Origin of the sequence: Streptomyces sp. NPDC002088 (genome assembly GCF_040296605.1) — a bacterium.
GTDB lineage: Bacteria > Actinomycetota > Actinomycetes > Streptomycetales > Streptomycetaceae > Streptomyces.
Genome location: NZ_JBEOXO010000001.1, coordinates 341,776 through 453,523, shown reverse-complemented (window position 1 = coordinate 453,523; position 111,748 = coordinate 341,776). Strand labels below are relative to the sequence as shown.

The window sequence follows — 111,748 nt, the reverse complement described above, 5'->3', positions numbered from 1 at the left end:
GCCGGGTGCAGACAGGACCCGACATCATGAACACCACACTGTTCGACAGCATGACTCTGGGCGCCCTCACCGTGCCCAACCGCATCGCGATGGCCCCGATGACCCGGTCCCGGGCCGCCGCGGACGGCACCCCCACCCAGCTGATGAGCACGTACTACGCCCAGCGCGCCACCGCTGGGCTGATCATCGCCGAGGGCACCCACCCCACCGCCGCCGGCCGCATCGGCCCCGGCGCGCCAGGACTGCACCAGGACGCCCACCGTCTCGGCTGGTCCTGCGTGGCGGACGCGGTGCACGACGCCGGAGGGAGGATCTTCGTCCAGCTGATGCACGCCGGGCGCCTCGCCCACCCCTCCTTCCTGCCCCGCGGGCTCCACCCCGTGGCTCCTTCGGCGATCGCCGCCCGAGCAGAGGTGTACACCGCCGGCGGCAGGAAGGCGGCGGTCCGTCCGCAGGCACTCACCCATGAGCAGATCCTGCACATCATCGACGACTTCGCCCGCTCGGCGGCGCGCGCCATGGCCGCGGGGCTGGACGGTGTGGAGATCCACGCTGCCAACGGCTACCTCCTGCACCAGTTCCTCGCCGAGAACGCCAACCTGCGCACCGACGACTGGGGCGGATCACCCGAGGCAAGGATCCGGCTGACGGTCGAGGTCGTACGAGCGGTGGCCGCAGCCATCGGCCCGCACCGCGTCGGGCTGCGGATCTCGCCGTCGAACCAGTTCGGTGATCTCGCCGAGCAGGACCCGGACACGACGTACACCGCGCTGGTCCAGGAGTTGTCCCAGGACAATCTGGCCTACCTCCACCTGGTGGAGACGGGTAGGGCCGACCTGGACGACCGCATCCGGGCCGTGTGGCCCAGCGCTCTCGTGGTCACACCGACGGTCAGCCGTCCCGGTGATGTCACCAAGGCCGGTGCCGCGAACGCCTGGCTGCGACGCGGTGCCGACCTGATCGCCTTCGGGCGCGGCTTCCTCGCCAACCCGGACTTCGTTGAGCGGCTGCGCGTCGGCGCCCCGTTCAACGCTCCCGCACCCCACGGGCTCTACGGCGGAGATCACCGCGGATATACGGACTACCCAACCCTGCAACGACTTCCCGCAGTTCACCCCTGACCGTACCGACGGCTCGGCCTGTCCGACCGGCTACTGGGCGGAAGAGGTGTCTGCGCCGCACGAGAAATTCATGCAAGCCGGGTACAGCGTTGACTTTGCCTCCCCGGGCGGGGGGCTGCAGCCGCTCGACCGACACAGCGCCGACCCGGAGATCGCCGGGGCCGACTGCGCCTGCTACGTGGCCTACACCGACAAGGTGCTACGGGAATTCGGCCCCCTGCTGCGCCTCGACGCCGTTGACATCGACGAGTACGCCGCTGTGATGCTGCCCGGCGGCCACGGCCCGGTCGTCGACCTGCACCAGGACGCCGACCTGGGCCGACTGCTCATCGCGGCCGTCGCGGCCGGCAAGCCCGTCGGAGCCGTCTGCCACGGGCCGGCCGGTCTCCTCAGCGCCGTGGACACCGAAGGCAACTGGCTCAACGGCGTCGAAGAGCCGCCCGCCGTCCTGGAGCGGGTCGGCGCCCTGCCGCTGCCGGGCGGCGGGCCGCACGAGGCATCGCTCTCACACCGCCGAAGGCAGGGGACTTGCGCCGGCCGGATGCGCCTGTTCCATGGCGCATCCGGCCGCGAAGAGCCGTTCCAGCCGATTCGGGTGCCCGATGAGCTGCAGGCCCAAAGGCAGGCCCTGGCTGTTCCGGTGGCCCGGTACGGTCAGTGTCGGCAGGCCCAGGAGCTGCCACGGGCGGCTCAGGACCGGCGAACCCGTGGCCGTCAGCCCCCTCGGCGCAGGTCCGAGCGCGGCCGGGCCGAGGATCGCGTCCACGTCGGAGAGCAGGTCCAGCATCCCGGCGCGTTCCCGCTCCGCGATGGACAGTGCCTGCTGGTACTGCGCGACCGTGATCCCGCGGCCTTGCGCCAGGAGTTCACTGAGCGGGGTACTCAGCCGCTCCGGCGTCGCGGCTTCCGCGGCCAGCGCGCAAGCCGCCTCGTACGCCATCACCGTGGCGTGAGCCTCGACGAGCCCGGGAGTCCGCGCGGACAGATCGACGTCGACGAGCACGGCGCCGTTCGCCACCGCGCGCTCGGCGGTCCGGATCAGAGCCGCCTGCATGTCCGCCTCGACCTCGCCCAGTTCGGTGCCCGACCACACCGCCAGCCTCATGTGTGTCGGCGGTTCGGGAGGGTCGGGGAGCCGGGCCGCTCCGGTCAACGCCAGATAGGCGAGCCGCAGGTCCGCGACGGTCGGGGTGATCAGTCCCACCGCGTCGAGGCTGTGGGCCAGGCCCACGAATCCCGTGGTGTCGAGCGGTCCCCCGACCGGCGCCACGAATCCCGCGACTCCGCAGTACGCGGCCGGGCGGGTCAGCGAGCCTGCGGTCTGGCTGCCGAGGGCGAGGGGCACCACGCCCGCCGCCACGGCAGCCGCGGAACCACTCGACGAACCACCGGGCGTATGCGCGAGATTGTGCGGATTCCTGGTGGGGCCGGGCGAGAAGTAGGCGAACTCCGTGGTGACCGTCTTGCCCAGGGGTATCGCTCCGAGCTGCCGGAGCCGGGTGATCAGCGGGGCGTCGGACTCGGCGACCCGGCCCTGCCTCAGCGGCGATCCGCACTCGGTGGGCAGGCCGCGGACGTCGATGATGTCCTTCACCCCGAACGGAATTCCGCGCAGGAGTCCGGCCGTCGGTGCCGCGTCGAGCTGCCGGGCCGCACGCAGCGCTCCGTCCCGGTCGACCCGTACCCAGGCCCGGATATCGGGCTCCGTACGGTCGAGGCGTTCCAGCGCGTCCGAGACCATGTCGCTCGCGCTCGACTCGCCTGCGGCCACCAGGGCGGACAGCGTCACTCCGCCCACCGCGTCGTCCTCGTGCCTCTCGTGCCGTGCTGCCGGCATCGGATGTTCCTCCTTTCGCGGGGTGGCCGAGCTACAGCTCCAGCACGAGCCGGGCCGTGCTGGCCCGTGACACGCACGTGGCGATCTGGTCGCCGGCCGCCTTCTCCTTGCGGGTCAGGCAGTTGTCGCGGTGGTCCGGTACGCCGTCGAGGACCGTGAGCACGCACGTGCCGCAGATGCCTTCGCGGCAGGACGTGTCGACCTCGATGCCGCCGTCCGCCAGCACTTCGACGATGCTGCGCCCGGGCGGGACGCGGAACACCTCGCCGGTGTCCAGTTCCACTTCGAACTCGTCCCCCGCTTCAGCCGTCGGCTCCAGGGGCTGGAAGTGTTCGATGTGGACGTTGTCCTCGGGCAGTGAACGGGTTGCCACGTCGGCGACGCGTTGCATGAACTCCTTGGGTCCGCAGGTGTAGACGTGCGTCGCGGCGTCCAGGTCCGCCAGTGCCTCGACCACCGCCTTGGGCTGTTCGTTCCGGTCGACTCCGAAGTGGAACTCGACGTCGGCGGCGAACTCCGCGCTCTCCAGCAGCGGCACGAACGCTGCCTTCTCCCTGTTCGTGGCGAAGTAGTGCAGCCTGAACCGGGCTCCGGTACGACGTAGTTGGTGCGCCATGCTCAGCAGCGGCGTGATCCCGATGCCAGCCGCGACGAGCACGTGCCGGTCGGCCGTGGGCTCGATGCGGAAGAGGTTGCGGGGTTCGCTGATGACGAGTTCGTCGCCTGCCGCGACCTGGTCGTGCAGTGCCGCGGAGCCGCCCCGGGAGTTTTCCTCCCGCTTGACCGCGATCAGATAGGAATCGGTGTCGTCGGGCGGGCTGCAGAGCGAGTACTGCCTGGTGATACCGCCGGGGCCCAGGACGTCGACGTGCGCGCCCGCCTCGTACGGGGCGAACGGGCGCCCGTCGCTGCGCCGCAGTCGGATGCTCTTGACCACGCTGGTTTCGGTCGTCGTGTCGCTGACCGTGACTCTGATCATCCTCGCCTCGCCTACAGCAGGAAGCCGGACGCGTTGACGGCGTCCGAGGAGTTGATCAGCCGGACGACCTTCTTCACGATCAGCGGCTCGGGGGCGTCCAGCCGGATCCGGTGCGTGACGTCCGCGCCGAGTACGAAGGTCACCTCGCGCCGGTGTCCGACCAGGACCTGAGCGGAGCTGAGCTCGACGGTCTCCTCGTCGTAGCGCTGGATCACGAAGCGGGAGAGCGTCCGTACGGTCCGCGCGGCGGCGTCCACCGAGATCGAGTAGCCGGACGTCAGCCGTTCGATGCGCATCCGGCGCATGCGGTCGTCGTCGTAGACCATGTTCAGCGTCGACTCGAAGTCCTCGGTGTCCGAGTCGATGGGGATCACGTACAGGCCGCCCGGCGCCCACAGCCGGTCCCACTCCTCGTATGCCTTCCGGTCGAGCAAGTGGGCCTCGCGCCAGACCAGTTCGAGGGCCGGAGCGATCCGGGTGTCGGACAGGTGCAGGGTTTCGGTCGTCTCAACGGACATCGGTCATCATCGCCTTCCACATCGCGTACGCCTCGCGCATCCCGGTCTCGTCGGTGGCGTGCGAGACACGGCCCTTCAGTTCGTCCTGCTCGCGCCCCAGTCCGCGGTTCACGAGGATCGGCAGTCCGGGTCCGGCCGCCGCGCCGCGCTGTACCCGGTCCCAGGCCTCGGAGTCATCGGTGGTACCGAAGCCGAACGGTCCCTGGAAGTGCTCGTGGATCCGCAGCCGTTCGCGGTTGACGATCTCCGGGCCGCCGTCCAGGCCCAGGGCCAGGTGCCGGATCTCGGTCTCCGCCACGGAGATCGGCCGCAGGACGCGGAAGAACGACATCGACATGGCGACGTTCGGGAACAGGTTGAGGTTGAAGCCCGCGCCGTGCATCGAGCGCACGATCCGCCGTACGTCCGCCGGTGCGAAGTCCTTGGACAGCTCCTCGACGATGTGCCCGAAGCGTTCCTGGAGTTGCTCGGTGCCGTCGTCCTCGTCGAGGTCGACGTGCTCGGGCACCATGACCATGACGCTGTGGCCGTTGCCCAGGGAGTGGGTGACCGCCTTCTCGTCGGTCATGAACGAGAGCATCTCGGCCGTCTCCGAGTCCACGGAGGACATCCAGGAGCGGTGCACGATCGGGAAGTGGTAACCGTCGGTGGTGTTCTCCAGCTGGATCTTCCAGTTGCCGTCGAACCGGAACCTGTGCTCGCCCTGCACCTTGATCGGATAGCCGGCGCCCTGCTTCATGAACAGGTCCATCCAGTGCCGGGCCGGGCCGAGGAAGTCCGCCAGCGGTTCGACGTCGGGGTTGAAGCTGGCGAAGACCATTCCCGCGTAGGTGTCCACCTTGAGGCGGTGCAGTGGGAGGTCCTTCTTCTCCAGGACGTCTTCGTAGCCGTCGGGGTAGGGGATGCCCCGCAGCTTGCCGTCGAGCGCGTACGACCATGCGTGGTAGGGGCAGGTGAAGCCGTTGGCGTTGCCCTTGGGCGCCTCGCACAGGCTCGCACCGCGGTGGCGGCACCGGTTCAGCAGGACGTTGATCCCGCCTCGGCGGTCGCGGGTCACGATGACCGGCTGCCGGCCCACCATCGCGGTCCGGAAGTCCCCGGCTTTCGGGATCTCACTCTCGTGTGCCACCCACACCCAGGTGCGGTTGAAGATGCGGTCCATCTCCAGCTCGAACAGTTCCGGGTCGGTGTAGAGCGAGACGTCCACGCGGTCGTTGCGGACGAGGCCTGCGATGTCGGTACCGGTGAATCCGGTTGTGGTCGGTGTGTTCATCGTGTCGTTTCCTGTGCGTTGTGGGGGTCGGTCTGCTGGTCCCATGCGGCGCCCGCGGTCCAGTAGTCGCTGCCGTCGGCGCGGATGCCGTGCTGCCATTCGGTGGTTCTGCGCAGGGTGGGTTCGATGGCCGCGCAGGCGCGGTCCGCGCCGTCCGGGCCCTCTTCGGCGACGCCCCAGTGGACCCAGTTCAGTTCCCTGCCGTCACGGTCGTGCAGGAACAGATCCACGTGGTACCAGCCGTAGTAGCGAATGTCCCGGTAGCAGGTCAGGAGCATCGTGCGGCCGTCCTGTGCCGATGCCGTCATCGCGTCGTCACCAACGCCTCCTGAAGGCCCGCGTCGAAGACCCGTTCGGTGCGGAAGTGGGAGATCCGGGCCCGGTCCTCGTCGATACGGAAGGCCAACTCCAGCCTTGCCACGACGAGTTCGGCCGCGCCGGTGTCGTACCGGGACAACTGCTGCATCAGCCATCTGCCGCGGACCTCGTCACCGTCCACGTACGTCGTGCCGGGGTGGAGCAGGTGCACGTTGGCCCGGAAGTGCGGGTTCGGGGGGAGGTGGGCCGAGAGCATCGCCGCGATCTCCTCCGGCCCGGTGGTGCGGCCGAACCTCGCCGAGTAGAGCGGTCCGACGCCCTCCCATACGGCGTCCGCGGTGAACAGGTCCTCCAGGCTGCCTGTCTCGTCCGAGGGACGGGGGACGTCACACAGCTCCAGGTAGCGGGTCAGCACCTCGTGTGCCAGTTGTTCGGGTGGCCGTGAAACGGCGTTGGTGGAAGGCATGCGTAATCGGCCTCCTTTCTGCGCATGCACGAATTTCTGTTAAGTGGCGGGCTGGTCAGGCCGCTCGGCCGGCCCCGGCCGATGCTTCGGCCATCTGTGGGGTCCGGCCCTCGTGGAGGGACTTCGGCTTGGTCTCGGGGGCCAGCGCCACGGCCACGACGGTGATCAGTCCCATGCCGATGAGGAACAGCACGATCGGCCAGGAAGCGCCCGCCCAGGCGAGCAGCGCGGTCGCGATGATGGGCGAGAAGCCACCGGCGACCACGGAGCCGAGTTCATGCCCCAGGGCGACGCCGCTGTAGCGCACCCGGCTGTCGGTGAAGAGTTCGGTGATGAACGCCGGCTGAGTGCCGATCATCGCCCCGTGGCAGATCACGACCGCGACGAAGACCGCCACGAAGACCGCCACGGTGTTGCGCGAATCGAACATGAGGAAGAACGGGTACGCCCAGAGGATCATCCCGATCGCGCCGCCCAGGTAGACGGGCCGGCGTCCGACGCGGTCGGACAGCGCACCCCACAACGGCATCGCGAAGGACTCGAACGCCATTCCCACCACGACCGCGACCAGTACCGTGTTGCCGTTCATGCCGATCTTGGCTGCATAGGAGAGGCTGAAGGTGAGGAAGAGATAGCTCGCGCCGTTCTCGGCGATCCGCGCGCCGAACGTGGTCAGCACCGCCTTGGGCTGGGTGCGCAGGGCCTCCAGCGCGGGCAGTTTGGCCTTCTTCGGTGCCGCCGCCGACGCCTCCTGGTACGCCGGTGTCTCCATGACCCGCAGCCTGATCAGCAGTCCTACGACGGTGAGCAGAATCCCCGCCATGAACGGGATCCGCCAGCCCCAGGCAAGGAACGACTCCTTGGTGGTCATCGCCTGGATCAGCCAGTACATCGAAGCGGAGAGCACGAACCCGAGGCCCACACCCGTCTGGCTCCAGGCCGAGTAGAAACCGCGCCGGTCGGCCGGTGCGTGTTCACTGACGATCAGGACACCGCCGCCCCACTCGCCCCCGGCGGCGATGCCCTGCACGACCCGCAGCGCCAGCAGGAGCACCGGGGCCCACAGTCCGACGGTGCCGTAGGTGGGCATCACGCCTATCAGGAAGGTCGCGACGCCCATGACCATCAGGGTGACCACCAGGACCGACTTGCGGCCGACCCGGTCACCGAAGTGCCCGAAGACGACGCCGCCCAGGGGCCTCGCGAGGAAGCCCGCCGCGTTGGTGCCGAAGGCGGCGATCGTGCCCACCAGCGGATCGAAGGTGGGGAAGAACAAAGTGTTGAAGACAAGGGCGGCAGCCGTGCCGTAGAGGAAGAAGTCGTACCACTCCAGCGCACTGCCGACCAAGCTCGCGATCGCCGCTCTGCGCACCGCACGCGGCACGCTGTTCGCTCCTGCCATGCTCGCCCTCCATCGGCCGCTTCGGATCGGATCAACAACTGCGGCCAGCTGTTCACGGATTGTTCGCGACGCCTTCGTCGGGCGAAATGGCGTTGGCCCGGTCACCGGACCAGGAAGTTTGCAATGTTCAGTCGTTTACGGACTCGAAATCTCGTGTCAACGCGCGACCGGCTGCCGTGACGACCGGAGCAAGCCGCGAGATGTCCAGCCGGTCGATCGGGCCGGTCACGGTCAGCGTCGCCACGGCCACGCCCGCGGCGAACACCGGCGCGGCGACCGCTCCGTACCCGACGACGAGCTCCTGACGCTCGACGGCATATCCCTGCCGGCGCGCCTGCTCCAGATCGGCCGCCAGCCGCGCCGGATCGGTGATGGTCCACTGGGTACGGCGACGCAGCGGTGCGGCCAGCACACGCTCGCGCAGCGCCGGGTCGCCGAAGGCCAGCAACGCCTTGCCCGACGCTCCGCAGTGGAACGGCACCCGGTCCTCCACCTGGGTGAAGGTGATACCGCCGCCGCGCTGGCTGAAGTACTTCTCGACGAAGAGGACGTCCTGATCCCCGGGGAACGCGAGCACCACGGTCTCCCGGGTGGTGAGCGCCAGGTCCTCGAGGTACCGGGCCGCGATCAGCCGCAGGGCCCTGGTCCGGGGTACGCGCTGGCCCAGCTCGAAGAGGAGCGAGCCCAGCTCGTACCGACGCCCGTGCCGGTTCAGCAGGCCGACGTCGACCATCTCGGTGGCCACCCGGTGGACCGTGGTCTTGGCGAGTTCGGTCCGCCGCGCCAGCTCCGACAGGCCGAGTACCGGGGAGCCGGCGTCGAAGGCACCCAGGATCCTCCGCACCTTCCGCAGCAGGGAGTCGCCTTCAGGTTCTACCGACATCGCGGTCACCCTCCCTCCCCCGTGTCCGACCGCTCCGGCCGGGGCCTGAGCAGGGGCAGTGTCACCATTCGAGTGTTCCACGACCGGGACGAGCCGCGCCGAGGCCGCCGGGGCACATGTCCCTGGCGGCCTCGGCGCATGCAGCCGAGCCGGTGCTTCCTCATGACCCTTTCCGCTGCTCGGGCATCTCCGCGGTAGCCCATCGAGCTCGGAGCTCGGCCATGTACGCGCCGAACTCCTTGACCATGGACACCCGTTCCGGATGCAGCAGCCACTGCTGCTGCAAGCCGTCGAGGATCGCGATCGTGTTGTGGACGAGGATGTCGATCGGGGCGTCGGCTCGGATGTCGCCGCGGACCTGTCCGATGCGGACGGCGTCGGTCAGCCACGCCTCCATCCCGGCATAGCGGTCCTTGAGCCAGTCGTGAGCGGGATGCCCCGCCTCGATCGCCTCGGCGGAGACCCGGACGAAGAGCCCCACCAGCTGCGGCCGTGTCGAGTTGCGCGCGACCAAGGCCTCGAGCGCGTCGAACGCGTCCCAGCCGAGCGGCGCCTCCCCGTCCTCGGCGGTCAGGAACACGCCATCCTCGGCGTCGCGCGCCTCCAGGACGGCTGACAGCAGCACGGCCTTGCTCGGAAAATGGTGCAGCAGACCGGACTGGGACAGCCCGGTCCTCGCCGCCACCTTCGCGACCGACGTCCCCTTGAATCCCGATGTGGCGAACAGCTCCACGGCCGCCCGTACCGCCTTCGCCCGTGACGCCTCGCCGGCCAGCTCACGTCGCGACTTCGCCCGTACGGTGTGGTACTGCGGTGGGAAGGACATGCGCGCTCCTGATCATCATCGGGTTGCCGGCAGCGTAATGCGGATGTCACCGAGGCCACGGGCGATCAACACCTCGCCGGTGAGCGGCAGCCACTGCCAGGCGCCGTCGTGCCACCGCCGAAGTACCCGCTGTTCGACGAGTACTTCGACCGATGCGGTCAGTCCGGGCTCGACGTCGACACCGGACCATCCAATGAGCCGTACGGGCTCGCCTTCCGGTCGCCAGTACACCTGGACGACCTCCCGGCCTGCCCGCGATCCGGTATTGGTGACCTCTACGCGTACCGAGCGGATCGTGTCGTCGACGGTCAGCTCGGCCTCGCCGTAGGCCCATTGCGTGTAACCGAGGCCGTGTCCGAACCAGAACAGCGGGTCGATCCCCGAGGCCTGCCACCCGCGGTACCCGCAGGCGATCCCTTCGCCGTACGGCAGTTCGCCGTGCAAGGGCATCGGCGACCAGACCGGGCCGTCGCCGTCCCGGGCCGGGAAGGTGGTGACCAGTCGCCCTGCGGGTTCCACCTCTCCGGTCAGGGCCGCTGCCACCGCGGCGCCCGTCTCCTGGCCGGGCAGCCCGGCCCACAGCACGGCGTCGACCCGGTCCAGCCATGGCATCAGCACGGGCGTCGCCGCGTTGACCACGACCACGGTCCGCTTCGCCGCGGCGGCGACCGCGGCAACCAGGGCGTCCTGCTCGCCGGGTAGCGCGAGGGTGATCTTGTCGACCTCCTCTGTCTCTTGCTCCGGCGTGAGGCCGACGACCACGACGGCGACATCGGCCTCCCGTGCCGCCCGGGTGGCGGCGCCGATCGCCGCCGCGGGCGGTTTCGGTGCCACGCGGGCCGCGAGACCGACGATGGGTGTGTCGGGTTCGGGGGTCACCGCCGCGGTGATCCGCGTGCCCGGCTGCAGATCGAGGGTCACGGTGCGATAAGGCAAGCGCAGCACTTCACCCGCGTTGTCCACACGCTCCAGGCGCACCCGCTCGTAGTGGCCCGGAGCACTGAACGTCCACTCGCCCCGCCCGCGCACGCCGACCTGCATGCGCGCCGGCTCTGCCAGAACGACCACGGCGGCCAGTTCGATCGTCGTGGCCGACGCCAGCCACAGGCTCTCCCGCAGGGACACCTCGCTCACGTCGACGTGGCGCGACTCGATCACATCGCCCCGGCCGTCGCGGGTCGTGACCCGTATGCCGAACTCCCCCGTCTCCGGGTCGCGCAAGGAGTACGGCGCGGCGGTCAGCGGATCCGAGCGGATCTCCACCCCGTCCACGACGGACACCCTGTCCGCGCCCAGCGCCGCCGAGATCCCGTCCGCGATGCTGACCACGTGGGGTGGCCGGACCTGCGCCGAACCGGCACCCTGCGCCACGGTCTCCGTCGCGTGCCGCCCGATGACGGCGACCTTCCCCTCGGTGGCCAGCGGCAGGGTCGACTCACGGTTGACGAGCACGGTCATGCCACCCGCGGCCAGCCGCCGCAGGAGGGCGCGCCGCTGTGGGCTGTCGGGCGCCGGCCCGTCGGAGGGCCATGCCCGTTCCTCGCCGAACGCGCCGACCCGGCCCGCCAGTCGCAGCATCCGGCGTACGTGTTCGTCGACCGTGGACTCGGCCACCTCGCCCTCGTGGACGGCGGCGACGAGCCGGTCGCCCCACGGTCCCGCGGGGCCCGGCATCGTCAGGTCGAGTCCGGCGTTGGCGCTCTCGGCGGTGGACTCGGCGGCGTACCAGTCGGACATGACCAGTCCGTCGTACCGCCACTCGCCCTTCAACACCCCCTCGATCAGCGCCGTGTGCTCGGTGGCGGGAATGCCGTTGACCCGGTTGTAGGCGGCCATGACGGCCCAGGGGTTGGCGTCGGCCACCGCCATCTCGAACGGCAGGAGGTACGCCTCGCGCAGGGTCCGCTCGTCCACCAGGGAGTTGACAGTCTTGCGGTCGGTCTCCGCCTCGTTGGCCACGAAGTGCTTCAGCGTCGCGGCGATGCCGTTGTCCTGCAGTCCTTTGATGTAAGCCGTGGCGAGGGCACCGGTGAGCATCGGGTCCTCGCTGAACGACTCGAACAGCCGGCCGCTCAGCGGGGTGCGGTGCAGGTTGACCGTCGGGCCGAGCACCACGTGCACGTGCTGTGCGGCCGCCTCCTCCGCGAGCAGCGCTCCGACTTCCGTCGCGACCGCTGTGTCCCAGTGCTGGGCCAGCAGGGTGGCGTTGGGCAGCAGGCAGGCGATGCGCCCGCCGGTGAAGAGGGCACCGCGCACACCGGTCGGCCCGTCGGAGAACACGACTTCGGCGAGGTCGATCGCCTGCTCCGGGTGCAGGGTGAAGTTCGACGCGCCGGTCAGCAACCGGACCTTGGCGTCCAGCTCCAGGGCACCGATCGCCTTGTCGATACGGGATTCCAGTTCCGTCATTGCCTAGCGCACCTTCTTGATGGGGAAGATCATGACCGCGCCCACCACCGCGACGGCAGCCGCGGTGCCAAGGAGCAGGTCGTAGTTGTGTCCCCCGCCGATTCCGACCAGCACGGCACCGACCGCGGGGGCCAGGGACTGCGGTATGACCTGGGCCATGTTGAGCACGCCCAGGTTCTTCGCCGAGTCGTTGATGCCGGGCAGGACGTCCATGACCAGCGCCAGGTCGACCCCGATGTAGATACCGAAGCCGAGCCCGAGCACCACCTCGGCCACGTAGAAGCCGGTGACGCTGCCGGCCTGCACGAGCATCGCCATGCCGATGCCGAAGATCAGGGCCGAGCCGATGACGAACGGTTTGCGGCGGCCCACCTTGTCCGACAGCCAGCCGGCCGCCTGCCCGGCCAGCGCGAGCGTGATCGTGTACACGGTGACCGCGGTGGCCAGCACCGCGACCGCACGTTCGACCGACAGCCCCAGCTCGTACTCCATGTAGAGCAGGCGGTACGTCATGAACAGGTACAGCGACATGGTGATCAGGAACCGCGAGCCCCAGGCCCAGGCGAAGTCCGGGTACTGGCGCGGGGAGAGCCAGAACGTCTTCAGGACCGCCCGGAAGCCCTCCCTCGGCGGACGCTCGGTGAGCTGCTTGTCGGGCAACAGCAGGAGGAACGGCACGAGGAGCAGGATCCCGGCCAGGGCCGGTACCACGAACATCAGCACAAGGCTGCCGATCAGCCACTGGGCGACATAGGCCGCACCGAGCTTGCTGCCCTGCTGCATGAGTCCGATCAGCCCGCTGACCCTGCCGCGCTGCGCCTTGGGGATCTGGTCGGCGACCGAGGCCAGCAGGGCCGCCTGCGCGGCGTTGGCGCACGCCTGGGCCGTGAACCAGGCGAGCGCGATCCCAATGACGTTGGGCACCAGGGCAAGGATGGTCAGGCTCACGGCGAGCCCGACAACTCCCAGCAGAAGCCAGGGACGCCGACGTCCGAAGCGTCCGGTCGTCCGGTCGCTGATCCGGCCGAAGACGGGGTTGGCAAGCAGCGCGGCAATGGCACCGATGCTGCTGACCGCGCCGAACGTGGCGACCACGTCGTCCTTGCCGACGATCGACTGCACCTTGATCGTCAGGCTCGCCGTGACCGGGGTGATCAATGCGATGGAGAGGCCGAACTGGGCCAGCGCCATGGTGCCGACGAGCTTGGGGGATGCCTTCCCGGTCGGTGGGGAGACGACGGCCTCGACGACGGGCACTGCTTCGCCTGTCGTAGTCATGGATCCTCCTTACAGGCCCACGGGGGACGCGTGGGCGGAGTGAGAGCGATGAGAACATGTGACAGACCGATCACTCGGTCTGTATGCGAGAGCGTGATACTCCTGTATCTGTTGCGTTATTAAGGGCGTGCGTCTTGCGCTGTGCACAGGACGACGATCACGAAGTGCTGCGTATGGACGCGTGGACGGATGAGGGTCGAACTTCACGATGCCGGAGAATGAACGGGCCCAATCCGCCACCGGTGCGCCCGGGGACGTCCGGAGTGTGGCCACCCCGTGAACAGAAACCAACGGGATTGGTCCGCTGTGCGGGCCGAAATCTGGGGCGTGGCCCATCTTTTACAGGCGCGACATCTCAGGCTGGCGCCCGTCCGCTGGTCCACTGCTCGACCGGTGCCATCGATGCACAAACAGCGGCCATGAACACCTGGGCGTTGGGCGCTTGTGTGTTGATGAGGACCGCTGCAACCGAGGGCAGGACGGTAGCCCACCAGAACGCACTGCTGCAGCGATGCGTCAAGCTCGCGGACCTGGCCCGGTCCGGCCTGTCGGCCAAGCGGCCAGCGACCCATGCGGCCGTGGCAGAGCGGCCCTGCTGAACATGACCGTGGCAGCCCCGCCGACCTGTCGGGCACCGTCTAGCAGGGAGGAGACCACGCCCGCGTTGGGTGGCCGGACCGTGTGCTGCCCGCCTGGCGACTGGGCCAAGGACGAGCAGGAGCAGGCCGGACGTGTGTGACGTATCGGCTGCCGATAATCAGGCATGACGTGGAGCAGACCGAACAGTGTCCGGTGCCGTACTCGGGCAGCACGCAGGCGGGGATCTGCGCCGAGCTGAACAAGGCCCGCGAAAGAACTCCCCACTACGGCAGCGCCAAAGCTCTACGGGCAGATGCGGTCGGCCAGCCGTGGAATCAGGCCGAGGTCACAGCTGGGGCCATTACAGGAAGACGAGGCTGATCCAAGGGTCAGCCATGTTGGTTGGATGCAGCAGGGTCACTGCTGGGCTGGGCGTCTTCTGTAGCGGCCCAGCTCGCTAGGAGTTGCAGGGTGTCATGGTCGGGGGTGTCGGGCGTGGCAGTGTATGCGGTGAGGGTCAGGCCGGGCTGCGCGGGCAGTTCCATGGCGTCGAAGTCCAGGGTGAGGACTCCGACCGCCGGATGCGGCGGGTCACCAGGTCGTGGCCACCGCCCGCCGCCCCGAGCGAGTCTTTCAAGCGCTCGGCGGCGGGCAGGACAACCTACTGGCCGCGGCGTCGGACATCACCGACCCGGCCGCGCTGCAGAGCGTCGCACGGGCCGCTGTCGACCGATTCGGCCGCATCGACGTCCTGATCAACAACGCCGCCAACTTCTACGCCGGCTACTTCGAGGAGATCTCCGACGCGCAGATGCGCGCCCAGATCGAGACGAACCTGTTCGGCCCGATGAATGTCACCCGCGCCGTGCTGCCCATCATGCGCGCTCAGCGCGACGGCCACATCATTCACGATCTCTTCCCTTGCCGGCGCTGTCGGCCAGGAGTTCTGCGTGGCCTACGCCGCCGTGAAGTTCGGCGTCGAGGGCTTCATGGAGTCCTTGTCCTACGACGTCGAGCCGTTCAACATCCGTACGACAGCAGCGGCACGCTGGGGCATTGGGGGATCCCCACAAAGCCCCCTCGTGACGGACTTCTCCTCACCTTCGTTGCCCAGGCACTTGGTGGCGCCTTGCCCCAGCACAAGTCACCAAGGTCAGCATCGGCCTGGCCAACACGCGAGCGGCAGCTCCGGGGCGGGCGCTCCAACAGCTGCGACGCCAACGCAATAGTGCTGACGCTCCGTCAGGAAAGTCAGCACCGGGTCAGCATTAGGCTGACTAAACCCGGCTACAGATGGCCAGACATGAGAACGTGGCGTTGTCCATCGATGGCTTCCCGGGGAGCGATCGCCCCTCGGGAACACCGGGTGCCGAGCGGGGACAGCCGTGTCCCGCGAGACGCGTGCACTAGAGCTGGAACCCCAGGTCAGCGCACCCTTCCGCGCGGTTTCAGCGGGACATGCGGGAGTTCGGGAGCGGTCAGTGGTGCCCCGTCGTAACCCACCACCTCACCGAATCGGGAGCCCTTCATCCAGTCCGAACGGGCCTGCACGATATCCTCATTGGACCGCCCGATGAAGTTCCACCACATGACGATCTCCTCCTCGAACGGAGTTCCGCCGAGCAGGACCGTCCGGGCGGCCTCGTCCGACTCGTTGGTGAGCGTCAGGGTGTCGCGTCCGGTGGGGACGTAGCCCAACTCCGCGGGATGCAGCAGGGTGTCAGCCATCCTGACCTGCCCTTGGTCGACGAGGACGCCGTGCTCGAAGCGGGGGTCCACGGCGAGGGTCAGGGCGGCGCGCGGTTCGAGGGTGACTTCGGCGCCGAGCAGGGGCGTGAAGGTCCGCACCGGTGAGGCGGCTCCGGCGAGGGTGCCCAGGAAGACCCTGATCTCCGCGCCGTCGGTCCGTACCGGCTCGGGGACGTAGTGCTGGAAGTCCCGCTCGGTGTGGCGGTGCTCCCCGGGAAGCGCCACCCACAGCTGGACTCCGTGCAGGACGGTGGTCCGCGGGGTGGAGACCTCGGAGTGGCTGATGCCGTGTCCGCCGGTCATGAGGTTCAGTTCGCCGGGCCGTACGTACGCGTGGCTGCCGAGGCTGTCGCGGTGCTCGATCTCCCCGCTGAACAGCCAGCTCACCGTCTGCAGTCCGGTGTGCGGATGCGGGGCCACCACCATGCCGCCCGTGCGGGCGACGTCGTCGGGACCGTAGTGGTCGGCGAAGCACCAGGCTCCGATCAGGCTCCGGGCGCGCTGCGGGAGCGTGCGCCGCACGGTCATCGCCCGCGGGCCGCCCAGCGGCACGTCACGTGGGGTGAGTACGTCGACGGGACCTGCTTCGGCATCGCTCATCGGGATCGCCTCCTCCATACATGATAGTTTCACATTCAACAATTACTATCATGATCATAGGACTATAGGCGGCACCACGTACGCGCCGGAGCAACGGGAGCCGGGAACGGCCCCTGAAGGAGTGCAGGTTGAGCAGCCCCACGCCGGGGTCCGCGACCCAGCGGATCTTCATCGACAAGCAGAGTCCCAAGGCTTACCACGCGCTGATGCAGACATCGGAGGCAGTGCGCGCGGTCGCCGCCGACGCCGGGCTCGACCGCACCCTGGTGGAGCTGATCAACCTCCGCGTGTCGCAGATCAACGGCTGCGCCTACTGCCTCCACATCCACACCCGGGCCGCCCTGCGGGCCGGCGAGACGACGCAACGGCTGGGAGTGCTGGCGGCCTGGCGGGACACCGAGCTGTTCACTCCCGGGGAACGGGCGGCTCTCGCGCTGGCGGAGTCGACGACACAGCCGGCCGACACCGCCGCGCAGGAGTCCGCCTACGCCGCCGCCAGGGACGCGCTCACCGACGACCAGATATCCGCGGTGATCTGGGTGGCGATCACCATCAACGCGTTCAACCGGGTCTCGATCATGAGCAAGCATCCGGTACGGGCGGACCGGTGATGCCGGGCCATGCGTCGCTACTCAGGCTGCCGCGCAGGCTCCGCCGTGCGCGCGGCGCGAGGCCGTAGGCGCCGCGGAACACCCGGCTGAGGTGCGCGGGGTTGGCGAAACCCCACCGCTGGGCCACCGCCGACACGGTGAAGCAGCGCCCCGAACGCCGCCTGCTCCCCGGCCATCCCCGTCCCCTCCTGATCGCATGCTCTGTCGTGAGCGCCGAGCATGATCGCGGGAATTCCGGTTGCACCGGGCGCAGCACGTTACGGACAGTAACGGTTGGCCCATGGCTGCGTACTCCCGAATGCGCCGGATTCGACCGCCCTGCACGCTGGAAGCACGAACGGCACGTAAAGCCGGAGGAGGTTCCAGTGGCGCACGGCGATCCGGGCCGAGAGGTGGAAGAGACGGCGGCTTCGATGCTGGAAGCGCTGTTCACCCGGTCACCTGTCGGACTGCACCTGCTGGACACCGATCTGCGGGTCGTGCGGGTCAACACCTCCACGCCCGCCATGGCGGGCGTCTCTCTCGACGACGCGATCGGGCAACCGTTCCAGGCCATGTACGGCGACGTCGAGGCTCCCGTCCGGGAGGTGCTGGACACCGGGGTCCCCCTGCGGCGGCACATCGTCCGGGCGCGGCTCAAGGGGGACCCGTCCCAGGAACGCCACTTCGAGATCACCGCGCTGCGCCTGGAGGACCCGCACGGGACGGTCCTCGGCGTGGCCGTCACCGCACTCGACGTCACCGAACGGGAGCGGACCCGTGGCCGCACCCGGGTGCTGGACGCCGTCCGCCGGACCGTGGGACGCACGCTGGACATGGCGGTGTCCTGCGAGGACCTCGTCGATGCCCTGGTGCCCGCGTTCGCCGACTTCGCCGTCGTGGAGGTGGTGGACGCCGTGATCCGCGGCGATGACCCGCCGCTCGCCCCGTTGCCCCCGAACACTCCCCTGATGCGCGTCGCCTTCCGGAGCACGGCCGCGCGGCCGCCCCAGGCCCATCCGGTGGGTGACGTACACCGCCTGCCGGGTCCCACCCCCTTCACCCAGGCCATGGCCGATCTGCGCCCCCGGGTGGTTGCCCTGGCCCCCGACGCCCCGTGGATGTCCGTCGACCCACCGCGTGCGGAGGCCATCCGTTCCTCGAGCGCCCACACCCTCCTCGCCGCTCCCCTGGCCCTGCGCGACACGGTCCTGGGCCTCCTCAGCCTCTACCGCACCGGACAGTCGCCGCCCTTCGACGAGGGCGACCGGGAACTCGCGGTCGAGCTGGCCGTCCACACGGCCCTGTGCATGGACAATGCCCGCCGCTTCACCCGGGAACACTCCGTCGCCGCCACGGTCCACCGTCAACTGCTGCCCCGAAGCCCCGAGACCCACGCCTCCCTGGAGACGGCGTACCTGTCCGTCACGGGTGCCGATCCCGGCGCCTGGTACGACACCATCGCCCTGTCCAGCGCCCGCACCGCGCTCGTCGTCGGCAACGTGTCCGGGAGCGGCCTCAACGCGGCGGCCACCATGGGCCAGTTGCGTACGGTCGTGCGCTCACTCTCCACGTTCGACCTCGCCCCCGACGAGCTCCTGGCCCGGCTGCACGACACGGCGGCACAGCTGGCGGCCGAACGGGCGGAGCTGCCCCTGGGCGACCCGCTGCGCCGCGAGGCGCTCACCGCCGACTGTGTGTACGCGGTCCACGACCCCCTGACCGGCAGGTGCACGATGGCCGGCGCCGGGCGGCTGGCCCCCGTCCTCGTCTGCCCCGACGGCACCGTCACCGTCCCCGACACGCCGTCCGGCCCCGGCCTCGGCACCGGGGAGGACGCGCCGTTCGCCACCGTGGAGTTCGAGGTGCCGGAGGGCAGCGTCCTGGTGTTCGCCAGCGACCCGCTGCTGACCTCGTACCTCGCGGACTCCTCACGCCCGCTGCGGGAGTCGCCGGACTATGGCGAGCGGCCCCTCCAGGACCTGTGCGACGACATCGTGTACGCGCTCCCGCCCGGCCTGGGGGCGGGCGACGCCGCGGTGCTCATCGCGCGGGTCCGGTCCTTCCCCACGGACCAGTTCACCGCATGGCGGTTCGAATCCGAGCCGACCGCGGTGGCGCTCGCCCGGAAACGTACGCGCAGGCAGCTCGCCGAGTGGCACGTGGACGAGGAGACGGCGTTCAACACCGAGCTCATCATCAGCGAGCTGGTCACCAACGCCATCCGGTACGGCAGCCCACCCGTGGAAGTCCGCCTGGTGAACGACCGCAGCCTGACGTGCGAGGTCTGTGACACCGGCTCGGCCGCGCCCCACCTGCGCCACGCCCGCACGGTCGACGAGGGCGGACGGGGTCTGTTCATCGCCGCGCAGTTGGCCGAGGCATGGGGCACCCGGTACACGCCCCAGGGCAAGACGATCTGGACCGAGCAGTCGGTTCCCACCCACCAGGACCAGGGTTGACGGGCATACGGGGGGGGCGACAGCGTCCCCCCGAGAGGGCGAGCCGCAGGCACGGCGCTGTGTCCTGCGGCGCCCACGTCGCGAAGGCGTCCGGAACCCTCACTGCCCGAAAGAGCGCTCCCCGTCTCCCGGCGGCGGTCCCGCCGCGGCGGAGGAAGCGGTCACCACGTCCACGTCGCTCGCCCGGACGTAGGCGAGCCGGTGGCCGAACTGGATCTCGTAGTACTCCTCCTCGCCCTTCACCACCGGGTTCGGTGTGTCGACGAAGAACGACCTGTCGATGTACGAGCCGTCGAGGCTGGACTGTGTCACGTACCGCTGACCCTCGAGGAGGCTGTACGGGAGCGGTGACTCGGGGGGCTCCTCCACCCCCTCCGGGTAGGCGTCCTCCTCCGGGAGTGCGCGCCCGAACACCGGGATCTCGCTCAGGCCTTCCTTCGGAGTCACCATCCGGCCGGCCGCGCCTACGGCCGTCGGGTGTTTCTTCGGGTTGCTGAACCACGCCTTGTTGCCCTGGAACCAGATCGCCGTCCAGTCGCCGCTGCGCTCGGCGACCGCAAAGGTCTGGCCGGCGGAGACCCGCGACCCCAGGTCGTTGACGTCCTGCGTGGAGTCGTCGCCGTCCGGGTGCCGGCCCGGGTCCTGGATCAGCGGGGCGTTCTCGGACGGCTCGGTGTGGAGGCGGACGGCGCTGGAGCCGTGCGGCGCACACAGCACACCGTCACCGGCGCACCCCGTGAACGGCGGCTTGTGGGTGGCGAAGTCGGGCAGCACGGTCACCATGTCGCTGTCCGGTCCGGCCGTGGCCCGCAGTGGCGCGCCGAGGAGGTCGAAGTAGTGCCGCCAGTCCCAGAAGGGGCCGGGGTCGTCGTGCATGTCGGGGATGCTGCCGGCGGTCGGGGACGGGACGTTGTCGTGGCCGAAGATGTGCTGCCGGTCGAGCGGGATGTCGTACTTCTTCGCCAGGTAGCGCACCAGGCGGGCCGACGACTGGTACATCTCCTCCGTGTACCAGGTGTTGGGCTGCGTGAGGAAACCTTCATGCTCGATGCCGATCGAGCGGGCGTTCACGAATTGGTTGCCGGAGTGCCAGGCCATGTCCTTGGTCCTGATGTGCTGGGTGACGTGACCGTCTTTGGAGCGGATGGAGTAGTGCCACGACGCCTCCGTCGGATCCTGCACGGTCTGGAACATGCTCGGCAGGTATGCCTCGGTGTCGTGGATGACGATGTACTCGATCTTCTGGTCCCGGGGCCGGTCGGCCAGGTCGTGATTGCCGTAATCACCGTCGTCGTCGATCTCGACGTACGGCGCGCTGAGCCAGGAGCAGGACAGCTCCGGCGGGCACTCGACATCCTTCGGCTGCCGTGCGACCGCCGGGCGGTGGGGGCGCACGCCCGGGCTGGCGGGGAGGCTGACGTGCTGCCCCGCGTCGGTGGTGCGGTGGGCGCCCCGACGGATCACCTCGAAGACGTCGTTGGCGTACGTCGCCGCCGAGGTCCTGTCCGCCGTGCCCGGGAAGCGCGCCACCGCCTCCCACCAGTCCGCGGTGTCAGTGCTGAGCGGCTTGCCCAACTGTCGCTGCGTCTCCGCCAGGAGGGCCGCGCCGCCGCGCACGTTGGCGGCGGCGTCCGTCCGCAGCTTCTCCGCCGGGACCCCGATCAGGCGGGCGGCCCGTTCCAGGTCCGCCGGCTGCACTGAACGGCCGCTCGAGACCTTCGCCCCTGGTGAGGCCGGTGGTCCCGCCGCCACCGCGTCCGGCCGGGCGGTCCCGCGGGGCGGCGCCGACGGGTCCAGGGCCTGGCCGGCGTCCACCAGGTGCATCGGCCCATAGCCGCCGACGACGCTCGGGGCGCCCGGATGGGAGTCCCATCGCGACTGGAGGTAGGCCACGCCCATGAGCACACTCCGCGGCACGTGATACTCGTTCGCGGCGTCCGTGAAGACGTCCTGGAGGCGCCGGTCGTCCGGCCCGCCGCCCAGCGGACCGGTCAGCAGGGGCACCAGGAGCGCCGCCGACGCAGTCACGCAGATCAGCCAGCGGCGCCCGCGCAGGGCGCCGGGGACACGGGGGGCGACAGGTCTTCTCATCATTGCAACGGTCTCCAACCATGCTCGTCGCAGCCAGGACGCAACCAGGACGCAACCAGGACAAAGGAGTTGCCCTTCACGCCACCCCTCGTACGCTTCCGTGTCCGACGAGCCACGTCGCGCCAACCGTCACCGGCGTGGACCAGCGGCCCGGCACAGGCCACCCGGTCGGCGGCAGTACGTGCGGCGTGGCGGTTCAGTCCTGGACCGGGTCGACCTGCCAGTCGGGGTGCCCCGGCATGGGCGGGGTGTGTGCCCCGTACAGCCACGGGGTCAGGAACGGGTCGAGGTCCTGGCCGGCGACCTCGGAGGCGAGCGCGACGAAGTCCCGGGTGCCGGCGGCCCGGCCCCGGTACTTCGTCACCCAGGACCGCTCGATCCTGTCGAAGGTCGCCTCGCCGACCTTCTCCCGGAGGGCGTAGAGCACCAGCGCCGAGCCGTCGTACCGCATCAGCTTGAACAGGGTCGCCTCGGTGGGTTCGGCGGGCGCCCCGTCCTCGTGCCGCCACTGGTCGTGCTGCTCGTACGCCGCCCGCATCGCGTCCTCGATGCTGTCGCCGCCGTGGGTGTCGGAGTAGAGACGTTCGTAGAAGCGGGCGTGCCCCTCGCTCAGCCACAGGTCGGACCACCGCCGGATGGCGACGCTGTCGCCGGTCCAGTGGTGGGTCAGCTCGTGCACGAGGTTGCGCTCGGCGTCGACCTGGTCACCCAGCAGGTCGGCCCTCGGCAGGACGGACAGCGACTGCGACTCCAGCGCCACCGGCAGGTCGGTGTCCCCGACCAGCACGCCGTAGCGGCGGAAGGGGTACGGGCCGAGCCGCTCCTCCAGCCAGGCCAGGTGCTCGGCGGTGAGCGAGCGGTACGCCTCGGTGTCGGTGACCAGGTCCCCCGGGACCACGTCCCGGACGGGCAGTCCGCGCGGGCCGGTGCTGTCGACGAACGCGAACTTCCCGATCGCCATCTGGATCAGCTGCGCGGCGACCGGCTGCTCGGAGTCGTACGTCCACCGGATCCGTCCACCGGGTCGCCGGACGCGCTCGACGAGCCGGCCGTTGGCCACCGCACTGAGGCCGGGTGGGGTGGTGATGCGGAAGGTGACCGGCGCCCGCAGGCTCGGATGGTCGTCCGCCGGGAAGATCATCTTGGCGCCGTCGGGCTGCGCGTAGAGCACGGTGCCGTCGGGCGTGGGCACCCAGCCGTAGTCCTGGATCGCGTCCCCGCGGTGCCGTTGTTGTGTCGGGTCGGCGGTGTAGGCGACCCGCACGGTGAAGGTGCTGCCTTGGGGGATCGGCTTCGCGGGCGTGACGACGAGTTCGTCGCCGTCGCGCAGGGCGGTCGCCGGTGCGCCGTCCACGGTGACCGTGTGCAGCGTGTTGCCCGCGAAGTCGAGGTCGAAGCGGGACAGAGCCTGCGTCGCGGTGGCGCTGACGGTGGCGCCGGCTTCGAAGGGGGTCCGCGGTGCCCGCCAGTCGAAGTCGAGCGTGTAGTGGCGGACCGTGTAGCCGCCGTTGCCGTCGAGCGGCACGAGCGGATCGCCGATGCCCGGGGCGCCGGGGGACGGGGCCGCGGTGGGGCCGGGGTGGCCGGGGTGGCCGGGGGAACGGTGGCCCCCGTTGGGGACGGTGCCGGCGAGGACGGCCACTCCGGTGATCACGACGGCACCGGTAAGAACGAGGGCGAGAGTCGTGCGACGACTGCGGCGGCCGCGCTCCCCCCGGGCCGGTCCCCTCGGGGACCGCGTGAACGACGCCTTCACCGGAGGAACCGGTGGGCCTCACCGGATGCCCGGATCGGTCGGCGCACGCGGCCAGCGACGGTCGTGATCTGCATGGCCGCACTATGTCAGCAAAGGGATTCCGGGAGGGATATATGACTCTACGACCCCGTACCACCCGCCCGCATGGGCTACATGGGATTCCCTCGGGTCAGCTCACGCTCCCCCGCGGTTGGTTCCGGAACAGAGATCTCAGGTCCGAGAGGGCGGCACCGGAAAGAGCATGCAGCTGCTGGTGGCGTGAGCCAGGAGGCGATCGTTCGCGTCGACCAGCGTGGCTTCGGCGAGGGCGGTCCGACGGCCGCTGTTGACGACCCTGCCGATGGCGCGCACCGTGCCCGTGTCGACGGTGATGCGGCGCAGGAACTTCACGGTCAGGTCGAGCGAGGTGTACGCCACGCCTTGCGGGAGGGTGGAGTGGACGGCGCAGCCTGCCGCCGAGTCGAGCAGGGTGGCGTAGACGCCGCCGTGCACACTGCCGATCGGGTTGTAGTGCTCCTCCCCCGGTGTCAGCGAGAACACCGCCCTGCCGGGTTCCACCTCGTCGAGCGAGAAGTCCAGGGTGGCGCTGAGGGGCGCCCCCGGCAGGCGCCTCGCCTGCAGCTCACGCAGGAACTCAATGCCGGAGACGCGTGCGGCGGCCGCTGCCGTGGTCGCGGGATCGTCCCAGTCATACGTACGTGTCCGTCCCACAGCGCAACGCCTCTTTCCTCTGACTTCGTAGATCGAAGCTAGCTGCGCGATCGCCTGACTGTCAACGACGAAGTGAGACTGCCTACTATGACGAGATGGAGTGGCTTGAGGCGAGCACGGAGAACTGCCCCGTCCAGCGCACGCTCGACGTGGTCGGGGAGAAGTGGACGCTGCTGATCCTGCGTGATGCCGTCAACGGGGTCCGCCGGTTCGACGACTTCCACCACCACATCGGCCTGTCGGAGTCGGTCCTGAGTGACCGGCTCCGGAAGCTGACGTCGGCCGGCATCCTGCGGACCGTCCCGTACCAGGAACCGGGCAGCCGCCCCCGCAACGAGTACCGCCTGACCCGCAAGGGCTGGGACCTGTGGCCCGTCGTGGTGGCGCTGCGCCAGTGGGGCGAGACGTACGCTCCAGATCCGCAGGGCACCGTCCTGGACGTACGCCATACCGAGTGCGGAGCTCCGGTGCGCGCTGTCGTCGAGTGTTCCGCGGAGCACTCGGCTCTGACGCCCAAGGAAGTCACCGCCCGGTTGGGCCCTGGCGCCCGCCTCCGGTCGTGATCCGCAGGTTCAGCGTGCTGGTCGGGGCGTTGACGGGGCACCACTGGTGGTGATCCGACAGAGATCGTTTCAAGCTTGCGGGTGATCGTCCGGCAGTGCTGGACCTCGGCGTTTGTCAGCACGAGGAGGGTCCCGGAGCATGGTCGCGTGTCGGGCGTGCCCGGGACCGGAGCCGCCGAGCAGCGGAGTCGCCGCCGAAGATCATGGCGCGTACGCTCGTACGCATGGCTGAGCATCGAATGGTCGACGCGAACGGGGTTCGGCTGCACATCGCCGAGGAAGGCGAAGGCCCCCTGGTGGTGCTCCTGCACGGCTTCCCCGAGTCATGGCACTCGTGGCACCGCCAGTTCGGTCCCCTGGCCGACGCGGGCTTCCGAGTGGTCGCCCCCGACCAGCGTGGATACGGGCGCAGCGACCATCCCGACAACGTCGACGCGTACAGCATCCTCCATCTGGTCGGCGACGTCGTCGGCCTGATCCGGGCACTGGGCGAGGAGCAGGCATACGTCGTCGGGCACGACTGGGGCGCGCCGGTCGCCTGGCACACCGCTCTGCTGCGGCCGGACATGGTGCTCGGGGTAGCCGGCCTGAGCGTGCCACCCCCGTTCCGGGGCACGGAGCCTCCGCTGGCCACCATGGACAAGAGGTTCGGCGGCCGCTTCTACTGGAACTACTTCAACCGCCCCGGTGTCGCCGACGCCGAGTTCGCCAAGGACACGCGCACCGCGTTGCGGAAATTCTTCTACTCGGCTTCCGGAGAGGCTCCCGGCGCGGTCAAGCAGCCGCTGGTCGACCCCGAGCGGGGCTGGCTCGCGGACATGCCCGACCCCGAAGTACTGCCGGAGTGGTTCACCGAGGACGATCTCGACGCACTCACCGAGAGCTTCTCCAAGGGCTTCACCGGGGCTCTCAACTGGTACCGCAACCTCGACCGCAACTGGGAACTGACCGCTCCCTGGCAAGGCGCCGTCGTCACCCCTCCCGCCCTGTACATCTACGGCGACCGCGACCCCGTTCCCGCCTTCCCCGGCACGCCCGAACTCATCGACAGCCTCCCCGACCGGATGCCCAACCTGCGGCGCGAGCCCCTCAAGTTGGCGGGCTGCGGACACTGGACACAGCAGGAACGCCCGGCCGAGGTGAACGCGGCGCTCATCGAATTCCTCACGACCTGATCTTGAGCGTCTGTGTCCGGCACCGCGGTGGCGGCAAAGCCCAGCCGTTGGCCGTTCAACTTGGGAGCCCGGCGACCCGGGCACTCCACCGCACCGCCACTCGGGGCCGGCCTTCGGGTATGTCATCGAGGGTGCGGTCCGTTTCGAGCTCGAGGGCGAGCCCGAGCGCGTGGTCGAGGCCGGCGGGACGTTCCGGGAGCCGGGCGGTGACGCGATCCGCTACCAGGACGGCAACGCGCTGACGGACGCGCGGACCCGGTTCGTGGTGACGATGATGTGCGCGCCGGGCAAGCCCATGCTCGAGCTGGTGGACGAGGAGGAGCTGGCGCAGCGGGCCCACCTGCGAGCTCCACGACCCACCCACTGACCTGCCGCCTGCTTGCACACAGCCGCCGACCTCACGGCGCCCAGCGTCGCCGCGGGCAAGCCCGCCCTGGCGGCCACCGCCACCGTCGAGGGCAAGACCAGCGCCGTGGTGCAGCTCGTGCCGCGAACCGGCCGTGACCTGGTGCTGGCCCGCCTCGCGCGGCCCGTCACCGGGGTCACCCCGGTGACCGTCGCGTCCACCGCCGTCACGGCGGGGGAGCAGCTGCGCGCGGTCGGCTACGGCCGCACCGCCGCCGACTGGGTGACGGACACCGCGCACACCACCAGTCGCCGGCCTCCGCGCCGCCGCTCACCGGCACGGTCGCCGCGGTGACGACGTACCAGCCGGGCGCGGGCGGTCTCCCGGCCGCGGGTCTCCGCTTCGGATACGCGGCGCGGTAGGAGCATCCGGGATGCCACACTGTCCGGGTGAATTCCGAATTCTATCCGGACGTGGTCGAGGCCGGCGGCTTGGCCGCCGCACTGGAGCAATTGGCAGCCGGCCTCGGCATCCCTCTCATTCTCGTTCCCGGCCGAAAGGAAATAGCGGATTCGATCGGTATCGCCACCACGGCCCCCGGCCGAGAGCCGCTCACGGTCTTCCCGCGCACCGACACCCGTGGCTTCCAGGTCATCGGCCGGGCCGGGGAGGTCGACATCGTCACCGGGGAGGCGCGGGAGCTCGGGGACGTCGTCGAGGCGGGTGCGGCCTGGGCGGCGGGCACACCGGTACCGCGAATGCGTGCGGCGCTGCCCTTCCTCCTGTTCGACCAGCTCGCCGAGGCCCACGAGCGCGGACCCGAGGCGGCGGTCGCCGCGCAGTGGGACCGGCTGAAGGAGAAGGCCGCCGACACCCCGACCTTCCCCGAGTTCGGACGGCTGGTGGAGGCGGCGTACGAGCAACCCCGGCTGCGGGAGCTCTTCCCGTTCACCAGCCACTGGACGGTCGCCTTCAGCTCCTGTACCGGGCGCCCCTACCACGACGAGGTCGCAATCGCCCCGCAGTACGGCGGCGGGCCGTACATCGTCCTGCGGCATCCGAACACCGGGATGATCGGGGAGACGCCCACCGTGGAGGAGGCGGTGGCGCTCGCCCTGGCGCACCTTCCGGAATCCGTCGGTCCGGCTGTGGCGGGATTCACCGGAAGGTCCGGCTGACTTTTTCTTCACCCTTTTTCCACACCCGTTTGGATATGCTCCCCGGTGACAATATCCGGGATCCAACAAAAGGGAATAGCGGTCTGCTACAGCTGCTATTCCGGGGTGGAAGAGGACATCCGTGAGAGGAAAACGACCCGGGCGCTCCGGGATACGCAGGGGCGCCCTCAGACGCACAGCTGGTTCACTGGCCCTGGCCGTGCTGGCCGGTCTGCTCGGCGCATACCCGGCCGCCGCCGACGACACGGTGGACGACACGGTCGTACCGATATCCCGCAGCTTCCGTCAGCAGGCGGTGGACCTCTGGGCGTCCGGAGGCACCGAAGTGCGGTCGGCCGCCGAGGCCGCGCTGGTCGGCAGCCCCGACGACATCGCCGCCTTCCTCGCGAACTACGGGGACCAGGAGCTCCAGGACTACCGGATCGAGGCCGCCCAACTGGCCGCCATGGGCGGGGACAACACCCTCGATGCCGTCCGCACCGCGCTGGCGGGCAGCGAGGGCGACCTCGTCGCCTTCATGAAGTCGGGCTACCAGGAACCTCTGGAGCAGGACCAGCGGGTCCTGCTCGCCCGGGCGATCGACGCGGGCGGTCCCGAGGTGCAGGAGCGCGGCCGGACCGCGCTCGCCGGCACCGCCGAGGACCTCCAGATCTTCCTGGACACGGGCCTCACGGAGGCCCAGGAACAGGACGACCGGGTCCTGCTCACCACGAGGCCTACTGCGACGTGCTTTCCCGGGGGCCCGCCTTCGAGGCGAGCATGAAGCAGCTCAACGACATCGTCAACGCCATCACCGGCCTCACCCAGCTGGAGAACTGCGCCCAGAAGCACGATCTGGACGCCTGCTGGGAGCTGCAACGCGACGTGTTCATGTCGTCCAAGTTCCGCATGCTGGCGTCGCGTACAAGACGCTGCGGGCCTTGGAACGCGGCTGCACCCAGTGCTTCCTGCCCGGCACCCGCGTCCTCATGGCGGACGGCGGCAGCCTGCCGATCGAGAAGGTCGCGGCAGGTGACCTGGTCCGGGCCACCGACCCGGAGACCGGCGAGACCGCGGCCCGGCGGGTCACGCAGCAGATCGTCACGCAGTACGACGACAAGTACCTCGCCGCCCTCACCATCCGGGGCCCGACCGGCGAGCGCGCGGAGCTCTCGGCCACCTACGAACACCCCTTCTGGAGCACCAACCTCCACGCCTGGGTACCCGCGCAGGACCTGCGGCCCGGCGACAGCCTGCGCACGGACAGCGGCCGGACCGCCACGGTTCTCGCCAACCGCGCCTACACCCGCGCGACCGTCACCTACAGCCTCACCGTGGCGGGACTGCACTCCTTCTACGTCCTCGCCGGGCAGACCCCGGTCCTGGTCCACAACTCCGAGTGCAAGGTCCTGGTCCTCGGCGTGACGGAACACATCGGGGACGCGACGACGGAACTCAAGGGCTACCACTTCATGGACGAGAAATACAAGGCGGTGGAGGCCTACCTGCCCGGCGGCATTCCGTACACCAGGTGGATGTCCGAAGTCGAAGGCGTGATGCGGGAGAACGGCAAGATCGCCGTGAGCCTGAAGGGCTTCGATCCGCCCACCGGCACGTACCAGCAGAAGTTCGAGCTCGCCGTGACGAACGGACAAGGCACCAACTGGAAGTCCACCGAATGGGAGATGGCCCAGATCGTGAAGTACAACAAGCGGGGCAATCTGGACTGGGACCACGTGAAGTTCTATGACGACAACGGCATAGAGGTGAAGATCGACCCGCCCAAGTGACCCGTTGAGGGCAGCGCCCCGTCAGGGGCGCTGCCCTACCTTCCGAGCGCGGCCGCCAACGCCACGACGACGAACATCAGCACCAGCACACCGGCCATGATCCGATTCCGGGTCTTCGGGTCCACGCATCAAGCTTGACCGGCGCCGCCCAGCGCCCAACGGCCGACCACCTCGTAGCGGGGCTGCTCCCCCGGCACCCCCGACTTCGGCAGACTGCTCCGCACCAGCCCCAGCTCCTCCACCGTCCAGGTACGACTGGCGAACCGGTCGAGCACCTCCAGGTACGGCCGTACGTCCACCGCGTCCCGACTGCGCGCCACCGTCAGGTGGGTGTGGTACCGCCGATGCTCCCCCGTCTCAACCCTCGCCTTCCGCCCTGCCGCCTCCACGCGGTCGGCCAGGAGGCGGAGGGTCTCCCGGTCGCCGTGGGCCCGCGCCCACACGGCCCGGCCGTGTCCGAACCGCCCGCCACCCTTCACGGCCGGCGGGAAGGGCCGGGTACGGTGGGCCGCCCGCTCCAGCCGCGCCGACAGCTCCGGTACGACGGCCTCGTCGACCTCGCCGTAGAAGGCAAGGGTGAAGTGCCAGCCGGCGCGGCCCGTCCAGCGCAGCCCCTCCGCGCCGGGCAGCTTCCTCAACGCGTCCACCTCGGCCCCGAGTTCGCACGACGACGGCACTGGGCACTCACGCTGCTGTTTCCGTCGTGTCCTGGGATACACGTGCCGTGCGGTGTCTCATGGCGCGGCGTTCGCTTCTGTGGTGCCGCCCCATATTCCCTCCACCGGATCGACCCGGATGGCCCAGTTCGGGCACTGCTTCATCACTGGGCAGCGATGGCACACGGCCTTCGCCTCGTCTGTCTGAATCAGCGTCGGACCACTGGTGATGTGTCCGACGGGAAAGAACAGATCAGGATCCTGGTATTGGCAGATCGCCATTTCACGCCAACCCACGGCACACCTCTGCGATGCTTGGTGAACGACTCACATCGGCACACCGTGTGGACAGTGCGTGCCGATATTCGATCGCCCCATGCGACGCGCACACCTTGCCGCCACACCGAGCGGACATTGGTACGCCTGGGCTCCCGCCGGGCTCTCGTCCGCACACCACATCTCCCCTACGCTCCAGCTCACCTTCAGGTGCCCGGCGCGGACAGGCGTGCCGTCGGTGCGGGCCCGGGGCCTGGTCGTGACGTACCGACCCCGACCGGAAGGGTCTGGTAGCCGCGCAGGACGAGCCGGTCGCGGCGGGTGGGCTTGTGGTCGGGGTCTGCCGAGAGGGCGGGGAAGCGGTCCAGGAGGCGGGGGAAGGCTGTGGATGCTTCGAGCCGGGCCAGGCTGTTGCCGATGCAGATGTGCGGGCCGGCGCCGAAGCTGACGGGTTTGTTGCCGGTACGGGTGGGATCGAAGCTGTCGGGGTGGGGGTAGCGGGCGGCGTCGCGGTTGGCGGCGCCGAGCAGCAGGATCACGTTGCTGCCTGTGGGTATGGGGATGCCTTCGACGTCGAGAGCGTCGGCGCGTGCGACCCGGGTGGTGACCTGCACCGGGGAGTCGTAGCGCAGTACTTCTTCGACGAAGCCTGCTGTCGCGGTCTGTCCGGAGCGCAGTGCCGCGGCGAGGTCCGGCCGGTCGAGCAGGATCGCCAGGCCGTTGCCGAGAAGATCCGTGGTGGTTTCGAAGCCGGCGACGAGCAGCAGGATGAGGTTGGCGAGCAGTTCCTCGTCGGACAGGCGGCCGTCGTCCGCGTCCCGGGCCGCCACCAGGGCGCTGACGAGGTCGTTGCCCGGCGCGTTGCGCCGTTCGCCGATCAGGTGGGTGAAGTACCCGGCGAGTTCGCGTGCGGCCGCGTCGGCGGGGCCCTCGGAGCGGGTGGCGCCGCCGGAAAGTTCCAGCGCCGTGGTCAGGTCGGATGCCAGTCGGCGGAACCGGTGGCGGTCGGCCGGGGGGACGCCGAGGAGTTCGCAGATGACGGTGACCGGCAGCTGGAAGGCGAACTGGTCCATGAAGTCGACCGTCCGGCCGTCCGCTGTGGACTCGGCGAGTCGGTCGAGCAGGGTGTCCACGGCGTCCACGACCGACGGCTGCAGGGAGGCGACTCGGCGCGGGGTGAAAACCTGGGAGATCAGGGAGCGCATGCGGCTGTGATCCGGTGGGTTGGTCCGCAGGATCGACCGGCTCATCGAGCGCAGCGCGTCGGCGCCGGCTTGGTCTGCAGCGTCTTCGGGGTGGTTCGGTGTGGTGTCCGGCAGCCCGAATCCCGGGTTGCGCAGCACCTGGTTGACGGCCGCGTAGCCACAAACGAGGAACGTGTCGGCGGCGACGGCCAGGACCGGACCGATCCGGTGCGCTGCGGCGTACAGCGGGTAGGGGTCGGCCCGGCCCGCGGGCGCCGTCAGGGCCTCGATGATCGCCGCCGCGCTCTCGGGGCCGTCGGCCGGCGCGGCAGTTCCCGCCTCCGGCGGAGTCGGCCTCCAGGTCACGGTCAGCCCGTCATGTCGGCCGATCCGTTCCAGACGCTGGGCGATGGCGTCCTGGATGCGCTGCAGCCGCTGCTGGTCATCCGCTTCGGCGCGCAGTACCAGGTTCTCGCCGTCGGCGCGCAGGGTGCAGCGTCCCCAGCCGAAGTCGACGACCCCGCCGGGGCCGGAAGATTCGACACGCCGAGGCATCGAGTCGGCGCTCCCCTCGCCATGGCCGTGGCGGAGGGGCGCGGCGCCCGTCAGGTCCGTCCGGCTCAACTTGCTGATGTGCGCGCACAACTGGGTGAGGTAGCGCTCGGCGCGACCGGTAGGGATACGGGCTTGGGAGGCAGGCATGACCGGGAATCCTCTCTGGCAGGGCTCGGACCCGGGTGCGGGGCTCAGATCCGCGTACAGGTGATCAGCCAGGCGGCGACGCCGTCGGCGTGCAGGTTGGAGGCGCACACGGTGGGCTGGACCGATTCCAGCACCCACCCGTCGGTGAAGCAGGACGCGATGTCGCTGCGGGACAGCTCGTGCGGTACGGCTGGCTGCCCGGTGTGCCGGTCGCTGTAGCCGAGGACGAACAGCTTGCCCCCCGGGCGCAGGACCGAACGCACTGCGTCCAGGTAGACGGCACGGTCGGCGGCGTCCAGGGCGTGCAGCACGAGCGAGTCCAGGACGGTGTCGAACAGTTCGCCGAGCTCGCCCACGCGCAGGGCGTCGTGGCGCAGGAAGCGTGCCGTCAGGCCCCGCTCGTGCGCCTTCTGCCCGGCGATGCGCAGAGCGTCGGCGGCGAGGTCGATCCCGGTGGCGTCCAGGCCGACGGCCGCGGCCATCAGTGTGTGCTCCCCGGTCCCGCAGCCGATATCCAGGACGCGCCCGCACAACGCGCCATTGCGGGCGAGGGCAAGCAGCGCGGGCTGTGGTCGGCCGATGTCCCACGGCGGGCGGGCGGCGTCCAGACCCTCCGGGCGGCGGGCGGCATGGTGCGCGTAGGGACTGGTCATGTGCGCATCTCCGATCACGCGTCGCGGTGGTTGACAACGGCGAATCCGGCCAGCACGGCCGCTGCGGCGTAGAGGCAGAACACGCCGAACCCCGGCCATGGGGCCAGGCTCGCCGCTTCGCGGTGGGCGGCGACGTAGATCTGGCCGCCCGACTGCATCGGGATGTACGGGCCGATGGTTGTCTTCCACGTCCCCGGCAGCAGGTTCAGCAGCAGAGGTGGTACGAAGAGCACGCCGAGCAGGGTCGCGATGGCGCCGGCCGAGGAGCGCAGAAGAGCGCCGAGTCCGAGGCCGAGCAGCCCGAACACGGTCAGATACAGCCCGCCGCCGAGCACCGCCCTGGCGACCCCCGGGTCCGACAGCGACGTCCCGGTCAGGGTGTGCGCGGGCAGTGCCGCCTGGAAGGTCAGATAGGCGGCGAACGTGGACGCGGTGGAGGTGATCAGCGCGACCCCGGCGAAGACCAGGGCCTTGGCCGCCAGGACGCTACGGCGCCGCGGCACGGCGGCCAGCGTCGTACGGATCATGCCGGTGCTGTATTCGCTGGTGATGAACAGGGTGCCGAACACGCCGAACGCGACCTGGGACAGGTGCAGTCCGGCCAGCGCGAGCTGGACCACGTCGACGTGAGCGAGGTCTGCGGAGTCCAGCCGGGGTGCCAGGACGGCCGCGGCGAGGCCCGCGAAAGCGATGTTGGCGGCGAAGGCGACCAGCAGGACCCAGTAAGTGGAGCGGACGGTGCGCAGCTTGCACAACTCCGCACGCAGTACGTTGGTGAAGTCGCCCCGGCGGCGCTCGGTTTGCAGTGGGGTCGATGGGGCGGTGACGGTGGCCATGGCGTGGACCCTTTTCTACTTCGCGGTGAGCGCCGGCGTCGACGGCGCTGCCGGATCGGCGGCCTGGTGACCGGCCTCGTGATCGTTGGGACCATCGGCCTGGTATTCGACGGCCTCGCGGGTCAGCTCCATGTAGCGCTGCTCCAGGGACATCTGCTGCTGTGACAGCTCCAGCAGGCCGAGCCCGCGGGCGCGGGCCAGTTCGCCGACCTCGTCCGCACTCGCGCCGGTGACCCGTAGCGCGCCGTCCGGCTCATTGGCGACGGTGGCGCCGCGCTCGGCGAGCAGGCCGGCCAGCACCGCGGTGTCGGTCGAGCGGACCCTGATGGAGTTGCCGGCCCCGGCCGCGAGGAAGTCGGCCATGGTGGTCTCGGTGATCAGGCGGCCGCGTCCGATGATGACCAGGCGGTCTGCCGTCAGGGCCATCTCGCTCATCAGATGGCTGGACAGGAACACCGTCCGGCCCTCGGCGGCCAGCGACTTGAGCAGCGTACGGATCCAGGCGACGCCCTCGGGGTCCAGGCCGTTGACCGGCTCGTCGAACATCAGCACCGGCGGATCGCCCAGCAGCGCGGCGGCGATGCCCAGGCGTTGTGCCATACCGAGGGAGAAGCCGCCGACGTGCTTGCCCGCCGCCGAGGCCAGCCCCACCTGACGCAGCACCACCCCGACCCGCGAGCTCGGGATGCCGTTGCTCAGCGCCAGCCACCGCAGATGGTTGAAGGCCGAACGCCCGCCGGCCACCGCCTTGGCGTCCAGCAACGCCCCGACCGCGCGCAGCGGACGGCGATAGCCGGCATAGGGGCGGCCGTTGACCGTGACCGCCCCCGAGGTCGGCGCATCCAATCCCATGATCATCCGCATCGTGGTCGACTTCCCCGACCCGTTGGGCCCCAGGAACCCGGTCACCGACCCGCAGGGGACAGTGAACGACAAGCCGTCCACGGCCGTGACGCTCCCATAGCGCTTGGTGAGTCCGACGGCCTCGATCATCAGTGGCCCTCCCCGCCGACGACGCCGGTCAGGTGCAGCACGGCGACCAGCACCAGCAGACCGATGACAGCGGCGATGACCAGCAGCTTCCGGCCCTGGGACCAGCCGGGGACCACGGGCTCGACGGCGAGGTCGGTGTGACTGGTGGGGGTCGTGTCGGGGTGGGACGGCAACTCGGGCATGGAGCACTCCTTCGCCGTGGTCGTCTCGATGACGCGAACGAAGCCCCAGTTTTTCGATACACATTGTCTTTGTCAAGCCATGGTGTCTACACGAGGGCGGGGCGTATGGTTCACGCCGTATGATTGCGGCATGCCGAGAATCTGGAGCGAGACGATCGCGGCGCACCGGGACGCCGTCCGCGAAGCCACCCTCGACGCCACCGCCACCCTTGTCGCCGAACACGGGCTCACCGGCGTGACCATGTCGCAGATCGCCAAGGACACCGGCATCGGACGCGCGACGCTGTACAAGTACTTCCCGGACGTGGAGTCCATCCTGCGCGCCTGGCACGAGCGCCAGATCGACGAGCACCTCAAGCAGCTCCTTGAGATCCGCGACCGGACCGACGGCGCCATGGAGCGGCTCGAGGCGGTGCTGACGGGCTACGCGGCAGCGATCTCCCACCGGCGGGAGCACGACTCCCGCCTCGCCACCCTGCTCCACACCGGCGAGCACGTGGCCGCCGCCCACGAGCACCTCCGAGAGTTCATCCGGGAACTCATAGCCGACGCGGCCGCGGCCGGAGCCGTACGCCGGGATGTGCCCGCCGGTGAACTCGCGGCCTACTGCCTGCACGCCCTGGCCGCAGCCGGCGTCCTGGACAGCCGCGCAGCCACCCACCGCCTCGTCAAGACCACCGTGAGCGGTCTCCGGGAAAGCACCGCCTAGGAACTCGTCCGAGCGTGGATCTCCGCCGCCCGGCCGGACCGCTCCAGCGAGATCGCCACCGCCCGCCTCGCCAGCGGGCGGGCGGCGGTCGAGCACGGCTTCGCGGACCGGAAGTGCCGGCGCATCCTCACCATGCTCAGCCTCAATGCCCGTCACGCCACGGTGCTGCTCCGGGCCCTGCTCGTGTCGACGAACCTCGAGGTCTCTCGCTGACGGACGATCACCTATTCACGATCACGCCCGCGACCGGCACGAGCACCGCCTCACGCCAGCCCGTTGACCTGCAACTTCAGCTTGGAACTTCCCCATTCACCGCATCCGTGCCGGATGACGCAGAGCACTCGGCGTCGCCACGCATGCGACCGCGTGTTCTCCGGCGTGTACTCGTGGCCGTGTCGACAGTGGGTCCTCCGAGCGCGGCTGCGGGTAGGAGCTGGCAAGCTCGCCCTCGAACTTGTCGCACCAGCGAGTACTGACTGAGCCACTCACCGTACAAGATCCGGACCATGTGCGGGCCAACGGAGCAGGACAAGGGTTTAGCCACGCCATATGTGCTGGTCAAAGCCGTGCAGCCCCTGCACCACCAGCAGACGAAGAATCTGCTGGTCTCCTCGGCTGCCACGGCTCTCGCATCCGCGATTTGACGCGCGAACCAGCGTCGGAAGATGTGCGCTCACCCTGCTTCAGGCGAAGCCGAAGTCGCACCCTCACGAGCAAGGCCTACTCCAGTCGCACGCCAACCCATCAGGAAAGTCGGCAAAAGTCAGCAAGAGGGGCGTCTCCCAGTACTGCGGGCAGGGCTGCCCGACAACTCTGCCCACAAGAAGTCAGATTCGACCTTCCCGCAGGTCAGCGCACTCGTCCGCGCGGTTTGAGGACCACCGGCGGGAGTTCCGGAGCGGGCAGCGGAGCGCCATCGTAGCCCTTCACCTCGCCGAACCGGTTCCCTTCCGTCCAGTCCCGACGGGCCTGGACGATCTCCTCCTGGGACCGCCCGATCCAGTTCCAGAACATGATGAGCTCCTCTTCGAACGGCTCACCGCCCAGGAGCATCAGCGTCGCGTCCGACTCGGCGCGCAGCGGCAGTTCGCCGCGGCCGCAGCCTAGATAGAGCATCGAGCCGGGCAGCACCGGTACGCCGTCCACACGGGCCTCGCCGGACATGGACAGCACCGCGTACTCGAAGTCCGGCTCCAGCGGCAGGCGTACGTCCGTGTCGGCGGCGAGGGTCAGATCGGCGCCGACGATCGGGGTGTAGGTCGTCCCGGGCGAAACCGCGCCGTCGAGGCTGCCGAGGATCATCGTGGCCTTCAGGCCCAGAGCCGTGACGACCGGCAGCTCGGCATGGTGTTCGAAGTGCGGGTCGGTGTGGCGGTGACGGTCGGGCAGGGCGACCCACAGCTGCGCCCCGTGCAGGAAGCGGGCGTGCGACCTGGGGCTCTCCTCCGAGTGACTGATGGCCCGTCCGGAGGTCATCAGGCCCAGTTCACGGGGGCGGATCGTCTGGAGGCTTCCGGTGGAGTCACGGTGCAGCACCTCGCCCTCGTGCAGCCAGCTCACCGTCTGCAGGCCCATGTGCGGGTGCGGGGGTACCTGCATGCCGGGCTCGTCGGCGATGTCGTCGGGCCCGTAGTGGTCGACGAAGCACCACGCGCCGACCATGCGTCGCCCCAGGTTGGGCAGGAGCCGACGGACCTCGGTGGACTCGCCGAGCTTGACGCGGCGAGGGCTGAGGAGTTCGCGCACCGGCTCCGCCACGACGAAACCGCGGCCACCACAGACGGCGGGAACCGGCTCGCGATCAAGATTGCTCATGACGCCCAACCTAGCCCCGCCGGACCCACCCCGTCAGTCCGTCATTTGGGCTGTTGCTCCGCCGGCCCCCGGATGCACCGTGGCCGACCCCCGGCCGACCGTGGCGCCGCTGCCGTGACCGCAGGACCGGGCCGTCGCCGGCCGGGTGCCGTCGCTGGTGACCGAACCGGCCGGCGTCGGGCTGGTCACTGCCGCGGCCGCCCGAACCAAGTAGTGGAATATTAAACGACCCCGTTCCGTTGTCGACCTCGAAGGAGGTCAGAAGTGGACACGACGTACTACGACCACGGAACGGCGGCGGAGCGCTGGGAGCGCGCGCTGTTGTTCTTCGACGCCAAGGACTACGCGGCCGCGGCGCGCGCCCTGGGCGGGCTGGTCGAGGAGGTGCCGGAGCAGACCGCACCGCGGCTGCTGCTGGCGCGCGCCTACTACCACTCGGCCCAACTGCGGCGCGCGGAGGCCGAGTTGCGCGTCATCGTGGAGCGCGACCCGGTGGAGCACTACGCCCGGCTGATGCTGGGCCGCACCCTGGAGCGCCAGGGCCGGCACGAGGAGGCGGCCTCGCACCTGCGGATCGCCTCGGCGCTGGCGGGCGACTTCGAGCAGGCCTGAAGGGCAGATCTGAAGCAGACCTGCCCTCAGACCCGAACGGACCTGAAGCAGGTCTGAGGGCGGGTCTGAGGGCAGGTCTCAGAGCAGATCCACGATCAACACTGAGACTGCACGCGGCTACAGCGGCGTCGCCGCGTGCAGGATCAGGAACAGGATGACCGCCGAGTTCGCCGAGGACATCGCCAATGACCTCGGCGGCGGCCCAGGCCGCCGGGCCCGCCGCCATGAACAGCGACGGCACACCGCGGGCCGCCGACGCCTACATCACTCGGTCGCCGCCCCACTCGCGGAGGTCCGCCGACCCCGCCGGTGCGTGATCTCGCCGAGAACGACGTCGACGACGACGAAACAGACCAGCGGAATGCCGAGCAGCGGCACGAAGTAGCCGAGGACGGAGATCGCCGCCAGCCCCGGAACGAGAACGTAGGGCGGCACCTGCTGCCAGGCGCCGCGCGGGACGGGCCTGCCGAAGGCGGAACCGCGGCCGCGCTGCCACCACATGCGGTAGCCCCACACGATCAGCAGGATGAGGCAGAGCGCCAGCAGCATCAGCGCGATCTGGTTGACCAGGCCGAACAGAACACCGGTGTGCAGGTCGATGCCCCAGCGGGTCAGCTTGGCGAGCACCGGGTAGTCCGCGAACCGCAGGACGTCCGTGACCTCGCCGGTGGCCGGGTCGATCGCGACGGAGTCCTGCTTCTCGGGCCAGCTGCGCTGCACCTGCTTCACGACGTACGCGGAGGACGCGTCCGCGGGTGGGACGATCTCCACGGGGTCGCTCAGCCCCTCGGCGCGCGCTGCCGCCAGGATTTTGTCGAGGCCGACGCCGTGTTCCGCGTCCCCGCCGGCGGCGGAGGCCGAGTCGTGGCCCGCGTGCTCGCCGCCGCCGGCCGCCGCCGAGACGGACGGCGTGGCCTGGCCGAGCGAGGTACGCAGCTCGTCGATGTTCGCACCGGCGTACGTCGACCAGGTCAGACCGGTCGCCGACAGGAAGAGGAACCCGGCCGCGGCCCATACCCCCACGCTGCCGTGCAGGCCCAGCGTGCGGCGCCGCCCGCTGGTGCCGCGCACCGTGCGCAGGGCGTGGCGGCGTGAGAACCACAGCACCAGGCCGCCCAGCGCGACGACCCACAGCCAGCTCGCGGCGAGCTCGCTGTAGAGGCGGCCGTTCTCGCCCAGGTGCAGGTCACGGTGGAGTTCGTCGATCCAGATGCGCAGCGGGAGCGCGCCGGACGCTCCGTACTGTTCGAGGGCGCCGCGCACCTTGCCGGTGTAGGGGTCGACGAACACGGCGAAGGTGTGGTCGGCGTCGATGCCCTTGACACCGGAGAGCAGCACCCTGGTGGTCGCGTCCGGCTCCGGGGAGGGCCGTACGGCCGCGACGGTGCCCTCGGGGTGGGCCTTGCGGGCGGCTGCCACCTGCTCGGAGATCGGCAGCTTGTCGTCACCGACGGGCACGGTCATCTCGTGGGCGTACACGAGCTTCTCGGCCTGGAAGGAGCCGGCGTACAGGAAGCCGGTGACCGCGGCGACGAGCAGGAAGGGCGCGACGAGCACGCCGGCGTAGAAGTGCAGCCGCAGGACGAGGGGGCGCAGGGGAGCCCACCCGCGGGGGGACGGCGCGGGCGCGGCGGGTTTCGGGGCCTCGTCCGTGGTGGTCGAGGGAGCGGTGGACATCGGCGGCTTCTCCGGCGGTCGGGGACGTGGGATGCCATGGCGGTGATCGTGGCGGTCCAGTAGTCGGAGTGGGGGGCGGCCGAGTTCCCGGGGCTTCGAGTGGCGTGCGTCACACGGGCGTGCCGGTGGTTGCGGGGCGCCGTGGCATGCTGGCGTGATGGCATCTCCGAGCGGTCGCACGCCCCTTGCCGAGGTGGTCGAGGAACTCCTCGCCACCGACGGCCCGTTGCCCATCGTCGCGGCCGGCGATCCGGTGCTGCGGCGCGGCACCGAGCGCTACGACGGCCAGCTGGACTCCGCGCTGCTGGCCCGTTTCATCGAGGCGCTGCGCGTCACGATGCGCGCGGCGCCAGGTGTCGGTCTCGCGGCACCGCAGGTGGGCGTGCCACTGCGGATCGCGGTCATCGAGGACCCGGCGCCGGTGCCCGAGGAGGTACGGCTGGCCCGTGGTCGGGTGCCGCAGCCGTTCCGGGTGCTGGTCAATCCGTCGTACGAGCCCGTCGGCACCGCCCGTGCCGCGTTCTTCGAGGGCTGCCTGAGCGTGCCCGACTGGCAGGCGGTGGTGGCGCGGCCCGCCGCGGTGCGGCTGACCGGCGAGGACGAGCACGGCCGGGCGCTGGACGAGGTGTTCACCGGCTGGCCCGCCCGGATCGTGCAGCACGAGACGGACCACCTGGACGGGATGCTCTACCTCGACCGGGCGGAGCTGCGCTCGCTGTCCTCGAACCAGGCGATGCTGGAGCGTTGGGCGGCGGCGACGCCCGAGGAGGCGGCGAAGGCCCTGGGGTTCGAGCTGCCGGACTGAAACCCAGGAGGCGCCCGGCCGGGCGCCTCCATCGGCGTCCGCTTCCTGTTCAGCGGGGAGGACGCCGACAAGCGCGTCGGCGTCCTCCCCGGTGGCGAGAATGACCGGGCTCGCCATCATCGAGGCACGGAGCCCGGAACCGGGCGCTGTCAGCCCCGGTAAGCCTCCAGCAGCCGCAGCCACACCTCGCTGATCGTCGGATACGACGGAACCGCGTGCCAGAGCCTGCCGATCGGCACCTCGCCGGCGACGGCGACGGTCGCCGAATGGATCAGCTCGCCCACGCCCGGCCCGACGAGGGTGACACCGAGGAGGATCTCGCGGTCCAGGTCGACGACCATGCGGGCGCGGCCGCGGTAGCCGTCGGCGTACAGACCCGCGCCGGCGACGGAGGACATCTCCACGTCGACGCCGCGCACGCGGTGGCCGGCCTGTTCGGCTTCCGCCAGGGACAGGCCGACCGCCGCCGCCTCCGGGTCGGTGAAGACGACCTGGGGGACGGCGGCGCGGTCGGCCGTCGCGGCGTGGGCGCCCCAGGGGTCCGTCTCCAGGACGGGGACTCCGGCGGCGCGGGCGGCGATCGCGGCGCCCGCGATGCGGGCCTGGTACTTGCCCTGATGGGTGAGCAGGGCACGGTGGTTGACGTCGCCGACCGCGTACAGCCAGTCGCTGCCGGTCACGCGCAGGCTGTCGTCGACCGGGAGCCAGGAGCCGGGCTCCAGACCGATCGTGTCGAGGCCGAGGTCGTCGGTGCGCGGGGCGCGGCCGGTGGCGAAGAGGATCTCGTCGGCCTCGATCCGGTCGCCCTTGTCGGTGACGACCACGACCGTCCCGTTCTCTCGGGTCACCGACTCCACGGACGTGCCGGTACGGACGTCCGCGCCCGCCTCCGTGAGCGCCTCGGCGACCAGTTCGCCGGCGAACGGCTCCATGCGGGACAGCAGCCCCTTGCCACGGACGAGGACCGTGACCTGCGAGCCGAGGGCCTGCCAGGCGGTGGCCATCTCGGTGGCGACCACACCGCCGCCCACCACCACCAGGCGGCCGGGGACCGCCTTCGCGCTCGTGGCCTCCCGGCTGGTCCAGGGCCCGACGTCGGCGAGGCCCGGCAGCCCGGGCAGCAGGGCGCGGGTGCCGGTGCACACGGCGACGGCGTGCCGGGCGGTGAGGACGTGGTGCTCGCCCTCGGGGCCGGTCACCGTCACCGTGCGGGATCCGGCGAGCCGGCCGTGGCCGCGGTAGAGGACGGCGCCGATGCCGTCCAGCCACCGGACCTGGCCGTCGTCGTGCCAGTGGGAGGTGTAGTCGTCGCGGCGGGCGAGGACCGCGGCCGCGTCCAGGGGCCCCTGCACCGCCTGGCGCAGGCCGGGCAAGCGGCGGGCGTCGGCCTGGGCGATGACCGGGCGCAGCAGGGCCTTGCTGGGCATACAGGCCCAGTAGGAACACTCGCCGCCGACCAGTTCGCTCTCCACGACCGCGGTGGACAGGCCGGCCGCGCGGGTGCGGTCGGCGACGTTCTCCCCCACTGGGCCGGCCCCGAGCACCACGACGTCGTACGCGATGGATTCCGTTTCCGTCATGGGCCCAGTCTGGTGGGTGGTGTGCGGGGTGGCCACACGGGTAAGTGCTCCGGACCCCCATGGATCACCCACTGGAATACCTTCCCGTCCTGCCGTGTTGTGCCGACGGCTTCGCCCCACACCAGAAAGAGGGATGCACGCATGAGCAGCACCGTGGAGCTCACCAAGGAGAACTTCGACCAGACCGTCACGGAGAACGAGTTCGTTCTCATCGACTTCTGGGCTGCCTGGTGCGGGCCGTGCCGTCAGTTCGCGCCGGTCTACGAGAAGGCCGCCGAGGCGAACCCGGACCTGGTCTTCGGCAAGATCGACACCGAAGCACAGCCGGAGCTGGCCGCTGCCTTCGGCATCCAGTCCATTCCGACGCTGATGATCGTCCGCGACCAGGTCGCCGTGTTCGCCCAGCCCGGCGCGCTGCCCGAGCCCGCTCTCACGGACATCATCGGGCAGGCCCGGAAGCTGGACATGGACGAGGTCCGCAAGAGCATCGCCGAGCAGCAGGAGCAGGCGCAGGTCCAGGGCGAGTAGTCCCTGGAGGCGAGTAGTCCCTAGAAGGGATAGGGCGCCACGTCCCCGCGCACCGTCGTCCAGCGCACGTCGGTGAAGGCCTCCAGGTTGGCCTCGCCGCCGAAGCGGGCGCCGGTGCCGGACGCGGCGACACCGCCGAAGGGCGCCACGGCCTCGTCGTTCACCGTCTGGTCGTTGATGTGGACGATGCCGGTCGGGATGCGCTCGGCGAGGTCCAGGCCGCGGGCGGTGTCGCGGGTGACGATGCCCAGGGAGAGGCCGTAAGGGCTCTGGGCGGCCAGCGCCACCGCTTCGTCGGGGGTGGCGAAGGGCCGTACGGGCGCGACCGGGCCGAAGACCTCCTCCGCGTAGGCGGGGGTGTGGTCGTCGACGCCCGCCAGCACGGTCGGCCGGTAGAACAGTTCCTCGTGTGTGCCGCCCGCGGCGAGCTTGGCGCCCTGGGCGGTGCTCGCCTCGACCAGGCCGTGCACCTTGGCGAGCTGGGTGTCGTCGATGAGCGGGCCGAGGTGGACCTGCGCGCGGTGCGGGTCGCCGACGGCCAGGGAGTCGGCCTTGGCGGCGAGCCGCTCGACGTACTCCTCGTACAGGGAGCGGTGGACCAGGTGGCGGCCGGTCGTCATGCAGATCTGGCCCTGGTGGAAGAACGAGCCCCAGGCCGCCGTGGAGATCACCGCGTCGAGGTCGGCGTCCTCCAGCACGATCAGGGCGGAGTTGCCGCCCAGTTCCAGGTGCGCCCGCTTCAGGTACCGTCCGGCCGCCTCGCCGACGGCGCGCCCTGCCCCGGTGGAGCCGGTGAAGGAGATGACGGGCACGTGCGGGTCGGCGACCAGCGCCTGGCCCGCCTCGGGACCGCCGGGCAGGACGTGCAGCAGCCCCTCGGGCAGGCCCGCCGCCGCGAAGACCGCGGCCAGGGCCAGTCCGCCGCAGACCGCCGTGCGCGGGTCGGGCTTCAGTACGACGGCGTTGCCGAGGGCGAGGGCCGGGGCGACGGAGCGGATGGAGAGGATCAGCGGGGCGTTGAACGGGGAGATCACGCCCACCACGCCGACCGGGACGCGCCGCGTGTACGACAGCCGGGGCGCCTCGCTGGGCAGCACCTGTCCGGCCGGACGGGAGGCCAGCGCGGCCGCCTCGTAGCACTCCTGGGCGGCGACGTGCAGCTCGAAGTCCGCCTTGCCCGCGATGGATCCCGACTCGCGGACGATCCACTCCCGCAGTTCGTCGGCGTGCGCCGCGAACAGGTCGCCGGCCTTGCGCAGCACCCCGGCGCGGACGAAGTGCGGCAGGCGCGCCCACTCCGCCTGGGCGGCCCGGGCGTCGGCAGCGGCCGTGCGGACGTCCTCGGCGCCGGCCAGGGTGACCGTGCCGAGCGTGTCGCCGGTGGCGGGCTCGGTGACGGCGTGCTCGGGTCCCGTCAGTGTCCGGGACTGCCAGGTCTTGGGGTCGAGCAGCGGCATGACGGCTCTCCGTTCGTCACCGGGGGACTCGGTGCGGGAGTCCCGTGTGGTTCGCGGCCGGTTCGCCGACCGCAGGGCGGGACGCGTTGATCCGGCGCAGCCGCGCGAGCCGCATCCGGCGGTCGAACGCATACCCATCTGGTTGAGCGTGCAACATCCTAGTCATGCCGTTCGAGAAGCGCGTCGCCTGCCACTCTCGGGTCAGGCACAACCCGGAACAGGCCTCCGTCAGTTGGCCGGACCCCGTGCGACCATCGTGCGCATGGCACGTCTCCCGTCCTGTCAGCTGGAGTCGCGGTGCACCACCGAGGCTCCGAGCACCTTGTGCGTCTCGGGCTCGGCGCCGGGGTCGCGGACCGCGCGGTCGACCAGTTCGGCGAGGTCGCGGCCGGACGGCAACTCGATATGGACCGTACTCAGCCGGGGCCGCAGCAGCCGGCCGAGCATGAGGTCGTCGGCGCCGATGACTGCCGTTTCCCCGGGGATCCGGATGCCCTCGTCCTGCAGGGCGCGCATCAGCAGCATCGCGTACTCGTCGTTGTAGGCGAACACGGCGTCGAGGTCGAGCTCCCGCCAGCTCGCGGCGAGGCGGGCGGCGGACTCCTCCTCGTAGGCGAGCGGCAGTTCGGCGACCGTGGCGGCGGTACCGGCCAGGGCGCCGCGCACCCCGGCGAGGCGGGGCCGGGAGAAGAACTCCAGGCCCGGCTCCTCGGGGACGACAACGCCGATACGGCGGCGGCCGCGGGCGTACAGATGGGTGCCGGCCGCATGGCCGACGCCCTCGTGGTCCATGAGCAGGGCGTGGGCGCCCTCGACGGACTCGGGGCCGAACGTGACCACGGCCCGGGCGCCGGAGCGTTTGAGCACGGCTACGCCCCGCGGACCGAGTCCGGCGCCGGGGACCAGGACGGCGACCGGCCGGAGTTCGGCCCAGGCGCGGGCGGCCTCGTCGCCGTGCACGCCGACGGTGCCGTACTGCACGACCGTGTAGTCGAGGCGGCCGAGCGCCCACTGGAGTTCGTTGAGGAACTGGCTGTAGAGCGGGCCGGCCGGGACGGCCGGCGCGGGCATGAGCACCATGCGGCTGTGCCCGGCGCGCAGACTGCGGGCCGCCGCGTGCGGGACGTACCCCAGTTCCTTCGCGGCCTGGTGGACGCGGCGGCGCGTGGGTTCGCTGATCCTTACGGCGCTGGTGTTGTTGAGGACGTAGGAGACGGTCGCGCGTGAGACGCCGGCCAGTCGGGCCACGTCGGCGCTCGTGGGCGCGGAGCGCGGTGCGGGCGACGAGGGCGTGGGCGATTTCGGTATCTGCACCATGACGTACCGCATCTTGGCAGAAGCGCGGGCGAGGGTCCCGGGCGGGGGAAGGCCGTTCACGATGCAACCAACGTGCAGGAGCGGGACGGGTTCACGAAGATCGATGCCGAACGTGTTCCTCAGCGGTTCGCCGCCCACGGCCGAGACCGGCTCAGCGGGGCGGCTCGATACAGGTGACGCGAGCGACCAGGTCCGCCCAGTTCGCCTCGAGACGCTCCAGGGGCATGCCGCACTGCTTGGTCAGATGGTGGATCAGCGCGGGGTTGAGCTGCGCCATCAGCGTGTGGGCGAGCAGCTCGCAGTCCGCGTCCGGGACGGCCATCCGCAGCAGCAGTACGACATGGCCGTGCAGCACGCGGAGCGCCGGCGCGGAGAACCGGCGGTCCGGACTCGGCTCGGCCGCCAGTTGCAGGTCCAGTTCGTCGACCGAGCGGCGCAGCATCGCGCACCCGAACGCCCGCAGCCGCTCCATCGGCGGCGCTCCGGGCCCCAGTGGCGGCGGCCCGGCAAGGAACGCGGCCTGGAACTTCCTCTCGGAGTGGTCGAGCAGCGCCGTGAGCAGCCCGGTGCGGTCGCCGAAGCGGCGGAAGACCGTCCCCTTGCCCACCGCGGCCTCCGCGGCCACGGCCTCCATGGTGACGCCCGCAGCACCGTGCTGCGCGATCAGGCGGGCGGCCGCGTCGAGGAGGCGGGCCCGGTTGCGCGCGGCGTCGGCGCGCAGGCACGGCTCGTCCTCTGCGGAGCCGAGTTGCAGCAACTCGGGCTCTCCGACCGGCTGTTCCGGCTTCGGGAAGGGCGGCAGGACTGCGGACATGAACACAGCGTAAAGCATCGGGAATGAAACTGGACCGCGGTCCGGTTACAGTGGTAGAAATTTAAACGGACCTTGGTCCGGATCGTAACAGCTATGTTTCAGCACCCTGGGAGTTCCCATGTCCGTTCGTATCCTCGCGCTCGTCGGTAGCCTCCGCGCCGGTTCACACAACCGCCAGCTCGCCGAGGCGGCCGTCAAGCTCGCTCCCGAGGGCGCCGAGGTCGAGCTGTTCGAGGGCCTGGCCGACGTCCCCTTCTACAACGAGGACATCGACGTCGAGGGCAGCGTCCCGGCCGCCGCCGCCAAGCTGCGCGCCGCCGCTCAGGCCTCCGACGCCTTCCTGTTCTTCTCGCCGGAGTACAACGGCACCATGCCGGCCGTCCTGAAGAACGCCATCGACTGGCTGTCCCGCCCGTACGGCGCCGGCGCCTTCGGCGGCAAGCCCGTCGCCGTGGTCGGTACCGCCTTCGGCCAGTACGGCGGTGTGTGGGCGCAGGACGACACCCGCAAGGCCGTGGGCATCGCCGGCGGCAAGGTGCTCGAGGACGTCAAGCTGTCCGTCCCGGGTTCCGTCGTCCGCTTCGCCGAGACCCACCCGGTCGACGACGCCGAGGTCGCCGCCCAGCTGACCGAGGTCGTCTCCCGTCTGCACGGCCACGCCGGCGAGGCCGCTGCCGCCTGACGGCCGCCACAGCTCCCGCGGGGGGCCGGAGCCTTCGGGCTGCGGCCCCCCGCGTGCGTCAGTCGAGCTCGGCCAGGCGCCGCACGGCCGGCGCCACGAAGCTCTCGATCCAGGCGGCGGTCTCGCCCAGGCGCGGGGCGAGGATCACGGTGTCGATGCCGAGCTCGGTGTAGCCGCCGATGTCTCGCAGGAAGGCGTCGAGGTCGCCCGTGGTCGCCGGTTCGCCGGTGTAGGCGATCGTCTTGCGGATCGTCTCGTAGTCGCGTCCCTCGGTGTCGCAGTGCTCGCGCAGCACGTCGAGCTTGTGCCGGGTCTCCTCGGGCGAGGCCGCGATCAGGTTGCAGGCGTCCGCGTACCGCGCGACCAGCCGCAGCGTCTTCTTCTCCCCACCGCCGCCGATCATGATCTCCGGGTGCGGCGCGCTGACCGGCGCCGGAACACACAGCGTCTCGGCGAGCCGGTAGTACGTACCCTCGAACGGACCGTCGTCCTTCGGGTCCCACATCCGCAGACAGATCCGCAGTGTCTCCTCCAGCCGCTCGAAACGCTCCGCGAGCGGCGGGAACGGCACGCCGAGCCCCTCGTGCTCACGGTCGTACCAGGCCGCCCCGATACCCAGCGTGGCCCGGCCGCCGGACACGACGTCCAGCGTGGTGGCGATCTTGGCGAGCAGCCCCGGATGCCGGTAGGTCACGCCCGTCACCAGTGCGCCCAGCCGCACGGTGGAGGTGTGCCCGGCGAGGTACGCGAGCGTCGTGTAGGCCTCCAGCATGGGGGCCTCGGCACCGCCGTTGAACTCCATCTGGAAGTAGTGGTCCATGACCGACAGCCAGCTCACGCCCGCCGCCTCGGCCGCGGCGCCCGCAGCGGCGAGTTCGGCACCGAGCGCGGGGGCGCCCCCGGAGTGGTCGAACCGGTTGATGTGCACACCCACACGCATGTCCGTCTCCGCTCTCCCAGACCTTCTCCGTCCCTGGTGACGCTAGAACTTCGAGCGCTCTCGAAGTCAAGCGACGGGGGGCGAAGTCGGGCCCGGGCCGAAGAACATCATTCACTGGGATGACAAATCTGATTCATAGGGGCGACGGCCGGCCGCCTCGTCTGCAAGGGTGAGGCGATGCAGACCGCTTACCGAAGACTGCTCAAGCTGATGCCCCGACTGGGCCTGCAGGTGACCGATCTCGGCCCCGGTACCGCTGTGGTCTCGCGGCGCGGCCGACGGGTCCGGATCCCGTTGGGACCGGGTGCCGACGTGCTGGCCAGAGACAACGGCCGGTACACGGTGGCCGATGCCGGCGAGGACACCTGGGTCGTCCGCCGCCGCAAGACCCGTGCGCAGCGGGAGGAGGGTGGCCGAGAGGCGACCACCGTGCGCCTCGGCGACAGCGGGGCACGGCTGCTCCTCGATCCGACGGCCGGGAACGACGAGCGCAAGCTGCAACTCGCGGCGGCCGAGTACCTCTGTCCCCAGCACGTGGCCGGGATGCTGGAGCTCTACGGCGTGAACTGCGTGTTCGACGTCGGGGCCAACAAGGGCCAGTACGCCCGGCGGCTGCGCCGGTTCGGCTACACCGGCCGCATCGTGTCCTTCGAGCCCACCTCCGAGCACTTCGCCAAGCTGGAGAAGGCCGCCGCCGACGACCCGGACTGGTGGGTGTACCAGTACGGCCTCGGCCGCGAGGACACCACCAGCACCATCCACGTGGGCTGGAACACCATGAACTCCCTGCTCCCGCCCAGCGAATACGGCAAGGACCGCTACCTCCGGTTCACGAAGAGCGACACGGAGGAGATCCAGATCCGGCGGCTGGACTCGATGATGGAGAAGGCTCTCGACGGCATCGACGAGCCCCGCCCGTTCCTCAAGATGGACACCCAGGGCTACGACCTGGAGGTGTTCGCCGGTGGCGGCGACCGCGTCGCGGAATTCGTGGGCCTGCAGTCGGAGGTCGCCGTGCTGCGGCTGTACGAGGGCAGCCCGCCGATGACCGAGGCGATCGGTGTGTACGAGGCCGGCGGCTTCGGGATCACGGGGATGTACCCGGTGACCCGTGAGGCGAACACCGGACGGGTGATCGAGTTCGACTGCGTGATGATGCGGGCGGACGCGGCCTCCGAGAAGGGCTGAGCGGCTGCACCGCCTCCTGTTCGGCAGGCCGCCGATCAGGAAGGTGCCGGAGAGAGGGAAGACCCGGTCGAGTCATGTCCTGGCAAGGCGGGACAGTCCTGGTGGACCTCGGCGGCCCGGCACGAGCTGTCGCCGCGCTCGACGGCCGGCCCCTGATCGTCGCCGGCGCGCACCCCGTCACGGGCCATGGCACCACCGACCGGCTCGGCGTCGGCCCAGCCGTCCCCGTGCTCGACCTGCCCCGTTCCTGGGCCGCCGCCCGCACGGCTGCGCTTCACCGCGAACGGCACCGCACAGGACCCCGGGCAGTCGGTCGTGTACGGCGATGAGCTCGGCGGCATCGCACTGCTCGCCGGGCTCGTCGAGCCGGGTGCCGAACCGCCGCCCGACGTCCAGGCCGTGGAGGCGGCCACCGCTGCCGCGCCCTGGATGCTCGCCACACCGCACGCGGTCGCTGCGACGGCGAGCCTGCGGGCGGCCGCCGCCGAGGTCAACGTGCACCACTCCACGCTCCAGGACCGGCTGCCCCAAGCGGAACACCTGCTGGGCTGGCCGGTACGCACCCCACAGGGCAAGTTCAGGCTGCAACTGGCCCTGGTGATGCGGCACTTGGAGCGACCGTAGCGCGCACCGCGACCTGGCATCGCTCAGGAGGTCAGCCGCGGGCCGGGGCGCCGACCACGGCGGCGCGCTGTTCGAGCAGTCTGACGGCCAGCTCGCCCCACTGGACGTTGGCCCGCTCAAGAGCCAGGCCGCCCAGGAGGGTGAGATAGGGGCCGACGCGCTCGACGGTGGCGCAGTACTCGTCCTCGGTACGTCCGGCCAGCAGGCGTTCCTGAGCGCGTTCGTACCGGGCCAGTTTGACGGCGGACCGCTCCACGCGCTGAACGATCTCGGCACGGACGACCTCCATGTCGCCGAGGTCGACGCACTGGACCTTGACCAGCAGCTCGTCGCGGATGGCCAGCGGCTTCGCGGGGCCCTCGGTGAGGAAGGCGCGTACGGCGTCGAGACCGGCCTCGGTGAGCGAGAAGAGCCGCTTGTTGGGCCGGCGCTCCTGCTGCACGATCCGCGCGGCGACGAGCCCCTCGCCCGCCATGCGTTCCAGTTCCCGGTAGATCTGCTGCGGGGTGGCCATCCAGAAGTTGGCGACCGAGGCCTCGAATCCCTTCGCGAGGTCGTATCCGGACGCCTCACCCTCCAGGAGTGCGGCCATCACCGCGTTGCGCAGAGCCATGCAACCCAACCTAACACTCGTTGATTAATCAACGGCTTGCCGAAATCGGGCCACACCGGCGTGACGACGGCACGGCCTGTTCCACAGGGATGGTCCTCACCACCCCATGGAACAGGCCGCAGACACCTCACGCGGTCTCCTCAGACGACCGGCTGACCGATGCCCAGCAGGTTCCCCTCGCTGTCACGGAACCAGGCGCCGCGCTCCCCCCGGGCGCCTGTGCTCGGGTAGTTGCCTTCGACCTCGGCGATCCCGCCCCGCGTTCGAAACCCGGGTACGTCGACCTCTTCGAACACCACGCCGCGCCGGCCGAGTTCCGACACGACCGTCTCGATGTCCTCGACCGTCCACGCCATCTGTGTGAACGTGCCGGGAGAGGCGCCCGTCGAACGGAAGAGTGCGAACTCCGTGTCTCCGCACCGGTACAGCAGTCCACCGGGCCGTTCGTCGACGGGTTCCAGACCGAGCCGCTCGGAGTAGAAACGCCGGGCCCGGTCCAGGTCCTGGGCCGGCAGTCTCGTCGCCACGTGCGCCGCGCCGGCCAGGCCCTTCCTGTCGTCTGCGTTCATGTCCACCACTGTGCCGTGAGCGCCGGCCGGGATTCGGGAGGTGGAGACGACCGCGCGTCGGTCACGCCGCGAGGCGCTCCACGACCTCCTTGGCCTTGACGATCGCGTCCTGGTGGGCGCGCTCGCGGGAGGCCTCGAAGAGCGGGACCAGCTCGGACATCGCCTCGTTGTGCGGGGCCATGGTGAGCTCGGGGACGATGAAGTCGACATCCAGGGCGAGCATGTCGCGCAGGATGGCCTCCAGGAAGTTCTGCACGTACTCGTAGCCCTCGCGCGGGGTGCCGGGGGCGTAGGAGCCGCCACGGCTGGCGACCACGGTGACCGGGGTGCCCTTGACCTTCGACTCCTCGGTCATGGCGGTGCGGCCCACGAGGGCCACGTTGTCCAGCCACGCCTTGAGGGTCGACGGAATCGTGAAGTTGTACATCGGGGCACCGATCACCACCGCGTCCGCCTGCTCCAGCTCCGCTATGAGCTGCACGCGCTCGGCGAAGGCGGCGGCCTGCTCGGGCGTGTGCGTGGCGGGGTCGGCGAAGCCGGCGGTGTGGGCGTCGGCGGTGATGTGCGGGACGGGGTTCGCGGCGAGGTCGCGGTAGATCACCGTGCCCTCGGGGTGCTGCTCCTCCCAGGTCTTGCGGAAGGCGTCGGTGACGGAACGGGACGCGGACGCCCCCTGGGGGAACACGGACGAGTCGATGTGCAGCAGCGTGGCCATGAGTGTCTCCAGAGAAAGCGTGCCCGACCGGGAAGGCGGGCTGAGGTTTCGTACCTAGCTATGAATAACACAGGTACTTACTATTTTTCATCCCCGCACGTGAAGGCAGTATCCTGGGGGTATGGCGATCGACGGGGTCCAGAATGAAGTGGCCCACAGCCCTGCGGCCTGCTCGCGCGTGGACGACGGCATCACGCGCGTCTTCGGCCTGCTGGGGAAGAGGTGGACCGGACCGATCGTGTCCGTCCTGCTCGGAGGGCCGGGGTACTTCGCCGACCTGCGCCGGGCCATTCCCGGCATCAGTGAGCGCATGCTGTCGGACCGGCTGACGGAGCTCGGCACAGCCGGGCTCGTCGTGCGCGAGGTCGACGAGGGGCCGCCGCTGCGGGTCTCCTATCGGCTCACCGGGGCGGGGGCGGCTCTGGCACCAGCCCTGGAGGAGCTGCGCCAGTGGGCCGAGGCGCACCTGCCGGGCAACGAGCCATGCATGGACGCGCCGACGAACTGCTGACGGAGCCGTGCGTCACGCCGCGAGGGCTCCCCGATCGGAACCCTTTTACGCACAGCGGCGGGCGTCGCCTGCCGCCGGCCCGCCCGCCGACGGCGTCACCACCGCCGTACGGGACACGGTCGCTCTCGGCGCCGACATCGCGCACGCCTGTGGCTGGGCTGCACCGGAAGGCCATGCGTGGAGCGGCATGAACCGACGCGGCGAGCAGCGGCGCTGCTCGCTCAGGCCCAGGATGTCACCGCCCCGAACGGGACCCGTTGCACGTCGGTTGCACTGCTCGGCTCCGCAGGGGAACGCGACGCCGCCGGCTGCCCCGGCTGCGTTTCACCGGGGTCCACGAGACCGTCTGTTGCCATGCCGGCGCCTCGCATGCGCTCTGCCCCTGCCGCTGAGACGCCGCGCACCGGTGCACGAGCGTCTCCCCGGCGGGGTGCAGCTCAGGCCCAGGCCGTCACCGGTACGAACGAACTGTCCTGCCGGAACAAGTCTGTCGCGCTCGTCGGTTCCACCCGTAGTTGGTAGTTGTAGTGGCGAAGGTAGTAGCCGGGGTAGTTGTACGACTCGAAGCGGACCGAGCCGCTCGTCGTACCCGTCCTGGCGATGAATGTCGCGTCCTTGGCGAATGCCGCCGTGCCGTCGTTCGCGTCGAAGCGGCCCCGGAAGGCGTAGTGGCGCAGGTAGTTGCCGGAGGAGTCGCGGAAGGAGCAGCCGTTGGCGTCGGCGAGGCCGGCGACGACGGTGAAGGCGGAGGCCTGCTTCTCGGCGGTGGTGCTGGAGCTGGTCACCACCGGAAGGTTGAGGAGGGAGGACTGCTCCTGCCAGTACCGCGTCGTGTAGTTGACCGACTGGAGGGAACGGGAGACGTTCTTCGACAGGCTCACGCCGCCCGAGACCGTCTCCTTGATCACGGTGAAGTGGCGTGCGGTGCCCGAGATGCCCGCCAGCGCCTGCGGGGCGCTCCAGGTGGCGAAGGTGTCGTAGCTGTCGCTGTAGTAGTAGTTCCCGTCGCCGTAGCCGTCGAAGAAGATGCGCCAGCCGCCGTTGTCGAGCTGCACGAGGGCCGGGCCCTCGCGGTAGCTGCCCCAGCCCGCCCAGTCGCCGGTTCTGGAGATGGTGTACGGGCCGGTGAGGTTCGAGGCGGTGGCGTACTCGATGTACTTGGTCGTCTCGTTCTTGGTGAAAGCGTGGTAGGTGGAGCCGACCTTCACGATGAACGTGTCGATGTGGTTGCTGCCGATGCCGGACAGGGCCACCGGCGAACTCCACGACGTGAGACCAGAGTTGGTGGCCTTCAGCAGGTACGGCGTGAAGATCCACTCGTCGTCGGTGGTCGAGCAGGACACGATGACGTTCACGCTGCCGTCGCTGTCGACGTACCACTCGGGTGCCCAGGCGCGGGAGAGGTTGGTGATCGGGACCGTGTAGTCGTACAGGAACGTCCAGTTGACCCGATCGGCGCTGCGGGCGAAGCCGATCGTGGTGCTGACGTCCTGCCAGGTGTGGGTGGTGTAGGTGATGTAGTAGTAGCCGTTGGTGTGCTTGAAGACACTGGCGTCGCGGATGCGGTTGCTCGGCGGGGTGTAGGCGGAGGCCTGCACGAGCCGGAAGTCGGTGGCGTCGTCCGACTGGTAGACGTTGACCGTGCCGTCGTTGCTGTTGAGGAACGGGACGATGGTGTAGCGGGTGGCGGAGCCGGAGGCCGGTGCGGCTGCGGCGGCCGTTCCGGTCAGTTCCGGCAGGCCGCCCAGGAGGACGGCCGAGGCGGGCAGTGCGGCCATCGCGCGCAGCAGGGCGCGGCGGGACGGGGTGGGGGGACGTGTGGTCACGTGCGGCTCTCCCTCGACTCGCATGTTCGATATTCCGAACACGGTTCGGAAATGCGATCAGAAAGTAGGGGTGGGACCCAGGCGCGTCAATGCTTTGCACACGACCTGGTGAGCCTTGTGGGAAACCTGTGGCGGGCGGCTCTGTCCAGCCAAGTCCCCTCCCCCGCGTGGGACATTCCATCGCCGTGCCGCCAGACGTTACCGTTCGGTAGAGATCGGAGTCCCGCAGGAGTCCCGGAGGAGTCCCGTATGACGCTCGACCGTTCCGCCGGCCTGGCGGAGACCGCCCGCGCGCTGGCCGCCGGGGAGGTGACGTCCCGTGCGCTCGTCGAGGACGCCCTGGCCCGGATCGGGGCCACGCAGAACACCCTCAACGCCTTCCGGATCGTACGGACCGAGGCGGCGCTCGCCGAGGCCGCGGCGGCGGACGAGGAGCTGGCCGCCGGGGTGCGCCGCCCGCTGCTCGGGGTGCCCGTGGCCGTGAAGGACGACATGGACGTGGCGGGTGAGCCGACCGCGTTCGGCTGTCCGGGTGAGTTCCCGCCGGTCGCCGAGGACGGGGAGGCGGTACGGCGGCTGCGCGCGGCCGGGGCCGTCGTCGTCGGCAAGACCAACACGTGCGAGCTCGGGCAGTGGCCCTTCACCGAGGGGCCCGCCTTCGGCGCGACCCGCAACCCCTGGAGCACGGAGCACACGCCGGGCGGATCGTCCGGTGGTTCCGCCGCCGCGGTCGCCGCCGGTCTCGTGCCGGCGGCGCTCGGCTCGGACGGCGCCGGCTCGGTGCGGATCCCGGCCTCCTGGACCCATCTCGTCGGCATCAAGCCACAGCGCGGGCGGATCTCGACCTGGCCGCTCGGCGAGTCCTTCCAGGGCATCACGGTCAACGGCACCCTGGCCCGTACGGTCGCGGACGCCGCCCTGCTGCTGGACGCGGCGAGCGGCAACCACGCCCTCGACCCGCACCAACCGCCCCCGCTCGACATCTCGGCGGCCGTGGGCCGCGATCCCGGACGGCTGCGCATCGCGCTCGCCCTGAAGCCGCCGTTCACCGCGGCGCCCGCGCGGCTGCTGCCGGAGGTGCGCGCCCGGGTCGTCGAACTCGCCGAGAAACTCGCCGCGTCGGGACACTCCGTCGAGGAGGCCGATCCGCCGTACGGTGGGATCGGGCTGACGTTCGTGCCGCGCGCCACGGCCGGAATCGCCGAGCGGGTCGCGCAGGTGCCCTTCCCCGCGCTGCTCGATCCGCGCACCCACGGCGCCGCACGGCTCGGCCGGCTGCTCGGCGGGGCACCGCTGCGGGCGGCCCGGCGCGCCGAGGCGGTCCTGCACCGCCGTATCGGCGGATTCTTCGAGACGTACGACGTGGTCCTCGCGCCGACGACCGCCGCTCCGCCGCCCCGCATCGGCGCCATGCTCGGCCTGGGCGGCCTGGCCACCGACCGCGCCATGATCGCCGCCTGCCCCTATGCCTGGCCGTGGAACGTCCTGGGCTGGCCCGGCGTCAACGTCCCCGCCGGCTTCGTCGACGGGGGCCTGCCGGTGGGGGCGCAACTGCTCGGCCCGGCGAACAGCGAGCCCCTGCTCGTCTCGCTCGCCGCCCAGTTGGAGGCGGACCTGCGCTGGCACGAGCGGTGGCCGGAGCTCGCCGCGCTGGATTCCCCGGCGGCGTGAGGGCGTTCCGCCCGTAGGCTGTGGCCATGGACGACGCGTCGATGGTGGGTCTGATGGGGCGGGTCACCGGGACGGTCGGGCCCGGGCTGGTCGGTGAGGTGATCGTCCGGGTGCGCGGCGGGGCCGAGCACTTCCTGGCGTATCCCGCCACCGGGACGGACCGGATCGAGCGGGGCACGGTGGTGATGGTGGTGGAGTATCTGCCGCCGCGCACGGTCTACGTGACTGCCGCATACGACAGTTGAGCCCGCCCCTCCGCAGGTGAGAGCCGTCTGCGTCAAGGTTGCGACAAAGATCCGTCAGCGTCTTCTCCCCGGGCTTGCACAGGAGCACACTCCCTTCGTTCGGTGCCGAAAGGGCACCATGCAAAGGGGGCGTATGCCGATGGTCGTCGGCGTCGTTGCGGGGGTGGCCGTATGTGCCGTCCTCGTTCTGATCGGTGTGTTCAAGATGATGTGGCGGGTCGCGGAACCCAACGAGGCGCTCATCATCTCCGGGTCCAAGCACCGGACCGAGGGGCTCGAGGAGGGCATGGGATTCCGCATCGTCACCGGGCGCGGCACGTTGGTGCTGCCCGGTGTGCAGGCGGTGCGCAAGCTCTCGCTCGACCTGAACGAGACCGAGTTGCATGTGGACTGCGTGACCCACCAGGGCATTCCGCTCAAGGTGCGGGGCGTGGTCATCTTCAAGGTGGGCGACGACTTCGTGTCGATCGCCAACGCGGGCCGCCGCTTCCTGGACCAGCAGAAACTGATGTCGGAGCGGGTACACAACGTCTTCGCCGGTCATCTGCGGTCCATCGTGGGCGGGTTGACGGTCGAGGACATGATCCGCGACCGGGAGAAGCTCACCGGGCAGACCCGGGCCGCCTGCGGCACGGAGATGGAGAAGCTGGGCCTGATCGTCGACTCGCTGCAGATCCACGAGATCGAGGACCCGACCGGGTACATCCAGAACCTGGCGATGCCGCACGCCGCGGCCGTCCAGCGGGACGCACGTATCGCACAGGCGGAGGCGAATCGTCTCGCCACCGAGGCCGAGCAGCAGTCCTTCGCGCGGATGGCGCAGGCCACCCGGGACAGCGAGATCCTCCAGGCCGGCTACCAGGCGGAGCGCGACCATGCGGCGGCCAAGGCACGGCAGTCCGGCCCGCTCGCCGACGCCGCCGCCCGGCAGGAGGTCGTCGTCCAGGAGACCCGGGTCGCGGAGTTGGAGGCCAACCGCCGGGAACAGCAGCTCCAGGCGGACGTCCGCAAGCCCGCGGACGCCAAGGCCTACGAGAAGCGCACGCTGGCCGAGGCCGAGCGTGACGCGCGGATCTCGGCGGCGCAGGCCAAGGCGAAGGAGACGGAACTCGCGGCGGCGGCCGAGGCGACCCGCGTCAAGACGGCCGCCAGTGCCGAGGCCGAGGCGACCAAGGCACGGGGTGCCGCGGCCGCCACGGCGACCCGGGCAACCGGTGAGGCCGAGGCTGCCGCGGCCCAGGCCAAGGGTCTGGCGGAGGCCGAGGCGACCAAGGCCCAGGGTCTCGCCGAGGCGGAGGCCATCAAGGCCCGTGCCGCCGCCCTCGCCGAGAACCAGGAGGCGGTCGTCGCCCAGCAACTCGCCGAGAACTGGCCGGAGATCGTCAAGGCCGGCGCGTCCGCCTTCGGCAACGTCGACAACATGGTGCTGCTCAACGGCGCCGACGGCATGGCCGAGTTGTTCGCCAAGGCACTCACGATGGGCGGGACCGGGCTGGGTCTGGCCCGCCAGCTGCTGGCGTCCATGAACCAGAACGGACAGAGCACGAACGGGACTTCGTCCCTGAACGGGATCGCGACCCCGCCGTCGCAGAAGGTGACGGTGGAAGGCAGCTGACACCCGGGGCGTACGGCGGTCGGCCGCCGTACGCCCAAGTCCCGTACGGTACGCCTCGTGACTGCGTTTACCGATGAGAACGTCCCCGGCCGCCACGGCCCCACCGCGACCACCGAGGCCGACCCCCGCGAGGTCGGCAAAGTGCACACCGAGTACGCGCCCGCACACGACGGCGACCCCGATCCCGGGGAGATAGTGTGGACGTGGGTGCCCTTCGAGGAGAACGACGGCCGGGGCAAGGACCGCCCGGTGCTCGTCGTCGCCCGCGAGGCCGCGGGGACACTGCTCGCCGTCCAGCTCTCCAGCAAGCGGCACGACGGCGACCGGGAGTGGGTGCCGATCGGCAGCGGCCCATGGGACCGGTCGGGACGCGACTCGTGGGTGGACGTGGACCGGGTGCTGCGGCTGCACGAGGAGGGCATGCGCCGGGAGGCATGCGCCCTGGACCGGATGCGCTTCAACCTGGTCCGGCACCGGCTGCGGGAGCGCTACGGCTGGAGCTGACGGGCGGGGAACGCCGTAGCCGCTCCGCCGGGAGCCGATGCCGGGCAACCCCCTACGCGCTACGGCCGGAGCCGGCGCCCGGAGCCCCCGTACGCGCTACGGCTGGAACTGACGGGTCGGGAACGCCTGTACGAAGGCCGCCCGGATCACCGCCCCCGGCGTGCGGTCCAGCACGCCGAACACCACGTGTTCGAAGGTCCCGGCGAACCGGCCGCCGGGGCCGAGCAGCGCCCGGAAGGCGGCCGCCACCTGCACCGGGTCGTTGCGGAACACCCCGCACCCCCAGGCGCCGAGCACGAGCCTGCGGTAGCGGTGCGCCGCGGCCGTCTCCAGGACCCGCTCGGCCCGTACGGACAGGGCGTGCGGCAGCTCGGACGCGCGCTCGGGGGCCGTGCGCAGTACGACTCCCGCGTTCGGCGCGGCCGCGGTCAGGAATCCGGCGGTGAAAGGCTCGTCCAGGAGCCGGCCCCGGTCGTCGCGGAAGACGGGAACGGCCGGGGCGTGGATGACCCGGTCCGTGTAGAACGGGTCCCGGTGGGTGCGGTGGTGGTCGTAGAACTCACGTGCCTGGAGCAGGCACGTGTACAGCGCGGAGGCGCGGCACAGGGCCTCCTCCTGGGCCTGGGCGCCGTTGAGGTAACCGCCGCCGGGATTGCGGGCGGAAGAGAAGTTCAGGACGGCTACCGGGGCGGCCAGACGACGGGCGGCCTCCAGGCTGCTCTCGCCGGTGACCTCGAAGAACGTGTCCGCGGGCGGAGTCGCTGACACCTGCACCGGTTCCGGCCCGTACATCCGCGTACCGCTCCGCGCGGCCTCGACCGCCGCGGCGACGGACACCTCGTGCCCGCCGGGCGCGCGGTACGCCCCCGCCGCCACGATCTGCTCCGTCTCGCGGGCGATGCCGCGCAGGCGCGCGCTCACGGCGCGACCCCCGTACGCGCCACGAACGCGGCCTGCGCGATCTCCCCCGCGATCTCCCCCCGTCGTGCTCATGAACGCATCGTGAGCGATGCTGGTCTTGCTGTGCAACAGAGTTTCCCGGCCTCGGAAACACTCCGGGATGGGAGGTTACGTGTCCTGAAGATGACGATGTGCACCCTTGTGCGATTCGACTCGACGGTCTTGGGTGGGACGAGCGCCGACGCCGCCTCGTCGACCCGAGGGCCGGCGGACCGGTGGAATCTCAGGAGGATCCTGACATGTCCGATTCAATGAGTGACTGCACGGAAGGCGACTGTACGCAGAACCGCACCGCCGTCACCGAAGCCGAGGTGGAAGCCCTGGTCCGGGGCATCTGCTTCAAGACCGGACCGCCCCGCACCCTCGGGGTGGAAGTGGAATGGCTCGTCCATGAGCTGCACCTGCCGCAGCTCCCCGTCTCACCCGAACGACTCGAAGCGGCCTACGCCGCACTGCGGACCGTGCCCCTGAGGTCGGCGCTCACCATTGAGCCCGGCGGCCAGCTGGAGCTGAGCTCGCCGCCCGCCACCTCCCTGATGGAGTGCATCGGTACCGTCTCCGCCGACCTCGACGCCGTCCGCGCGGTGCTCCGCGAGGACGACCTCGGCCTCCTCGGCATCGGCACGGATCCCTGGCACAGACCCCGCCGGTTCCTGCACGAGCCGCGCTACGACGCCATGGAGACCTGCCTGGACCGCACGGGTCCGGCGGGCCGCGCCATGATGTGCACCTCGGCCTCGGTCCAGGTGTGCCTGGACGCCGGGTACGAGGAGCCGGGCGCCCTCGGGCACGGGCGGCGCTGGTGGCTGGCGCACACACTGGGCCCGGTCCTGGTGGCCGCCTTCGCCAACTCGCCCGTGGTCGCCGGCAGGCCCACCGGCTGGATGTCCACCCGGCAGCTGATCTGGACGGAGATCGGCGCCGGCCGGGCGGGCGCGCCCCCGCTGGAGGCCGAGCCGCGCGACGCCTGGGCCCGGCACGTCCTGGACGCGCCGGTGATGTGCGTACGCCGGGACGACGGCCCGTGGGACGTGCCCGACGGGCTGACCTTCCGGGAGTGGATCAGGTCCGGGACGCCGCGGCCGCCGACCCGCGCGGACCTCGACTACCACGTCACGACCCTGTTCCCGCCGGTCAGGCCGCACGGCCATCTGGAGCTGCGCATGATCGACGCACAGCCCGGCGACGACGGGTGGATCGTGCCGCTCGCGGTGACCACGGCCCTGTTCGACGACCCGGAGGCCGCCGAGACCGCCTACCGGACCGTGAAGCCGCTGGCCGAACGGACCGACGGCCTGCCCGCGCCGCACAACCCGCTGTGGACCGACGCGGCCCGGTACGGGCTGGGCGATCCCGAACTGCGCGAGGCCGCCGTCACCTGTTTCACCGCCGCCCTGGAGGCCCTGCCCCGGCTCGGCGCCGGCACCGCGGTCACGGACGCCGTGACGGCGTTCCTGAACCGCTATGTGCTCCAGGGCCGCTGCCCCGCCGACGACCTGCTCGACCGACTGCGCGGCACGGACCGTCGCGTGCAGTGGAAGGACATCCGCACATGACCGAGCCCGCCCTCGACGCCGAGACCCTCCGCGAGCGCGCGCTGACGTCTCTGATCACCGCCCGTGAGCGCACGACGCTGCTGACCGACTGCGTCGACGAGCCCGATCTGACCGCCCAGCACTCCCCGCTGATGTCGCCCCTGGTGTGGGACCTCGCGCACATCGGCAACCAGGAGGAGCTGTGGCTGCTGCGCACGGTCGCCGGCAGGGAGGCGATGCGACCCGAGATCGACAGCCTGTACGACGCCTTCGAGCATCCGCGCTCCGAACGGCCCAAGCTGCCGCTGCTGCCGCCAGCCGAGGCGCGCACATACGCGGCGGAGGTGCGCGGCCGGGCCCTGGACGTACTGGAGAGCACCGCGTTCCACGGGACGCGGCTGACGGAGGCGGGCTTCGCCTTCGGGATGATCGCGCAGCACGAACAGCAGCACGACGAGACGATGCTGATCACCCACCAGCTCCGTACAGGCCCGCAGGCCCTGACGGCACCGGACCCGGAGCCCGCCCCGCTGTTCACGGGACCGGCCGAAGTCCTCGTCCCCGGCGGCCCGTTCACGATGGGCACCTCCACCGAGCCCTGGGCGCTGGACAACGAACGCCCGGCGCACCGACGCGAGGTGGCGCCGTTCCACATCGACACGACCCCGGTGACGAACGCCGCGTACCAGGCGTTCATCGAGGACGGCGGCTACGACACCGAGCGCTGGTGGTCGCCGGAGGGCTGGGCACACATCCGCAAGCACTCCATCACCGCCCCGCTGTTCTGGCACAGCGACGGCAGGCAGTGGCTGCGTCGCCACTTCGGCGTCACCGAGGTGGTGCCGCCCGATGAGCCGGTGCTGCATGTGAGCTGGTACGAGGCCGACGCCTACGCCCGCTGGGCCGGGCGGCGGCTGCCCACCGAGGCCGAGTGGGAGAAGGCGGCCCGTCACGACCCGGCGGGCGACCGCTCGACGCGCTACCCGTGGGGCGACGCGGACCCGACTCCGGAACACGCCAACCTGGGCCAGCGGCACCTGCGGCCGGCCCCCGTCGGCAGCTACCCGGCGGGTGAGTCGCCGCTCGGCGTACGGCAGTTGATCGGTGACGTGTGGGAGTGGACGGCGAGCGACCTGCAGCCGTACCCGGGGTTCCGGGCGTTCCCGTACAAGGAGTACTCGGAGGTGTTCTTCGGCCCCGAGTACAAGGTGCTGCGCGGCGGCTCGTTCGCCGTGGACCCGGTGGCCTGCCGGGGCACGTTCCGCAACTGGGACTACCCGATCCGGCGGCAGATCTTCGCCGGCTTCCGCACCGCCCGCTCGGGGGCCGTCTGATGTGCCGGCATCTGGCGTACCTGGGCCCCGCCGAGCCGCTCGGCCGACTTCTCGTGGAGCCTCCGCACGGCCTGTACCGCCAGTCGTGGGCGCCGCGACGGCAGCGGTACGGGACGGTCAACGCCGATGGTTTCGGGGTGGGTTGGTACGCGGAGGGCGATCCGGTGCCGGCCCGGTACCGTCGCGCCGGGCCCATCTGGGCCGACCTGTCCTTCGCCGACCTGTCCCGGGTCGTACGGACCACCGCGCTGCTCGCCGCGGTCCGGGACGCGACCCTGGCGGGCGCCGACGCGGAGGCCGCCGCGGCACCGTTCGCGACGGGCCCCTGGCTGTTCAGCCACAACGGCGCCGTGGCGGGCTGGCCGCACTCGCTGGCCGCCGCCTCCCGGACCCTGCCGCCCGAGGACCTGCTGTCGCTGGAGGCGCGCAACGACTCGGCGCTTGTCTGGGCGCTGGTCCTGCACCGGCTGCGCGGCGGCGACGACGAGGGCCAGTCACTGGCCGACACGGTCCTCGACGTCGCCGCCGCGGCCCCGGGATCCCGCCTCAACCTGCTGCTGACCAACGGCGAGACCATCGCCGCGACCACCTGGGGAGACAGCCTCTGGTACCTCGCGGAGCCCGGCCGACGCACCGTCGTGGCCTCCGAACCCTACGACGACGATCCGCACTGGCTTCAGGTCCCCGACCGCACGCTGCTCGTGGCGAGCCGCACGGACGTGCTGCTCACCCCGCTCAAGGAACCGAGCACCGAGGCGGCACCCGCATCCCTGAAGGAGCCCTGTTCGTGAGCCCGTTCCAGATCACCCGCACCCTCCCCGAGGACGCCACGGACGCCGCCCTGCGCGCGGACGTCCTGCTCGGCCTCACCTCCGACCCCAAGGCGCTGCCGCCGAAGTGGTTCTACGACGCGCACGGCAGCGAGCTGTTCGAGCAGATCACCGAGCTGGACGAGTACTACCCCACGCGCGCCGAGCGCGAGATCCTGGCCACCCGGGCCGGCGAGATCGCGGCGGCGACCCGGGCCCGTACTCTGGTGGAACTCGGCTCCGGGTCCTCCGAGAAGACCCGGTACCTGATCGACGCCCTCACCGACCTGCGCACCTATGTCCCGGTGGACGTCAGCGAGAGCGCCCTCACCCAGGCCGGACAGGCGCTGGTCGCCGAGCGGCCGGGGCTCGAAGTGCACGCGCTGATCGCCGACTTCACCGCCGCGCTGACGCTGCCGGACACGCCGGGCCCCCGGCTGGTGGCGTTCCTCGGCGGCACGATCGGCAATCTGCTGCCGCCCGAGCGTGCCGCGTTCCTGGCGTCCGTACGGGCGCTGCTCTCGCCCGGGGACGCCCTGCTGCTGGGCACGGACCTGGTCAAGGACGAACAGGTCCTGGTCCGGGCGTACGACGACGCGGCCGGGGTGACGGCCGAGTTCAACAAGAACGTCCTGGCCGTCGTCGACCGCGAGCTGGGGGCCGACTTCGACCTCGGCGCCTTCGAGCACGTCGCCCTGTGGGACCCGGAGAACGAGTGGATCGAGATGCGGCTGCGCTCGCGTACCGAGCAGACCGTGAAGATCCCCGCACTCGACCTCGCCGTCGACTTCAAGGACGGTGAGGAGCTGCGTACCGAGGTGTCGGCGAAGTTCCGGAAGGAGGGCGTGCGCGGCGAACTGGCGGCCGTGGGGCTGGAGTTGGCCCACTGGTGGACGGACGCGGAGGGCCGCTTCGCGCTGTCGCTGAGCGCCGCGCGCTGAGCACGGCCGTGGACCGCGGGTCCGCCGGCGCCCGTGGGCCCGGCGGGCCCCGTCGCCGGCGAGGAACCGGACACCTCGCGCTCCGGCGCAGCTTGGGGCACGGTGGAGTGAGACGTGACACAACCGTCACGACGGACGTGATGCTCCCTGCGCGTCTCGGACGTCACGGCGGAGAGGAGTACCCGCATGACGAACCACACCTACCGGGTCACCGAGATCGTCGGCACCTCGCACGAGGGCGTCGACCAAGCCATCCGTAACGGCATCTCCCGCGCCTCGCAGACTCTGCGCAACCTGGACTGGTTCGAGGTGACCCAGGTCCGCGGCCAGATCGAGAACGGCGTGATCGAGCACTGGCAGGTCGGCCTGAAGGTCGGCTTCCGGATCGACGACGCGGACTGACGCCGCCGCTCCCGGACGGTACCGCGGGCCTCAGGTCCGCCCCTCCTGCTCCTGGGCGGCCTCCAGCACGGCCGACGGAGCGCTCCAGCGAGCCCGCACGACGGTGAACCCCGCCCGTCCTGCGTCGTCGCACACCAGTTCGTCGTCGTCCACGAGGACCCGGACCTCCCGGGTGCGCGCGAGGCGGCGCAGGATCTCCAGTTTGGTACGCCGGGCGGGCCGGCGGTCGTCATTGCGCCGCATGTACACGCGCCCCTCGGGCAGCCCGTGCGCCGCGAGCCAGTCGAGCGTGTCCGGGCGGCATCGCTCGGGCCGCCCGGTGAGATAGACGACCTCGCACTCCCCCGCGTTTTCCACGGCCAGCGCCACGCCCTCGGCGATCGGCGGGTCGTGCGGCGCGGCCGCGAAGAAGGCGTCCCAGTCGCGCGGTGTGCGCTCCAGGAACCGCTGCCGGTGCGCGGTGTCGGCGAGGGTGTTGTCCAGATCGAACACCGCGAGCGGCCGCTTGCTGCTGTCTGTCACACCGCCACCCTAAGCAGCCCCCTCTCCTCCCTTGCTTCCGCCCACCCGGCAACCTTCGCCCGCCCGGCGGCCACTCCCCCCTGCGACGACACAGGCACACATCTCAGGGAGCGGGAGAGCCGCATGCGCAACACATCGATCTGGACGGCAGCGATGGTGACCACGGCGGTGGCGTCGGTGGCGGCGTTGGCCGCAACCGCGGGCGAGGCATCCGCCGCCACCACGACCCTGGTCGTGGCCACGAACGGAGACGACTCGGCCGCCGGCACCCTCGCCCAGCCGCTCAGGACCATCCAGCGGGCCGTGGACCTGGCCGAGCCCGGCGACGTCATCGCCGTACGCGGCGGCACCTACGCCCTCACGGACAACATCACCATCACCGCCTCCGGCACCGCGTCCCAGCCCATCACCCTGGGCGCCTACCAGGGCGAACACGTGGTCGTCGACGGCGAGCAGCTGCCCGCCTCCCACACCCCCGTGGGCGGCAGCATCGCGCGGGCCGACCGCGGGGCGATCCACCAGGAGGCCTCCTACTGGCGGATCTCCGACCTGGAGATCGTGAACGGTCCGTACGGCGTCTACTGCGACAGCTGCAACGGCAACGTCTTCGCGCACCTGTCCACCCACGACAACTACGAGTCCGGCTTCCAGCTCCAGGGCACGTCGAGCAACAACCAGATCCTGAACCTGGACAGTTACGGCAACCGCGACCCCCGCAAGAACGGCGAGAGCGCTGACGGCCTCGCCATCAAGGAGGGCAGCGGGACGGGCAACGTCGTGCGCGGCGCACGGCTGTGGAACAACGTCGACGACGGCTTCGACCCCGCGCCACCGACGGCTCCCTGCCCCCGGCCCCGTCGTTCCTCGTCCCGCGCAACGGCGCGAACGTCGGCGCCCGGTTCTGAAACCCGCCCTCCGCCGGATGGCACAGACGCAATGGATCATGCTTCTCCCATGCCTTCTGTGCCTCCCGCCTCCCGTACGTCCCTGATCGGCGCCGCCGGCCGGCGCCCCTGCACCCTGGTCGTGTGCCGGGGCTGCTGCTGCGGCGACGCGCGCAAGCACCCCGGAACCGACCACACCTGGCAGCTGGAGCGGCTGCGCGCGGCGGCGGCCGAGCACGGCTTCCAGGTCCGTACGACCGACTGCCTGGGCCCCTGCGACCAGGCCAACGTCATCGTCGTCCAGCCCTCGGCCGCGGGGCGCCGGGCCGGCGGGCGGGCCACCTGGATCGGGTTCGCCATGGACGACGACTGCACGGAGGAGGTCCTGGCGTGGGCGGCCGCGGGCGGGCCGGGAGTCGCCGAGCCGCCGGTCACGCTGGAGTTGCAGTTCATCCAGCCACCGCGAGAGGCGCGGGTGCGTACACGTCGCCGATAGGGCCCACGCGGACGATGTCCTGTGTCCGTCAGCTGACGGTGGGCGACGACGGGAATCCCGCGGTCTCTTCGGTGTTGAACCTGGTATGAGCTCCGTGATCGCCTCGGCCCGCTTCTCCGTCCTCGACCGCTCCCGCACCCGGGAGGGCCGCCCGGCCGCCGAGGCGCTGCGTGACACCGTGCGGCTGGCGCAGGAGGTGGAGCGGCTCGGCTACCACCGGTTCTGGGTGTCGGAGCACCATGGCGTGCCCGGTGTGGCCGGCTCCGCGCCGACCGTGCTGGCCGCCGCCGTGGCCGGCGCGACCCGCACCATCCGGGTCGGCACGGGCGGGGTGATGCTGCCCAACCACCGGCCGCTGGTCGTGGCCGAGCAGTTCGGGGTGCTGGAGTCACTCTTCCCGGGGCGGATCGACATGGGTCTGGGCCGGTCGGTGGGGTTCACCGACGGAGTGCGCAGGGCGCTGGGGCACGACAAGGGCGACGCCGAGGACTTCGCGGGCCAACTCGAGGAGCTGCTCGGCTGGTTCCGCGGCACCTCCCCGACGGGGGTGCACGCGCGCCCCGCGGAGGGCCTGGCCGTGCCGCCGTTCGTGCTGGCCATGGGCGAGGGCGCGGACATCGCGGCCCGCGCGGGCCTGCCGATGGTCATCGGCGACCTCCGCAACCGCGAGAAGATGCAGCGCGGCATCGACCGCTACCGCGCCCACTTCCGCCCCTCCCCCTGGGCCCCGGAACCGTACGTCGTCGTCTCCGGCTCGATCGCGGTGGCCGCGACCCCGGAGGCGGCCCGGCGCCTGCTGGTTCCGGAGGCCTGGTCCATGGCGTACTCGCGCACGCACGGCACCTTCCCGCCGCTGCCCCCGGCCGAGGCCGTCGAGGCCCGCACGATGACCGCGAAGGAACGTGGCTTCTACGACTCCGGCCTCACCGGCCACCTCGCCGGCACCGAGGAACAGGTCACCCACGAACTGGAGACGGTCCTGAAGGAAACGGGCGCGCAGGAGGTGCTCGTCACCACGAGCACGTACGATCGTGCGGCCCTGTCGGACTCCTACCGGCGGCTCGCCAAAATCGTGAACCGGGCGACGACCACCGGCCCTTGAGGGGAGTCACACCTCGGCCGGCTTGTCCGCACGGATGACGATCCCGCCGTCCTCGGCGTCCACGCGCGCCCCGTCCCCCGGGTTCAGTTCGCCCGACAGCAGCATGTCGGCGAGCCGGTCGTCGATCTCCCGTTGGATGGTTCGGCGCAGCGGGCGGGCGCCGAAGTCGGGCTGGTAGCCGATGTTCGCCAGCAGGTCGGCGGCCGCGTCCGTGACCTCCAGGGTGACGTCCTGGGCGTGCAGGCGGCGCCGGGTGTGCTCCAGCAGGAGGTCGACGATCTCGCGCAGCTGGGTGCGGTCCAGGCCGCGGAAGACGATGATCTCGTCGATGCGGTTGAGGAACTCCGGCCGGAAGTGCTGGTGGAGGGCCGGCATGACCGACTCGCGCACCTTGGCGTAGTCCTCCACGCCGGCGGTGAGGATGCGGTCGGCCCCGATGTTGGACGTCATGATGACCACGGTGTTCTTGAAGTCGACCGTGCGGCCCTGGGAGTCGGTCAGCCGCCCGTCGTCGAGCAGTTGCAGCAGGGTGTTGAAGACGTCAGGGTGCGCCTTCTCCACCTCGTCCAGCAGCAGCACGGCGTACGGCTGCCTGCGGACCGCTTCGGTGAGCTGGCCGGCCTCCTCGTGGCCGACGTATCCGGGCGGGGCGCCGACCAGGCGGGAGACGGTGTGCCGCTCCTGGAACTCGCTCATGTCCAGGCGGATCATGCGGCTCTCGTCGCCGAAGAGGGCAGCGGCCAGCGCGCGGGCCAGCTCGGTCTTGCCGACACCGGTCGGACCGAGGAAGAGGAAGCTGCCGACGGGGCGGTTGGGGTCGCTCATACCGGCCCGGGCCCGGCGGACGGCGCGGGCGACGGCTGTGATGGCCTCGTCCTGGCCGACGACCCGCTCGTGGAGGTGCTCCTCCAGCTTCAGCAGCCGCTCGCGCTCCTCCTCGGTGAGCTGGGCGACGGGAATGCCGGTGCTGCGGGAGACGACCTCGGCGATGTCGTCGGCGGTGACCCTGGGCGTCTGCTCGTCCGCCCGGCCCGCCTCGCCCAGCCGGGCCTCCGCCTCCTTGATCCGGTCACGGAGCTCCTTGGCGCGCTCGTACTCCTCGTCGGCGACGGCCTGGTCCTTCTCCCGGTTCAGGGCGGCGATGCTGTCCTCGATCTCGCGGGTGTCGGCGAGCGGGGTCTTGCCGCGCAGCCGTACCCGGGCGGCGGCCTGGTCCATCAGGTCGATGGCCTTGTCGGGCAGGAAGCGGGAGGTGATGTAGCGGTCGGACAGCTCGGCCGCGGCGACCACCGCCTCGTCGGTGATGCGGACCTGGTGGTGGGCCTCGTAACGGTCGCGCAGGCCGCGCAGGATCTCGATGGTGTCGTCGACGGTCGGCTCGCCGACCAGGATGGGCGCGAAGCGGCGCTCCAGAGCGGCGTCCTTCTCGATGTGCTTGCGGTACTCGTCGACGGTGGTGGCGCCGATCAGGTGCAGCTCGCCGCGGGCCAGGGCGGGCTTGAGCATGTTGCCCGCGTCCATGGCGCCCTCGCCGCCTCCACCCGCGCCGACGACGGTGTGCATCTCGTCGAGGAACAGCACGAGCTCATCGCCGTGCTCGCGGACCTCCTCGAGCAGCTTCTTCACTCGTTCCTCGAACTCGCCGCGGTACTTGGTGCCGGCCACCATGCCGGCGAGGTCGAGCAGGACGAGCCGCTTGTTCGCGAGGGTCCTGGGCACCTCGCCGGCCGCGATGCGCTGGGCGATGCCCTCGACGATGGCGGTCTTGCCGACGCCGGGGTCGCCGATCAGGACGGGGTTGTTCTTGCTGCGCCGGGAGAGCACCTCGATGGTCTGTTCGACCTCGTCATCGCGTCCGATCACCGGGTCGAGGCGTCCGGCCCGGGCGTCCTCGGTGAGGTCGCGGCCGAACTCGTCGACGGTCGGCGTGCTGCTGGGTGCCTTGGCACGCTCGGCCGCGCTCTCGGTCGGCAGCCGGGTGAGCTCCCAGCCACTGTCGGCGAGGACCTGTCCGGCCGCCGACTCCGGGTTGGCGGCGAGGGCGCGCAGCAGGTGCTCGGGGCCGATGTAGGAGGAGTCCTCGGCGCGGGAGATCTGGTAGGCGTCGAGCAGCGCCCGCTTGGCCGCCGGGGTGAGGGTGGCGGGCTGGGTCTTCTCGTCGTCGTCCGTGCCCGTGCCGAGCCGCTCCCTGATCCGGTCGGGATCCGCGCCCGCCTCCGTGATCAGCCGGCGGGTCGAGTCCTGCTCGGTGGCCGCCGCCAGCAACTGCCGCGCGTCGAGCTCCTCACTGCCCTCGACGGAGGCGATGTGCCTGGCCTCGGCGACCAGCTCGCGGGCCCGCTCCGACAGCAGGCTGCCGATGTCGACGCGCTGCACCCGCCGCGCGGTCGAGGCCTGTCCCGAGCCGCCGAAGTACCGGGACATCAGCTCGTCGAATTCCTCGAAGGGGCTGCGTCCGAAACCGAAACCGGGAGAAGTCATCCTCACGGGCCTTCCATGCGCCGACGACAGGCATCCGAGACTTCCAACCTGGCACAGGCCGGCCACCCCCGCATCCCCGCCATCCCCGCCGGTCACCGAGCGTCACCCACCCCGCTCGCATAGAATCGCGGGGTTTGTCCCGCCGCAGCAGAAGAGCCGTACGGAGTTCCCCGCCATGCACAGCCCACACGATCCGTACGTCCGGGTCCGCGGCGCCCGTGAGCACAACCTCAAGGGCGTGGACGTCGACATCCCGCGGGACGTCGTGGCCGTGTTCACCGGGGTGTCCGGCTCGGGGAAGTCGTCGCTGGCGTTCGGCACGATCTACGCCGAGGCCCAGCGCCGCTACTTCGAGTCGGTCGCACCGTACGCGCGCAGGCTGATCCACCAGGTCGGGGCGCCGAAGGTCGGTGAGATCACGGGCCTGCCGCCCGCGGTCTCCCTCGAACAGCGCCGCTCCGCCCCCACCTCCCGTTCCTCCGTCGGCACGGTCACGAACCTCTCCAACTCCCTGCGGATGCTGTTCTCCCGCGCCGGGGACTACCCGCCGGGCGCCGAACGCCTCGACTCGGACGCCTTCTCCCCCAACACGGCCGCCGGCGCCTGCCCGGACTGCCACGGGCTCGGCCGGGTCCACCGTACGACGGAGGAGTTGCTGGTCCCCGACCCGTCGCTGTCGATCCGCGAGGGCGCGATCGCCGCGTGGCCGGGCGCCTGGCAGGGCAAGAACCTGCGCGACATCCTCGTCACGCTCGGCCACGACGTGGACCGGCCGTGGCGCGAGCTGCCCGCCGAGCAGCGGGAGTGGATCCTGTTCACGGACGAGCAGCCGGTGGTGACGGTCCACCCGGTGCGGGACGCCGACCGCATCCAACGGCCGTACCAGGGCACGTACATGAGTGCCCGGCGGTATGTGATGAAGACGTTCTCGGACTCCAAGAGCCCGACCCTGCGGGCGAAGGCGGAACGCTTCCTGGCCAGTGCGCCCTGCCCGGCGTGCGGCGGCAGCCGGCTGCGTCCGCAGGCCCTGGCGGTGACCTTCGCGGGCCGGACGATCGCCGAGCTGGCCGCGCTCCCGCTGGCGGAGCTGGCCGGGACGCTCGACGGCACCTCGGAGACCGCACGCGTCCTCACCGAGGACCTCAAGTCGCGTATCGCACCGGTCGCCGAGCTGGGCCTCGGCTATCTGAGCCTGGACCGCGCCACACCGACCCTCTCGGCCGGCGAGCTGCAGCGGCTGCGGCTCGCCACCCAGCTGCGCTCCGGGCTGTTCGGCGTCGTGTACGTCCTCGACGAGCCGTCCGCCGGACTGCACCCCGCCGACACCGAGGCGCTGCTCACCGTGCTGGAGCGGCTGAAGACGGCCGGGAACTCGGTGTTCGTCGTGGAACACCACCTCGACGTCGTACGCGCCGCCGACTGGCTGGTGGACGTCGGCCCACGGGCCGGCGAGCACGGCGGGCGTGTGCTGCACAGCGGTCCGGTGGCGGAGCTGGCCGCGGTCGGGGAGTCGGCGACGGCCCGTTTCCTCTTCGACCGCTCCCCCGCCGCCGTACGCGAAGTCCGCACCCCGCGCGGCCAGTTGAAGGTCGGTCCGGTGACCCGGCACAACCTGCGCGGGGTGACGGCCGAGTTCCCGTTGGGCGTGTTCACGGCGGTCACCGGTGTGTCCGGCTCCGGCAAGTCCACGCTCATCGGCGAGATCACGGAGGAACTGGCGGGCGTGGGCCGCCTGGTAGCGGTCGACCAGAAGCCGATCGGCCGCACCCCTCGTTCCAATCTCGCCACTTACACCGGACTGTTCGACGTCGTCCGCAAGGAGTTCGCGGCGACCGACGTGGCCCGCGAGCGCGGCTACGGCGTCGGCCGGTTCTCCTTCAACGTGCCGGGCGGGCGCTGCGAGACCTGCCAGGGCGAGGGGTTCGTCAGCGTGGAGCTGCTGTTCCTGCCGAGCACCTACGCGCCGTGCCCGGACTGCGGCGGGGCACGCTACAACCCCGAGACGCTCGACGTGACGTACCGGGAACGGAACATCGCGTCGGTGCTGGACCTCACCGTCGAGGCTGCGGCGGACTTCTTCGCGGACACCCCGACGGTCGCCCGCAGCCTGAACACCCTGCTCGACGTGGGCCTCGGCTATCTGCGCCTGGGCCAGCCGGCGACGGAGCTGTCCGGCGGCGAGGCCCAGCGCATCAAGCTGGCGAGCGAGCTCCAGCGCGGCCGCCGCGGCCACACCCTCTACCTCCTGGACGAGCCGACGACCGGCCTCCACCCCGCCGACGTCGAGGTACTGATGCGCCAGCTGCACGGGCTGGTCGACGCCGGGCACACCGTGGTCGTGGTCGAGCACGACATGTCCGTCGTCGCGGGCGCGGACTGGGTGATCGACCTGGGGCCGGGCGGCGGGGACGCGGGCGGACGGATCGTGGCGGCGGGGGCGCCGGCGGAGGTGGCGCGCGCGGAAGGGAGCGCCACGGCGCCGTATCTCGCGCGGGAGCGGTCCGGCCGCGCCTGATCCCTGCGCCCCGCCGGACGCCAGAGACGGAGGGCACCAGAGGCGGAGGACGTCAGGGACAGAGGACGTCAGGGATGGGCGGCGGCCCGCAGGCCCAGGCTGTGCTGCGCCGCCCGGGCCAGTGCCCGCCGATCGACGTCACCGCCCTCGGGGAGTACGGGTCGTACCTCCACCTCGGCGACCAGCCCACGCGCCGACACCACCCGCCACACCGAGGCGAGCAGCGAGTCGTCGCCGACGAAGGCGGGGGCCGTGCTGTCCGCTCCCCCGGCGAACCGGTAGCGGATACGCACCGGCTGGACGGCCGCCCCCGCGTCGAGCGCGGCCTGGAAGGCCGCACGGCGGAAGTCTCCCTGGGCGCGGCCGCACCAGGTGCTGCCCTCGGGGAAGACCGCGACCGCCTGACCCGCCCGCAGGGTGTCCGCCATGCGGGCGACCGTGCCGGGGAGGGCGCGCAGGCGGTCGCGGTCGATGAACAGGGCGGCGCGCGCGGCCAGCGGGCCCGCCACCGGCCACCGCCGGATCTCGGCCTTCGCCAGCATCCGGGCCGGGCGTACGGCGGCGAGCAGCGGGATGTCGAGCCAGGAGATGTGGTTGGCGACGAGGAGCAGTCCGCCGGTGGGCGCGGCGGTGCCGGTGATACGGACCCGGACCCCCGCGGCCCGTACGGTCGCCCGGCTCCACCGTCGTACCAGCTCCGCGGGGATCCACCGGCCGAGCGGCGACAGCGTGATCCCGGCGAGGAGCAGCACGACCATCGCCGTCAGCCGCAGCACGGCCCGCGGTACGGCCGTGGCGGAGCCCGCCGACTCCACGCACGCCCCGGGGGTGCAGGGCGCGCTGGGCAGCCAGACGCTCATCAGGCCGGGACGAGGGAGAGGAAGTGCCGCAGATAGCGCGGGTTGACCCGGCGCATCGACAGCAGCACGTACAGGTCGGCGACCCCGAAGTCGGGGTCGTGGGCGGGCTCGGCGCACACCCAGGCGCCGAGGCGGAGGTAGCCGCGCAGGAGCGCGGGAAGCTCGGTACGGGCGGGGGCGGTCGTGTCGTTCGGGATCCAGGGGCGCAGCGGCCGTACCCGGAACTCCTCGGGCGCCAGGTGCTTCTCCCGCACCCGGTCCCAGGTCGCCGCCGCCAGGGCGCCGCCGTCGGCCAGCGGGACGGAGCAGCAGCCGGCCAGCCACTCGTGGCCGCGGTCCACCATGTAGCGGGCTATCCCGGCCCAGATCAGGCCGATGACCGCGCCGTCACGGTGGTCGGGGTGCACGCAGGAGCGGCCGACCTCGACCAGGCCGGGCCGGATCGCGTCGAGCGGGGCCAGGTCGAACTCGCCCTCCGAGTACAGGCGTCCGGCGATCGCGGCCCGCTCGGGCGGCAGCAGACGGTAGGTGCCGACGACCTCGCCGGTGGCGTTGTCCCGTATGAGAAGGTGATCGCAGTACGCGTCGAAGGCGTCCATGTCGAGGCCCGGCTCGGGGCCGTCGAGGCGGGCGCCCAGCTCGCCGGCGAACACCTGGTGGCGCAGGCGCTGCGCGGCCCGGACGTCGTCCTGGTCGCGGGCGAGCGAGACGAGATAACCGGATCCTGTGGGCGGGGCGGCCAGGGCGGGGGGCGAGGCGGGCATGGCGGTCATGACGGTCTCCTGTGCCGAGCGGAAGCGTGAGGAAATCTGCACCTCACTTCTTCCGCGGCCGGCTGGCCTCGACGTGTCCTGCGCGGGGACCGTGGATGTGCGGCTGCTGAATGCCGGGTTCGACGCGTCCGGCGCCCGCCGCCGCTACTTCGCGCGCACCAGCAGAGCCACCGTCAGACCGCCGGGACGTTCCGCCCCGGACGCCGTGTAGTGGGCGCGCAGGGCCGCCGCCTGGTTCGGGGGCAGGCCGTTGAACGGGTCCGTCTCGTTCCCCATCACCACCAGCCAGATCCGCTTCTCGCCCTTCAGACAGCGGTCCGGCTGCGGGCAGTCGGTCGACAGCAGGTCGTTGCGCCGGGCGGCCGGCTCGGCGAGGAAGACGTCGCGCAGCTCCAGGTCGCGGGGCAGGTAGTAGCGGATGCCGAGGGGGAACATGCCCGCCTCTTCGGCCCTGTCGTAGACGATCGCGTCGCCGGGGAGGTAGTACTTCTGGATGGTCCGTGCGGCCGCCGCGTAGTCGGGGCCGCCGATCCAGTAGTGCGCGAGCGGCTCTCCCAGAGATCTCTGGTCGGGCAGGGTGAGCAGGGCGAGAACCGCGAGGACTGAGGCGACCACCGGCCGGGACCGGGCCGAGGCCGCGAGACCGGCACCCGCCAGCACCGCGAACACCGGCAGGGTGAACAGCATGTACCGGAAGTAGAAGTACGACATCCCGTCCTGGGACACCGCCCAGATCGCCACCGGGGGCAGCACGGCCGACACCGCGCAGAAGGCGACGGCGTCGCGGCGTTCTCCGCACGCCAGCGCGACGAGCAGCATCATCGCCCCTGTGCACAGGCCGGAGTAGAACAGCTGCGGCCAGATGTCGACCAGGCCCCATCCCTCCGGCACGGCGATCCACGAGCTCTGCCGGGCGGTCTGCGCACTGCCCAGTACCACCAGCGGGGACAGCGCGGCGGCTGCGGCCAGGACCGCGAGGCAGAAGCCCCACCACAGGCGACGCTCGTACCGGGCCCGCAGGGCCACCAGGACCAGATGCCCCATCAGACAGGTCAGCGCGATCAGGTGGAACAGCCCGACGGCCACCACGCCCAGCGTGTACGCCGCCCAGCGCACCGGGCTGCCGGGGCGGTCCAGGGCGCGCAGCAGCAGCAGCGAGGCCAGGGCCACGGCCAGCATCACCAGGGCGTACGGGCGGGCCTCGTGGGCGAACCGGCTCGCCCCTGGAATCAGGGCGAACAGCAGGCCGCCGGCCAGTCCGGCGCGGCGGCCGAACAGGCGCTGCCCGATCAGCGCCACGCAGGCCGCCGCGGCGGCCATGGCCAGTGCGGAGGGCAGGCGCAGGGCCAGGGGCGAGTCCCCGAAGAGGCGCGTCCACGCGTGCAGCAGCAGGTAGTACGTGCCCACCACCCCGTCCACCCGCCGCACCGTGGCCAGCACCTGGCCGACGCTGCGCCCGGACACGTCCCAGCTGGTCAGCTCGTCGCGCCCGAGCAAGGGGTCGCCGATCCGGTACAGCGCGCCGACGAGCGTGGCCAGCGTGGGCCACAGCCACAGACCTACCCGGGCGGCCGCCGACCGGTCGTGCCGCCCTTCCGAAGCCGGAGCGTCGCCCGTGGGCGGGGCGGGCGGGGAGAGAAGTGCCATGCCGACAGCCATAGCGGCGCGGCACCGCGGGCACCGGCCGCGACCCGCCGACCCAGCCCGCTTTCCCCTGTTCGGGCTCGGGCCCGGCTGGTCGGGACGTGGTGCCCGAGCGAGTGCCTGGCGGGACCGGAGAGCACCACTCCCGGTCCCGCCCGTCCGCACTTCGCCGGCGAACGTTCCTGGCCGCGCGCTAAGCGGCCTCGGTGAAGTCGCTGCGGTTCCGCAGCGCCCCAAAGGGGCGCGGGGAACTGCGCGACCAGCCACGACGATGCCGCAGGCGATCGACGGCGCATCGCCGCACATCCCGCGGAGCGCTCAGCGCTTCGCCACCTTGCGGGTCGCGCGCAGCCACTCCTTGTTCATGCTGGTGATGGACACCAGCGGGATGCCCTTGGGGCAGGCGGTGGCGCACTCCCCGGTGAGGGTGCAGCCGCCGAAGCCCTCCTCGTCCATCTGGGCCACCATGTCCAGGACGCGCGTCTCGCGCTCGGGCGCGCCCTGCGGCAGCACGTTCAGGTGGTTGACCTTGGCGGAGGTGAACAGCATCGCCGCGCCGTTCGGGCAGGCGGCCACGCAGGCGCCGCAGCCGATGCACTCGGCGTGCTCGAAGGCGAGGTCGGCGTCCGGCTTCGGTACGGGCGTGGCGTGGGCCTCGGGTGCCGCGCCGGTCGGGGCGGTGATGTAGCCGCCGGCCTGGATGATCCGGTCGAAGGACGAGCGGTCCACGACCAGGTCCTTGACGACCGGGAACGCCGAGGCCCGCCAGGGCTCGATGTCGATCGTGTCGCCGTCCTGGAAGGACCGCATGTGCAGCTGGCAGGTGGTGGTGCGCTCGGGGCCGTGCGCGTCACCGTTGATCACCAGGCTGCACGCGCCGCAGATGCCCTCGCGGCAGTCGTGGTCGAAGGCGACGGGGTCCTCGCCCTTGAGGATGAGTTCCTCGTTGAGCGTGTCGAGCATCTCCAGGAAGGACATGTCGGTGGAGATGCCGTCCACCTCGTACGTGGACATGGCGCCTTCGGCGTCGGCGTTGCGCTGCCGCCAGACGCGCAGGGTGAGCTTCATGCGTAGCTCCGCTGAGTGGGGTGGACGTACTCGAAGACCAGGTCTTCCTTGTGCAGGGTCGGGGCCTCGCCCGTTCCCGTGAACTCCCAGGCGGCCGCGTATGCGAACTCGTCGTCCTTGCGGGCCGCCTCACCGTCGGCGGTCTGGGACTCCTCGCGGAAGTGGCCGCCGCAGGACTCGGAGCGGTGCAGCGCGTCGAGGCACATGAGCTCGGCGAGCTCGATGTAGTCGATGACGCGGTTGGCCTTCTCCAGGGACTGGTTGAACTCCTCGCCCGTGCCGGGCACCTTGATGCGCCGCCAGAACTCCTCGCGGATCTGCGGGATGCGCTCTAGGGCTTTGCGCAGGCCGGCGTCCGTGCGGGCCATGCCGCAGAACTCCCACATGAGCTCGCCGAGTTCACGGTGGAAGGAGTCGGGGGTGCGGTCGCCGTCGACGGCGAGGAGCCGGCTGAGCCGGTCCTGGGTCTCGGTCAACACCTCCTGGACCGCGGGGTGTTCGGTGGTCACCGAATCCTGGTGCGGGTTGCGGGCCAGGTAGTCGTTGATGGTGGACGGCAGCACGAAGTAGCCGTCGGCCAGGCCCTGCATCAGCGCGGAGGCGCCGAGGCGGTTCGCGCCGTGGTCGGAGAAGTTGGCCTCGCCGATCGCGAACAGGCCGGGGACGGTGGTCTGGAGGTCGTAGTCGACCCACAGACCGCCCATCGTGTAGTGCACGGCGGGGTAGATCCGCATGGGGACCGTGTACGGGTCCTCGGCGGTGATCCGCGCGTACATGTCGAAGAGGTTGCCGTACTTCTCCTCGACCGCCTTGCGGCCCATACGCTTGATCGCGTCGGCGAAGTCCAGGTAGACGCCCTGTCCGCCGGGGCCCACTCCCCTGCCCTCGTCGCACACGTTCTTGGCGGCGCGGGAGGCGATGTCGCGCGGGACCAGGTTGCCGAAGGACGGGTAGATGCGCTCCAGGTAGTAGTCGCGCTCGTCCTCGGGGATCTTGTTCGGCGGCCGGTCGTCGCCCTTGGCCTTGGGCACCCAGATCCGGCCGTCGTTGCGCAGCGACTCGCTCATCAGCGTGAGCTTGGACTGGTGGTCGCCGGTGCGCGGAATGCAGGTGGGGTGGATCTGCGTGAAGCAGGGGTTGGCGAAGAGGGCGCCGCGCCGGTGGGCCCGCCAGATGGCGGTGGCGTTGGAGTTCATGGCGTTCGTCGACAGGTAGAAGACGTTGCCGTAACCGCCGCTCGCCAGTACGACGGCGTCCGCGAAGTACGTGTCGATCTTGCCGGTGATCAGGTCCCGGGCCACGATCCCGCGGGCCCGCCCGTCGATGACGATCAGGTCGAGCATCTCGGTGCGCGGATGCATCTCCACGTTCCCGGCCGCGATCTGCCGGGACAGCGCCTGGTAGGCGCCCAGGAGGAGCTGCTGGCCCGTCTGACCACGGGCGTAGAACGTACGGGACACCTGGACGCCGCCGAAGGAGCGGGTGTCGAGAAGGCCGCCGTACTCGCGGGCGAAGGGCACGCCCTGCGCCACGCACTGGTCGATGATCTCGACCGAGATCTGGGCGAGGCGGTGGACGTTGGACTCGCGGGCCCGGAAGTCGCCGCCCTTGACGGTGTCGTAGAACAGCCGGTGGATCGAGTCGCCGTCGTTGCGGTAGTTCTTGGCGGCGTTGATGCCGCCCTGGGCCGCGATGGAGTGGGCCCGGCGCGGGGAGTCCTGGTAGCAGAACTGGACCACGTGGTAGCCCTGTTCGGCGAGGGTGGCGCCGGCGGAGCCGCCCGCGAGACCGGTGCCCACGACGATGATCGTGTGCTTGCGGCGGTTGGCGGGGTTGACCAGCTTGGCCTCGAAACGGCGCTTGTCCCAGCGCTCGCCGACGGGGCCGGACGGGGCCTTGCCGTCCACGACCGGCTCACCCGTCTTGTATTCGGCATAGTTGTGCATGTGTCAGCTCACCACTCCGGTCATGACGCCCACCGGGACGGCGATGAAGCCGGCCGTGAGCAGCAGCGCGAGGACGTCGGCGACGATCTTCAGGGCGCGGTCGCGGGTGCGGCTGCCGACGCCGAGGGTCTGGGCGGCGCTCCAGAAGCCGTGCCGGACGTGCAGGCCCATGGCGAGCATCGCGACGATGTAGATGACGTTGCCGTACCAGGTGGAGAAGGTGTCCACGACGTTCTGGTACGGGTGGCCCTCCTGGAAGCCGCCGGAGTGCACGGTGCCGGTGGTGAGGTCCAGGATGTGCCAGACGATGAACAGGCCGAGGATGATCCCGCCCCAGCGCATGGTGCGCGTCGCGTAGGTCGCCCGCGGCTTCTTGTGCACGTACTTGCTGGGGCGCGCCTTGATGTCGCGTCGGCTGAGCTGGTACGCGGAGACGGCGTGCGCGATCACGGCGACGACCAGGACGACGCGGACCAGCCACAGCGTCCACTCGTAGTGCATGAAGGGCTCGCCGACCGTGCGCAGCCAGTGGGCGTAGTGGTTGAACTCGCCCGCTCCGAAGAAGATCTTCAGGTTGCCGATCACGTGCGCGACCAGATACAGCAACATGATCAGGCCGCTGACGGCCATCACTGTCTTCTTGCCGACGGAGGAGTCCCACACGGTGCGTGCCAAGGACGGCCGTCGGTCCGTCCGCGTTGCCAGAGCCATGGAAGAAGACGCTAGAGCCGGAAGACCCGATCGGTCCAAGACATGGTCCGGCTCGATTCAATAGGCTGTGGCTATCGTGGCGGTTATCGTGGGTGTATGCAGTTCCAGCAGCTCCAGTACTTCGTGGCGGTCGCCGAGACCCGGCACTTCACCCGGGCCGCCGAGCTGGTCCATGTCGCGCAACCGTCGCTGTCGCAGCAGATCAGGGCGCTGGAGCGGGAGCTCGGGGCGGATCTGTTCCTGCGCGCCCGGGGGAACATCACGCTGACCGACGCGGGCGAGGCGCTGCTGCCGCTGGCCCGGCGCATCCTGGCCGACGCGGACACGGCACGGCACGAGGTGCTGGAGCTGGTGCAGCTGCGCAGCGGCCGGGTGCGGCTGGGCGCGACGCCGAGCCTGTGCACCGGTCTGCTGCCGGACGTGCTGCGCGCCTTCCACGACCGCTACCCCGGCATCCGGCTGCTGATCGAGGAGGGCGGCTCGCACGATCTCGTTCGGGAGCTGGCGCGCGGCGCCCTCGACCTGGCCCTGGTGGTCCTGCCGCTGCCCACCCCGTCGCCCGCGCTGACCACGGTGGAGCTGCTGCGCGAGGACCTGGTCGTGGTGTCGTCGCCGGAGGCTCCCCGGCCCGGCGGCGGACGGCGGACGGTGCGCATCGGCGACCTGGAGGGCGAGCGGCTGGTGATGTTCCGGCACGGCTACGACCTCAGGGAGCTGACCGTCGCCGCGTGCCGCGCCGAGGGGTTCGAGCCGGACTTCGCGGTGGAGGGCGGCGAGATGGACGCGGTGCTCGGGTTCGTACGGGCGGGGCTGGGCGTCGCCGTCGTCCCGCGCATGGTGGCGGCGCGCTCCGGGCACGGGCTACGGGTGACCTCGCTGGCCCGCCCGGGCCTGTACCGGACCATCGCCCTGGCCCACCGCAGCGATGTGGCGCCGCCGCGGGCGGCCCGGGAGCTGCAGCGCATGCTGCTGGAGCGGTGAGCCGGGAAAGGCCCTGGCCGTGCCCTGAGCAGCCTTGTCGAAGTCCGGTGCGGTATCGCGCCCCGCAAGGGGCGCGGGGCTGTGCCGATATGCGGCTCCGCCGCGTGGGCACGACCGGCCCCCACCAACCCGCGGGATCGTCAGCGCGCTTCCGGCGGAGCGCTCAGTCGATGTCCGGCGGCACCGGCGTGCCCTGGTGGTAGTACATGCGCCACCCCGTCTCCTCGTCGCGCTTGCGCCACAGGGAGCTGCGGCGGGCGCGGCGGCCGTCGAAGACGGTCTCGAAGGTGAGGTGCACCAGGCCGGGGGCCAGCAGGACGCCCGTGATCGCCGACGGCTCGTAGCGCGGGCCGTCCGCCGCGCTCCCCGGCTTGTCGGGCAGCCCGGCGATCGTCTCCTCGTAGGTGTAGCTCCGGCCCGAGGCGCCGACCTCGACGAACTCCGGGTCGAACAGGCGGGCGGCCTCGGCACCGGAGCGGACGGCGGGGTCCATGAGGCGCAGTTCGCCCGCGATCGCCTCGTTCACGTCATCTGATTCCTGGGTCACCCGCATATCGTCGCCCGAGACCCCGGCACCCCCGCAACCGCGTTTCGGCCGTCACCCCGCGGCGTCCACCAGCGCCAGTTCGTGCAGCCGCTCCGGCGGGCCCGGGCGGGCGTAGTACCAGCCCTGGGCCGTGTCGCAGCCCAGTATCCGCAACTGCTCCGCCTGGGCGCCGGTTTCGACGCCCTCGACCGTCACCGCGAGGTCCAGACTGTGGGCAAGCGAAACGATACCTTCGACGATCTTGAGGTCGACGGGATCGGCCGGGAACCGCTGCATGCTCTGGGTGAAGGAACGGTCCAGCTTGAGGATGCTCACCGGCAGCCGGCGCAGGTTGGCGAGGTTGGAGTAGCCGGTGCCGAAGTCGTCCAGGGCGATGTCGACACCCATCTCGGCCAGCCGGCGCAGCGGCTTGAGCAGGTCGTCGTCGGCCCCGATCAGCGCCGACTCGGTCACCTCCAGGCAGAGCGCGTCGGGGGCGACGCCGGTGCGCTCCAGGATGTCGACGGTGTCCTGCACCAGGCCCGGGTGGGTGAGCTGGCAGGGCGAGAGGTTGACGTTGATGCGCAACGGGCCGGCGCCGGTGTGGCGTTCCCGCCACTCGCGGGCCTGGCGGACCGACTGCTCCAGCACCCAGCGGCCCAACGGGACGATCAGGCCCGTGTGTTCGGCGAGCGGAATGAACCGGTCGGGGCCGAGGACGCCGTGCTGCGGGTGCAGCCAGCGCACCAGGGCCTCGGCGCCGCGGACGCTGCCGTCGCCGAGGTGGACCAGCGGCTGGTACTCGATGAAGAACTCGCCCCGCTCCAGGGCGGTCGGCAGCGCCGTGGTGAGTCCGTGCCGGGTGATGGCGCGGGCGTCGGCCTCCGGGTCGGCGAGCTCGAAGCGGTTGCCGCCGGCGGACTTGGCCCGGTACATCGTGATGTCGGCGCTGCGCAGCACCTCCGCCGCGCTCCGCTCCTGCGCCGCGCCCTCGACGATGCCGATGCTGCCGCGCACGGTCAGCTCCCGGCCGTCGACGCTGATCGGGGCGATCAGCGCGTTCATGATGCGCGCGGCGAGCTCGTCGACCTCCCGCTGGGTGTCCGGCCCGGTGGTCAGCGCCACGAACTCGTCGCCGCCGAGCCGCGCGACCATCTCGCCCGGCGCGGTCGCGCAGGACTGGAGCCGGTCGGCGACCTCGACGAGCAGCCGGTCCCCGGCCGCGTGACCGAGGCTGTCGTTGATGGTCTTGAAGCCGTCCAGGTCGAGGTAGCACAGGCCGAACCGCTGTCCCGGGCCGGCGCCCAGCGCCTTCTCCAGGCGTTCGAAGAACAGCGTGCGGTTGGGCAGGCCGGTGAGCGCGTCGTGCGTGGCCTCGTAGCGCAGCCGGAGGTTGAGCAGGCGGCGCTCGGTGGTGTCCTCCATCAGCGCCAGCTGGTACTGCGGGTCGCCGTCGGCATCGCGCAGCAGAGAGACCGTCAGGTTGGTCCACAGGACCGTTCCGTCCGGACGGTAGAAGGCCTTCTCCACGTGGTAGTGCTCGCGGTCGCCGCGCACCAGCTCCTGGTACAGCCGCCAGATCTGCGGCGCGTCCTCGGCGTGCGTCCACTCCCGGACGTTGCGCCCGCGCACGGACTGTTCGGAGCCGCCGAACATGCGCAGCATCGCCCCGTTGACCTCAAGGACGTTGCCGTCCAGGTCGGCGATGCCGATTCCTATGGCCGCGTCCTCGAACACCGCGCGGAACCGCGCCTCGCTGGCGTGCAGCGCCTGCGCGACCAGGCCCTGGGCCTGGAGCGCGGCCTGCGCGATCGCCTCCTGCTCGGCGAGCGTCCGGTCGCGCAGCGCCTGCGCGAAGCCGGCGGCCATGGCGTGCTGCAGCCGGGAGGAGCGGCTTCGCAGGTCCTCCTGGGGGCCGTCCTCGCCGCAGTAGAGCACGAGGTAGGCCTCGACGCAGTCCAGCGCGCGGCTGAGCGCCTCGGGGTCCGTGCAGTGCACGGCGACGAGGGCGGCGCCGACCGCCCTGCCCGCGTCCGCGTCGAAGGCCCGGGCCCGCAGCGCCTCGCTCAACCGCCGGGCCAGCGGGAGCAGTTGCTCCTCGAACTCAGGCCGGGTCAGTGACGTCGAGGTCACCGGGAACACCGCCCGGCTCCAGATCGTGGCGAACCGACGCAGTCTGTCCTCCGGCCCGTCCGGCTCCGCCGTCACGCCGTACGCCCCACGCCCGCGAAACCGGAGTAGGCGTAAGGATCCTCGTCCTCCGGCGCCGTCTCCGGCCGCCAGAGCGGCATCGGCACCAGTCCCGGTTCCACCATGTCGTACCCTTCGAAAAACCGTTCGATCTCGTTCCGCGAGCGCATGATGAGCGGGTTGCGAATGTCCTTGTATACGTCCACCGCGCCGTCGGCCCGCTCCGGTGGCAGCGGGATTCCCTCGTACGAGGCATGCGTCAGGATCAGCAGGCTGCCGGGCGCGAGCGCCTCGCGCAGCTCGGCCACCACTCCGTACGGGTCGTCCGCGTCTTCCACGAAATGCAGTATGGCAACGAGGAGCAGCGCAACTGGCCGATTCAGGTCGATCAGACGCTGAACCTGAGGGCTCGACAGGATTTCCCGGGGCTTGCGGAGATCGGCCGCGAAGACATCCGCGTCGTCGTTGCCCGCGAGCACGGCCTGGCTGTGCGCGACGGCCACCGGGTCGTGGTCGACGTACATGACGTGGGCGCCCGGGGCGGCGGCCTGGGCGACCTCGTGGACGTTGCCGAAGGTGGGAATGCCGGAGCCGATGTCGAGGAACTGGGTGATGCCCTCGGCGGCCGCGAAGCGCACGGCGCGGCGCATGAACGCCCGGTTCGCCTGCATGATCTTGGGGAGTCCCGGCATGAACTCCATGGCCTTGCGGGCCGCTTCCCGGTCGACCTCGAAGTTGTGCGAACCGCCCAGGTAGTAGTCGTAGATTCGCGAAACGCTCGGCACCGAGATGTCGATGCTGCGTGGGGCCCAAGCGGGACGCTCCATCCATCACTCCAAGGCGTAGGCGATCCGGTGTTCGAGCAGAGGCTACTGATCGCCCGCCATAGGGGCGAGCCGAAACGGAAATTGACCGTCCGTTCCCGGTCACTGCCTGCGGCACGTGCCGAATTGAGGTGCGGGGAACGCTCTACGAAAAGTATCCGGGGTGTTCCGGAGAGTTCCGAAGAGGTGTGAAGAGCGATGAACCGTCAGGAAAATTCCGGGTGAAGGGCGTACAGCGGTCCGCCCCCTCCGTGCGGTGCGGAGGGGGCGGACCGGGGGTCGCGCGCGCTGCGGGGAAGGACGATCAACCCTGGGGAGGCGATCTTTACTCCTTCGGCGCGCCGACCGGCTTCCCGTCGGGAGCCACGGCGTACCACGTGCCGCCGACCCCCTGACCGTTGGTGTCTCCGGGCGCCTTGTCACCGGAGAAGGTGTAAATCGGCCAACAGTTGACCGTCTGCTGCTTGACGCCGTCGGGCCGGGTGAAACTCATCAGGCCCTTCTTCACGACGCCCTCGGTGTCGTTCGTCTCGACGGGCCCGACCGCCGGCCACTTCTCCAGGCAGGCGCCGGTGCAGGCCGACACCGGCTTCGGCCACGCTTTGTCCTTCAGGAAGCGGTAGACCGTCATGCCGTTCTTGTCGACGACGACCTCACCCAGGTTGGGGTCCTTGCGGGTGGACAGCCCGGGCAGGCTGGTGAGCTTCGCCTTCTTGCCGTCGGGGGCCAGCGCGTACCACTTGCCGCCCACGCCCTGGCCGGTGCTGTCACCGGCCTTGGTGTCCTTCGCGTAGCGGTACGCGGGCCAGCCGGCGACGGTCAGCTGCTTGGTACCGTCGGAGCGGGTGACCTCGCCGAGGAGAGCCTTGTCGATGCCCGCGCCGGCCGTGGCGTCGTCTGCGGGAACGGGCGGCCAGGCCGTGGCACAGTCGCCGTCACAGTTCGACTTGGGCGGCTCGGCGGTGTCGTCGTCGAAGCGGTACAGGGTGAGACCGGTGCTGTCGGTGAGCACCTTCCCGAGTTCCGCGTTGTCGGAAACGGCCAGCTCACCGGCGGTGGAGGTCTGCGCCGCGGGGGCCTGCGTGCTGGTTCCGGCGCCGGCCGTGGTGCCGAGGCCCGTGCTGCCGGCGCTTCCGTAGTTGCCGGCCGCGGCCGTGGCACCCACGTTCTGGCTCGCGGCCTGAGTGCCGCCTTCCTGACCGCACGCCGTCGTCAGCGCCAGCACGGACACAGCGCTCGCCACGAGAGAGGCGCTCCGCCAGGAGGTCTTCATCGTCAACTCCCCGATCATCACAAGGTGTTGCGGCCCCCTCTGGGCCGCCGCACGACACTGGGTACGCACGGGGACAGGGTTTGCGTTCAGCCACAGCACAAATTTCTTTCCGGAACCTGTGACGCGCACCGCCCCCGCCTCGTACGCGCGTGCGTGCCGCCGGCGCCCCGACGGTGCGCCGCTCAAACCGACGTACGCCGTCTGTCCCCCCTTCGGGGCAATCCTCCGGCGCTCCGGCGTGGGCGGGCGCGACACGACGAATGATCTCCGTCGTGCATGGACCCGAACCGACCCGATCCGCCCTCGCCACAAGGGTGTTGGCCCTCTTCGCGCTGGCCTGGATCCTCGTGGGCGCGCCGGCCGGGACGGCGGCGGCCGACGCCTGCGCGTGGGCCTCGACCGGCCCGGACGGCACGGAGGCGGTGGCGGTCGCGGGGAGTGGCACCTGGCCGACTCCCCCGTCGTGCCCGGTGCCGTCGCCGACCCCGACGCCCACACCGACTCCGACTCCGACGCCGCCACCACCACCACCGAAGCCGACCCCCACGCCCACACCACCCCCGACGCCGACCCCGCCTCCGAAGCCCCGGCCCGAACCACCGCCCCCGCCGGCGCCGCAGCCCGCGGCACCCCGCCCACGTCCGACCCCGACGCCGACACCCACACCGACGAAGGCTCCCAAGCCGTCGCCCACGCCCGCTCCGCGTCCCTCCGTGACGCCGGTGAGCTATCCGCGGTACCACGCCACGCCGCCCCGGCGGCCCCCGCGCGGCACCACGTCGCCCGTCGTCTACGTCCTGCTCATCACGGCGCCCGCGGTGGTCGCCGTCGCCGCACTGCGCCCGCGCTGATCCCTGGAGGCACCTCTTGCCGGAATGGCTTGTTCTCACCCTCGCGATGGCCGCCGCCTGCGCCGTGGTGGTCGTCATCACCCTCGTACGCCATCGCAGGGCCCCCGAGGACGAGGATCCCAACGACACCCCGGACGTCATCGAGTACATGACGATGTGGATCGGCGTGATCTACGCGATCGTCCTGGGGCTGGCCATCGCCGGCGTCTGGGAGGCGCGCAGTGCCGCGCAGGACCATGTCCAGGCGGAGGCCCAGGCGCTGCACGAGATCTCGGCACGGGTCCGGGTGTATCCGCCCGATGTCCGTGACCGTGTCCGGGCGGACGTCGACGCCTATGTCGGGTACGTCGTGACCACCGAGTGGAAAGCGATGGCGGACGACGGGAAGGTCACGAAGCGGGGCGCCGAACTGATGCAACGCGTCCGCCAGGACGTCACGGACTACCAGCCGAAGACGGACTTCGAGGCCCAGGCCTACCAGCCGCTCCTCGACCAGGTCGCCGCGGCGGACCAGGCACGCAACGCCCGCGCCGACTCCACCGGGGCCACCATGCCCGGCGTGGTGTGGTTCGGCCTGCTCAGCGGAGCCGCCATCACCATCGGCATGATCTTCGCCCTGCAGATCCGGCGTACGGCCCGCGAACTTGTCCTGGCCGGACTGTTCTCGGCGCTGATCGCCTTCCTGCTCTTCCTGATCTGGGACTTCGACTCACCCTACAGCCGCGGCATCACCGCTTCGGCAGAGCCGTTCCTGAACCTCTTCCCGCACGCGGGCGGCTGACGAGCCGTGCGATGGCGTGAGCAACCGCGACGGCGGTGGCCGCAGGGGCTCCGCCACGGTCGCTTCCGGGATCTTTGCCGGTCCCGCGGGGAGCCCACTTCGCCCCGGATCCTCCAAGGATCCGGGGCGAAGGCCTTTCGGCGCGCGCCCCGCTTCGAGGCGACCGGAATCAGACGCGCTTCCCGGCGCGGCGGCGCAGCCAGAACGCCCCGCCGCTGATGACGGCCGCGCCCACGAGTCCGCCGCCGATGGCCATGTCGGTCGGGGTCGCCCCGATGGAGATGCTGCCGCCCAGGCCGCCGCGGACTCCGCCGATAACGGTGAAGGCCCCCGGGCGGGTCAGGGTCCGGCCGTTGCAGTTGACCGTGATGTCGTAGCGGCCGGGGCGGGCATCATCGTTGATCGTCGCGGTGCCCCTGGATGTGTCGTTGGCGCCGAACGGCCGCAGCGAGGCGGTACGGAAGGCACGCGACGACATGGTGCCGCCGTTACCGCAACCGTCCACGGTGACGGTGAGTCGGCCGCCGGCGGCGATCACGCTGGGCTGGGCGACGATGTTCCTCGGTCCGAAGCCGTTGTTGTTACCGAACCCGTTGTTGCCGAAGCCGTTGTTGTTACCGAACCCGTTGTTGTTCCCGAACCCGTTGTTGTTACCAAAACCGTTCCCGTTGTGGTTGCCGGGACCCCCGTTGTTGTTCCCGAATCCGTTGTTGTTGCCGAAGCCGTTCCCGTTGTTGTTCCCTGGACCCCGCCCGTTGTTGTCGCCGAAGCCGTTGCTGTTCCCGAAGCCGTTCCCGTTGTTGTTCCCTGGACCCCGCCCGTTGTTGTCGCCGAAGCCGTTGTTGTTCCCGAAGCCGTTGTTGTTGTTGCCGGGACCGCGTCCGTTGTTGTTGCCGAAGCCGTTCCCGTTGTTGTTGCCGGGACCCCCGTTGTTGTTCCCGAACCCGTTGTTGTTACCGAAGCCGTTCCCGTTGTTGTTCCCTGGACCCCGCCCATTGTTGTCGCCGAAGCCGTTGTTGTTCCCGAACCCGTTGTTGTTCCCGAAGCCGTTGTTGTTCCCGAAGCCGTTGTTGTTGTTGCCGGGACCGCCCCCGTTGTTGCCGAAGCCACCCCCGTTGTTACCGAAGCCACCCCCGTTGTTACCGACGCCCCCACCCAAGTTGTTGCCCGGCCCGATTACGGCGACGCCCGGCCCGACCCCATTGACGCCTGGCCCGACCCCATTGACGCCCGGCCCGACCCCGTTGATGCCGACCAGGTCATTCGAAGTGCCGGTGCCGCCCCCGTTGCCCATCCCGTCCGCGACGGCCGCGGGGGCGGCGAACCCGAGGACGGCGACCACAGTGGCCGCGGCCGCCAGGGCACGTGAGTTTCGCATGTGATCCTCCGCGGAGACGCCCCGGGACCCGTCCCCGGTCGATCGGCGAGAAAACGTCTCCGATATGACCCTCAGATGCCGTGCACGCCACCGCATTTCGGGAGTGGTCCGTCCTGGTGAGCGGACACGCCGAGGGGACACCGCACAACCTGATATTGCCGCAGGTCACACACCGTCAGAAACTTGCTGTCCAGCATCGACCCGGATGGCGCACCCCGCGACACGGAGCCACCCGTTCGCGTCTGTCCCGTCGCCGGTTTCGCGTGAGGGACTTAGCGTTTACGTATGCGCGAATGACGCGGCGACGGCCGTGTCGAGAGGGGATGGCGAATGTCTGCGTACGAGCTGTACGTGGTGGCGGAAGAGGAGGAGCAGCGGCAGAAGAGGCGCGCCCCGTGGGGCGTGATAGCGCTTGTTCTGCTGACCGGTCTCGCGCTCATCCGGAATGGTTCGGGGGAGTTCGACGTCGGGCCGCCGCAGCCCGCGTCGGTGGCGGCCACGGACAGTCGCAGCAGCAGTAGCAGTAGCAGTAGCAGTAGCAGTAGCAGCACCTTCGGCCAGGTCCCGGCCCCGTTGCCGTACTCCGTTGCCGACCGGGTCAGGATCCCCGCGATCCAGGTCGACGCGCCCGTGACGCCGGTCGGCCTGGACACGGACGGCTGGGTCGACGCGCCGCCGCCGGAGGACCCGAATCTGGCCGGGTGGTTCACCGGCTCCGTCTCGCCGGGCGAAAAGGGAACCGCCGTGATCGTCGGTCACGTCGACAACGAACAGGGCCCCGCCGTGTTCTACGGACTCGGGGCCCTGAAGAAGGGAAATCGCGTCGAGGTCGCGCGCAGGGACGGAAAGACGGCGGTATTCGATATCTACGGCATCGAGGTCTTCGCGAAGAGCAATTTCCCGAGCGACCGCGTCTACGCCTCCAAGGGAACCCCCGAATTGCGGGTCATCACCTGCGGCGGCGGTTTCTCCAAGCAACACGGCTACGACGGCAACGTCGTGGTCTTCGCCCGCCTGGTCGAGGTCCGCTGAGCGTTCCCCGGCCGGGCGGGCGAAGACCCGTCAGACGTACTGCCGGCGCGGCACGGTGATGTGGTATCCGGAGTCCAGCAACTGCGGCAGGTACTCACGCAGCGCCCGTACGCTCTGGGAGCGATCGCCCCCGGCGTCGTGCGAGAGCACGACGACGCCGGGGGCGGCGCCGCTCTCCACCCGGTCGACGATGGTGCGGGTGCCGGGAGTGGTCCAGTCGAGGGAGTCGACCGTCCAGGCGAGGGGATCCATGCCGAGCTCGGCGCCGAGCTGGAAGGCGGCCCGGTTCCAGGCGCCGTAGGGGGCCCGGAACCACTGCGGGCGCTCGCCGTACGCGTCCTCGATGACGTCGCTGGTGCGCTCCATCTCGGAGCGGATCTGCGCGCGCCTGAGCTCGGTGAGCCGGGGGTGGGTCCAGGTGTGGTTGCCGACGACGTGCCCCTCGTCGGCCATCTGGGCGAGGAGGTCCTTGTTGTCGACGGCCATCTCCCCGCACACGAAGAACATGGCGCGTACGTCGTACTCGCGCAGGGTGCTCAGGATGCCCGGGGTGTAGCGGCGGTCGGGTCCGTCGTCGAAGGTCAGCACCATGGTGCGGCCGCGTCCGGAGACCCGCAGCAGCGGCTCGTGGCGTACCGGGGTCCGGCCGCGCGCGGCGCCCGGGGGGCCGTCTCCGGTCAGGGGCTGGAGGCGGTAGGCGAAGGGCTTCGACGGCAGGCGGTGCGCAGGGGCGCCCGCGGCGGGGGCCACGGACCTGGCCGGCTCGTCATCCGTGCCCAGTGCGAGCAGACCGGCGCTGCCGGCGGCGCCCAGAGCGGCGGCGCCGATGAGCAAAGCACTGCGCCTCGCGAGGAACTGATCCTTCTTCATGACTCATCAGTCGCCCAGCGGGGGCTCGGCGCACCGCAGCGACACCGGAGCGGCGGCAGGAATCCACCCGCCCGGCCCAGTGGCCACGTTCAGCGGCGGCGCACCAGGGGGAACAGCAGCGTCTCACGGATCGTCAGGCCGGTGAGGAACATGACCAGCCGGTCGACGCCGATGCCGAGTCCGCCGGTGGGCGGCATCGCGTACTCCAGGGCGTCGAGGAAGTCCTCGTCCAGCTCCATCGCCTCGGGGTCTCCCCCGGCGGCGAGCAGGGACTGCCGGGTCAGGCGGCGGCGCTGCTCGACGGGGTCGGTCAGTTCGGAGTAGGCGGTGCCGAGTTCGGTGCCGAAGGCGACGAGGTCCCAGCGTTCGGCGAGGCGCGGGTCGGTGCGGTGCTGCCGGGTGAGCGGGGAGACGTCGGTCGGGAAGTCCTTGTAGAAGGTGGGCAGCCGGGTCTTCTCCTCGACCAGCCGTTCGTACATCTCCAGGACGACGTCGCCACGGCCGTCATCGGCGGTGTACGGCACGCCCGCCCGGTCGCACAGCCGGTGCAGGTCCGGCAGGTCGGTGCCGGCGTCGATCTCCTCCCCCAGTGCCGCGGAGATGGCGCCGTAGACGGTCTTGACCGGCCAGCTCCCGGAGATGTCGTACTCCTCGCCGTCCTTGCGGGTGACAGGGCTGCCGAAGGCGGCGGTCGCGGCGCCCTGGATCAGCTCACGGGTGAGGTCGAGCATGTCGTCGTAGTCGGCGAAGGCCTGGTAGGCCTCCAGCATCGTGAACTCGGGGTTGTGCTTGTAGGAGACGCCCTCGTTGCGGAAGGTCCGGCCCATTTCGAAGACCTTTTCGAGGCCGCCGACGCACAGCCGTTTCAGGTACAGCTCGGGGGCGATGCGCAGGTACAGGTCGAGGTCGTAGGCGTTGATGTGGGTGGTGAAGGGGCGGGCGTTGGCACCGCCGTGGATCTGCTGGAGCATCGGGGTCTCGACCTCGAGGTAGCCGCGGTCGAGGAGGCCCTGGCGCAGTGCCTGCACGGCGGTGGAGCGGGCGCGGACGACATCGCGGGCGGCGGGGCTCGTCACCAGGTCGAGGTAGCGCATACGGACCTTGGCCTCGGGGTCGGCGAGACCGCGGTGCTTGTCGGGCAGGGGGCGCAGGCACTTGCCGGTGAGCTGCCAGGAGGTGACGAAGACGGTCGGCTCGCCCCGGTCGCTGACGCCCGCGCGGCCGGTGACGGTGATGTGGTCGCCGATGTCGGTGTCGGCGGTGAAGCGGTCCAGAGCGGGGCCGGACTCCGCGCGGGTGAGGGCCACTTGGCGGTCGCCGGACCAGTCCCGCAGCACGGCGAAGACGATGCCGCCGAAGTCGCGCACGAGCATGACGCGGCCGGCGACGGTGACCTGTCCGCCCCGGGGTACGTCGGCGAGCGTGTGGGTGCGGGGCGGGATGCCGACCGGGTAGGGGTCGGTGGCGTCGGCGCGCAGCCGGTCCAGCTTGCGGTGCCGGACGCGGACCTGCTCGGGCAGGCCCGCGTCCGGGCCGGCTGCCCCGGCCTCGTCCCCTCCGTAGAGGCCGAGCTCCGACAGCGACGGCAGCCCTTCGGTGGTCGCGGGCCGCCGCGCACCCTTCGGGTGCCCCTTTCCCCGGAGTCTGCGCAGCGAGGGTACGGAGACGAAGCCCTCGGCGATGGCGGAGGCGAGGCCGATACGGGCCAGGGAGGCGGCGTCGCCGTAGCAGAGGAAGCGCGGGTACCACGCGGGGTGGTACTTGGCGTTGGAGCGGTAGAGGGCCTCCAGCTGCCACCAGCGGGAGAAGAACAACAGCAGGCGGCGCCACGCGCGCAGCACGGGTCCGGCGCCGATGCGGGCGCCCTCCTCGAAGACCGACCGGAACACCGCGAAGTTGAGGGAGATGCGGCGCACGCCCAGTTTCGGGGCGGCGGCGCACAGTTCGGCGACCATGAACTCCATGACGCCGTTGGGGGCGGTGCGGTCCCGGCGCATCAGGTCCAGGGAGACCCCGTCCTTGCCCCAGGGCACGAACGAGAGCAGGGCGAGGAGCCGGCCGTCCGCACTCAGCGCCTCCACGAGGAGGCAGTCGCCGTCGGCGGGGTCGCCGAGGCGGTCCAGGGCCATGGAGAAGCCGCGTTCGGTCTCGGTGTCGCGCCAGGTGTCGGCCTTGTCGACGATCTCCTCCAGCTCCGCCTCGGTGAGGGTGGAGTGGCGGCGGATGCGGCAGTGGGCGCCGGTGCGCCGGACGCGGTGGGCGGCCTGGCGGGTGACGCGCATGTCGCGGCCGTCGAGGTCGAAGCCGGCGGGGTGCACGATGGCCTCGTCGCCCAGTTGGAGGGCGCCGAGGCCGGCGCGCGCGTAGGCCCTGGCGCCGTCCTCGGAGGCGCCCATGACGGCGGGCGCCCAGGCGTGGTGGCGGGCCATGTCGAGCCAGGCGGCGACGGCGTGCGGCCAGGCCTCCCGGTCGCCCACGGGGTCGCCGCCGGCGAGGCAGACGCCGGCCTCGACGCGGTAGCTGACGGCGGCCTTGCCGCTGGGCGAGAAGACGACGGCCTTGTCGCGGCGGGTGGCGAAGTAGCCGAGGGAGTCCTGGTCGCCGTAGCGCGCCAGCAGGGTGCGGATGCGGAGTTCCTCGTCGTCGTGCAGGGCGGCTTCGAGGCGCTGGGAGCGGAACAGTGTGGCGGCGGCGTTGAGCAGGGCGAGGGCGCCGAACAGGCCGAGCACGAAGAACAGTGCGCGGGGCGGACGGCCGTCGAAGGAGCGGGCCGAGACCAGGCCGCCGAGGACCCGTGCGGCCGCCCAGGCCAGGTGCTGTCCCTCCGGCAGTGTGCCGGGGAACAGCGAGACCAGGCCCCAGCCGGCCAGGATCGCCACGGCGAGCCCGGCGATCAGCACGACGAGCGCCCGCCGTACGGCGGCGCGGCGGGAGGCGGCGTAGAACTCCTTGCGGGCCACGACCAGCAGGACCAGGGCCAGGCCGCACACGACGAGGGAGGGGACGGACTCGGCGTACAGGCCGTCGGCCGCGCCGAGCGCGTCGGTCAGGACCAGCAGGCCCAGATAGACCACGACCAGCCACCAGGCGACTTTCTTCCGGGCGGCGGTCGCGGCGGCCAGCAGGAACAGGAAGACGGCGTAGGCGAGGTTGGCGCTGACGGGGACGGTGAGCAGGTCGAGGAAGCGGACGACCGGACGCAGCAGGGCGCGCAGCGGCGGGATCAGGTCCAGCAGCACGCAGAGCAGGCCCAGGGCGCCGAAGAAGGTCGCGAAGGCCTCGGGCACCCGGCTGAGGAACCCGCCGCTGGGCGGCCGTATCGCGCCCGGGGTGTCCTTGGCCGTGGTGGCCTCCACGGTGGGACTCATGTTCCGACTGTAGGAACACCTCTGCGGACCCGCCCGTCGAGAGGTCCGACCGGTGACCGGAGCCTTTGCCTCCGATAGCCTCGGGACGTGACGGAACAGCGCGCTTCCCAGTTCGAACGGGGCACGGACGGACCCAAGGTCATCGTGGTCGGGATGGATGGCTCCGACTCCTCGCTCCGGGCTGCGGCATATGCCGGTGGCCTTGCCCGGCGGCAGCACGCGCTGCTCGCCGTGGTGTACGTGCAGCCGGTGATGGCGGCGGGCGCCGCCCTGGGGGTGCCGGTGGCCGAGACGACCGACGAGATCGCCGAGGACCTGGTCGGGCACATCCGGGAGGCCGCCGAGCGGGTCAAGGGGATATTCGACCTGCGCTGGGAGTTCCACACCTTCCGCGGTGACCCCTACAACGGTCTGGTGAAGGCGGCGGACGAGCTCAAGGCGGACGCCGTGGTGGTGGGCGCCTCCGAGCAGGCCGGCCACCGGATCATCGGGTCAGTCGCGATCCGGCTGGTGAAAGCGGGGCGGTGGCCGGTCACGGTGGTGCCGTAGGAACCGGAGGAGAGTCCCCGGGGTCCGTGCGTGGCGCCTTCCGTCCCCCGGATCGCTGAGCCATCATGATCCGCCGTCAGCCGTTTGCGGATCGTGAAGAGGTGAAGCGCATGGCCGGGCTCCGGGCGGGCGAGGGCATTCTCCGCCGCAAACCGATCGAACACATCGAAGAGACCGAGGTCGGCGAGGGCCCACGGCTGGACCGGACGCTGGGCCTGGGGCAGCTGACCGCCATCGGCGTCGGCGGAATCATCGGCGCGGGCATCTTCACGCTCGCGGGGACGGTGGCCAACGAAACGGCGGGCCCGGCGGTCCTCGTCTCGTTTCTGATCGCCGGCGTCGCGAGCGCCGCCGCCGCGCTGTCGTACGCCGAGTTCGCCGGGCTCATCCCCAAGGCGGGCTCCGCCTACACGTACGGCTACGCGGTGCTGGGCGAGTTCGCCGGCTGGTTCATCGGCTGGGACCTGCTGCTGGAGTACACGGCGATCGTGGCGGTGGTCGCGATCGGCATCTCCGGCTACTTCGGCTTCCTGATCGGCGAGCTGGGCGCGAACCTGCCGCACTGGATGCTGGGGGCGCCGGGGACCGGCGACGGGCACCGCGTCGATCTGTTCGCCGCGTTGCTGTGCCTGCTCATCGCGTATCTGCTCACCCTCGGCATCCGCAACGCGGCCCGCTTCGAGACGGCGGTCGTGGTGCTCAAGGTGCTGGTCGTGCTGGTGGTGATCGGGGTGGGCGTCTTCCACATCGACACCTCGAACTACACCCCCTTCTTCCCGTTCGGGATCAGCGGGGCCTTCACCGGCGCGGCCACCGTGTTCTTCGCGGTCTTCGGCTACGACGCCATGTCAACGGCGGCCGAGGAGTCGAAGGACGCACAGCGACACATGCCGAAGGCGATCATCTACTCGCTGGCGATCTCGATGGTCCTGTACGTCGCCGCCTGCCTGGTGCTGACGGGCATGCAGAACTACAAGGACATCGACCCGGAGAGCGGCTTCTCCACGGCGTTCAAGTCGGTCGGGCTGAGCGGTCTCGCGGACGTGATCGCGGTGGGCGCGATCATCGGCATCCTGACCGTGATGTTCACGTTCATGCTGGGCGTGACCCGGGTGTGGTTCTCGATGTCCCGGGACGGGCTGCTGCCCAAGTGGTTCGCGAAGACGCACCCCACGCGGCACGTGCCGACGCGCGTGACGTGGATCGTCGGGGCGGCGTCGGCCGCCATCGCCGGGTTCCTGCCGATCGGGGAGGCGGCCGAGCTGACCAACATCGGCATCCTGCTGGCGTTCGTGGTGGTGTGCACGGCGGTGATCGTGCTGCGCTACCAGCAGCCGGAGCTGCCGCGCACCTTCCGCACGCCGTGGATGCCGTTCGTGCCCGCGCTGGGTGTCGTCTTCTCGATCTGGCTCATCACCTTCCTGCGGTGGCAGACCTGGGTGCGGTTCGCCGTGTGGTTCCTGATCGGATCGGCGATCTACTTCGGGTACTCGTACAAGCGATCGGCGCTGGCGGGGCGTTAGCGGACACGGTGCACGTCCGCGTGGACGGGCCGGCACTACTGCCCCATCACCAGCCCGTCCTTCGCCGCGCCCCGGCTGAGCACCACGTCCCGGATCCGGTCACGCACGCCCTCGACGTCGGCGCCCTGGGTGAGTGCCTGGTTGAGGTTGACCACGCGGCCGGAGTCGATGTCGAACAGTTGCGGAACGAACTCGGCCCTGGTCACCTCCCAGCGCCCGCCGGGCCGGGTCGGCGGGGTGAAGGTGAAGCGGCCGAGGGTGGACTGGTTGCCGCGCACGTCCCGGGCGCCCTTGTGGTCGAACATCTCACCGGCGATCTGGTCGCCCATCCCGTAGATCACCCAGGTGCCGTTGATCTTCTCGTACGCCTGCGGGACATGGGCGTGGGTGCCGAGGACGAGGTCGATGTCGGGGCGGCCGTCGGTGCGGGAGGCGGTGAGCCCCTGGGCGAGAGTCTGCTGCTGTGCGTCCGGCGCGTCCTGCCACTCGGTGCCCCAGTGCACGGAGACGACGACCACGTCGGCACCCGCCTGCCGGGCGGCCCGGGCATCGGCGAGCATCCGGTTCTGGTCGATCAGGTCGACGGCCCAGGGCTGGCCGGCCGGGAGCGGGTTGTCGTTGGTGCCGAACGTGTATGCGAGATGGGCGACCTTCGCGGAGCCCGCGCGCAGGATCGTGACAGTGCGCGACTCCGCCTCGGTACGGGCCGTTCCGGCGTGCCGTACGCCGACGCCGTCGAGCGCGTCCAGGGTGCGCCGGATGCCGGGGGCGCCGTCGTCAAGGCTGTGGTTGGAGGCGGTGGAGCAGCCGTCGTAGCCGGTGGCGGCGAGGGCCTGGGCGACTTCGGGCGGGGACTTGAAGTCGGGGTAGCCGGTGTAGTCGCCGTCGGCGCCGTACACGGTCTCCATGTGACACAGCGCCAGATCCGCGCGGGAGACGACGGTTTCGATGCCGGCGAACATCGGCCGGAAGTCGTAACCCGTGCCGCCTGCGTCGAAGTGCGCCCGGTCGATGATCGAGGTGTGCGGGAGCACGTCGCCGGAGGCGACGAGGGTGAAGGCGCGGGCGGCGGCCCCGGACGGGGCCGGCCGTCCGGGCCGGTCGGGCGGTTGGCGTTCGTGGGCCTGGCAGGCGGCGGCCGCGGCTAGGACGGCCGTCAGGGCCAGGGCCAGCTGTCGTCTGCGTGCGATCATCACTCACCCCGTCGTGGTCGTATTTACGCACAAATAGGTATGAGCTTGACCGCCGCCGCAAACGACCTCGGCACTCCTATTAACCCATTGGGCGTGCGCGGGCGGGGCGGGCGGACCGTTCGTCGAACCGTTCGTCGACGCGATCGACCGTCCGCCGCAGATCCGTGTGCGCGCCCTGTCCCCGGGCGGCACCCTGCGCTCCCATACGGCCATGACGGCCGGAACCACCCTCATGAAGTCGACGACCGCCGAACACGAGCTCGTCGCGCTGCAGCGCGAGCACGGCCGGCCGCTCTTCGCGCTGCTGCTGAGGCTCTGCGACGGCGACCGGCAACGCGCCGAGGACCTCGTGCAGGAGACGCTGGTGCGCGCCTGGCAGCATCCCGAGGCCCTGCGCGCCGACGATTTCGACTCCGTACGGCCGTGGCTGCTGACCGTGGGGCGGCGGCTCGCGATCGACGCGCGGCGGGCCCGGCAGGCGCGTCCGGCGGAGGTCGGGGACGCGGTTCTGGAGCACGCGCCGGTCTGTGCCGATCACGCCGAACGGTCGGCGGCCACGCTCGATGTGCGCGAGGCTGTGAAGACACTCACTCCGGAGCACCGTGAAGTCCTGGTGCTGGTGTATTTCCAAGGGGCGAGTGTGGCGGAAGCCGCGGAAGCCCTGGGCATCCCGCCGGGTACGGTGAAGTCCCGCGCATACTACGCACTGCGCGCCCTGCGCAGGGTACTTCCGGGGTATGCGGCCGACCTGCGCTGAAACCAATGGGAAAGTCAAACCTCCGTAAAGCGCCTTGCTGAGGACCCCGGTTGAGTAATCGGCTGTCCTCATCCGTGTTCCGGACCGGGGGCCCGGGTTCGGGCGACGAGCACGCACCGGAGGAAGGCAGGAAGGGATGCTGCACAGAGGTCACCAGAACACGGACGGCACCGACGGCGGTGAACTGACCGTCCCCATGGCGTGGTTGTACGCCGAGTACATCGCCGACGAGCTGCTGCGGACCGGCGACCTGATGCCGCCGGCGTCCTTCGAGTTCCGGGCCGGGCGGGACGCCCTGGCGCTCACCATCTTCCTGTCCGACACCGACGGCGAGCTCTCCGGCATCCGGGTCGTCACGCAGCTGGAGACCTGGCTGTCGCTGACGGCGTACGACCAGCCGTGGCAGGACTGGGTGGGCGAGCGGCTGGCCCAGCTGGCCGCCGATGCGGCCGAGTCGACGGGGCCGGCGCCGGACCTGGACCTGGCGGAGTCGGCCTGGCGCTGGCTGCAGGAGACGGAGCTGCTCGCGCCCGATCTGAACGCGGTGCCGGGCGGCGGTCCGCCGGTCGGCGAGGACGACGGACCGAAGGTGTGGACGCCTGCGTGGCAGCTCGGGCTGCCGCTCGGACATCTCGCCATCCATCTTTTTTAGAATCGGACCAATCCGCAGGCCCGACCGCTACGAACTCGTTGGTTGCGATTCTGTGCGGGGCTTGAGTGATTCGGCTGTCGGGTGCGTACCGGTGGGAGCAAGCAGTAACCCCACCAACACCCAACGGCACGAGGATTCTGCATGAGGTCCCTGGAAAGGCATCGCGACGTCGGCGCGTACGCGCTCGGCCTCCTGGACGAAGTGGAGGCCTTCCGCTTCGAGGACCACCTCATGGAGTGCCCTCGGTGCGCCGCGCAGGTCACCGAATTCGGCCCCACGGCACGGCAGTTGCTGCTGTACCGGCGGGCGACACCACGCTCCGTGCACCCCATGGCCGGTCCCGGCCCGCAGCTGCTGGACAAGCTGCTCGGCGAGGTCGCGGCCCGGCACCGGGCCCAGCGCCGGCGGCTTGTGTTCGCCCTGGCCGCCTCGGTGGCGGTCGCACTGGCCGGGACCGTGCTGTCGACCATGGCGGGCGGCGACGACGACGGGGCCGTGCGGGTCGCGGCGACCGACGAGCGGTCGGGGGTCTGGGCACAGGTCACGACCCAGGACGAGTACTACGGCAGCGACGTGGAGCTCCAGGTCAAGGACGGGGCGGGCCCCCGTTCCTGCCGCCTGATCGCCGTCGGCACCGACGGCTCGGAACAGACGCTGGCCGGCTGGATGGTGCCGAACCACGACGCCCGCCCCCTCACGATGCACGGCGGCTCGACCTTCCACCCCGACCAGGTGGCCCGGTACGAGGTCCGCACGGCCGAGGGGGAACATCTGGTGACCCTCACGCCACACTGAGCCGCGGCTACTTCAGCAGCCGCGACAGCCTCCGGTCCGCCAGTGGTTTGCCGCCCGTCTGGCAGGTGGGGCAGTACTGGAGCGAGGAGTCGCTGAAGGAGACCTCGCGGATGATGTCGCCGCAGACCGGGCAGGGCTCGCCGGTGCGGCCGTGGACGCGCAGGCCGGTCTTCTTCTCGGCCTTCAGGCGGCCTGCGGCCACGCCCCGGGAACGCTCGACGGCCTCCGTCAACGTGCTGCGCAGGGCCTCGTGGAGGCCGCGGACCTCCTCCGGAGTGAGGGAGGCGGCCAGCTTGAACGGGGACATTCTCGCCGCGTGCAGGATCTCGTCGCTGTAGGCGTTGCCCACGCCGGCGATCAGGCTCTGGTCGCGCAGGGCGCCCTTGATCTGGCGCCGCTCCCCCGCGAGCAGGGTCGCGAGGCGGGTCTCGTCGAAGTCGTCGGCGAGCGGGTCCGGGCCGAGCCGGGCCACCCCCGGGACCTCCCGCGGATCCCGTACGACGTACACGGCGAGCCGCTTCTGCGTCCCCGCCTCCGTCAGGTCGAAGCCCGCGCCGGTCTCCAGGGCCACGCGCAGGGCGAGCGGGCCCTTGCCGGGGCGGGGCGGGCCGTCCGGAAGGCGGTCCTTCCAGTGAAGCCAGCCCGCGCGGGCCAGGTGGGTCACGAGGTGGAGTCCGTCGTCCGTCCCGAGGTCGAGGAACTTGCCGTGCCGGCGCACGGCGGTGACCTCATGGCCCTCGACAGCGGTGACCGGAGGGTCGTACGTCTTGAGGACACTGATCGCGACGGGCAGCACCCGTACGATCTCGTGGCCGACCAGGTGCTCGGTGAGGAAGTCCTTGAGCGCTTCCACCTCGGGGAGTTCCGGCATACGTCCAGAGTGCCATCGTCAGGCGGCTGTGGTCAGATCCGCTCCGGCACCACGAACTCGCACCACACGCACTTCCCGCCGCCCCGCGCCTCGACACCCCACACGTCGGTGAGCAGGTCCACCAGGAGCAGGCCCCGGCCGGAGACGCCGGACTCCCCCGCCTCGCGGCGGCGCGGCAGGGCGCTGGAGGAGTCCTCGACCTCGACCCGCAGCCGGCGGCCGGAGCCGGTCAGGACCCGCAGGGTGACGATCGCGGCTCCCTCGGTGTGCATGAGGGCGTTGGTGATCAGTTCGTCGGCGACCAGTTCGACCTCGTCGGCGCGCTCGCGTGCGCCCCAGGAGCGGACCGCGGCGCGGATCAGGTGGCGGGCGTGGGTGAGCGCCTCGGGGTCGCCGGGGGCCACGTGCTGCTGGAGGCGGCCGCCGGTCCGCGGGGAGTCCAGGCCACGGCGGCGCAGCAGGAGCAGGGCCACGTCGTCGTCGCCGCCGCGTTCGTCGGCCACCTCGATGAGCCGGTCGGCGAGGTCGCGTACGTCGTCGGGGCCGCCGGCGATGAGCGCGGTGAGGTTCTTCATGCCGTCGTCGAGGTCGGCGCCGGGCTCTTCGACCAGGCCGTCGGTGCACAGCAGCAGGGTGTGGTCGGGGTCCAGCTCGATGGTGCCGACCGGGTACTCCAGGGTGCCGAACTCCGCGGACAGGCCGAGCGGCAGCCCGCCCGGGACGGCGACGCGGCGGCAGGTGCCGTCGGGCGCCCGCAGCAGCGGGTCGATGTGGCCGGCCCGGACCACCTGGAGCACGCCGGTGGACAGGTCGGCCTCCGCGTACAGGCAGGTGGCGAAGCGGTCGGTGTCCAGTTCGTGCAGGAAGACGGAGGCGCGGGCCATCACGGTGGCCGGGGTGTGGCCCTCGGCGGCGTAGGCGCGCAGCACGATCCGCAGCTGTCCCATCACGGCGGCCGCGTGCGTGTCGTGGCCCTGGACGTCGCCGATGACGGCGCCGACCCGGCCGCCGGGCAGCGGGATCAGGTCGTACCAGTCGCCGCCGATGTCCCGGCCGAGGGAGCCGCCGATGGTGGCCGCCCGGTAGCGGACCGCGACATCGGCGCCGGGCACGCTGGGGATGGTGCGCGGCAGCATGGCCTGTTGCAGGCCCTGGGCGATGTCCTTCTCCTGCTCGTAGAACATGGCCCGTTGCAGGCTCTGCGCGATGCTGCTGCCGAGGGCGACGAGGATGTTGCGTTCCTCGGGGGTGAAGCCGCGGCGGTCGCTGTAGAGCAGACCCATGGCGCCTATCGGGCGGGCCTGGACGATCAGCGGCAGATACGCGGCCGAGGTGATCTTCAGGTCGGTGAGGCCCGGCCACAGGATCGGATAACCGGCGGCGAACTCGTCCGGCGACTCGATGAACCGGGGGCTGAGGGTGCGCACGACCTCGCTCATCGGGTACGGCTCGTCGATGCGGGTGACCAGGGTGCCGGGCACGAAGCTGCCCTCGGGCCCCTCGGCGACCAGGCGGATGCGGCCGGCCTCGACGAGGCCCATGACCAGGCTGGTCGCTCCGAGGTGGCTGAGACCGTGGGTGTCCTTGAGTACGTCGATGACGTCCCGCACGGTGCGGGCGTGCGCGAGGGCGGCCGTGGTGAGCTGCACGACGTTGGTCTGTTCGCGGCGGGCGTTGTCCAGGGCGGCCTCGTCGCGGCGCTCGGCGAGATCGCTGAGCTCCTGGGTGGCGTCGCGGACGATGCCCACGATCCGGCGCGGGCGGCCGGTCTCGTCGCGCCGGATGTAGCCCTGGGTGTGGTTCCAGCGCACGGTGCCGTCGCGGCAGCGCAGGCGGAAGTAGGCGCCGTAGTTCTCGCTGCCGTCCTTGATGGCCTGGGCGACCAGGGTGTCCAGGCGCCGGCCCTCGGTCGGCGGGATCCGCATGGCGAGGGTCTCCGGGTGGCCGTCGTATTCGTCGGGGCGCACGTCGAAGATCTCGTGGGCGAGGGCGTCCATGTGGAACAGGCCGGTGTCCAGGTCCCAGTCGAAGCTGCCCATGCGGTTGAGCGCCAGAATGGGATCCGGGTGGGCGGGCCAGTCGTCCGGGAGTGACAGGGCGCTCGCTCCCCGATCAACCATGGAGCCACCTTGCCAGGATTTGCCTGATTCTTCGACCGCTCAGCGCGACTGGGGACCGGATCAATCCACGAAGAGGTCGGTCGGGCTGTCGAAGATGCTTCCGATGGTCTCGGAACCATCGGTCCTGTCAGTCTCGTCCGTGTCGTCGGGTATGAGCCCGCCGCCGTCGGGCAGGTCCGGGATCTCCGGCACGAGGTCGGGGCCGATCTCGTCGGACAAGAACTCCCCGATCTCGTCGGACAGCGACTCCAGGTCGTCCGCCATCGGCTCCTCGGTGGCCGTGGTGCCGTTGAGGCTGGTGGTGTCCGTGTTGGACTTGCCCGGGTGGGCACTGTGATCGAGGGTGATCCCGGTGATCAACTGGGGTGCCGTCGTATGCGCCGGTTCCTCGCCCCCGCCGCATCCGGCGACGAGGAGCGCCGCCGTGAGCGCGCACGCCGTGACGATGATTCTGGTGGATGTCCGCACGATGACCATTGTCTGCGGCCCTCACCTCGGTTACGCAACCGGAGGCAGGAAACACGCAGAGTGAGCGGCGGCAGAATGGAGGAGAGGAGCGCACGGCCGTGGACTGGTTCACCGCATCCGAGTACTGGCTCAGCCGGCTGGTCTTCCAGCGGGCTCTGGCCGCCGTCTACCTCGTCGCGTTCCTGACGGCGGCCCTGCAGTTCCGCGCGCTGATGGGCGAGCGCGGGATGCTGCCGGTGCCCCGCTTCGTCGCACGGGTGCCGTTCCGGCAGGCGCCCAGCCTGTTCCATCTGCACTACTCCGACCGCTTCTTCGCGGCCTGCGCCTGGTCCGGCTGCGCGGTCTCGGCGGCGCTGATCGCGGGGCTGGACTCCCTGCTGCCCCTGTGGGGCGGGATGCTGCTGTGGCTGGTGCCCTGGGCGCTGTACCTGTCGATCGTCAACGTCGGCCAGACCTGGTACGGGTTCGGCTGGGAGTCCCTGCTGCTGGAGGTGGGCTTCCTCGCCGTGTTCCTGGGCAACGACGAGGTGGCCCCGCCCGTGCTCGTGCTGTTCCTGCTGCGCTGGATCCTGTTCCGGGTGGAGTTCGGCGCGGGCCTGATCAAGATGCGCGGCGACGCGTGCTGGCGGAAGCTGACCTGCCTGTACCACCACCACGAGACGCAGCCGATGCCCGGCCCGCTGAGCTGGTTCTTCCACCACCTCCCCAAGCCGCTGCACCGGGCGGAGGTGGCCGCCAACCACGTCACCCAACTGATCGTTCCCTTCCTGCTGTTCACCCCGCAGCCCGTCGCCACCGCCGCCGCGTCCCTGATGATCGTCACTCAGCTGTGGCTGGTGCTGTCGGGCAACTTCTCCTGGCTGAACTGGATCACCATCGTGCTGGCCCTGTCCGCGCTCCGGATCCCCGGCTCCCCGCCGTCCGTGCCCGCGACCCCGCTCTGGTACGAGGTCGTGGTCCTCGCCGTCGTCGCGTTGATCCTGTTCCTGAGCTACCACCCGGTGGTGAACATGATCTCCCGCAGCCAGATCATGAACCGCTCCTTCGACCCGCTCCACCTGGTGAACACCTACGGCGCGTTCGGCAGCGTCAGCCGCATCAGGTACGAGGTCGTGGTCGAGGGCACGCTCGACGCCGTACCGTACGAGGACTCGGACTGGCGGGAGTACGAGTTCAAGGGAAAGCCGGGTGATCCACGGCACTGGCCGCGCCAGTACGCTCCGTACCACCTGCGGCTGGACTGGCTGATGTGGTTCGCCGCGCTGTCGCCCGCGTACGCCGGCTCGTGGTTCGGCGCCCTGGTGGAGCGGCTCCTGGAGAACGACCGCGACACGCTGAAGCTGCTCCGCCGCTCTCCGTTCGCACCCGACGAGCCCCCGCGCTACGTCCGCGCCCGCCTCTTCCGCTACCGCTACACGACCTGGCGCGAGCTGCGGGAGACGGGCGCGTGCTGGAAGCGGACGTACGTGCGGGAGTACCTGCCGCCGACGCGGCTCGCGGGAGTCGCTCAGCGGTCGTGAGGGGCTCCCTGCCGGGTGTGCTGACGTCCTCAGGTCGCCGGGCGCCCGGGCCCGAGGTCGTAGACGGCGGTGGCGGTGCCCTCGTACAGTCGCGCGCGCTCGGCGGCGCCGAGGTGGGCGGTCAACTCGTGAACGGCGCCCACCACTTCGGCGTAGGTCGCGGCCAGCGTGCACACCGGCCAGTCCGAACCGAACATCAGCCGGTGCGGGCCGAAGGCGTCCAGCACGGTGTCCGTGTAGGGGCGCAGGTCCGCGGGGCGCCAGGTCTTCCAGTCCGCCTCCGTGACCAGGCCCGACAGCTTGCAGACCGTGTTGGGGAGGGCGGCGAGGGCACGGACGGCGGTGGCCCACGGCTCCCGCTCGCCCGAGGCGACGGGCGGTTTGCCCAGGTGGTCGAGGACGAAGGTGAGCCCTTCGTGGCCGGCGGCGGCCTCGGCGCAGGCGGGGAGCTGGTGCGGCAGCACGACGAGGTCGTAGACCAGGCCCGCCTCCGCGACGGCGGTGAGGCCACGGCGTACGTCCGGACGCAGCAGCCACTGCGGATCGGGCTCGCCCTGGACCTGGTGGCGGATGCCCTTGAGGTACTGCCCGCCGGGGAGTTCACGCAGCCGGGCCAGCTCGTCGGCCACGTCCGGGCGGGTGAGGTCGGTCCAGCCGACGACCCCGGCGATCAGCTCGCGCTCGGCCGCGAGGTCCAGGAACTCCGGAGTCTCCTCCGGCACGGTGATCGTCTGGACGAGGACGGTGCGGTCGACGCCGGCCGCGCGGGCCTCGGGTTCGAGGTCGTCGACGGTGAAGTCGCGGCGCAGCGGCTGGAGTTCGGGGCCGGTGATCCAGTCCTGGTCCCGGACGGAAAGGTCCCAGACATGGTGGTGCGCGTCGACGGTCACGGCAGCTCCCCGACGACGGGCAGCCCGGCGTCGGCGCCCTCGCGGGAGTAGTCGTGCGGCACGTCCAGCAGTTCGGCCATCCGTGCCTGCCAGGTCGCGAGGTCGGTGCCTCCCCCACGCTCGGCTCCGCTCGCGCCGGCCTCGTACGCGGCCACACGGTCCGCGCGGACCCTGGTGTGCAGGGCGGCTCTCATGACGGCTCCTCGCCGGGTACGGGGGCGTCGGCGGGGAGGTGGCCGGTGTCCCGCAGCTCCTGCCAGAAGGACGCGGGCACGGGCGTCAGGAACTGGTCGGCGCAGTCGTGGACTTCGTACGCCGAGCGGGCGCCGACGAGGACGCTCGCGACGGCCGGATGGGCGGCACAGAAGGCGAGCGCGGCGGCACGCAGGGTGGTGCCGTGGCGGTCGGCGACGGACTTCAGGTGCAGGGCGCGGTTCAGCAACTCGGTCGGCGCCTGCGCGTAGTTGTACGTCGCTGTCGGCTTCGGGTCCGCCAGCAGGCCGGAGTTGAAGGCGCCGCCGACGACGACCGAGGCGCCGCGGGCGACGGCCGCGGGCAGGAGGTCGGTGAGCGCGCTCTGGTCGAGCAGGGTGTAGCGGCCGGCGCACAGCACCACGTCGACGTCCGTGTCGCGGACGAAGCGCGCGAGCATCTCGGCCTGGTTCATGCCCACGCCGATCGCGCCGACCACGCCCTCCGAGCGCAGCTTCTCCAGCACCGGATAGCCCTCCCGGAAGGCCTGTTCGGCGTGGTCGTCGGGATCGTGGAGGTAGACGACGTCCACGCGGTCGAGGCCGAGCCGTTCCAGGCAGGCGTCCAGGGTGCGTCGTACGCCGTCCGCGCTGAAGTCCCACACGCGGTGGTGCGTGGCGGGCACGGCGAAACCGTTGGCGAGGTCGTCGCCCGCGCCGTCGGACGGTTCCAGACGGCGGCCCACCTTGGTGGAGACGGTGTACGCCGAGCGCGGGTGCTCGCGCAGGGCGGCGCCGAGTCGGCGCTCGGACAGTCCCAGGCCGTAGTGGGGCGCGGTGTCGAAGTAGCGGACGCCCCGCTGCCACGCGGCGTCCACGGCCTCGTGCGCCTGCTCCTCGCCGACCTCGGTGTACAGGTTGCCGATGACGGCGGCGCCGAAGGCCAGGTCGGTGACCTCGACGCCGCTGCGGCCGAGCGTGTTCACCGCTGTCCCGCCGGGCGCAGCCGCAGGCCCTGCATGCCGCCGTCGACCGCGAGTGACGTGCCGGTGGTGGCGGCGGACAGCGGGCTCGCCAGGTAGGCGATGGCGCCCGCGACCTCGGCCGCGGTGACCAGGCGGCCGGTGGGCTGGCGGGCCTCCAGGGCGGCGCGTTCGACGGCCGGGTCGTCGGCCGCGTCCAGCAGGCGGCCGATCCAGGGGGTGTCGGCCGTGCCGGGGTTGACGCAGTTGACGCGGATGCCCTCGCGGATGTGGTCGGCGGCCATGGCGAGGGTGAGGGAGTACACGGCGCCCTTGGTCGCGCTGTAGAGCGCCCGCTGCGGCAGGCCCGCGGTGGCCGCGATGGAGCAGGTGTTGACGATGGCCGCGTGCTCCGACGCGCGCAGGTGCGGCAGGGCGGCCCGGGCCGTGCGGACCATGCCGACGACGTTGACGTCCAGAACACGGTGCCACTCCGTGTCGTCGTTGTCCTCGACGGTGCCCTGGGCGCCGATCCCGGCGTTGTTGACCAGTACGTCGAGTCCGCCGAGGTCGGCAACGGCCGCGGCCACCGCCTCGCGGACGGACGTGTCGTCGGTGACGTCGGCCCGGTAGCCGAGCAGGGGCTTCTCCACCGACGAGGGGTCCAGGTCGAGGACCGCGACCTGGGCGCCCCGGGCGGCGAGGAGTTCCGCGGTGGCCCGGCCGATACCGGAGGCGCCGCCCGTCACCAGCGCCTTGAGTCCGTCGAAGTCGGTCATGCCGCCTGTCCCTTCTGCGGGTCGAGGTCGGCGGCCCAGAAGGTGCCGCCGGGGAACGTGTACCGCGCGATGGACTCGGGCCGCATGGTGGCCGAGAAGCCCGGCGCGGTGGGTGCCGTGTAGTGACCCTCGCGGATCACCACCGGGTCGAGGAAGTGGTCGTGCAGATGGTCGACGTACTCGATGACCCGGTCGTCGGTGCTGCCGGAGAGCGCCACGTAGTCGAACATCGAGAGGTGCTGGACGAGTTCGCACAGGCCGACACCGCCCGCATGCGGGCAGACCGGTACGCCGAACTTGGCCGCGAGGAGCAGGATGGCGAGGTTCTCGTGCACGCCGCCGACGCGGGCCGCGTCGATCTGGACGATGTCGACGGCGCCGGCCTGGAGCAGCTGCTTGAAGACGATCCTGTTCTGGACATGCTCACCCGTGGCCACCTTCACCGGGGCGACGGCCCTGCGGATCGTCGCGTGACCGAGGATGTCGTCGGGGCTGGTGGGCTCCTCGATCCAGTAGGGGTCGAACTCGGCGAGGGCCTTGGTCCAGGTGACCGCCTCGTCGATGTCCCAGCGCTGGTTGGCGTCGATCGCCATGCGGATGCCGGGGCCGATCACCGAGCGGGCGACCCGGCAGCGGCGTACGTCGTCCGCCAGGTCCGCGCCGACCTTCAGCTTGATCTGCCGGAAGCCGTCGGCGACCGCCTGGGTGGCGAGCCGGGTGAGTTTCTCGTCGTCGTAGCCGAGCCAGCCGGCGGAGGTGGTGTAGGCGGGGAAGCCGCGCTCCAGCAGGCGGCCCCTGCGTTCCTCCGCCCCCTCTCTCCCCCGCCGCAGCAGGTCCAGGGCCTCCTCGGGCGTCAGCGCGTCCGTGAGGTAGCGGAAGTCGATCTGGCGTACGAGCCAGGCGGGGTCGGCGTCGGCGAGGAGCTGCCACAGCGGCTTCTGGGCGCGCTTGGCGGCGAGGTCCCACACCGCGTTGACCACCGCCCCGATCGCCATGTGCATCACACCCTTCTCGGGGCCGAGCCAGCGCAGTTGGCTGTCGCCGATCAGGTCACGGTTCAGGATGCCGGGGTCGGCGCACAGTTCGGCCACGTCCCGTCCGACCACGTGCCCGCGCAGCGCCTCGATCGCGGCGACCTGCACCTCGTTGCCCCGCCCGATGGTGAAGGTGAACCCGTGCCCCTCGTGCCCGTCGGCCGCGTCGGTGCGCAGGACGACATACGCCGCCGAGTAGTCCGGGTCCGGATTCATCGCGTCGGAGCCGTCGAGCTCGCGCGAGGTGGGGAAACGGATGTCGTAGGTGTCGACCGCGGTGACGCGGGCGGGAGACGGGGACACGGAAGGCCTTTCGGTCGGTTGCGGGGTACGGCGGGGCGGGAGTGGAAGTCGGAGTCAGTCCTGGGCGCGTCCCGTCGTCACTCGGGCGATCATCAGGGCGACCAGGATGATTCCGCCGTAGACGGCCTGGATCCAGGAGGACGGGACCTGGGCGAGGGTGAGCACGAGATTCGTCGGCTCCGCCGTCCGTTCCGCGATCCGTTCCGCACTGTCAGCTCCTCGTTGAGCGTGATCGAGCAGTTGCCCGCATATTTATCAGACCACTTCGGGCCCGCAACACCCTCTGGCGGCAAATCCCCCCGGTTTCGAGGCATAGTGGTCCGACCACATCCGTGGCTAGACTGCGGCGCACCGGCGAAAGAGGGAGTGGCGTGGACGAGACCCTGACACCGGGGGCGGAGACCGGGGCCGCTCCGCGAAAGGGCACGGTGACGCAGCGTGCCATCGAGCGGATCAAGGCGATGATCGCGGAGGGCCTGCTGGAGCCGGGCCAGCGGCTGCCGACGGAACGGGATCTCGCGGCCCAACTGGGCATCTCCCGCAGCTCGATGCGGGAGGCGATCCGCGCGCTCACGGTCATGGGCGTCCTGGAGGCCCGGCACGGCTCCGGCATCTACGTCACGCAGCTGGAGGCCGGCGACCTGCTGGAGACCTTCGGTGTGGTCGCCGATCTGTCCCGGGGGCCGCGCCTGGTGGAGTTGCTCGAGGTGCGCCGGATCCTGGAGTCCACGGCGACCGCGCTGGCCGCCGCGCGGATCACGCCGGACCAGCTGGCCGAGGTCGAGAAGCATCTGACGGCGATGAACGCGACGGACGACCCGGAGGAGATCCTCGCCCACGACCTGGCCTTCCACCGCGAGATCGCGGCGGCCGCCGGAAACGACACCATGACCGCCATCCTGGAGGGCCTCTCCTCACGCACGTTCCGCGCCCGCGTCTGGCGCGGCTACCAGGAAGAGGGCGCCTTCACCCGCACCCGCCGCGAACACGCCGCCATCCACCGGGCGTTGTCGGCGCGCGACCCGGAGGCGGCCCGGGCAGCGGCGGCCGCGCACGTGGGCGAGGTGGAGGAGTGGCTGCGGGCGCAGCTCGGAGAGCGGAACGGACCGGCGTAGCCTCCGGACCCACGGCCGCCGAGAGGCGCTCGCCCACCGACGACGCTCGCCTCTTCTGGAGACCGCGGTCGCGGCCGCGCTTCCCCCGCTGGAGCCCGCTGCCGGCGAATTCCGTACCGGCGTGTATCGGCAGGCGGTGGACAGCTTCGCCCGGCACCCGAGGCTCGTCTCCAGGTGGCGACCCGGGTGGGGAAGATCATGCTGGGCGGCCGGGGCTGAGGAGAGCGGCACCGAGAACTGATCACTACCTCTCGACGCGGGGCGTGCCCGGGTGCAGAGTTCTCCCTACGTACTCGCCAGTAGCACCACTCCGCCTCAAGGAGCGCCCGTGACCAGCTGGGTCGGCCGGACCGCCGCAGAGATCGCCGCCGCCGTACGCGAGAAGCGGGCCACACCCCGCGAGGTGGTGGCCGAGCACCTCGCCCGTATCGAGCGTCTCGACGGCCGCGTCGGAGCCTTCCGTACCGTGCGGGCCGAGGCGGCGCTCGCCGAGGCCGACGAGGTGGCCGACCGGGCCGACCTGGACGGACTGCCCCTCGCGGGGGTACCGGTGGCCGTCAAGGACAACCTCGCCGTGCGCGGCGAGTCCACCCGGGTCGGCTCGGCGGCGACGCCCGACACGCCCGCCGCCGAGGATCATGTCACCGTGGCCCGGCTGCGGGCGGCGGGCGCGGTGGTCGTGGGCCTGACGAACGTGCCGGAGCTGTGCATATTCGGCACGACGGAGGGCGTCCACGGCACGGCCCGCAATCCGTGGGACACCTCGCGCACGGCGGGCGGTTCGTCGGGCGGCAGCGCGGCCGCGGTCGCGGCCGGGATGGTGCCGGTCGCCCTCGGCAACGACGGCATGGGCTCGCTGCGCATCCCGGCGGCCAACTGCGGCCTCGTCACGATCAAGCCGGGCCATGGGGTCGTGCCCGCCGGCATCAGCGACGGCGACTGGTTCGGCATGTCCGAGAACGGACCGCTGGCCACGACGGTCGAGGACGCACGCCTGATGTTCTCGGTCCTCGCGGACACGGAGATCGTCCGCGAGGAGGAGCCCGGCAAGCGCAGGATCGCCGTCTCGGTGCGCAGCCCGCTGGCCGGCGTCACCATCAGCACGCCGTACGCGACCGCCGTGCGAGAGGCCGCCCGGCTGCTGGCCGGCGCCGGTCACCAGGTGCGGCGCGCCGAGCCGCCGTACCCACTGTCGCTCGGGGTCACCTCGCTCGCGCACTGGACGGCGGGCTCGGCCGTCGACGCGCGGGGGCTCGACCCGCGGCTGCTGGCCCGGCGCACCCGGGTCCACGCCACGGTCGGGCAGCGGTTCCTGAACGGGGTGCGCACCGGTGAGGGCCGCGAGCGGCTGCGTCGGCGGCTGGAGCCGTTCTTCGCCGAGCACGACGTGCTGCTCACCCCGGCGCTCGCCCGCCGCTCCCCCCGGTCGGCGCCCTGGCACGACCGGGGCTGGCTGCGCAACGTCCTGGCCAACACGAACTACTCGCCGCTGACCCCGCCGTGGAATCTCACCGGCTGGCCCGCGATGACGGTGCCGTTCGGCACGCTGCCCTCGGGCGCCCCCACCGCCGTACAGCTGGTGGGGCTTCCCGGGTCGGAGGCGGAACTGCTGCGGCTGGCGGAGCAGCTGGAGGAGCTGCGTCCGTGGCGGCGGACGGCGCCGCTCGACTGAGCGGACACGGTCAGAGGGCCTTGTACATGATGTGCAGTCCGACGAGGCCGTGCCGGGGATGCTCGTACGCCTCCGGCACGGTGCCCAGGATCGTGAAGCCGAGTGAGCTCCACAGCTGCACGGCGGGGTTCGTCTCGACCACGGCGTTGAACACCATGCCTCGGTAGCCGGCCGCCTTCGCCTCGGTCAGGATGTGCTCGGCGAGGGCGCGGCCGATGCCACGGCCGGCCTGGTCGGGGTCGACCATGAAGCCGGCGTTGGCGATGCCGGCGGCTGGGCCGGCGTAGTTGGGGCTGACGAAGGCGGAGCCGACCACGGCCCCGGTCTCGTCCTCGGCGACGTACACGCGCTTGGCCGGGCTCATCCACAGGGCGCGGGCCGCCTCCTCGGAGGTGTCCGGGTCCCAGGTGTAGGTCTCGGCGGCGGCAACGATGCGGTGCCAGAAGGGCCAGATACGCGGCCAGTCGTCGGCCGCGGCTTCTCTGATCAGCATGGGCGTGAGTCTCGCACGCCCATGCGTCCGGCGATCGCGATGGCCCTGCCCGGGGAGGGGTCAGTCCACGCTGGGCAGGATGTGGGGCTCGGCGAGGTCGTCCTCGTAACCCGCCAGGCGGATCGGGGCGGACCGGGCCCACACGTCCAGGCTGCCGAGCTCTCCTGGCCGGCGGCCCGTGCGCTCCGGGCGTTCCTTGGGGCGCTCCTCGCGATTCGTCTTCTCTGGTGTCACCGCGCACTCCTTATGTGTCGGTCACCCTCGGGACGTACCAGCCGATTCTCCGGCCTCTTCATCGACGCCCGCTCGGGACTTGCTGTAGGCAGTTCGGACGCGGTGGCGCCGGTTGACGGACCTCGGGTGTGGGTGGGACCCCTTGCTGCTGCCCGTCCGCTACAGACTAACCAAATGAGCGGGGCAGCGCTCAGCGGGGCTGAAAACTTGGGGTAACTATCGCAAGTCACCCGTGCACATCACCCTTTGATTCAAACTCTTTGTCCCATTTTCTGCCTTTCAGTAATCACCCGTTCGGCCTACGTCGGCGAAAGTGACTTCGAGACGGCCGGGCAGTTCAGGTGCCGTTGGCCCGATGGAAAGCAGGCCATGATCTGGTGACGTACCGCAACGGCTGTCTCGCGGGAGGACCGACGCATGGAGCTGCGCAGCGTCGAGGAGCTGATGGACCTGCTGTACGCCTGCCGGGGCGTCCGCGACACCCGGATGCCCGGCGGCAGCCCGGTCGACCTGCACGAGCACGCGCTGCGGACGGCCGCGCTGCTGCGCCGCAGCCGGCCCGCCGACAAGGAACTCCAGGTGACCGGCCTGGTGCACCCCATCGGGCAGCTGCTGCGGCCGGGCGACCCGGCCACGCAGGCCGACCACGCGGCCGACGCCGTGTGCCTGCTGCTCGGCGACCGGGTCGCACGCCTGGTGCGCCGGCACCCGTGGCACGGCGCTCCCGCCGACGACGACCTGGCGAGCCTGCGCCACGCGGACGAGGAGGGGCGAACCGCCGACTTCGACGCCGGGGTCCTGGAGGACTGGCGCACCGTCCTGGAACTGGTCGCCGGGCGGCACTCGACGCTGAGGACCGCGGACTGAGAGCTGCCGGTGACTGAGGGTCGTCGACTGAGGACCGTCGGCTGAGGACCGTGGACCGAACGCCGTCAACGGAGGGCCGTCGACGGTGGGCTGTCGACTGAGGGCTGTCGACGAAGGACTGTCGACGAAGGACCGTCGACGAAGGACTGTCGGCTGACGGTCCGTCATGAGACGGTACGTCGATGACGTCGTCCTACGAACTGGCGGGCCGGGCCGCCGTCGTCACCGGAGGCACGCGCGGGATCGGACTGGCGGTCGCCCAGGAGCTCGCCGCGGCCGGGGCGCGTGTGTGCGTGACCGGGCGTGACGCCGATGCCGTGCGGCG

At 71.0% G+C, this 111,748-nt stretch carries 101 protein-coding genes and 8 pseudogenes (1 of these 109 cut by a window edge); 47 read left to right on the top strand and 62 right to left on the bottom strand.

The window, feature by feature from the left end; translation table 11 throughout:
• Positions 1-26: 26 nt before the first annotated feature.
• A complete protein-coding gene (locus ABT114_RS02070) occupies positions 27-1,121 on the top strand; it encodes an alkene reductase (protein WP_351137533.1) in 1,095 nt (364 codons plus the stop codon).
• 70 nt (positions 1,122-1,191) lie between these two features.
• Positions 1,192-1,470, top strand: a pseudogene (locus tag ABT114_RS02065) (type 1 glutamine amidotransferase family protein); the annotation flags it as partial.
• Between the two features lie 156 nt (positions 1,471-1,626).
• Here the strand turns inward: ABT114_RS02065 and ABT114_RS02060 are convergent.
• From ABT114_RS02060 to ABT114_RS02005, 12 genes and pseudogenes are all read right to left on the bottom strand, one after another.
• Entirely contained in the window at positions 1,627-2,958 is a 1,332-nt protein-coding gene (locus ABT114_RS02060) for an amidase (protein ID WP_351137532.1), read from the bottom strand.
• Positions 2,959-2,989: 31 nt separating this feature from the next.
• The gene (locus ABT114_RS02055) at positions 2,990-3,937 is read right to left on the bottom strand and encodes a PDR/VanB family oxidoreductase (protein WP_351137531.1); all 948 of its coding nucleotides are present in this window, start codon (positions 3,935-3,937) and stop codon (positions 2,990-2,992) included.
• An 11-nt stretch (positions 3,938-3,948) separates the two neighbouring features.
• A complete protein-coding gene (locus ABT114_RS02050) occupies positions 3,949-4,455 on the bottom strand; it encodes an aromatic-ring-hydroxylating dioxygenase subunit beta (protein WP_351137530.1) in 507 nt (168 codons plus the stop codon).
• Complete coding sequence (locus tag ABT114_RS02045) at positions 4,445-5,728, bottom strand: aromatic ring-hydroxylating oxygenase subunit alpha (RefSeq protein WP_351137529.1); 1,284 nt, start codon at positions 5,726-5,728, stop codon at positions 4,445-4,447. Before ABT114_RS02045 ends, ABT114_RS02050 begins: the two co-directional genes overlap by 11 nt.
• Positions 5,725-6,036 (bottom strand): hypothetical protein, encoded by a 312-nt coding sequence (locus ABT114_RS02040; RefSeq protein WP_351137527.1) that lies wholly within the window; start codon positions 6,034-6,036, stop codon positions 5,725-5,727. Before ABT114_RS02040 ends, ABT114_RS02045 begins: the two co-directional genes overlap by 4 nt.
• Positions 6,033-6,512 (bottom strand): nuclear transport factor 2 family protein, encoded by a 480-nt coding sequence (locus tag ABT114_RS02035; RefSeq protein ID WP_351137525.1) that lies wholly within the window; start codon positions 6,510-6,512, stop codon positions 6,033-6,035. Before ABT114_RS02035 ends, ABT114_RS02040 begins: the two co-directional genes overlap by 4 nt.
• A 55-nt stretch (positions 6,513-6,567) precedes the next feature.
• A complete protein-coding gene (locus ABT114_RS02030) occupies positions 6,568-7,914 on the bottom strand; it encodes an MFS transporter (RefSeq protein WP_351137523.1) in 1,347 nt (448 codons plus the stop codon).
• A 127-nt stretch (positions 7,915-8,041) separates the two neighbouring features.
• A complete protein-coding gene (locus ABT114_RS02025) occupies positions 8,042-8,797 on the bottom strand; it encodes an IclR family transcriptional regulator (RefSeq protein ID WP_351137521.1) in 756 nt (251 codons plus the stop codon).
• Between the two features lie 160 nt (positions 8,798-8,957).
• A complete protein-coding gene (locus ABT114_RS02020) occupies positions 8,958-9,623 on the bottom strand; it encodes a TetR/AcrR family transcriptional regulator (protein ID WP_351137519.1) in 666 nt (221 codons plus the stop codon).
• A gap of 15 nt (positions 9,624-9,638) precedes the next feature.
• Positions 9,639-12,032: a glycoside hydrolase family 3 protein gene (locus ABT114_RS02015; protein ID WP_351137517.1), complete on the bottom strand. Its 2,394-nt coding sequence runs from the start codon at positions 12,030-12,032 to the stop codon at positions 9,639-9,641.
• Positions 12,033-12,035: 3 nt separating this feature from the next.
• Positions 12,036-13,310 (bottom strand): MFS transporter, encoded by a 1,275-nt coding sequence (locus tag ABT114_RS02010; RefSeq protein ID WP_351137515.1) that lies wholly within the window; start codon positions 13,308-13,310, stop codon positions 12,036-12,038.
• 968 nt (positions 13,311-14,278) lie between these two features.
• A pseudogene (locus ABT114_RS02005) lies at positions 14,279-14,473 on the bottom strand (MmyB family transcriptional regulator); the annotation flags it as partial.
• Here ABT114_RS02005 and ABT114_RS02000 point away from each other — a divergent pair.
• Positions 14,473-14,926, top strand: a pseudogene (locus tag ABT114_RS02000) (SDR family NAD(P)-dependent oxidoreductase); the annotation flags it as partial. The pseudogenes ABT114_RS02005 and ABT114_RS02000 overlap by 1 nt on opposite strands.
• A 388-nt stretch (positions 14,927-15,314) precedes the next feature.
• Here the strand turns inward: ABT114_RS02000 and ABT114_RS01995 are convergent.
• Positions 15,315-16,238, bottom strand: a complete 924-nt coding sequence (locus ABT114_RS01995) for a pirin family protein (protein WP_351137513.1) — start codon at positions 16,236-16,238, stop codon at positions 15,315-15,317.
• A gap of 128 nt (positions 16,239-16,366) precedes the next feature.
• Here ABT114_RS01995 and ABT114_RS01990 point away from each other — a divergent pair, with 128 nt between their 5' ends.
• Positions 16,367-16,849, top strand: a complete 483-nt coding sequence (locus tag ABT114_RS01990) for a carboxymuconolactone decarboxylase family protein (protein ID WP_351137511.1) — start codon at positions 16,367-16,369, stop codon at positions 16,847-16,849.
• 365 nt (positions 16,850-17,214) lie between these two features.
• Positions 17,215-19,290 carry a SpoIIE family protein phosphatase gene (locus ABT114_RS01985; RefSeq protein ID WP_351137509.1) on the top strand — a complete coding sequence of 692 codons (2,076 nt, stop codon included), beginning with the start codon at positions 17,215-17,217 and terminating at the stop codon, positions 19,288-19,290.
• A gap of 99 nt (positions 19,291-19,389) precedes the next feature.
• On the opposite strand, the gene ABT114_RS01980 is transcribed toward ABT114_RS01985, so the two are convergent.
• From ABT114_RS01980 to ABT114_RS01970, 3 genes are all read right to left on the bottom strand, one after another.
• On the bottom strand, positions 19,390-21,381 hold the full coding sequence (locus ABT114_RS01980; RefSeq protein ID WP_351137506.1) for an N-acetylmuramoyl-L-alanine amidase: 1,992 nt from the start codon (positions 21,379-21,381) through the stop codon (positions 19,390-19,392).
• A 196-nt stretch (positions 21,382-21,577) separates the two neighbouring features.
• Positions 21,578-23,035 (bottom strand): M1 family metallopeptidase, encoded by a 1,458-nt coding sequence (locus ABT114_RS01975; protein WP_351137504.1) that lies wholly within the window; start codon positions 23,033-23,035, stop codon positions 21,578-21,580.
• Positions 23,036-23,347: 312 nt separating this feature from the next.
• The gene (locus ABT114_RS01970; protein WP_351137502.1) at positions 23,348-23,848 is read right to left on the bottom strand and encodes a PaaI family thioesterase; all 501 of its coding nucleotides are present in this window, start codon (positions 23,846-23,848) and stop codon (positions 23,348-23,350) included.
• Between the two features lie 95 nt (positions 23,849-23,943).
• Here ABT114_RS01970 and ABT114_RS01965 point away from each other — a divergent pair, with 95 nt between their 5' ends.
• From ABT114_RS01965 to ABT114_RS01935, 7 genes and pseudogenes are all read left to right on the top strand, one after another.
• Complete coding sequence (locus tag ABT114_RS01965; RefSeq protein WP_351137500.1) at positions 23,944-24,411, top strand: winged helix-turn-helix transcriptional regulator; 468 nt, start codon at positions 23,944-23,946, stop codon at positions 24,409-24,411.
• 224 nt (positions 24,412-24,635) lie between these two features.
• Positions 24,636-25,586: an alpha/beta fold hydrolase gene (locus ABT114_RS01960; RefSeq protein ID WP_351137498.1), complete on the top strand. Its 951-nt coding sequence runs from the start codon at positions 24,636-24,638 to the stop codon at positions 25,584-25,586.
• Between the two features lie 61 nt (positions 25,587-25,647).
• A pseudogene (locus ABT114_RS01955) lies at positions 25,648-25,953 on the top strand (cupin domain-containing protein); the annotation flags it as partial.
• Between the two features lie 12 nt (positions 25,954-25,965).
• On the top strand, positions 25,966-26,286 hold the full coding sequence (locus ABT114_RS50525) for a hypothetical protein (RefSeq protein WP_502986856.1): 321 nt from the start codon (positions 25,966-25,968) through the stop codon (positions 26,284-26,286).
• A gap of 95 nt (positions 26,287-26,381) precedes the next feature.
• Positions 26,382-27,110 carry a DUF6193 family natural product biosynthesis protein gene (locus ABT114_RS01945; RefSeq protein ID WP_351137496.1) on the top strand — a complete coding sequence of 243 codons (729 nt, stop codon included), beginning with the start codon at positions 26,382-26,384 and terminating at the stop codon, positions 27,108-27,110.
• 121 nt (positions 27,111-27,231) lie between these two features.
• Entirely contained in the window at positions 27,232-27,873 is a 642-nt protein-coding gene (locus ABT114_RS01940; protein WP_351137494.1) for an ALF repeat-containing protein, read from the top strand.
• Between the two features lie 157 nt (positions 27,874-28,030).
• Positions 28,031-28,879: a polymorphic toxin-type HINT domain-containing protein gene (locus ABT114_RS01935; RefSeq protein ID WP_351137492.1), complete on the top strand. Its 849-nt coding sequence runs from the start codon at positions 28,031-28,033 to the stop codon at positions 28,877-28,879.
• A gap of 128 nt (positions 28,880-29,007) precedes the next feature.
• Here the strand turns inward: ABT114_RS01935 and thpR are convergent, their stop codons facing one another.
• From thpR to ABT114_RS01900, 7 genes are all read right to left on the bottom strand, one after another.
• Entirely contained in the window at positions 29,008-29,556 is a 549-nt protein-coding gene (gene thpR / locus ABT114_RS01930; RefSeq protein WP_351137490.1) for an RNA 2',3'-cyclic phosphodiesterase, read from the bottom strand.
• A gap of 57 nt (positions 29,557-29,613) precedes the next feature.
• The gene (locus tag ABT114_RS01925) at positions 29,614-29,832 is read right to left on the bottom strand and encodes a WhiB family transcriptional regulator (protein WP_502986847.1); all 219 of its coding nucleotides are present in this window, start codon (positions 29,830-29,832) and stop codon (positions 29,614-29,616) included.
• A 185-nt stretch (positions 29,833-30,017) separates the two neighbouring features.
• The gene (locus ABT114_RS01920) at positions 30,018-31,697 is read right to left on the bottom strand and encodes a cytochrome P450 (RefSeq protein WP_351137488.1); all 1,680 of its coding nucleotides are present in this window, start codon (positions 31,695-31,697) and stop codon (positions 30,018-30,020) included.
• Positions 31,698-31,741: 44 nt separating this feature from the next.
• Entirely contained in the window at positions 31,742-32,350 is a 609-nt protein-coding gene (locus ABT114_RS01915; RefSeq protein WP_351137486.1) for a class I SAM-dependent methyltransferase, read from the bottom strand.
• A 14-nt stretch (positions 32,351-32,364) separates the two neighbouring features.
• A complete protein-coding gene (locus ABT114_RS01910; RefSeq protein ID WP_351137484.1) occupies positions 32,365-33,186 on the bottom strand; it encodes an ABC transporter permease in 822 nt (273 codons plus the stop codon).
• Positions 33,187-33,201: 15 nt separating this feature from the next.
• Positions 33,202-34,179, bottom strand: a complete 978-nt coding sequence (locus tag ABT114_RS01905) for an ATP-binding cassette domain-containing protein (protein ID WP_351137482.1) — start codon at positions 34,177-34,179, stop codon at positions 33,202-33,204.
• Complete coding sequence (locus ABT114_RS01900) at positions 34,179-34,361, bottom strand: hypothetical protein (protein WP_351137480.1); 183 nt, start codon at positions 34,359-34,361, stop codon at positions 34,179-34,181. The genes ABT114_RS01905 and ABT114_RS01900 overlap by 1 nt, the downstream gene beginning before the upstream one ends.
• Positions 34,362-34,491: 130 nt before the next feature.
• Between ABT114_RS01900 and ABT114_RS01895 the strand changes: the two genes are divergently transcribed.
• Positions 34,492-35,070 carry a TetR/AcrR family transcriptional regulator gene (locus ABT114_RS01895; RefSeq protein WP_351137478.1) on the top strand — a complete coding sequence of 193 codons (579 nt, stop codon included), beginning with the start codon at positions 34,492-34,494 and terminating at the stop codon, positions 35,068-35,070.
• 849 nt (positions 35,071-35,919) lie between these two features.
• Here ABT114_RS01895 and ABT114_RS01890 read toward each other — a convergent pair.
• A complete protein-coding gene (locus ABT114_RS01890) occupies positions 35,920-36,885 on the bottom strand; it encodes a pirin family protein (protein ID WP_351137476.1) in 966 nt (321 codons plus the stop codon).
• Between the two features lie 264 nt (positions 36,886-37,149).
• Here ABT114_RS01890 and ABT114_RS01885 point away from each other — a divergent pair, with 264 nt between their 5' ends.
• Positions 37,150-37,497: a tetratricopeptide repeat protein gene (locus ABT114_RS01885; RefSeq protein WP_351137474.1), complete on the top strand. Its 348-nt coding sequence runs from the start codon at positions 37,150-37,152 to the stop codon at positions 37,495-37,497.
• Between the two features lie 264 nt (positions 37,498-37,761).
• Here ABT114_RS01885 and ABT114_RS01880 read toward each other — a convergent pair whose 3' ends face one another.
• Positions 37,762-39,174 carry a PepSY-associated TM helix domain-containing protein gene (locus ABT114_RS01880; protein WP_351137472.1) on the bottom strand — a complete coding sequence of 471 codons (1,413 nt, stop codon included), beginning with the start codon at positions 39,172-39,174 and terminating at the stop codon, positions 37,762-37,764.
• 157 nt (positions 39,175-39,331) lie between these two features.
• Between ABT114_RS01880 and ABT114_RS01875 the strand changes: the two genes are divergently transcribed.
• Positions 39,332-39,979 carry a peptide deformylase gene (locus ABT114_RS01875; RefSeq protein WP_351137470.1) on the top strand — a complete coding sequence of 216 codons (648 nt, stop codon included), beginning with the start codon at positions 39,332-39,334 and terminating at the stop codon, positions 39,977-39,979.
• Positions 39,980-40,128: 149 nt separating this feature from the next.
• Here ABT114_RS01875 and ABT114_RS01870 read toward each other — a convergent pair whose 3' ends face one another.
• Complete coding sequence (locus ABT114_RS01870; protein WP_351137468.1) at positions 40,129-41,559, bottom strand: dihydrolipoyl dehydrogenase family protein; 1,431 nt, start codon at positions 41,557-41,559, stop codon at positions 40,129-40,131.
• A 99-nt stretch (positions 41,560-41,658) separates the two neighbouring features.
• On the opposite strand from ABT114_RS01870, the gene trxA reads away from it, so the two are divergent.
• Positions 41,659-42,087: a thioredoxin gene (gene trxA, locus ABT114_RS01865; protein WP_502986830.1), complete on the top strand. Its 429-nt coding sequence runs from the start codon at positions 41,659-41,661 to the stop codon at positions 42,085-42,087.
• Positions 42,088-42,107: 20 nt separating this feature from the next.
• Here the strand turns inward: trxA and ABT114_RS01860 are convergent, their stop codons facing one another.
• The 3 genes from ABT114_RS01860 to ABT114_RS01850 all read right to left on the bottom strand — a co-directional run bounded on the left by ABT114_RS01860 (position 42,108) and on the right by ABT114_RS01850 (position 45,693).
• Positions 42,108-43,544 (bottom strand): aldehyde dehydrogenase family protein, encoded by a 1,437-nt coding sequence (locus tag ABT114_RS01860; RefSeq protein ID WP_351137464.1) that lies wholly within the window; start codon positions 43,542-43,544, stop codon positions 42,108-42,110.
• A 282-nt stretch (positions 43,545-43,826) separates the two neighbouring features.
• A complete protein-coding gene (locus ABT114_RS01855) occupies positions 43,827-44,861 on the bottom strand; it encodes a LacI family DNA-binding transcriptional regulator (RefSeq protein WP_351137462.1) in 1,035 nt (344 codons plus the stop codon).
• A 151-nt stretch (positions 44,862-45,012) separates the two neighbouring features.
• Positions 45,013-45,693, bottom strand: a complete 681-nt coding sequence (locus ABT114_RS01850; protein ID WP_351137460.1) for a TetR/AcrR family transcriptional regulator — start codon at positions 45,691-45,693, stop codon at positions 45,013-45,015.
• Positions 45,694-45,793: 100 nt separating this feature from the next.
• Between ABT114_RS01850 and ABT114_RS01845 the strand changes: the two genes are divergently transcribed.
• Positions 45,794-46,357 (top strand): NAD(P)H-dependent oxidoreductase, encoded by a 564-nt coding sequence (locus ABT114_RS01845; RefSeq protein WP_351137458.1) that lies wholly within the window; start codon positions 45,794-45,796, stop codon positions 46,355-46,357.
• A gap of 58 nt (positions 46,358-46,415) precedes the next feature.
• On the opposite strand, the gene ABT114_RS01840 is transcribed toward ABT114_RS01845, so the two are convergent.
• Complete coding sequence (locus ABT114_RS01840; protein ID WP_351137456.1) at positions 46,416-47,297, bottom strand: LLM class F420-dependent oxidoreductase; 882 nt, start codon at positions 47,295-47,297, stop codon at positions 46,416-46,418.
• A gap of 177 nt (positions 47,298-47,474) precedes the next feature.
• Between ABT114_RS01840 and ABT114_RS01835 the strand changes: the two genes are divergently transcribed.
• Positions 47,475-48,485: an FkbM family methyltransferase gene (locus ABT114_RS01835; protein ID WP_351137454.1), complete on the top strand. Its 1,011-nt coding sequence runs from the start codon at positions 47,475-47,477 to the stop codon at positions 48,483-48,485.
• 116 nt (positions 48,486-48,601) lie between these two features.
• Positions 48,602-49,109 (top strand): annotated as a pseudogene (locus tag ABT114_RS01830) (helix-turn-helix domain-containing protein); the annotation flags it as partial.
• Between the two features lie 31 nt (positions 49,110-49,140).
• On the opposite strand, the gene ABT114_RS01825 reads toward ABT114_RS01830, so the two are convergent.
• From ABT114_RS01825 to ABT114_RS01815, 3 genes are all read right to left on the bottom strand, one after another.
• Positions 49,141-49,722, bottom strand: a complete 582-nt coding sequence (locus tag ABT114_RS01825; protein ID WP_351137452.1) for a PadR family transcriptional regulator — start codon at positions 49,720-49,722, stop codon at positions 49,141-49,143.
• 140 nt (positions 49,723-49,862) lie between these two features.
• Complete coding sequence (locus tag ABT114_RS01820) at positions 49,863-50,291, bottom strand: VOC family protein (protein ID WP_351137450.1); 429 nt, start codon at positions 50,289-50,291, stop codon at positions 49,863-49,865.
• 61 nt (positions 50,292-50,352) lie between these two features.
• The gene (locus ABT114_RS01815; RefSeq protein ID WP_351137448.1) at positions 50,353-51,006 is read right to left on the bottom strand and encodes an FMN-dependent NADH-azoreductase; all 654 of its coding nucleotides are present in this window, start codon (positions 51,004-51,006) and stop codon (positions 50,353-50,355) included.
• A gap of 121 nt (positions 51,007-51,127) precedes the next feature.
• Here ABT114_RS01815 and ABT114_RS01810 point away from each other — a divergent pair, with 121 nt between their 5' ends.
• Positions 51,128-51,517: a winged helix-turn-helix transcriptional regulator gene (locus ABT114_RS01810; RefSeq protein WP_351137446.1), complete on the top strand. Its 390-nt coding sequence runs from the start codon at positions 51,128-51,130 to the stop codon at positions 51,515-51,517.
• Positions 51,518-51,954: 437 nt separating this feature from the next.
• Here the strand turns inward: ABT114_RS01810 and ABT114_RS01805 are convergent, their stop codons facing one another.
• Positions 51,955-53,343, bottom strand: coding sequence for a glycoside hydrolase family 43 protein (locus ABT114_RS01805; RefSeq protein WP_351137444.1), 1,389 nt, complete (start codon positions 53,341-53,343; stop codon positions 51,955-51,957).
• A 249-nt stretch (positions 53,344-53,592) separates the two neighbouring features.
• Here ABT114_RS01805 and ABT114_RS01800 point away from each other — a divergent pair, with 249 nt between their 5' ends.
• The 4 genes from ABT114_RS01800 (at position 53,593) to ABT114_RS01785 (ending at position 57,378) form a co-directional block, all read left to right on the top strand.
• Positions 53,593-55,014 carry an amidase gene (locus ABT114_RS01800; protein ID WP_351137442.1) on the top strand — a complete coding sequence of 474 codons (1,422 nt, stop codon included), beginning with the start codon at positions 53,593-53,595 and terminating at the stop codon, positions 55,012-55,014.
• Positions 55,015-55,040: 26 nt separating this feature from the next.
• Positions 55,041-55,259, top strand: coding sequence for an NfeD C-terminal domain-containing protein (locus ABT114_RS01795; RefSeq protein WP_351137440.1), 219 nt, complete (start codon positions 55,041-55,043; stop codon positions 55,257-55,259).
• A 133-nt stretch (positions 55,260-55,392) separates the two neighbouring features.
• Positions 55,393-56,874 carry an SPFH domain-containing protein gene (locus tag ABT114_RS01790; RefSeq protein WP_351137438.1) on the top strand — a complete coding sequence of 494 codons (1,482 nt, stop codon included), beginning with the start codon at positions 55,393-55,395 and terminating at the stop codon, positions 56,872-56,874.
• A gap of 57 nt (positions 56,875-56,931) precedes the next feature.
• The gene (locus tag ABT114_RS01785) at positions 56,932-57,378 is read left to right on the top strand and encodes a type II toxin-antitoxin system PemK/MazF family toxin (protein WP_351137436.1); all 447 of its coding nucleotides are present in this window, start codon (positions 56,932-56,934) and stop codon (positions 57,376-57,378) included.
• Between the two features lie 96 nt (positions 57,379-57,474).
• On the opposite strand, the gene ABT114_RS01780 is transcribed toward ABT114_RS01785, so the two are convergent.
• On the bottom strand, positions 57,475-58,299 hold the full coding sequence (locus tag ABT114_RS01780; RefSeq protein ID WP_351137434.1) for a TIGR02452 family protein: 825 nt from the start codon (positions 58,297-58,299) through the stop codon (positions 57,475-57,477).
• A gap of 278 nt (positions 58,300-58,577) precedes the next feature.
• Between ABT114_RS01780 and egtA the strand changes: the two genes are divergently transcribed.
• The 5 genes from egtA (at position 58,578) to ABT114_RS01755 (ending at position 63,359) form a co-directional block, all read left to right on the top strand.
• Positions 58,578-59,894: an ergothioneine biosynthesis glutamate--cysteine ligase EgtA gene (gene egtA / locus ABT114_RS01775; protein ID WP_351137432.1), complete on the top strand. Its 1,317-nt coding sequence runs from the start codon at positions 58,578-58,580 to the stop codon at positions 59,892-59,894.
• Positions 59,891-61,207, top strand: coding sequence for an ergothioneine biosynthesis protein EgtB (gene egtB, locus ABT114_RS01770; protein ID WP_351137430.1), 1,317 nt, complete (start codon positions 59,891-59,893; stop codon positions 61,205-61,207). The genes egtA and egtB overlap by 4 nt, the downstream gene beginning before the upstream one ends.
• Positions 61,207-61,998 carry an ergothioneine biosynthesis protein EgtC gene (egtC, locus tag ABT114_RS01765; RefSeq protein ID WP_351137428.1) on the top strand — a complete coding sequence of 264 codons (792 nt, stop codon included), beginning with the start codon at positions 61,207-61,209 and terminating at the stop codon, positions 61,996-61,998. Before egtB ends, egtC begins: the two co-directional genes overlap by 1 nt.
• Positions 61,995-62,957, top strand: coding sequence for an L-histidine N(alpha)-methyltransferase (gene egtD / locus ABT114_RS01760; RefSeq protein ID WP_351137426.1), 963 nt, complete (start codon positions 61,995-61,997; stop codon positions 62,955-62,957). The genes egtC and egtD overlap by 4 nt, the downstream gene beginning before the upstream one ends.
• 186 nt (positions 62,958-63,143) lie before the next feature.
• Positions 63,144-63,359 (top strand): dodecin, encoded by a 216-nt coding sequence (locus ABT114_RS01755; RefSeq protein ID WP_351137424.1) that lies wholly within the window; start codon positions 63,144-63,146, stop codon positions 63,357-63,359.
• Between the two features lie 30 nt (positions 63,360-63,389).
• Here the strand turns inward: ABT114_RS01755 and ABT114_RS01750 are convergent, their stop codons facing one another.
• Positions 63,390-63,881: a phosphatase domain-containing protein gene (locus ABT114_RS01750; protein ID WP_351137422.1), complete on the bottom strand. Its 492-nt coding sequence runs from the start codon at positions 63,879-63,881 to the stop codon at positions 63,390-63,392.
• 123 nt (positions 63,882-64,004) lie between these two features.
• On the opposite strand from ABT114_RS01750, the pseudogene ABT114_RS01745 reads away from it, so the two are divergent.
• The 3 genes and pseudogenes from ABT114_RS01745 to ABT114_RS01735 all read left to right on the top strand — a co-directional run.
• Positions 64,005-64,703 (top strand): annotated as a pseudogene (locus ABT114_RS01745) (right-handed parallel beta-helix repeat-containing protein); the annotation flags it as partial.
• Positions 64,704-64,835: 132 nt separating this feature from the next.
• Positions 64,836-65,261 (top strand): (2Fe-2S) ferredoxin domain-containing protein, encoded by a 426-nt coding sequence (locus ABT114_RS01740; protein WP_351138185.1) that lies wholly within the window; start codon positions 64,836-64,838, stop codon positions 65,259-65,261.
• A gap of 85 nt (positions 65,262-65,346) precedes the next feature.
• A complete protein-coding gene (locus ABT114_RS01735; protein WP_351137420.1) occupies positions 65,347-66,363 on the top strand; it encodes an LLM class flavin-dependent oxidoreductase in 1,017 nt (338 codons plus the stop codon).
• Between the two features lie 6 nt (positions 66,364-66,369).
• Here the strand turns inward: ABT114_RS01735 and ABT114_RS01730 are convergent, their stop codons facing one another.
• Positions 66,370-68,844 (bottom strand): ATP-dependent Clp protease ATP-binding subunit, encoded by a 2,475-nt coding sequence (locus ABT114_RS01730; protein WP_351137418.1) that lies wholly within the window; start codon positions 68,842-68,844, stop codon positions 66,370-66,372.
• Between the two features lie 175 nt (positions 68,845-69,019).
• Here ABT114_RS01730 and ABT114_RS01725 point away from each other — a divergent pair, with 175 nt between their 5' ends.
• Positions 69,020-71,359, top strand: a complete 2,340-nt coding sequence (locus tag ABT114_RS01725) for an ATP-binding cassette domain-containing protein (protein ID WP_351137416.1) — start codon at positions 69,020-69,022, stop codon at positions 71,357-71,359.
• 68 nt (positions 71,360-71,427) lie between these two features.
• Here ABT114_RS01725 and ABT114_RS01720 read toward each other — a convergent pair whose 3' ends face one another.
• From ABT114_RS01720 to ABT114_RS01695, 6 genes are all read right to left on the bottom strand, one after another.
• The gene (locus ABT114_RS01720; protein ID WP_351137414.1) at positions 71,428-72,219 is read right to left on the bottom strand and encodes a lysophospholipid acyltransferase family protein; all 792 of its coding nucleotides are present in this window, start codon (positions 72,217-72,219) and stop codon (positions 71,428-71,430) included.
• The gene (locus ABT114_RS01715) at positions 72,219-72,992 is read right to left on the bottom strand and encodes a GNAT family N-acetyltransferase (protein ID WP_502986791.1); all 774 of its coding nucleotides are present in this window, start codon (positions 72,990-72,992) and stop codon (positions 72,219-72,221) included. Before ABT114_RS01715 ends, ABT114_RS01720 begins: the two co-directional genes overlap by 1 nt.
• 144 nt (positions 72,993-73,136) lie before the next feature.
• Positions 73,137-74,639 (bottom strand): glycosyltransferase family 39 protein, encoded by a 1,503-nt coding sequence (locus ABT114_RS01710; protein ID WP_351137412.1) that lies wholly within the window; start codon positions 74,637-74,639, stop codon positions 73,137-73,139.
• 315 nt (positions 74,640-74,954) lie between these two features.
• The gene (locus ABT114_RS01705) at positions 74,955-75,704 is read right to left on the bottom strand and encodes a succinate dehydrogenase/fumarate reductase iron-sulfur subunit (protein WP_351137410.1); all 750 of its coding nucleotides are present in this window, start codon (positions 75,702-75,704) and stop codon (positions 74,955-74,957) included.
• On the bottom strand, positions 75,701-77,650 hold the full coding sequence (locus tag ABT114_RS01700) for a fumarate reductase/succinate dehydrogenase flavoprotein subunit (protein ID WP_351137408.1): 1,950 nt from the start codon (positions 77,648-77,650) through the stop codon (positions 75,701-75,703). The genes ABT114_RS01705 and ABT114_RS01700 overlap by 4 nt, the downstream gene beginning before the upstream one ends.
• A gap of 3 nt (positions 77,651-77,653) precedes the next feature.
• Entirely contained in the window at positions 77,654-78,325 is a 672-nt protein-coding gene (locus ABT114_RS01695; protein ID WP_351138181.1) for a succinate dehydrogenase, read from the bottom strand.
• Between the two features lie 132 nt (positions 78,326-78,457).
• Between ABT114_RS01695 and ABT114_RS01690 the strand changes: the two genes are divergently transcribed.
• The gene (locus ABT114_RS01690; RefSeq protein ID WP_351137406.1) at positions 78,458-79,342 is read left to right on the top strand and encodes a LysR family transcriptional regulator; all 885 of its coding nucleotides are present in this window, start codon (positions 78,458-78,460) and stop codon (positions 79,340-79,342) included.
• Positions 79,343-79,505: 163 nt separating this feature from the next.
• Here the strand turns inward: ABT114_RS01690 and ABT114_RS01685 are convergent, their stop codons facing one another.
• From ABT114_RS01685 to ABT114_RS01670, 4 genes are all read right to left on the bottom strand, one after another.
• Complete coding sequence (locus ABT114_RS01685; RefSeq protein ID WP_351137404.1) at positions 79,506-79,895, bottom strand: nuclear transport factor 2 family protein; 390 nt, start codon at positions 79,893-79,895, stop codon at positions 79,506-79,508.
• 45 nt (positions 79,896-79,940) lie between these two features.
• The gene (locus ABT114_RS01680) at positions 79,941-82,076 is read right to left on the bottom strand and encodes a putative bifunctional diguanylate cyclase/phosphodiesterase (RefSeq protein ID WP_351137402.1); all 2,136 of its coding nucleotides are present in this window, start codon (positions 82,074-82,076) and stop codon (positions 79,941-79,943) included.
• Positions 82,073-82,885, bottom strand: coding sequence for an SAM-dependent methyltransferase (locus ABT114_RS01675; protein WP_351137400.1), 813 nt, complete (start codon positions 82,883-82,885; stop codon positions 82,073-82,075). The genes ABT114_RS01680 and ABT114_RS01675 overlap by 4 nt, the downstream gene beginning before the upstream one ends.
• 322 nt (positions 82,886-83,207) lie before the next feature.
• Positions 83,208-84,155: an SCO0930 family lipoprotein gene (locus tag ABT114_RS01670; RefSeq protein ID WP_351137398.1), complete on the bottom strand. Its 948-nt coding sequence runs from the start codon at positions 84,153-84,155 to the stop codon at positions 83,208-83,210.
• Between the two features lie 722 nt (positions 84,156-84,877).
• Here ABT114_RS01670 and ABT114_RS01665 point away from each other — a divergent pair.
• Together ABT114_RS01665 and ABT114_RS01660 are read left to right on the top strand one after the other, a co-directional pair.
• Positions 84,878-85,006: a hypothetical protein gene (locus ABT114_RS01665; protein WP_351137396.1), complete on the top strand. Its 129-nt coding sequence runs from the start codon at positions 84,878-84,880 to the stop codon at positions 85,004-85,006.
• 16 nt (positions 85,007-85,022) lie between these two features.
• The gene (locus tag ABT114_RS01660; protein WP_351137394.1) at positions 85,023-85,787 is read left to right on the top strand and encodes a bestrophin-like domain; all 765 of its coding nucleotides are present in this window, start codon (positions 85,023-85,025) and stop codon (positions 85,785-85,787) included.
• 169 nt (positions 85,788-85,956) lie between these two features.
• Here ABT114_RS01660 and ABT114_RS01655 read toward each other — a convergent pair.
• Positions 85,957-86,352: pseudogene (locus ABT114_RS01655) on the bottom strand (hypothetical protein); the annotation flags it as partial.
• A gap of 1,143 nt (positions 86,353-87,495) precedes the next feature.
• Here ABT114_RS01655 and ABT114_RS01650 point away from each other — a divergent pair.
• The gene (locus tag ABT114_RS01650) at positions 87,496-88,197 is read left to right on the top strand and encodes a class F sortase (RefSeq protein WP_351137392.1); all 702 of its coding nucleotides are present in this window, start codon (positions 87,496-87,498) and stop codon (positions 88,195-88,197) included.
• A gap of 30 nt (positions 88,198-88,227) precedes the next feature.
• Here ABT114_RS01650 and ABT114_RS01645 read toward each other — a convergent pair whose 3' ends face one another.
• Positions 88,228-89,067, bottom strand: a complete 840-nt coding sequence (locus ABT114_RS01645; protein ID WP_351137391.1) for a polysaccharide deacetylase family protein — start codon at positions 89,065-89,067, stop codon at positions 88,228-88,230.
• A gap of 89 nt (positions 89,068-89,156) precedes the next feature.
• Entirely contained in the window at positions 89,157-92,435 is a 3,279-nt protein-coding gene (lysX, locus tag ABT114_RS01640; RefSeq protein ID WP_351137389.1) for a bifunctional lysylphosphatidylglycerol synthetase/lysine--tRNA ligase LysX, read from the bottom strand.
• A gap of 87 nt (positions 92,436-92,522) precedes the next feature.
• Here lysX and ABT114_RS01635 point away from each other — a divergent pair, with 87 nt between their 5' ends.
• Complete coding sequence (locus ABT114_RS01635; RefSeq protein ID WP_351137387.1) at positions 92,523-92,984, top strand: universal stress protein; 462 nt, start codon at positions 92,523-92,525, stop codon at positions 92,982-92,984.
• Positions 92,985-93,094: 110 nt separating this feature from the next.
• Positions 93,095-94,507, top strand: a complete 1,413-nt coding sequence (locus tag ABT114_RS01630; RefSeq protein WP_351137384.1) for an amino acid permease — start codon at positions 93,095-93,097, stop codon at positions 94,505-94,507.
• Positions 94,508-94,542: 35 nt separating this feature from the next.
• Here ABT114_RS01630 and ABT114_RS01625 read toward each other — a convergent pair whose 3' ends face one another.
• A complete protein-coding gene (locus ABT114_RS01625; protein ID WP_351137382.1) occupies positions 94,543-95,700 on the bottom strand; it encodes a CapA family protein in 1,158 nt (385 codons plus the stop codon).
• Between the two features lie 211 nt (positions 95,701-95,911).
• Here ABT114_RS01625 and ABT114_RS01620 point away from each other — a divergent pair, with 211 nt between their 5' ends.
• The 3 genes from ABT114_RS01620 to ABT114_RS01610 all read left to right on the top strand — a co-directional run bounded on the left by ABT114_RS01620 (position 95,912) and on the right by ABT114_RS01610 (position 97,904).
• Positions 95,912-96,457 carry a sigma-70 family RNA polymerase sigma factor gene (locus ABT114_RS01620; RefSeq protein ID WP_351137380.1) on the top strand — a complete coding sequence of 182 codons (546 nt, stop codon included), beginning with the start codon at positions 95,912-95,914 and terminating at the stop codon, positions 96,455-96,457.
• 136 nt (positions 96,458-96,593) lie between these two features.
• Entirely contained in the window at positions 96,594-97,109 is a 516-nt protein-coding gene (locus ABT114_RS01615) for a hypothetical protein (RefSeq protein ID WP_351137378.1), read from the top strand.
• A gap of 141 nt (positions 97,110-97,250) precedes the next feature.
• On the top strand, positions 97,251-97,904 hold the full coding sequence (locus ABT114_RS01610; RefSeq protein ID WP_351137376.1) for a zf-HC2 domain-containing protein: 654 nt from the start codon (positions 97,251-97,253) through the stop codon (positions 97,902-97,904).
• Between the two features lie 7 nt (positions 97,905-97,911).
• On the opposite strand, the gene ABT114_RS01605 is transcribed toward ABT114_RS01610, so the two are convergent.
• Genes ABT114_RS01605 through ABT114_RS01595 form a run of 3 tightly spaced genes read right to left on the bottom strand, consistent with a single transcriptional unit; the run spans position 97,912 to position 101,363 of the window.
• Complete coding sequence (locus ABT114_RS01605; protein WP_351137374.1) at positions 97,912-98,775, bottom strand: Fpg/Nei family DNA glycosylase; 864 nt, start codon at positions 98,773-98,775, stop codon at positions 97,912-97,914.
• A gap of 32 nt (positions 98,776-98,807) precedes the next feature.
• Positions 98,808-100,895, bottom strand: coding sequence for a SpoIIE family protein phosphatase (locus tag ABT114_RS01600; protein ID WP_351137372.1), 2,088 nt, complete (start codon positions 100,893-100,895; stop codon positions 98,808-98,810).
• 60 nt (positions 100,896-100,955) lie between these two features.
• Positions 100,956-101,363 (bottom strand): hypothetical protein, encoded by a 408-nt coding sequence (locus ABT114_RS01595; RefSeq protein ID WP_351137370.1) that lies wholly within the window; start codon positions 101,361-101,363, stop codon positions 100,956-100,958.
• Positions 101,364-101,461: 98 nt separating this feature from the next.
• Here ABT114_RS01595 and ABT114_RS01590 point away from each other — a divergent pair, with 98 nt between their 5' ends.
• Positions 101,462-102,883 carry a lipase maturation factor family protein gene (locus tag ABT114_RS01590; protein ID WP_351137368.1) on the top strand — a complete coding sequence of 474 codons (1,422 nt, stop codon included), beginning with the start codon at positions 101,462-101,464 and terminating at the stop codon, positions 102,881-102,883.
• 29 nt (positions 102,884-102,912) lie between these two features.
• On the opposite strand, the gene ABT114_RS01585 is transcribed toward ABT114_RS01590, so the two are convergent.
• The 6 genes and pseudogenes from ABT114_RS01585 to ABT114_RS01560 all read right to left on the bottom strand — a co-directional run.
• Complete coding sequence (locus tag ABT114_RS01585) at positions 102,913-103,773, bottom strand: amidohydrolase family protein (RefSeq protein WP_351137366.1); 861 nt, start codon at positions 103,771-103,773, stop codon at positions 102,913-102,915.
• The gene (locus ABT114_RS01580) at positions 103,770-103,967 is read right to left on the bottom strand and encodes a hypothetical protein (RefSeq protein WP_351137364.1); all 198 of its coding nucleotides are present in this window, start codon (positions 103,965-103,967) and stop codon (positions 103,770-103,772) included. The genes ABT114_RS01585 and ABT114_RS01580 overlap by 4 nt, the downstream gene beginning before the upstream one ends.
• Positions 103,964-104,950, bottom strand: coding sequence for an aldo/keto reductase (locus tag ABT114_RS01575; RefSeq protein WP_351137362.1), 987 nt, complete (start codon positions 104,948-104,950; stop codon positions 103,964-103,966). Before ABT114_RS01575 ends, ABT114_RS01580 begins: the two co-directional genes overlap by 4 nt.
• The gene (locus ABT114_RS01570; RefSeq protein WP_351137360.1) at positions 104,947-105,705 is read right to left on the bottom strand and encodes an SDR family NAD(P)-dependent oxidoreductase; all 759 of its coding nucleotides are present in this window, start codon (positions 105,703-105,705) and stop codon (positions 104,947-104,949) included. The genes ABT114_RS01575 and ABT114_RS01570 overlap by 4 nt, the downstream gene beginning before the upstream one ends.
• On the bottom strand, positions 105,702-107,042 hold the full coding sequence (locus ABT114_RS01565) for an L-fuconate dehydratase (protein WP_351137358.1): 1,341 nt from the start codon (positions 107,040-107,042) through the stop codon (positions 105,702-105,704). The genes ABT114_RS01570 and ABT114_RS01565 overlap by 4 nt, the downstream gene beginning before the upstream one ends.
• A gap of 54 nt (positions 107,043-107,096) precedes the next feature.
• Positions 107,097-107,207 (bottom strand): annotated as a pseudogene (locus tag ABT114_RS01560) (ABC transporter permease); the annotation flags it as partial.
• Between the two features lie 206 nt (positions 107,208-107,413).
• Here ABT114_RS01560 and ABT114_RS01555 point away from each other — a divergent pair.
• Positions 107,414-108,157 (top strand): FadR/GntR family transcriptional regulator, encoded by a 744-nt coding sequence (locus ABT114_RS01555; RefSeq protein ID WP_351137356.1) that lies wholly within the window; start codon positions 107,414-107,416, stop codon positions 108,155-108,157.
• Positions 108,158-108,485: 328 nt separating this feature from the next.
• The gene (locus ABT114_RS01550) at positions 108,486-109,829 is read left to right on the top strand and encodes an amidase (RefSeq protein WP_351137354.1); all 1,344 of its coding nucleotides are present in this window, start codon (positions 108,486-108,488) and stop codon (positions 109,827-109,829) included.
• A gap of 10 nt (positions 109,830-109,839) precedes the next feature.
• On the opposite strand, the gene ABT114_RS01545 is transcribed toward ABT114_RS01550, so the two are convergent.
• Positions 109,840-110,322: a GNAT family N-acetyltransferase gene (locus ABT114_RS01545; RefSeq protein ID WP_351137352.1), complete on the bottom strand. Its 483-nt coding sequence runs from the start codon at positions 110,320-110,322 to the stop codon at positions 109,840-109,842.
• A 60-nt stretch (positions 110,323-110,382) separates the two neighbouring features.
• Positions 110,383-110,556 carry a hypothetical protein gene (locus ABT114_RS01540; protein WP_351137350.1) on the bottom strand — a complete coding sequence of 58 codons (174 nt, stop codon included), beginning with the start codon at positions 110,554-110,556 and terminating at the stop codon, positions 110,383-110,385.
• Between the two features lie 417 nt (positions 110,557-110,973).
• On the opposite strand from ABT114_RS01540, the gene ABT114_RS01535 reads away from it, so the two are divergent.
• Positions 110,974-111,423: a hypothetical protein gene (locus ABT114_RS01535; protein WP_351137348.1), complete on the top strand. Its 450-nt coding sequence runs from the start codon at positions 110,974-110,976 to the stop codon at positions 111,421-111,423.
• A gap of 182 nt (positions 111,424-111,605) precedes the next feature.
• Positions 111,606-111,748, top strand: the 5' portion of a protein-coding gene (locus tag ABT114_RS01530; RefSeq protein WP_351137346.1) for an SDR family oxidoreductase. Its footprint extends 667 nt past the window's final position; 143 of the gene's 810 nt are visible here — the first part of the coding sequence; its start codon is at positions 111,606-111,608; the stop codon falls past the right edge of the window.

Bases quoted from the DNA above. Each gene is read 5' to 3' on its own strand.
- ABT114_RS02070 (WP_351137533.1), top strand. From the start codon at position 27: ATGAACACCACACTGTTCGACAGCATGACTCTGGGCGCCCTCACCGTG.
- ABT114_RS02060 (WP_351137532.1), bottom strand. From the start codon at position 2,958: ATGCCGGCAGCACGGCACGAGAGGCACGAGGACGACGCGGTGGGCGGA.
- ABT114_RS02055 (WP_351137531.1), bottom strand. From the start codon at position 3,937: ATGATCAGAGTCACGGTCAGCGACACGACGACCGAAACCAGCGTGGTC.
- ABT114_RS02050 (WP_351137530.1), bottom strand. From the start codon at position 4,455: ATGTCCGTTGAGACGACCGAAACCCTGCACCTGTCCGACACCCGGATC.
- ABT114_RS02045 (WP_351137529.1), bottom strand. From the start codon at position 5,728: ATGAACACACCGACCACAACCGGATTCACCGGTACCGACATCGCAGGC.
- ABT114_RS02040 (WP_351137527.1), bottom strand. From the start codon at position 6,036: ATGACGGCATCGGCACAGGACGGCCGCACGATGCTCCTGACCTGCTAC.
- ABT114_RS02035 (WP_351137525.1), bottom strand. From the start codon at position 6,512: ATGCCTTCCACCAACGCCGTTTCACGGCCACCCGAACAACTGGCACAC.
- ABT114_RS02030 (WP_351137523.1), bottom strand. From the start codon at position 7,914: ATGGCAGGAGCGAACAGCGTGCCGCGTGCGGTGCGCAGAGCGGCGATC.
- ABT114_RS02025 (WP_351137521.1), bottom strand. From the start codon at position 8,797: ATGTCGGTAGAACCTGAAGGCGACTCCCTGCTGCGGAAGGTGCGGAGG.
- ABT114_RS02020 (WP_351137519.1), bottom strand. From the start codon at position 9,623: ATGTCCTTCCCACCGCAGTACCACACCGTACGGGCGAAGTCGCGACGT.
- ABT114_RS02015 (WP_351137517.1), bottom strand. From the start codon at position 12,032: ATGACGGAACTGGAATCCCGTATCGACAAGGCGATCGGTGCCCTGGAG.
- ABT114_RS02010 (WP_351137515.1), bottom strand. From the start codon at position 13,310: ATGACTACGACAGGCGAAGCAGTGCCCGTCGTCGAGGCCGTCGTCTCC.
- ABT114_RS01995 (WP_351137513.1), bottom strand. From the start codon at position 16,238: ATGAGCGATGCCGAAGCAGGTCCCGTCGACGTACTCACCCCACGTGAC.
- ABT114_RS01980 (WP_351137506.1), bottom strand. From the start codon at position 21,381: ATGAGAAGACCTGTCGCCCCCCGTGTCCCCGGCGCCCTGCGCGGGCGC.
- ABT114_RS01965 (WP_351137500.1), top strand. From the start codon at position 23,944: ATGGAGTGGCTTGAGGCGAGCACGGAGAACTGCCCCGTCCAGCGCACG.
- ABT114_RS01960 (WP_351137498.1), top strand. From the start codon at position 24,636: ATGGCTGAGCATCGAATGGTCGACGCGAACGGGGTTCGGCTGCACATC.
- ABT114_RS01920 (WP_351137488.1), bottom strand. From the start codon at position 31,697: ATGCCTGCCTCCCAAGCCCGTATCCCTACCGGTCGCGCCGAGCGCTAC.
- ABT114_RS01915 (WP_351137486.1), bottom strand. From the start codon at position 32,350: ATGACCAGTCCCTACGCGCACCATGCCGCCCGCCGCCCGGAGGGTCTG.
- ABT114_RS01910 (WP_351137484.1), bottom strand. From the start codon at position 33,186: ATGGCCACCGTCACCGCCCCATCGACCCCACTGCAAACCGAGCGCCGC.
- ABT114_RS01905 (WP_351137482.1), bottom strand. From the start codon at position 34,179: ATGATCGAGGCCGTCGGACTCACCAAGCGCTATGGGAGCGTCACGGCC.
- ABT114_RS01900 (WP_351137480.1), bottom strand. From the start codon at position 34,361: ATGCCCGAGTTGCCGTCCCACCCCGACACGACCCCCACCAGTCACACC.
- ABT114_RS01895 (WP_351137478.1), top strand. From the start codon at position 34,492: ATGCCGAGAATCTGGAGCGAGACGATCGCGGCGCACCGGGACGCCGTC.
- ABT114_RS01890 (WP_351137476.1), bottom strand. From the start codon at position 36,885: ATGAGCAATCTTGATCGCGAGCCGGTTCCCGCCGTCTGTGGTGGCCGC.
- ABT114_RS01880 (WP_351137472.1), bottom strand. From the start codon at position 39,174: ATGTCCACCGCTCCCTCGACCACCACGGACGAGGCCCCGAAACCCGCC.
- ABT114_RS01875 (WP_351137470.1), top strand. From the start codon at position 39,332: ATGGCATCTCCGAGCGGTCGCACGCCCCTTGCCGAGGTGGTCGAGGAA.
- ABT114_RS01870 (WP_351137468.1), bottom strand. From the start codon at position 41,559: ATGACGGAAACGGAATCCATCGCGTACGACGTCGTGGTGCTCGGGGCC.
- ABT114_RS01860 (WP_351137464.1), bottom strand. From the start codon at position 43,544: ATGCCGCTGCTCGACCCCAAGACCTGGCAGTCCCGGACACTGACGGGA.
- ABT114_RS01855 (WP_351137462.1), bottom strand. From the start codon at position 44,861: ATGGTGCAGATACCGAAATCGCCCACGCCCTCGTCGCCCGCACCGCGC.
- ABT114_RS01850 (WP_351137460.1), bottom strand. From the start codon at position 45,693: ATGCTTTACGCTGTGTTCATGTCCGCAGTCCTGCCGCCCTTCCCGAAG.
- ABT114_RS01845 (WP_351137458.1), top strand. From the start codon at position 45,794: ATGTCCGTTCGTATCCTCGCGCTCGTCGGTAGCCTCCGCGCCGGTTCA.
- ABT114_RS01840 (WP_351137456.1), bottom strand. From the start codon at position 47,297: ATGCGTGTGGGTGTGCACATCAACCGGTTCGACCACTCCGGGGGCGCC.
- ABT114_RS01835 (WP_351137454.1), top strand. From the start codon at position 47,475: ATGCAGACCGCTTACCGAAGACTGCTCAAGCTGATGCCCCGACTGGGC.
- ABT114_RS01825 (WP_351137452.1), bottom strand. From the start codon at position 49,722: ATGGCTCTGCGCAACGCGGTGATGGCCGCACTCCTGGAGGGTGAGGCG.
- ABT114_RS01820 (WP_351137450.1), bottom strand. From the start codon at position 50,291: ATGAACGCAGACGACAGGAAGGGCCTGGCCGGCGCGGCGCACGTGGCG.
- ABT114_RS01815 (WP_351137448.1), bottom strand. From the start codon at position 51,006: ATGGCCACGCTGCTGCACATCGACTCGTCCGTGTTCCCCCAGGGGGCG.
- ABT114_RS01810 (WP_351137446.1), top strand. From the start codon at position 51,128: ATGGCGATCGACGGGGTCCAGAATGAAGTGGCCCACAGCCCTGCGGCC.
- ABT114_RS01800 (WP_351137442.1), top strand. From the start codon at position 53,593: ATGACGCTCGACCGTTCCGCCGGCCTGGCGGAGACCGCCCGCGCGCTG.
- ABT114_RS01795 (WP_351137440.1), top strand. From the start codon at position 55,041: ATGGACGACGCGTCGATGGTGGGTCTGATGGGGCGGGTCACCGGGACG.
- ABT114_RS01790 (WP_351137438.1), top strand. From the start codon at position 55,393: ATGCCGATGGTCGTCGGCGTCGTTGCGGGGGTGGCCGTATGTGCCGTC.
- egtA (WP_351137432.1), top strand. From the start codon at position 58,578: ATGTCCGATTCAATGAGTGACTGCACGGAAGGCGACTGTACGCAGAAC.
- egtB (WP_351137430.1), top strand. From the start codon at position 59,891: ATGACCGAGCCCGCCCTCGACGCCGAGACCCTCCGCGAGCGCGCGCTG.
- egtC (WP_351137428.1), top strand. From the start codon at position 61,207: ATGTGCCGGCATCTGGCGTACCTGGGCCCCGCCGAGCCGCTCGGCCGA.
- ABT114_RS01755 (WP_351137424.1), top strand. From the start codon at position 63,144: ATGACGAACCACACCTACCGGGTCACCGAGATCGTCGGCACCTCGCAC.
- ABT114_RS01740 (WP_351138185.1), top strand. From the start codon at position 64,836: ATGCCTTCTGTGCCTCCCGCCTCCCGTACGTCCCTGATCGGCGCCGCC.
- ABT114_RS01735 (WP_351137420.1), top strand. From the start codon at position 65,347: ATGAGCTCCGTGATCGCCTCGGCCCGCTTCTCCGTCCTCGACCGCTCC.
- ABT114_RS01730 (WP_351137418.1), bottom strand. From the start codon at position 68,844: ATGACTTCTCCCGGTTTCGGTTTCGGACGCAGCCCCTTCGAGGAATTC.
- ABT114_RS01725 (WP_351137416.1), top strand. From the start codon at position 69,020: ATGCACAGCCCACACGATCCGTACGTCCGGGTCCGCGGCGCCCGTGAG.
- ABT114_RS01720 (WP_351137414.1), bottom strand. From the start codon at position 72,219: ATGAGCGTCTGGCTGCCCAGCGCGCCCTGCACCCCCGGGGCGTGCGTG.
- ABT114_RS01715 (WP_502986791.1), bottom strand. From the start codon at position 72,992: ATGACCGCCATGCCCGCCTCGCCCCCCGCCCTGGCCGCCCCGCCCACA.
- ABT114_RS01710 (WP_351137412.1), bottom strand. From the start codon at position 74,639: ATGGCACTTCTCTCCCCGCCCGCCCCGCCCACGGGCGACGCTCCGGCT.
- ABT114_RS01705 (WP_351137410.1), bottom strand. From the start codon at position 75,704: ATGAAGCTCACCCTGCGCGTCTGGCGGCAGCGCAACGCCGACGCCGAA.
- ABT114_RS01700 (WP_351137408.1), bottom strand. From the start codon at position 77,650: ATGCACAACTATGCCGAATACAAGACGGGTGAGCCGGTCGTGGACGGC.
- ABT114_RS01690 (WP_351137406.1), top strand. From the start codon at position 78,458: ATGCAGTTCCAGCAGCTCCAGTACTTCGTGGCGGTCGCCGAGACCCGG.
- ABT114_RS01685 (WP_351137404.1), bottom strand. From the start codon at position 79,895: ATGCGGGTGACCCAGGAATCAGATGACGTGAACGAGGCGATCGCGGGC.
- ABT114_RS01675 (WP_351137400.1), bottom strand. From the start codon at position 82,885: ATGGAGCGTCCCGCTTGGGCCCCACGCAGCATCGACATCTCGGTGCCG.
- ABT114_RS01670 (WP_351137398.1), bottom strand. From the start codon at position 84,155: ATGAAGACCTCCTGGCGGAGCGCCTCTCTCGTGGCGAGCGCTGTGTCC.
- ABT114_RS01650 (WP_351137392.1), top strand. From the start codon at position 87,496: ATGTCTGCGTACGAGCTGTACGTGGTGGCGGAAGAGGAGGAGCAGCGG.
- ABT114_RS01645 (WP_351137391.1), bottom strand. From the start codon at position 89,067: ATGAAGAAGGATCAGTTCCTCGCGAGGCGCAGTGCTTTGCTCATCGGC.
- lysX (WP_351137389.1), bottom strand. From the start codon at position 92,435: ATGAGTCCCACCGTGGAGGCCACCACGGCCAAGGACACCCCGGGCGCG.
- ABT114_RS01630 (WP_351137384.1), top strand. From the start codon at position 93,095: ATGGCCGGGCTCCGGGCGGGCGAGGGCATTCTCCGCCGCAAACCGATC.
- ABT114_RS01625 (WP_351137382.1), bottom strand. From the start codon at position 95,700: ATGATCGCACGCAGACGACAGCTGGCCCTGGCCCTGACGGCCGTCCTA.
- ABT114_RS01620 (WP_351137380.1), top strand. From the start codon at position 95,912: ATGACGGCCGGAACCACCCTCATGAAGTCGACGACCGCCGAACACGAG.
- ABT114_RS01615 (WP_351137378.1), top strand. From the start codon at position 96,594: ATGCTGCACAGAGGTCACCAGAACACGGACGGCACCGACGGCGGTGAA.
- ABT114_RS01610 (WP_351137376.1), top strand. From the start codon at position 97,251: ATGAGGTCCCTGGAAAGGCATCGCGACGTCGGCGCGTACGCGCTCGGC.
- ABT114_RS01605 (WP_351137374.1), bottom strand. From the start codon at position 98,775: ATGCCGGAACTCCCCGAGGTGGAAGCGCTCAAGGACTTCCTCACCGAG.
- ABT114_RS01600 (WP_351137372.1), bottom strand. From the start codon at position 100,895: ATGGTTGATCGGGGAGCGAGCGCCCTGTCACTCCCGGACGACTGGCCC.
- ABT114_RS01580 (WP_351137364.1), bottom strand. From the start codon at position 103,967: ATGAGAGCCGCCCTGCACACCAGGGTCCGCGCGGACCGTGTGGCCGCG.
- ABT114_RS01570 (WP_351137360.1), bottom strand. From the start codon at position 105,705: ATGACCGACTTCGACGGACTCAAGGCGCTGGTGACGGGCGGCGCCTCC.
- ABT114_RS01545 (WP_351137352.1), bottom strand. From the start codon at position 110,322: ATGCTGATCAGAGAAGCCGCGGCCGACGACTGGCCGCGTATCTGGCCC.
- ABT114_RS01535 (WP_351137348.1), top strand. From the start codon at position 110,974: ATGGAGCTGCGCAGCGTCGAGGAGCTGATGGACCTGCTGTACGCCTGC.